The following is a 115,343-nucleotide window of genomic DNA, read 5'->3' as shown; positions in this document are numbered from 1 at the left end:
TTGTTCACCACACCCACTTTGACGAGCGAGGTCTGGGACATCTCGCGCTCGGGCTGGCGAAGGTAAGCAAAGAACCCGTGGCGGTGATTGTCACTTCCGGTACCGCCGTGGCGAACCTCTATCCGGCCTTGATTGAAGCCGGGTTAACCGGTGAAAAACTGATCCTGCTGACGGCCGACCGTCCGCCTGAGCTAATCGACTGCGGCGCCAATCAGGCCATTCGCCAGCCCGGACTTTTTTCTACGCACCCTTCGCAGACGGTTTCGTTACCGCGTCCCACCCAGGATATTCCTGCAAGCTGGCTGGTCTCCACCGTCGATCACGCCATGGCGACATTGCGCAGCGGGGCGCTGCATATCAACTGCCCGTTTGCCGAACCGCTGTACGGCGAGCTGGACGATACCGGCCTTGACTGGCAGCGGTCGCTCGGCGAATGGTGGCAGAGCGAAAAGCCGTGGCTGCGCGAGCAGACGCATCTTGAGAGCGCGAAACAGCGCGACTGGTTCTTCTGGCGGCAGAAGCGAGGCGTGGTCATCGCCGGGCGCATGAGCGCCGCCGAAGGCAGGCTGGTCGCCGAATGGGCGCAAACCCTCGGCTGGCCGCTGATTGGCGACGTGCTTTCCCAGACTGGCCAGCCGCTGCCGTGCGCCGATCTCTGGCTGGGTAACGCGAAAGCGGTTACTGAGCTTTCGCAGGCGCAGATTGTGGTCCAGATCGGCGCAAGCCTGACCGGAAAACGTCTGCTGCAGTGGCAGGCGACCTGCACGCCGGAAGAGTACTGGGTGGTGGACGCACTGGAAGGGCGGCTCGACCCGGCGCACCATCGCGGCCGTCGTCTGGTGAGCAAAATTGATAGCTGGCTGGAACTGCACCCGGCGGAAAAACGTCAGCCCTGGGCGGTGGCGATCCCTGAGCTGTCGCGTCAGGCGTGGGAAATCACCAAAGCGCGCTGTGAGACATTCAGCGAGGCCGGGCTGGCGCACCGTATTCGCCAATACCTGCCGGAACAGGGGCAGCTGTTTGTCGGCAACAGCCTGGTCGTGCGGCTGATCGATGCCTTTTCGCAGCTGCCGGCGGGCTACCCGGTGTACAGCAACCGTGGTGCCAGCGGCATCGACGGGCTGATCTCGACGGCGGCGGGGGTGCAGCGCGCCAGCGCGAAATCGACGCTGGCGATCGTGGGCGATCTCTCCGCGCTCTACGATCTCAACGCGCTGGCGCTACTGCGTCAGGCGTCCGCGCCGTTTGTGCTGATTGTGGTCAACAACAACGGTGGGCAGATTTTCTCCCTGCTGCCAACGCCCCAGAGCGAGCGCGAGCGCTTCTACCTGATGCCGCAGAACGTGCAGTTTGAACACGCCGCGGCGATGTTCAGCCTGAAATACCATCGCCCGGAAAGCTGGGAACAGCTGGAAGCGGCGTTAAGCACCGCCTGGAAGCAGCCGGGCGCGACGCTGATTGAGCTGGTGGTGAACGAGGCCGACGGCGCGCAGACCCTGCAAAGCCTGCTGGCGCAGGTGAGCCAGCTGTGATCCTCTCGGGCGTGCAGCAGGCCGGAAAATCAGGCTATCCCTGGCTGGTCTTTTTGCACGGTTTTTCCGGCGACTGCCGCGAGTGGCAGGCTGTCGGGAAGCAACTCGGCGAGTATTCCCGGCTCTATCTTGACCTGCCGGGCCACGGTGAGTCCGGGAATATTGCCGTGACGGGGTTCGACGAGATGAGCACGTTACTTACCCGAACTCTGCTTAGTTACAACATACTGGACTACTGGCTGGTGGGGTACTCCCTCGGTGGCCGCATTGCGATGTTTCATGCCTGCCAGCAGCCGAAGGGGCTGCTGGGGGTGATCGTTGAAGGTGGACATCCGGGCCTGCAGGATGAGGATGAGCGTCACGCACGGTGGACATCCGACCGCCGCTGGGCGACGCGTTTTCGCACCGAACCGCTGGAAAAGGTCTTTACCGACTGGTATCAACAGCCGGTATTTGCTTCCCTCATTGACCACCAGCGCAAGGCGCTTATCGCCCTGCGCAGTCAGAACAACGGCGCGACGCTGGCGAAGATGCTCGAAGCAACGTCGCTGGCCGTGCAGCCCGATTTGCGTGCCGCGATTAGCGTATGCAATTTCCCTTTTGACTATCTCTACGGTGAACGTGACCAGAAGTTCGCGGCCCTGGCCGCTGAACTGGACGCCGTTCGCCATGCGATTCCAAACGCCGGACACAACGCCCACCGGGAAAACCCCGACGCGGTTGCCGCGAGTCTGGCTCAGATACTGCGTCTTCGAATAAAGGACACTCTATGATCTATCCTGATGAACACATGCTTTATGCGCCGGTTGAATGGCAGGACTGCTCCGAAGGCTACACCGACATTCGTTACCACAAATCCGCCGACGGCATTGCCAAAATCACCATCAACCGTCCGCAGGTGCGTAACGCCTTCCGTCCGCTGACCGTCAAAGAGATGATTCAGGCCCTGGCGGATGCGCGCTACGACGACAGTATCGGCGTGATCGTGCTGACCGGTGAAGGCGAGAAGGCCTTCTGCTCCGGTGGCGATCAGAAGGTGCGCGGCGACTACGGTGGATACCAGGACGATGCGGGTACGCACCACCTGAACGTCCTCGATTTCCAGCGCCAGATCCGCACCTGCCCGAAACCGGTGGTGGCGATGGTGGCGGGCTATTCCATCGGCGGCGGCCACGTGCTGCACATGATGTGCGACCTGACCATCGCTGCTGAAAACGCCATCTTCGGCCAGACCGGCCCGAAAGTGGGCTCCTTCGACGGCGGCTGGGGTGCCTCTTACATGGCGCGCATCGTCGGGCAGAAAAAAGCCCGCGAAATCTGGTTCCTGTGCCGCCAGTACAACGCACAGGAAGCGCTGGATATGGGCCTGGTGAATACCGTGGTGCCGCTTGCCGATCTCGAAAAAGAGACCGTGCGCTGGTGCCGAGAGATGCTGCAAAACAGCCCGATGGCGCTGCGTTGCCTGAAAGCGGCACTTAATGCCGACTGTGACGGTCAGGCGGGTCTGCAGGAGCTGGCGGGTAACGCCACCATGCTGTTCTACATGACCGAAGAGGGTCAGGAAGGACGCAACGCGTTTAACGAAAAACGCCAGCCAGACTTCAGCAAATACAAACGGAATCCGTAATGCGTCGCGCGCAGGTTTACCGCTGGCAGATACCGATGGACGCGGGCGTGGTGCTGCGTGAACGGCGTTTAAAAACCCGTGACGGCTTCTTCGTGCATTTGCAGCAGGGCGAGCGGGAAGGCTGGGGCGAGATTTCGCCTCTGCCGGGCTTTAGCCTGGAGTCGCTGGATGAGGCGCAGTCTGCATTGCTGACGTGGGTAAAGGCGTGGCGTGAGGGCGCAAACCCGGCATTACCGGACGCGCCTTCCGCCGCCTTTGGCATCAGCTGCGCGCTGGCGGAGCTGGACGGTAGCCTGCCGGAAGAGGCTAACTATCGCGCCGCACCGCTCTGCACGGGCGACCCGGACGAGCTGTTCGCGCTGCTCGCCGCCATGCCGGGCGAGAAAGTGGCGAAAATCAAAGTCGGTCTCTACGAAGCGGTGCGTGACGGCATGGTCGCCAATCTGCTGCTGGAAGCAATCCCCGATCTGCACCTGCGTCTGGATGCCAACCGCGCGTGGACGCCGCTTAAGGCGCAGCAGTTCGCCAGGTACGTCAACCCGGCGTACCGCAGCCGCATTGCCTTCCTCGAAGAACCGTGCAAAACCCGCGATGACTCGCGCGCCTTTGCCCGCGAAACGGGGATCGCCATCGCCTGGGATGAAAGTCTGCGCGAGGACGATTTTGAATTTGTCGCCGAGCCCGGCGTCAGCGCGGTGGTGATTAAGCCGACGCTAACCGGCAGCCTGGCGAAGGTGCGCGAGCAGGTCTCGGCGGCGCACGCGCTGGGGCTGACGGCGGTGATCAGCTCGTCGATAGAGTCCAGCCTGGGGCTGACCCAGCTGGCGCGCATTGCCGCCTGGTTAACGCCGGACACGGTTCCCGGCCTCGACACGCTGAACCTGATGCAGGCTCAGCTTCTCCGCGAGTGGCCTGCCAGCACGCTGCCGTGCCTCGACGCAGAGGCGCTGGAGCCGTTGCTATGAGTTTTACCGACTGGCCCTGGCGTCACTGGCGCGCGCTTTTTGCCGATAATCAGGCCCTGAGGCTGAATGATGACGCGCTCACCTGGCAGCAGTTGTGTGTGCGCGTCGACCGCCTTGCGGCAGGGTTTCACCAGCAGGGCGTGGCGGAGGGCGACGGCGTACTGCTGCTGGCCTATAACCACCCGCAAACGCTGCTGGCATGGCTGGCGCTGCTTCAGTGCGGGGCACGTATTCTTCCCGTTAATCCGCAGCTGCCGCGCCCGCTGCTCGACGTGCTGATCCCGCAGATGACGCTGCGCTTTGCGCTGGTGCTGGACGGCAGCTACGACGGCCTTCACGGCCTGAGCATGTGCGAGCCAGCAGATGCGTACTGCGCTGCGTGGCAGCCGTCGCGGCTGGCCACCATGACGCTCACCTCCGGCTCCACCGGGCTGCCGAAGGCGGCGGTGCATACCTGCGCCGCCCATCTTGCCAGCGCCCGCGGCGTGCTGTCGCTGATGCCCTACGGGGATAATGACGACTGGCTGCTTTCGCTGCCGCTGTTTCACGTTTCAGGCCAGGGGATTTTATGGCGCTGGCTGCAGGCCGGTGCGCGCTTAACCGTGCGCGAGAAGCAGCCGCTGGAGCAGGCGCTACGCGGCTGCACCCACGCCTCGCTGGTGCCGACCCAGCTCTGGCGTCTCCTCAATAGCGAAAGCCACATCGCACTGAAAGCGGTGCTGCTCGGCGGGGCGGCCATTCCCGTAACGCTGACGCAAAAGGCCCGGGAACAGGGCGTTCGGACGTACTGCGGCTACGGCCTCACCGAGTTTGCCTCTACCGTCTGCGCAAAAGAGGCTGACGGCGATCCGGACGTGGGCCGTGCGCTGCCGGGCAGAGAGGTGCAGGTCGTTAACGGTGAAGTCTGGATCAAAGCGCAGAGCATGGCTTCCGGCTACTGGCGGGACGGCGCCCTGATACCGCTGACCAACGCGCAGGGCTGGTTTGCCACTCGCGATCGCGGGGAATGGCATGGCGACCGTCTGACGATTTTAGGCCGCATGGACAATCTCTTTTTCAGCGGTGGAGAGGGGATCCAGCCGGAATCGCTGGAGCGCGTTATCGCCGCGCACCCGCAGATTAACCAGGTTTTTATCGTCCCGCTGGATGACGCCGAGTTTGGACAGCGTCCGGTGGCGGTGGTGGAGTGCGAGCCGGGAACGGATATCACCCGTTTCCCGACCTGGGTACAGGGCAGGCTGGCGCGCTTTGAGCAGCCCGTTCACTGGCTGGTGCTGCCGGCTGAGCTAAAAAATGGCGGGATTAAGATCTCCCGCCAGGCGTTAAAGCAGTGGGTCAATGCCCAGCTGTCCGTATAGTTAGCCGATATCCGGCTCCGGTTTGCGCTGGCGACGACGCAGCAGGCGCAACACCGGCGGCACCACAATCACCATGACCGCGAGCGCTAACAGAACCTTCGCGACGCTGCTGTCCCACAGTATCGACACATTACCGTTGCTGATGGACAGGGCGCGGCGCAGGTTCTGCTCCAGCATCTCACCCAGCACAAAGCCCAAAATCAGCGGAGACATTGGGAAGTGCATTTTTCGCAAGATGTAGCCGAACACGCCGAGGACCACCATCAGCACCAGGTCAAACGTGGTGCTGTGCACCGCGTAAACCCCCACCGCAGAGACGGCGGCAATGGCGGGCACCAGGAACCACAGCGGAATCGTCAGCATGCGGGTGAACAGCCCAATCAGCGGGATATTCATCACCAGTAGCATGACGTTGGCGATCAGCAGCGCGGCAATCAGCCCCCAGACAATATCAGGCTGCTCGGTAAACATCGCCGGGCCGGGCGTAATGTTATAGAGCGTCAGCGCGCCCATCATCACCGCCGTGGTGCCGGATCCCGGCACGCCCAGGGTCAGCATCGGGATAAACGAGCCGCAGGCCGAGGCGTTATTGGCCGCCTCAGGCGCGGCGACGCCGCGAATATCGCCTTTACCAAAGCTGTCGCTATTGCCGCTGAGCTTCTTCTCGGTCATGTAGGTGATGGCGCTGGCGATAGTGGCCCCGGCGCCCGGCAGGATGCCGACGAAGAAGCCAATCACCGACGAGCGCAGCGTGGCGCCGATGCACTGCGCGCCCTCTTTAGCGCTAAAGAGCATCCGGCCGGTTTTGCGCACCAGCGTCTGCCCGCTGCTGGTATGCTCCAGCATCAGTAAGATCTCAGAGACAGAGAACAGGCCGATCACGACGACAATGAACTGCACGCCATCGGACAGGTGAACGCTGTCGAAGGTAAAGCGATAGACCCCGGTGTTGGCATCCACGCCGACGGTGGCTAACCCTAAGCCAATCAGCGCGGATAAAAACGACTTCAGCGGATTTTGCGCCATCATGCTGCCGAGGCAGGCAATGGCGAACACCATCAGGGCAAAATATTCTGCCGGACCAAACGCCAGCGACCACTGGGCCAGCGCAGGAGCGAACAGAATGATGCCGCCAATGGCAATCAGTGAGCCAAAGAATGAACTGACCGCAGAGATGGAGAGCGCCACGCCGCCGCGTCCCTGCCGCGCCATTGGGTAGCCGTCCAGCGCGGTCATGATCGCCGCCGCATCCCCCGGCACGTTAAGCAGGATCGACGAAATGCGTCCGCCATATTCACAGCCGATGTAGACCGTTGCCAGCAGGATCAGTGCCGATTCCGCAGGCAGATGCAGGGCAAACGCCAGCGGGAGTAAAATCGCCACGCCGTTGATCGGCCCAAGGCCCGGCAGCAGGCCGACAATCGTGCCCACGAAACAGCCGATCAGGGCGATCACCAGGTTTTCCGGGGTCATCGCCACGGCGAACCCCTGCGAGAGGTAAATCCAGGTATCCATAGCGTGCTCCGTTAATTAAGCCAGGCGCCGAGCGGTAACGTCACGTCCAGCAGGCGGTCAAAGGCGTACCACAGTAAAATCCCCATCACCACGCCAGAGATCCCCGCCGCGGGGAGGGTGGCGTTAAACAGCATGCCGATGACCATCGTCAGAATGGCGGTCGCCACCGGGAAGCCGAGCCACTCAAAGCCCCAGGCATACATCAGCAGGACAATCACCATCACCAGCAGACGCTGCAGAATGCGACGCGGCGGCCACTCGACGGTATCCGGGTGGCGAAGCAGCAGCGCCACCGAGCAGAGCAGCATCAGGCCGACGAGGCCCATCGGGAAGGGGCGGGGTCCCACGGGTTCATAGCTGTATTCGCTGTGGATCTGCCAGGCGACAAACATCCCGCCAACGCAGAGCAGCAGCCATATTCCGGCAAAAATACGATCGCTCATAGCGCCTCCGGTTATTTCGCCAGGCCAAAGGCTTTCGCCTGTTCGCGGTAGTCATTCACCTGTTTTTTGACGTACTCATCCAGTGGCTTACCGGTCAGGTTAAACTCAAACAGTCCGCGCAGATCGCGCTGTTTCTTAAATTCTTCCGTCTGCTGGAGTTTGTTGAACGCGTCGACCCACCACTGGTACTCGGCGTCGGTCACTTTTGGCCCGACGAAGAAGCCGCGGATGATCGGCCAGACCAGGTTATAACCCTGTTCTTTGGCGGTCGGGACGTTCGCCAGCTGGCCCGGCAGACGGTTTTCCGAGAAGACCGCCAGCACGCGTATTTTATCCCCGCTCAGGTACGGCACCATCTCGCTGAGATCGCCGGAAACGGCCTGAACGTGGTTGCCCATCAGCGCCGTGACCGGTTCGCCGCCGCCCTCAAAGGCCACGTAGCGCATCTTATGCGGGTCAACCTTCGCCTGCTGGGCGAGAAGGGCCGCTTTCATCCAGTCCTGGCTGCCGATAGACGCCCCTGCGCCAATCACCACGCTGTTCGGATCTTTTTCCATAGCGGTCAGCAGATCTTTCAGGGATTTCCACGGGGAATCGGCACGCACGGCAATCATTCCGTAGTCGGTGCCGACGGTCGCCAGCCAGCGCACGTCGTTCACACCGTAGCGGCCAAACTTGCCCTGCGACAGGTTCAGCAGCGAGCCGCCGGAGAAGGCCACCACCGTTCCCGCTTCCGCCGGACGTTGCGCGACAATCGCGTTATAGGCCACCGCGCCCACGCCGCCTGGCATGTAGGTGACGCGCATCGGTTTCTCAATGGCCTTCGTCTCCAGCAGGCTGACCTGAATAAGCTTGCAGGTGAGATCGAAACCGCCGCCCGGTTTGGCCGGGGCGATACATTCGGTACGGGACGGAGCGTCCTGGGCCTGAACGACAGAGGTACTTAACAGCAATACGCTTGCAGCAAGGGTAGAAAGTAATTGTTTTTTCATCGTTTATCCTCACGCCGGGGGTACGGGTCTTTTTTTCTGATTATGTGAACCACCTTGTAGCGGTTCCGTTGCGTGATTGTTAAAACAATAACCTTTCATTTCCCTTTCAACGGGACACCAACTTTACAGGATGTGACATGCGTCTCTTACTCGCAGAAGATAATCGTGAGCTGGCTCACTGGCTGGAGAAAGCGCTGGTGCAGGAAGGCTTTGCCGTGGACTGCGTCTCCGACGGACGTGCCGCCGACCATCTGCTGCAGGGTGAAAACTACGCGGTCGCTATTCTGGACATCGGCATGCCCGGTTTTGACGGCCTGGAAGTGGTCCACCGCCTCAGAAAACGGGGGCAAACGCTGCCGGTGCTGTTTCTTACCGCCCGCAGCAACGTGGCGGATCGGGTGAAGGGACTGAACGCCGGGGCAGATGACTATCTGCCAAAACCGTTTGAGCTGGAGGAGCTTGACGCGCGTCTGCGCGCCCTGTTGCGCCGAAGCGAGGGGCGAACGCAGGAGCGCCAGCGCCTTGGGGAGCTGGAGTATGACGACGAGGGCTTTTTCCTGCTGCGCGATGAACCGCTTTCCCTGACGCCGCGGGAGCTCTCCCTGCTGAAAGTGCTGATGCACCGCCGGACCCGTCCGGTTTCACGACAGCAGCTTTTCGACCAGGTGTTCAGCCTGAACGACGACGTCAGCCCTGAAAGCATCGATCTCTATATTCACCGGCTGCGTAAGAAGTTGACCGGCAGCGGCGTGCGGATAACCACCCTTCGGGGGCTTGGGTACGTGCTGGAGTGCGGCGATGAGGTGGGTTAAGCCGCAGTCGCTCTATCTGCAGCTGTTGCTTTTCCTGGGTCTACCGCTGCTGCTGCTGTGGGGATTGTCGGCCTTTAACAGCTACGTTAGCGCGCTGCAGGCGGCCACGCAGGCCTACGATCGCACGCTGTTATCCTCTGCCCGCACCATCTCCGAGCGGCTGGAGGTGCTCAACAGCAGGTTGGCGGTCGACGTGCCCTGGGTGGTGCTCGACAGCTTTGAGCTCAACATGAACGACCGGCTCTACTATAAGGTGGTCGACCCCGACGGACGGGTGATCTCCGGCTATGACGATCTGCCGAAGATGCCGCCTGCGACGTCGCGCACCACGCTCTATCCGGCGCTGGCCTGGTTTTACCACACCGAATATCGCGGCCAGGCGATTCGGGTGGCGCGCCTGCTGCAGCCCGTAAATGAAGATAATGTTTTTGGCATGGCGGAGATTTACGTCGCCGAGACGCTCCAGTCCCGCCGCTATCTCGCCAGCCAGTTGCTCTTTTCATCCTGGGTTTCACAGGGGCTGCTGGTGCTGCTGACGCTGGTGCTGACCGCATGGCTGCTGCGCCGCGTGCTGCGCCCAATGCGCCAGCTTTCGTCACTGATGGTGCGGCGCGAGCCGGGCCTGCTCGCACCGCTGCCGGAGCTGCTGCCCTGGTCCGAGACCCGGCTGCTGATAGTCGCCTTTAACCGCTATATCGACCGGCTGCGCGGCGTGCTTTCGCGTCAGGAACGCTTTAACGCGGATGCGTCGCACCAGCTCAAAACGCCGCTGGCGGTGCTTAAAACCCAGGTCTCCGTCGCCCTCGCGCGTCAGGATCCCGCCCTGTGGCAGGAGAGTCTGCGGGCAATGAATGCCACCCTGGACGACACTATCGTGCTCACCGAGCGGCTGCTGCAGCTTTCAGCGGTGAAGGGAAAAGAGCAGGGGGATCGTCATTTTACGCCTGTGGATCTGGTTCAGGTGGTGCAGAACTGCTGCTTTTCCCGGCTGGCGCAGGCGCGGAGCAAGGCGATCGATTTGGGATATGACGGTGTACAGCAGCCGGTCACGATCGAAGGCGATGACGTTCTGCTGGGCGAGCTGTGCGCCAACCTGCTGGAGAACGCGATTAAATATACGCCTGCAGGCGGGACCGTGACCGTTTTCCTGCGCGTGGATGGCGGTGCCGTTGATCTGAGCGTTGAGGACAGCGGCCCCGGCATTGAAGAGGATCAGATCTACCAGGCGATGCAGCCTTTCCACCGTCTGGACAACGTCGGGAACGCCGCCGGTTCCGGGATTGGGCTGGCGCTGGCGGGGGATATCGCCCGGCTGCACCGCAGCCATTTGCAGCTGACTCGCAGCGAAACGCTGGGTGGCCTTTGCGTCAAAATGCGCTTTCTGCTGCTTACGTAAAAAAGCCGGGGGTTTCAAATCGTTACAATCTTCCTGTCCGCCGCACGCAGAGTGCTTGATCCCCCGCAGACTCAGGTTAAAATCTCGCGGTTTTGGGGACTTCTCTATAATTATGCAGGATCGCGATAATGAAAAAAGTGGCATTACTGGGCCTCGGCCTGATGGTTGTATCTGCGGCGGCTAACGCCATTAGCATTAATGGTTCGGCGGGTCAGGACTATACCCACCTCGGTTTTGGCATGGGTACTGACACCTCCGGTCTGGCAATGACCGGCGGCTGGACGCACAACGATGACGACGGCGACGCGGCAAGCCTCGGCCTCGGTCTGAATATTCCTCTTGGCCCATTCCTGGCCACCGTTGGCGGTAAAGGTATCTACACCAACCCAAATGACGGTGATGAAGGGTACGCAGCGGCTGTGGGCGGCGGCCTGCAGTGGAAAATTGGCGACAGCTTCGGCCTGTTTGGCGAGTACTACTACTCTCCGGATTCCCTCTCCAGCGGCATCGACAGCTATGAAGAAGCCAACGCCGGCGCGCGCTGGACCATCATGCGTCCGATTACCATCGAAGCGGGCTACCGTTATCTGAACCTGGCCGGTAAAGACGGCAACCGCGATAACGCGCTGGCTGACGGCCCGTACGTGGGCGTGAGCGCAGGCTTCTAATCGTTCCGGCGCGGCGTTCCGTCGCGCCAGTTTCTCTCATCTCCGCCCCGCGTTTGCGCTATAGTGTTTTGACCAAATAAGCGGGAGAACACAATGATTAACGTGGAGATGTTATCCACCGGCGACGAAGTGCTGCACGGACAGATTATTGATACCAATGCTGCCTGGCTTGCCGATCTTTTCTTTGAGCAAGGATTACCGTTAACGCGCCGCAATACCGTGGGCGACAATCTGGAGTCACTGGTCGCTGTTCTGCGCGAGCGCAGTGAACAGTGCGACGTGCTGATCGTGAACGGCGGGCTCGGCCCCACCAGTGACGATCTCAGCGCGCTGGCCGCCGCGACCGCAAAAGGCGAAGGGCTGGTGCTGCACGAGGCGTGGCTTTCGCAGATGGAGCGCTTTTTCACCGGACGTGGCCGCGTCATGGCCCCCAGCAACCGTAAACAGGCTGAAATTCCCGCCAGCGCCGAGCTGGTTGATAACCCGGTCGGTACCGCATGCGGGTTTGCCATGCAGCTGAACCGCTGCCTGATGTTCTTCACGCCGGGCGTGCCTTCCGAATTTAAGGTGATGGTCGAGCAGCAGATCCTGCCGCGCCTTCGCCAGCGTTTTACTCTGCCTGAACCTCCGCTGTGCCTGCGCCTGACCACCTTTGGCCGCTCGGAAAGCGATCTGGCCCAGAGCCTTGACCACCTTCCGCTGCCGCCGGGCGTGTCCATGGGCTATCGCTCCTCTATGCCGATCATTGAACTCAAATTAACAGGACCGGCCACGCAGAAAGAGGCGATGCTGGCCCTGTGGCCTGAGGTGCAGCGCGTGGCGGGCGAAAGCCTGATTTTTGAAGGGACGGAAGGGTTGCCTGAGCAGATTGCAAAACATCTGCAGACTCGCCAGCTCAGCGTGACCTTAAGCGAGCAGTTCACCGGTGGCCTGCTGGCGCTGCAATTGTCGCGCGTCAACGCGCCGCTGCTCGCCAGCGAAGTGGTGCCGTTTCAGCAGGAGACCCTGGCGCAAACCGCCCGCTGGGCTTCCGAAAGAAGGGTGAAGCATTTTGCCGGTCTGGCGCTGTTTGTCGGCGGGCTGGATGAGGATTACCTCAACTTCGCGCTGGCGACGCCGGAAGGCACCTGGGCGCTGCGGGTAAAAATGAGCATCACCCGCCACAGCCTGGCGGTGCGTCAGGAGGTGTGCGCCATGATGGCGCTGAATATGCTGCGCCGCTGGCTCAACGGCAAAGAGGTCGCCAGCGAGCACGGCTGGATTAACGTTGTCGAGTCGCTGTTCGTTGAGTAATGCCTGTGCCGGGGCCTTTCGCCCCGGCAACGTTCAGCCCAGCGCTTTCGCCAGCAGGGTAATCGGATGTTCGCAGCGCTTGCTGGTGGACATCTCAATCTGCCATTTACAGGTTTCGCAGTCCGTCACCACGATATCCGCGCCGCTCTCTTCAATCTGGCGGAACAGCGGGGCACCAATTGCCTGCGAGGTTTCGTAGTTTTCACGCTTAAAGCCGTAGGTGCCTGCGATGCCGCAGCAGCGCGAATCCAGCACCGTCAGCTCCAGCCCCGGAATTAACCGCAGCAGCTCCAGCGTATAGAGCGACCAGCCCATTTTCTCCATATGACACGGGGTGTGATAGACCACCTTCAGCGGCAATGTTCCCAGCGGCAACGTCTGCCCGCTGTCCAGCTTGCGCCAGAGGAAGCGCGTCGCCAGCTCGATGTGCTCGCGCAGTCCGGCGTTATCCACGTCCAGCAGGTGCGGATACTCATCGCGCAGGGTGAAGGTGCAGGTGGACGACGTCGCCAGCACCGGCATGCCTTTATCGACAATCGCTTCGCGCAGGGAGGTGACGTTGCTTTTGGCCTGCCTGCGCGCTTTATCGGTAAAGCCGTTGGCAATCAGCGGCACGCCGCAGCACTTCTCTTTGCTAAGCAGCTGAACGCCTGTTCCCATGGCGTTCAGCACCTTCAGCAGGTCTTTTCCCAGCTGCGGGTGGTTGTAGTTCACATAGCAGCCGTGGAAAAAGGCTACCCGATCGTCGTACTGCGCCTGCTGCTCCGCTACGGTTTTATACCAGCGACGGAAGGTGCCGTGAGAATATTTTGGCAGGCTGCGGTGATGGTCTATTTTAAGCGTGGCATCCAGCAGCTGACGCACCGGCTTGAGTGAGGTTGCGGCATTCACCAGCGGGGCAAACGGCGTGGAGACGCTGCCCATCAGATCGGTATGGCTCAGGATCGCATCGCGCAGTATCGGCTTTTGCGTGCTGTAGCGCGCCCGGGCGCGCTGGATGATGTCGCCGATTTTCACGTCCGACGGGCAGGCGACCTCGCAGCGCTTGCAGTTGATGCAGTATTTCAGCGCCTCGTCGTACAGCCTGCCGTCCTTCAGGCGCAGGCGCTCGCCGTCCGGCCCGGCCTGCTTTGGCCCAGGGTAGCGCGGGTTTACGCCGCTGACCGGGCAGACGGTGGTACAGACCGTGCATTTAATGCAGCTTTCGAAACGGGTGTCATTCATTGTTCAGCCTCCACGCGCTGGATAATCTGCTCGGCTACATACAGCGCCGTAACGGCGCAAACCCCGCCGCCGCATCCCTGGGGGATCGGATCGTATCCGCCCAGCAGCGAGCCGATGGCAAAAAGATTACCGACGGGCATACCGGAAAGCTGCGGATGTAGCCGGTTATCGACAATTACGCCAAACTGCTGCCAGGGCTGCGGCGTGAAGAAATCACACTGATACCAGTCCGCGCGGGAAGCGGTTTGCCGCACATCCAGCCCCATAATCGCTTCCCGGATGCCCTCCCGGCTGCTCAGCAGCCCGTTGCTGAAGAAGCTCCCGCTCGCCAGCACCGTATAGCGGGCGCGAAGCGGAATATCCTCGTGGTTGCGCGTCCAGATTTCGCTCACCGCGCCATCGGTCAGGGTGATTTTTTTCACCTCGTCACCCGCCATCCATACGCCGCCCTGCGCAACAAACTGGCGCTGAAGCTGGGTGTGCAGACGAATGCCGGGTACGGAAGGGGGAAGCGTCGGCAGCAAACCGAGCGTGCAGGGCAGACGATCCGAGAGCCAGCGCCAGAGCCGGTTGTCGTTTAAACCAAAGCAGGCGGGCATTATCAGGGCATCGCAGGTTTTACCGAGCGGCCTGAGCGCCTCATACAGCAGCGGCCATTTCTCCTCGTTATCCAGAAAACGGGCGATATTCACCGCGCGAAACTCGCTCGGGTTATCGCGCAGGATATCCAGCTCGGGCAGCTCTATTTCTGCCGTGTCGGCGTTGATGCCCTGGCGACAGAGCGAGGCCGCCGCGAGATGGGGTTGAAAATCCAGAAAGCCGCTAATACCTACCACCCGCACTCGTCCCGCGCTGACGGGGGCCACGGGGACTTCCTCCGGGCTGAGCCACGCGGAGCGCAGGGTGCCGAGCGGCGTGATGCGCTGGTGATTTTGCCTGGCGCTTCCCTTCAGACGCGCGCCGCAGCCCGCCAGCAGCGCTTCGGCTTCCAGCGCAAAGCGGTCAATATGCTGCGCGCCAACCAGGTGATAGGGGTGCTCCGGCGGCAGCCTGTCGCGGTACGCTTCGTCCACCAGATCCAGCGATCCCGACGAGAAGTGCAGGGCGCTCTGGCCGCGGGTGATAATGGCGCAGCGCAGCCCCTGCTTCGTGAGTTTGATGCCGCAGAGCAAGCCTGCCAGCCCGCCGCCGACGATTGCGGTATCAAATTTCATCGTGTTGCTCCTTCTCCAGGCCGCAAAGCCCCTGATAGACCCAGCGGGTAAATTCGCTTTCGCGCAGGGCATCACCCCAGGCGACAGGCTGAATGCCTTTCCAGCGCTCGTTCAAAAACGCGCTGAGCTGATCGAGCGACTGGGTGGCGGTGGTGGTATGAAAACGCTGCAGCAGCCCGGCGGCACGACAGGCGCACAGTTCGCCCTGACAGGTCCCCATTCCGACGCGGGTGCGGCGGCGGAGATCCAACAGGCTGTTGACTGTCAGGTTCTCTACCGCGTACTGCACTTCGCCTGCGGTAACGGCTTCGCACTCGCACACCAGGCTGCGGCTCAGTCGTCCTTCACCGAGCCACTGCGGCGTTCTGTCGCCGTGGCGGTAGATGGCCGAACCGCGCAGCGGCGCGGGCAGGGAGATGATTTTTTGCAGCGTTTTTTCGGTAGACTGGCGCGATCCCGGCAGCGGCTGTTCTGCGGTAACGCACGGTTCGGTATTTCCGAGCTTGCGGCAGACGGCATCGGTCGCCCACTCGGCCATCAGCCGGTAGGTCATCAGCTTGCCGCCGGTAATGGTGATAAACCCGTCCATGCCGTCGCGCTCGGCGTGATCGAGCAGCACGATGCCCCGGCTGACGTTACGTCCGCTCGGATCGTTATCGCTGGCGACAAGGGGACGCACGCCCGCGTAGGCGCGCAGGATACGCGTCTGCGCCATCACCGGCGCCAGCTTTTCCCCTTCGCGCAGCAGAATATCCACTTCTTCGGCGGTGACCCGGTTGACGTCAATGTCGCTGTAGTCAACGTGCGTTGACGTCGTACCGATGAGCGAAATGGTGTCGCCCGGCACCAGAATGTCGGCGTCAGACGGTTTGCGGCAGCGGTTGATGACGTGGTTATTGATGCGGTGGTCAAGGATCAGCAGCGAACCTTTGGCCGGGAACATGCGGATGGATAAGTCGGCGTATTCCGCGATGCGCTGGCCCCAGATCCCCGCCGCGTTGACCACCACGGCGGCGTGCAGCTCGCTGTGCTCGTTGTACTGCGTATCAAACACCCGCACGCCGCAGATGCGATGACCCTCGCGGATAAGCCCGGTCACTTCATGTCCGGTCAGAATGCGCGCGCCATGCTCGCGGGCGTCCAGCATGTTGGCGGCGGTCAGGCGGAACGGATCGACGGTGCCGTCAGGCACCTTCACCGCGCCGATCAGCGTCGGGTTCACCGACGGCTCCAGCCGCCGGGCCAGAGCCGGATCCATGGCCTCAGCCTGAATGCCCGCGGCAGTACAGGCGGTTATAAAGGTTGACTGAAAGGCGAGGTCATCTTCGGGAAGGGTAATAAAGAGACCGTCGGTCGGCTCTATGCAGTGTCGGGCGATACGCTTGAGGATCTGGTTTTCAGCGATACATTCGCGCGCGGATTCACCGTCGGTGACCGCATACCGCGCGCCGCTGTGCAGCAGGCCGTGGTTACGCCCCGTCGCGCCGGTGGCGATATCGTGGCGCTCCAGAAGCGTGACGCTTAAGCCGCGAAGGGCGCAGTCGCGTGCGATGCCGGCGCCGGTTGCGCCACCGCCAATGATAATCACATCGCTGTAGCGTGGATCGTGAATTGTCATTGCCTTTCCTCTATGTTCGTTTTTTAGCATTTAGCCACATAGATTGTGTGGTTTGTTTGATTTCGAACATAAACGCGCGAAATTCGAAACTGAAACGTGATTTCATGCGCTTTTTTGCGCATTCTGTCATATTTCTGTAACAATCTGTGCGTTGATTCACAGTAACAAACCGCATGTTTTTTTAACATCCCCGCCTCTGTAACCAGGCGCGAGATGCCTGGTCATTTTTTGAAAGGCCACGGAGGCTGTTATGCTCAGTATCTTCAAACCTGCGCCGCATCGGGCGCGACTGCCAGAGGCAGAGATCGATCCTCTCTACCGCCGTCTGCGTTGGCAAATCTTCCTCGGGATCTTCTTCGGGTATGCGGCGTACTATCTTGTACGTAAAAACTTTGCGCTCGCCATGCCGTATCTGGTGGAGCAGGGCTTCTCCCGCGGCGATCTGGGGTTCGCGCTGTCGGGGATCTCCATCGCCTACGGTTTTTCCAAATTCATCATGGGTTCCGTGTCGGATCGCTCGAATCCGCGCGTATTCCTGCCTGCCGGTCTGATCCTGGCGGCAGCGGTGATGCTGTTTATGGGCTTTGTGCCGTGGGCAACCTCCAGCATTGCCATCATGTTCGTGCTGCTGTTTCTCTGCGGCTGGTTCCAGGGCATGGGGTGGCCGCCGTGCGGACGCACCATGGTGCATTGGTGGTCACAGAAAGAGCGCGGCGGCATCGTGTCGGTGTGGAACTGCGCCCATAACGTGGGCGGCGGTATTCCGCCGCTGCTGTTCCTGCTGGGGATGGCCTGGTTCAACGACTGGCACGCGGCGCTCTACATGCCTGCCTTTGGTGCCATTCTGGTGGCGATTATTGCCTTCGCCCTGATGCGCGATACGCCGCAGTCCTGCGGCCTGCCGCCGATTGAAGAGTACAAAAACGACTATCCGGATGATTACAGCGAGAAGCACGAAGAAGAGCTGACCGCGAAGCAAATCTTCATGAAGTACGTGCTGCCGAACAAGCTGCTGTGGTACATCGCGGTCGCCAACGTGTTCGTTTATCTCCTGCGCTACGGCATTCTGGACTGGTCCCCGACCTACCTGAAAGAGGTGAAGCACTTCGCGCTGGATAAATCCTCCTGGGCGTACTTCCTGTATGAATACGCCGGTATCCCGGGCACCCTGATTTGCGGCTGGATGTCGGACAAGGTGTTTAAGGGCAACCGCGGTGCGACGGGCGTCTTCTTTATGACCCTGGTGACTATCGCGACGGTAGTGTACTGGCTCAACCCGCCGGGAAATCCGGGTGTGGATATGGCCTGTATGATCGTCATCGGCTTCCTGATTTACGGTCCGGTGATGCTGATCGGTTTGCACGCCCTGGAGCTGGCGCCGAAGAAAGCGGCGGGAACGGCGGCGGGCTTTACCGGCCTGTTTGGCTACCTCGGCGGTTCGGTCGCGGCGAGCGCCATCGTGGGCTATACCGTTGACTTCTTCGGCTGGGACGGCGGCTTTATGGTGATGATCGGCGGCAGCGTGCTGGCGGTTCTGCTGCTGGTTGTTGTGATGATCGGCGAGAAACGTCACCACGCGGAAGTGCTGGCGCGTCGTCAATAAGGAGCATTGCGATGAAATTAACTCCATTAACCACCGGCCTGCTGCTGGCAGGCCTGATGACAGGCTCTGCCCTGGCGGCGGATAAAATCGTTATCGCCCACCGCGGTGCCAGCGGCTATCTGCCGGAGCATACGCTGCCGGCGAAAGCGATGGCCTATGCCCAGGGCGCGGATTACCTGGAGCAGGATCTGGTGATGACGAAGGACGACCAGCTGGTGGTCCTGCATGACCACTATCTTGACCGCGTCACGGACGTGGCGGAGCGTTTCCCGGACCGCGCGCGCAAAGACGGTCGTTACTACGCCATCGACTTTACCCTGGATGAAATTCGCTCTCTGAAGTTTACCGAAGGCTTTGAGATTGAAAACGGCAAGAAGGTGCAGGTCTACCCGGGACGCTTCCCGATGGGCAAATCTGACTTCCGGATCCATACCTTCCAGGAAGAGATTGAGTTTGTTCAGGGGCTGAACCACTCCACCGGGAAAAACATCGGTATCTACCCGGAAATCAAAGCGCCGTGGTTCCACCATCAGGAAGGGAAGGACATTGCCGCGAAGACGCTGGAGGTGCTGAAACAGTACGGCTACACCAGCAAGAAGGACAAAGTTTACCTGCAGTGTTTTGACGCCGCCGAGTTGAAGCGCATCAAAACCGAGCTGGAGCCGAAGATGGGGATGGATCTCAATCTGGTGCAGCTGATTGCCTACACCGACTGGAATGAAACCCAGGAGAAACAGCCGGACGGGAAGTGGGTGAACTACAGCTACGACTGGATGTTCAAGCCGGGCGCGATGAAGCAGATTGCGCAGTACGCTGACGGCATCGGGCCGGATTATCACATGCTGGTGGCGGAAGGCTCAACGCCTGGCCACGTGAAGCTGACGGCGATGGTGAAAGAGGCGCACGCCAGCAAGATGCAGGTGCATCCGTACACGGTGCGTGCCGACCAGCTGCCGCCATATGCCACCGATGTGAATCAGCTTTACGAGGTGTTGTATAAGCAGGCGGACGTGGACGGGCTGTTTACGGATTTCCCGGATAAAGCGGTGACGTTCTTAAAATAGAAAAAAGGGCCGTAAGGCCCTTTTTTACATCTCGATCTCAATATCGCCTTTTGCCCGGCAGCAGCAGGGCAAAATTTCCCCTTCACTGATAAAGGCCAGCGGTTCGGTCAGCCAGTCCACCTGGCCTGCGACCAGACGGCAGCGGCAGGAGCCGCAATAGCCTTCACGACACTGGTACTCTACCTCCACCTGATGCGCTTCAAGCGCCACCAGCAGGGAAGGGTGCTCTTCCTGGCACAGCACTTCGGTGCCAGAAAGGCTCAGCGTTACGCGCGTCATCAGAGCTGGAAGTCGCTCAGGTCGTCGGTGTTGACTTCAGAATCAATCTGACCGACCAGATAAGAGCTCACTTCCACTTCCTGCGGCGCAACCTGCACGTTATCGGATACCAGCCAGGTATTGATCCACGGAATCGGGTTAGAGCGCGTCTGGAACGGCAGGTCCAGACCAACCGCCTGCATGCGGATGTTGGTGATGTACTCGACGTACTGGCACAGAATATCTTTGTTCAGGCCAATCATGGAGCCGTCGCGGAACAGGTAGTCTGCCCACTCTTTCTCCTGCTGAGCCGCCAGCACGAACAGGTCGTAGCACTCCTGCTTGCACTCTTCAGCGATTTCCGCCATCTCCGGGTCGTCAGTACCGCTGCGCAGCAGGTTCAGCATGTGCTGGGTGCCGGTCAGGTGCAGGGCTTCGTCACGAGCGATCAGACGGATGATTTTGGCGTTGCCTTCCATCAGCTTGCGCTCGGCAAAGGCGAAGGAGCAGGCGAAGCTCACGTAGAAGCGGATCGCTTCCAGGGCGTTAACGCTCATCAGGCAGAGGTACAGCTGCTTTTTCAGCGCGCGCAGGTTCACGGTAACGGTTTTGCCGTTCACGCTGTGGGTGCCTTCGCCCAGCAGATGCCAGTAGCTGGTCATCTCGATCAGCTCGTCGTAGTAGTGCGCAATGCCTTCCGCGCGCTTCTGGATCTGCTCGTTAGTGACGATATCGTCAAACACCACCGCCGGATCGTTCACGATGTTGCGGATGATGTGGGTATAAGAGCGGGAGTGGATCGTCTCGGAGAACGCCCAGGTTTCCACCCAGGTTTCCAGCTCAGGAATCGAGATCAGCGGCAACAGCGCCACGTTCGGGCTACGGCCCTGAATGGAGTCCAGCAGCGTCTGGTACTTCAGATTGCTGATGAAGATATGCTTTTCGTGATCCGGCAGCGACTGGTAATCAATACGGTCGCGGGAAACGTCCACTTCTTCCGGACGCCAGAAGAAGGAGAGTTGCTTTTCAATCAGCTTTTCGAAGATGTCATATTTTTGCTGATCGTAGCGTGCCACGTTGACCGGCTGGCCGAAGAACATTGGCTCTTTGAGCTGGTCGTTTTTCGTCTGTGAAAAGGTGGTATATGCCATGAGTGTGTCCTGTCTTACGAAATAAAGGCGGGGATATCCCCGCCCTTCATTAGATCTTACATGCGCCGCTTTCGCAGCCATCGTCCTGAATTGACGGTACCAGGTCGTCCTGCGCGTCTTCTGCACCGTCACGGGTGTTGTGATAGTACAGCGTTTTCACGCCAAATTTGTAGGCGGTCAGCAGGTCTTTCAACAGCTGCTGCATCGGTACCTTGCCGGACGGGAAGCGCGTCGGGTCGTAGTTAGTATTGGCAGAGATCGACTGGTCGATAAACTTCTGCATGATACCCACCAGCTGCAGGTAACCGTCGTTGTTTGGCATCTCCCACAGCAGCTCGTAGTTGTTGCCCAGCGTTTCGTAATCCGGCACCACCTGACGCAGCACGCCGTCTTTCGACGCTTTAATGCTGACGTGGCCGCGCGGTGGCTCAATACCGTTGGTGGCGTTGGAGATCTGCGAAGAGGTCTCGGACGGCATCAGGGCAGAGAGCGTGGAGTTACGCAGGCCGTGCGTTTTGATGGACTCGCGCAGGCCTTCCCAGTCCAGGTGCAGCGGCTCGCTGACGATCGCATCCAGGTCTTTCTTATAGGTGTCGATCGGCAGAATGCCTTTTGCATAGGTGGTTTCGTTGAACCACGGGCACGCGCCTTGCTCTTTCGCCAGCTCGTTAGAGGCTTTCATCAGGTAGTACTGAATCGCTTCGAACGTCTGGTGCGTCAGGTTGTTAGCGCTGCCGTCGGAGTAACGCTTGCCGTTTTTCGCCAGCCAGTAGGCGAAGTTGATCACGCCGATACCCAGGGTACGACGGCCCATTGCGCCGCGTTTAGCGGCCGGGATTGGGTAATCCTGGTAGTCCAGCAGGGCATCCAGCGCACGTACCGCCAGCACGGCCAGCTCTTCCAGCTCGTCCAGGCTCTTAATCGCACCCAGGTTGAACGCGGAGAGCGTACACAGGGCGATTTCGCCGTTTTCGTCGTTCACGTCTTCCAGCGGTTTGGTTGGCAGGGCGATCTCCAGGCACAGGTTAGACTGGCGCACTGGCGCAACCGCCGGATCAAACGGGCTGTGGGTGTTGCAGTGGTCAACGTTCTGGATGTAGATACGGCCGGTAGAGGCGCGCTCCTGCATCATCAGGGAGAACAGGTCTACCGCCTTCAGGCGCTGTTTACGGATGCTGTCGTCTTTTTCATATTTGGTGTACAGACGCTCGAACTCGTCCTGATCGGCGAAGAACGCGTCGTACAGGCCCGGGACGTCGGACGGGCTGAACAGGGTGATGTCTTCCCCTTTCAGCAGACGGGTGTACATCAGCTTGTTGATCTGCACGCCGTAGTCCATGTGACGCACGCGGTTGCCTTCCACGCCGCGGTTGTTTTTCAGTACCAGCAGGCTTTCCACTTCCAGGTGCCACATTGGGTAGAACAGGGTCGCTGCGCCGCCGCGCACGCCGCCCTGAGAGCAGGATTTTACCGCCGTCTGGAAGTGCTTGTAGAACGGGATACAGCCGGTGTGGAACGCTTCACCGCCGCGAATCGGGCTGCCCAGCGCGCGGATGCGACCGGCGTTGATGCCGATACCGGCACGCTGGGAGACGTATTTCACGATGGCGCTGGAGGTGGCGTTGATGGAATCCAGGCTGTCACCACACTCGATCAGTACGCAGGAGCTGAACTGACGGGTAGGGGTGCGCACGCCAGACATGATCGGCGTTGGCAGAGAAATTTTGAACGTCGATACCGCATCGTAGAAACGCTTCACGTAGTCCAGACGGGTGTCGCGCGGGTAGTTTGAGAACAGGCAGGCGGCCACCAGAATGTAGAGGAACTGGGCGCTTTCGTAGATTTCACCGGTTACACGGTTCTGAACCAGGTATTTGCCTTCGAGCTGCTTCACCGCCGCGTAGGAGAAGTTCATGTCGCGCCAGTGATCGATAAACCCGTTCATCTGCTCGAACTCTTCTTCCGTATAGTCTTCCAGCAGATGCGTGTCGTATTTGCCCAGCTCAACCATTTTCACCACGTGATCGTAAAGCTTTGGCGGCTCGAACTGGCCGTAGGCTTTCTTACGCAGGTGGAAAATCGCCAGACGCGCAGCGAGGTACTGATAATCCGGTGCGTCGCGGGAGATCAGATCCGCCGCTGCTTTGATAATGGTTTCGTGGATATCAGACGTTTTGATGCCGTCGTAGAACTGAATGTGAGAACGCAGTTCAACCTGGGATATAGATACGTTATTCAGTCCTTCTGCTGCCCAGTCGAGAACTCGATGGATTTTGTCCAGATTGATACGCTCGGTAGTACCGTCGCGCTTTGTCACCAGCAGACTCTGATTCATGTGGGTTTTACCTGTCCGTGAAATAAAAAATATCCCCCGCTTATCCACAGATCCGTCTTGTGACTAACTCTGTGGATAAATACTACATATAGGGGGTTTGCGATAAGAAAAACGCTATATGGTGAGTATTCTAGTATCGAATCTTTTCAGCACAAGGGTTGATTTTGAGGTTAAATTGAGGTTGTGAAAGGGTAAAAAAGCGTAAGTCCTCGTACCGTAAGGCCTGGAAGAGATGTCAATAATTTAGAAAAAAAATTCAAAATTTGATCGAGTGCTGATTTCTTCAACGGGAGGTCAGAATTGCGCAACATGATGTCGCGCAATCATTATAAGAATAATGGATGACGTTAGTCGTTTTTGGCGGTTGTATGCAACATATAGTTAACATCCACGCCCGGGGCAAGTTTGAATTTATCCGTTAGCGGGTTGTAGTGCAGGCCCGTGATGTGCTGCTCCTTAAGCCACGTCTGGTCAACCCAGCCCAGCAGTTCGGCAGGCTTGATAAACTTCTTCACGTCGTGCGTCCCTTTCGGCACCATGCGCAGCACATATTCTGCGCCGACCACGGCCATCAGCCAGGCTTTTCCGTTGCGGTTGATTGTCGAGAAGAAGACCTGGCCGCCCGGCTTCACCAGTTTTGCACAGGCGTTTACCACGGACTGCGGATCCGGAACGTGCTCCAGCATCTCCATGCAGGTCACCACATCGTACTGGTGGGCATGTTTTGCCGCGTGCTCTTCCACGGTTTCCTGCACATATTCCACCTGTATACCGGACTCCAGCGCATGAAGACGGGCAACCTGTAGAGGCTCGAAGCCCATGTCCAGGCCGGTGACGGTGGCCCCTTCGCGCGCCATGCTCTCCGCCAGGATGCCGCCGCCGCAGCCGACGTCGAGCACTTTCTTACCGAACAGACCGCCGGAACGCTCCGCGATATAGCCCAGACGCAGCGGGTTAATGCGATGCAGCGGTTTGAACTCACCTTCGAGATCCCACCAGCGGGACGCCACCGCTTCAAATTTGGCAATCTCTTCGTGGTCAACGTTGTGTGCCACCGGGGATTTTTCGGCATTCATGGGCGCTTTTACTCCTTATTTAGCAAGACAAATGAGTATATCAGGCAATCCCTGTGAATAAAGCGTATAGGTTTACCTGTATCACCGCGGCTGTGTTATAATTTGCGACCTTTGAATCCGGGATACAGTAGAGGGATAGCGGTTAGATGAGCGACCTTGCGAGAGAAATTACACCGGTTAACATCGAGGAAGAGCTGAAAAGCTCCTATCTGGACTATGCGATGTCGGTCATTGTTGGCCGTGCGCTGCCGGACGTCCGCGATGGCCTGAAGCCGGTACACCGTCGCGTACTATACGCCATGAACGTATTGGGCAATGACTGGAATAAAGCCTACAAAAAATCTGCCCGTGTCGTTGGTGACGTAATCGGTAAATACCATCCCCATGGTGATTCCGCGGTGTACGACACCATTGTCCGTATGGCGCAGCCGTTCTCGCTGCGTTACATGCTGGTAGATGGTCAGGGTAACTTTGGTTCTATCGACGGCGACTCCGCCGCGGCAATGCGTTATACGGAAATCCGTCTGGCGAAGATTGCCCATGAGCTGATGGCCGACCTGGAAAAAGAGACGGTTGATTTCGTTGATAACTACGACGGCACGGAAAAAATTCCTGACGTTATGCCAACGAAGATCCCTAACCTGCTGGTGAACGGCTCGTCCGGTATCGCCGTGGGTATGGCGACCAACATTCCGCCGCACAACATCACGGAAGTGATCAACGGCTGCCTGGCCTATATCGACGATGAAGACATCAGCATTGAAGGGCTGATGGAACATATCCCGGGCCCGGACTTCCCGACGGCGGCGATCATCAACGGTCGTCGCGGCATTGAAGAAGCGTACCGCACCGGTCGCGGCAAGATTTACATCCGTGCCCGCGCCGAAGTGGAAGCGGACGCCAAAACCGGCCGTGAAACTATCATTGTTCACGAGATCCCGTATCAGGTGAACAAAGCGCGTCTGATTGAAAAAATCGCCGAGCTGGTAAAAGAGAAACGCGTTGAAGGCATCAGCGCGCTGCGTGACGAGTCTGACAAAGACGGTATGCGCATCGTGATTGAAATCAAGCGTGACGCGGTGGGTGAGGTTGTGCTGAACAACCTGTACTCCCAGACTCAGCTTCAGGTCTCCTTCGGTATCAACATGGTTGCGCTGCACCATGGTCAGCCGAAGATCATGAACCTGAAAGAGATCCTGAGCGCGTTCGTGCGTCACCGCCGCGAAGTGGTGACCCGTCGTACCATCTTCGAACTGCGCAAAGCGCGCGATCGCGCTCATATCCTTGAAGCACTGGCGGTTGCGCTGGCGAACATCGACCCGATCATCGAGCTGATCCGCCGTGCGCCGACGCCGGCAGAAGCGAAAGCGTCGCTGGTTGCGCGTCCGTGGGATCTGGGCAACGTGGCGGCGATGCTGGAACGTGCGGGCGACGACGCCGCGCGTCCTGAGTGGCTCGAGCCTGAATTCGGCGTGCGTGACGGTCAGTACTACCTGACTGAACAGCAGGCCCAGGCGATTCTGGATCTGCGCCTGCAGAAGCTGACCGGCCTTGAGCATGAAAAACTGCTCGACGAATACAAAGAGCTGCTGGAGCAAATTGCTGAGCTGCTGCACATCCTGGGTAGCGCCGAGCGCCTGATGGAAGTGATCCGCGAAGAGCTTGAGCTGGTCCGCGATCAGTTCGGCGACGAGCGTCGTACCGAAATCACGGCCAACAGCTCTGATATCAACATTGAAGATCTGATCAACCGCGAAGACGTGGTAGTGACCCTGTCTCACCAGGGCTACGTGAAGTATCAGCCGTTGACCGACTACGAAGCACAGCGTCGTGGCGGTAAAGGTAAATCTGCGGCACGTATTAAAGAAGAAGACTTCATTGACCGTCTGCTGGTGGCTAACACCCACGATACGATCCTCTGCTTCTCCAGCCGTGGCCGTCTGTACTGGATGAAGGTCTATCAGCTGCCGGAAGCGAGCCGTGGCGCGCGTGGACGTCCAATCGTCAACCTGCTGCCGCTGGAAGCGAACGAACGTATCACCGCCATCCTGCCGGTACGCGAGTACGAAGAGGGCGTGAACGTCTTTATGGCGACCGCCAGCGGTACCGTGAAGAAAACCGCGCTGACCGAGTTCAGCCGTCCGCGTTCTGCCGGTATTATTGCGGTAAACCTGAACGAAGGCGACGAGCTGATCGGTGTGGATCTGACCTCTGGTTCTGATGAAGTGATGCTGTTCTCTGCGGCCGGTAAAGTGGTGCGCTTCAAAGAGAACGCCGTGCGCGCAATGGGTCGTACGGCGACCGGCGTGCGCGGTATCAAGCTGGCGGGTGAAGACTCCGTTGTTTCCCTGATCGTTCCACGTGGCGAAGGCGCAATCCTGACCGTCACCCAGAACGGCTACGGTAAACGTACGGCGGAAAGCGAATACCCGACCAAGTCACGCGGCACGCAGGGCGTTATCTCCATCAAGGTCACCGAGCGCAACGGTTCTGTTGTGGGCGCGGTGCAGGTGGACGATGCCGACCAGATCATGATGATCACCGATGCCGGTACGCTGGTGCGTACGCGCGTATCCGAGATCAGCGTGGTGGGCCGTAACACCCAGGGCGTTATCCTCATCCGTACGGCGGAAGATGAAAACGTGGTCGGTCTGCAACGCGTTGCTGAGCCGGTGGACGACGAAGAGCTCGATTCCATCGACGGCAGCGTCGCGGAAGGTGATGATGAAATCGCACCGGAAGCAGAGAGCGACGACGACGCAGCGGATGACGCTGACGAGTAATCTCTTCTGACGCATAAAGGGCCGGATTCCGGCCCTTTTCTTTTGCAGATGCAGATACGTGAACGTTGCGACAAGCCGCGTTTACCGCTACCTTAACCACATTCTTTTGACCCCGACGGCGGAGCCTCGCCCCTTTGAAATACCTCGTCTCCTTTCGTACCACGCTGAAAGTTTCTCGCTATCTGTTCCGGGCGCTGGCGCTCCTGCTTTGGCTGCTGGTGGCCTTGCTGTCGGTGTTTTACATCGTCAATGCGCTGAACCAGAAAGAAGCGGAGATCCGCCAGGAGTTTAATTTAAGCTCCGATCAGGCCCAGCGCTACATTCAGCGAACGTCTGACGTGATGAAGGAGCTGAAGTATATTGCCGAAAATCGGCTGACGGCAGAAAACGGTATCCTTGCCCTGCGCGGGCGCAATGACAAAACCGAAGTACCGGACTTCCAGCCGCTGTTCCCGGACTCGGATTGCTCCACCATGAGCAGCACCTGGCGCGGGTCGCTGGAATCCCTCGCCTGGTTTATGCGCTACTGGCGCGACAACTTCTCCGCCGCTTACGATCTCAACCGCGTATTCCTGATTGGCAGTGAAAACCTCTGCATGGCTGACTTTGGCCTGCGCGATGTGCCCGTCGAGCGTGATGATGCGCTGAAAAGCCTGCACGAGCGTATTGTGAAATATCGCAATGCGCCGCAGGACGAGCGCGGGAACAACATTTTCTGGATTAGCCAGGGGCCGCGCATGGGCGTGGGCTATTTCTACGCGCTGACGCCGGTCTACCTGGGTAATCGTCTGCAGGCGCTGCTGGGGATTGAACAGACCATCCGCATGGAAAACTTCTTCACGCCGGGCAGCCTGCCGATGGGCGTGACCATTCTGGATGAAAACGGGCATCAGCTGATCTCACTCGCCGGGCCGGATAAAAGTTTGAACGTCGATCCGCACTGGATGCAGGAACGCTCATGGTTTGGCTACACCTCCGGCTTCCGCGAGCTGGTGCTGAAAAAAAGCCTGCCGCCATCGTCGCTGAGCATTGTTTACTCGCTGCCGGTGGATATGGTCCTTGAGCGGATACGCATTCTTATTATGAATGCGATCCTGCTGAACCTGCTGGTGGGCGGGGCGCTGTTTACGCTGGCGCGCATGTATGAGCGGAGAATCTTTATTCCCGCCGAAAGTGACGCCCAGCGTCTGGAGGAGCACGAGCAGTTCAACCGCAAAATTGTCGCCTCGGCTCCGGTGGGGATCTGCATTCTTCGTACCCAGGACGGGACCAACATCCTGAGTAACGAGCTGGCGCACAACTACCTGAACATGCTGACGCACGAGGACCGGCAAAGGCTGACGCAAATCATCTGCGGCCAGCAGGTGAACTTTGTCGACGTGCTCACCAGCACCCACACTAACCTGCAGATCAGCTTTGTTCATTCCCGCTATCGCAATGAAAACGTAGCGATTTGCGTGCTGGTGGATGTCTCCGCGCGCGTGAAGATGGAAGAGTCGCTGCAGGAGATGGCGCAGGCCGCGGAGCAGGCCAGCCAGTCGAAATCCATGTTCCTGGCTACCGTCAGTCACGAGCTGCGTACGCCGCTGTACGGGATTATCGGTAACCTCGATCTGCTGCAGACGAAGGAATTGCCAAAAGGCGTCGACCGGCTGGTAACGGCGATGAACAACTCCTCCAGCCTGCTGCTGAAGATCATCAGCGATATTCTCGACTTCTCTAAAATTGAGTCTGAGCAGCTGAAAATCGAGCCGCGCGAGTTTTCGCCGCGTGAGGTCATGAACCACATCAGCGCCAACTATCTGCCGCTGGTGGTGCGTAAACAGCTGGGGCTCTACTGCTTCATTGAACCGGACGTGCCGCTGACGCTGCACGGCGACCCGATGCGCCTGCAGCAGGTCATCTCTAACCTGCTCAGCAATGCCATCAAATTCACCGATATCGGCTGCATTGTGCTACACGTCTGCCGGGCGGGAGATTACCTCAGCATCCGCGTGCGCGACACGGGGGTGGGCATACCGGCCAAGGAGGTGGTACGTCTGTTCGATCCGTTCTTCCAGGTCGGCACCGGCGTGCAGCGTAACTTCCAGGGCACCGGTCTGGGGCTGGCGATTTGCGAGAAGCTCGTCAGCATGATGGACGGCGACATTTCCGTGGATACCGAGCCCGGCATGGGCAGCCAGTTCACCATCCGGATACCGCTCTATTCCGCGCAGTATCCGGCAAAAGCCACGGTTGACGGGCTGAACGATAAGCGCTGCTGGCTGGCGGTCAATAATGCCTCGCTGAATGACTATCTGACGGCGCTGCTCGCCCATAGCGGCGTGAGGGTCTGCCGCTATGAAGGCCAGACGCCGGACGTGGACGATGTGCTCATCGCCGACGAGATGCCGGAACAGCCGTGGCAGGGGAGAGGAACGGTGCTCTTCTGCCGTCGCCACATTGGCATACCGGTTGAACGTGCGCCGGGGGAATGGGTGCACAGCGTCGCAACGCCGCATGAGCTGTTGAGCCTGCTGGCCCGTATCTATAAAGTCGAGCTGGAAGAGAACGACGGTGCAGTCGCGCTGCCGTCACCGGAAGGTCTGGCGTCAGTGAATGACGATATGATGATTCTGGTGGTGGATGACCATCCGATTAACCGCCGCCTGCTGGCTGACCAGCTCGGATCGCTGGGCTACCAGTGCAAAACTGCCAATGACGGCGTGGATGCGCTGAATGTGCTGAGTAAAAATCATATTGATATCGTGCTGAGCGACGTCAACATGCCTAACATGGACGGCTACCGGCTGACGCAGCGCATCCGACAGCTTGGCCTGACGCTGCCTGTCGTGGGCGTAACGGCGAACGCGCTGGCGGAAGAGAAACAGCGCTGTCTGGAGTCGGGCATGGACAGCTGCCTGTCGAAACCGGTGACGCTGGACGTGCTCAAACAAACGCTGTCTGTTTATGCGGATCGCGTGAGAAAAACCAGAATATAAAAAAGGCCCGTAAGGGCCTTTTACTTTTCACCCTCTCCCTGTGGGAGAGGGGCGGGGTGAGGGCATCAGGCCGCACACCCGCCTGGGATCAATCCTTATCCGATGCGCTCAGCGTAACGGAGGAGAGATAGTTCAGCAGGGCAATATCGTTGTCCACGCCCAGCTTCATCATTGCTGATTTTTTCTGGCTGCTGATGGTTTTAATGCTGCGGTTCAGCTTCTTGGCAATCTCGGTCACCAGGAAACCTTCGGCGAACAGGCGCAGAACTTCGCTCTCTTTCGGCGACAGGCGTTTGTCACCGTAGCCACCCGCGCTGATTTTTTCCAGCAGACGAGAGACGCTCTCAGGCGTGAACTTCTTGCCTTTCTGCAGCGCAGCCAGCGCTTTTGGCAGATCGGTCGGGGCGCCTTGCTTCAACACAATCCCTTCGATGTCCAGATCCAGCACGGCGCTCAGGATCGCCGGGTTGTTGTTCATGGTCAGAACAATAATCGAGATGTCCGGGAAGTGACGTTTAATATATTTGATGAGCGTGATCCCATCACCGTATTTGTCTCCAGGCATAGAGAGATCGGTAATGAGCACGTGCGCATCAAGCTTTGGGAGGTTATTGATCAGTGCTGTAGAGTCTTCAAATTCACCGACTACATTCACCCACTCGATCTGTTCAAGTGATTTGCGAATACCGAACAGTACAATCGGATGGTCATCGGCAATAATTACGTTCATATTGTTCATGTATAAGGCTACCTTGCTACAGCAAGCTTTTGACGTAGGCGTCAATGTCGCTGATGTATTTTTCAATGCCAGAGGCATCTTTCTCACGAATTAGATGTTCCAGCGTTTCACATAACTGCTTGCCGGGAACCAGATTAAGCATGGCAAACACCCCTTTAAGCCGGTGTGCTGTCTGTGCCAGCGCTGCAAAATCATTCGCAGCGGACTCAGTATACAACCGCTTCACATCATCTGGTACTGTATCAACAAAGAGGGAATAGTATCCGCTGGCGTGAAGCTCGGCATTTTCATTACCGCCTAACGGGGATTCCGTTATCTCTTCCTGCGCCAGCTGCTCTTCTATTAGTTGTAGTACAGCTTCCTGCATCGCATTGCTTATATTAAAGTTGACGCGCAGCTGGCCAGGGCCGATTTTCCGCACGCGTGACTCATCATCGCTTAAAAGCAAGCCCGAGGCAGTAAGATTAGACGGATTATCAGTTAAAAACAGATCAAATTCTTGACTTGCCAGCCTTTCATCCGGCGTGATGCAGGCCGCGCCCCAGTTTTCGAGCTGACGAACCACAATATTGCGGATCTCGTTTGAGGTCACATCCACCATCACCACGACGTCATCCAGCAGGCGTTCTTCATCTTCTTCCTGTGGATTGGCGGCCATTTTCACGTGCAGAGAGTAACGCGTACCCAGTGATTCACGGGCCTTGATATTCAGATGACCGCCGAGCTTACGTGCCAGCTGATCGCACAGCCAGAAGGTCAGGGCGTTAGCCTTGCCGTAATGATCGCTTTGCGTGTCATTCAGGAACGGGAAGTGCAGATTATCAATTTCACTCGCCGTCACGCCTTCCCCGGTGTCCAGAATGCGGAACGTCAGGCGATCTTCCGCCGACTCGTCGGTGCTCACTTCAAGGGTGATCTTGCCAATCTGCGTGGTGGTCACGGCGTACTGAATAATCATCAGCAGAATACGACGCAGCGCCTCGCGGTCGCCGTGACGTTCGTCATTGGCGGGTAAATGGTTGTTGATTAGCAGCTGCAGCCCTTTGCGCTTAATTACGGGCAGGACTTCGGGAACCACTTCATCGATCAGATCCTGAATGGAGAAGAGAGAAGGGGTGCCTTTCCAGAAATCATTCTCCAGCATGTTTGCCAGCTGGATCTCATCCACCATGCGGACCAGCGAGTCGGCCTGGCAGGCGAGCTGGTGGCTTTCAGACGTGTTTAACGCTGCCGCCTGGGTCGCCAGCGTTTTTAACGGCTGCTTGAAGGCATCGCCAATATTCTGCATGAATGCCGCGCGCCCCTGCTGGTTCTTCTCATACAGCCTTTGCGCCTGCTTGAGCTTTTTATTCACCAGCACTTCGCGATCCTGATCGCGAATGATGAAGATTTGCGTACGCGGTGCCACCTGGCTGCGGAACTGACGGATCTCGTAAAGTTCATTATTAATCGTGGCCTGAATAACCCCCTGGTGCTGATCCGCCATAGTGGTGATGTTCTGCAGATTAAGGTGCGGCAGCAGATGATCAGCAATTTTATTGCTCATCACCGTGCGATTCGCTTCCTGATCGTGAACTAACACCCCTAGCGGCAGCACGGAGACAATCTCTTCATTGAGCGCGCGCAATACGCGCAGCTCGTTGGTATTGCCCGCGGAGACCGCAGACGCGTCGCTCTGGCGTCCCGGCTGGAAGCGGAAGGTGCTGTAGCCAAACAGGGCCAGCGCCAGCAGACCAATATTCAGCAGCAGCGGCAGCAGAATATTTTGCAGGGTATCAAGCAGCAGCGTGCCGAACGGTACCTGCCACACCAGACGCATGCCGGTTGAGTTCAGCGACGAGGCAATTTCAATTTTCGAGCCGTTAAAGGAGATGGTGACGCTCTCTGCGGCCTCTTTGTCGGACGCCGCACGCATGTTCTGGGCGCTGCTGTCAGGCTCCAGACGGAAGCTGTCGAGCGGCATATCCGGCGGGATCAAATCATTAATGGGTAAATCGAAGGCCACGACCGTCGCCAGATGACCCGGCTGGTTAAAGGTGGTACGCAGGGTAAAATAGTGACCATTCTGCCAGGCCAATCGGCGCAGCGATGAGAAGCTCTCACGTTCATCAAGGGCATTGGCCTGCTGCAGCATTTCTGCCCGGCGGGAGTCGACAATGCTGCCGACCGTCGTCTCTTTAAATCCGGAAGAGAGATCTTTCAACGGCAGCGTCGAGATCAGGATCATGCTGTTGTCCTGACCGTTCAGATAGTACATCGACCACGGCACCGTTTCGGCGCCCCAGAGGGTATCCAGGTAGGTCGAAATACGCTGCGTCATCTCAAGGGTCGCGCTGTCGTGAGAGCCAAAGATAAGCGCTTCAGTCTTACGCTGCGGTTTTTCGAGATAGTAGACATCCTGCTTAAGCCGCGTCTCCTGAAGCCCATCTCCGGATGAGCTGGCAGGCGCTGCCGCAATGTTGTCGTAAATCTGCCAGGTGGCGTAGCGCCAGGTATCAATACGCTTGTGTACGGCGTGGGTAATATCCACCACCTGATAGCTCTTATCCTTCAGCCAGGCGTTAACCGCGCTCTGCACCATCACGCCCATTGTGACTAACAGCACCACGATCAAAAGAAGAAAGAAACGGGTGATGCTCCCGGGCAGAAGGGAGAATTTGCTTTGGGCGGTAGTTTCAGTCTGACTCATTGATATCTTTAACCCGTGATGGTCGTGCTCTGTGGCGATAGGGCAGTATAAAGGGTAATAACTGAATTTCCAGCGCCACTGTCCTTGAACAAGCGACTTTTTCGATGGCCCATGCGAGAGAGAAAGGACGTCTTAAATGTGTACAAGAACATAATGTATGTACAAATAAAAAATGCATTTCGTCAGAAAATAGCACGAATTAACAAGAAATTAAGTTTTGAGCGAATTTTCCCATTATGCACAGGGGCGAGCGTGAATTTAGTTAATAGTTGTTACAATTACGCGGCGGTAGCACAAAAAAGGAAAAGTTACGTAAAGAAGGGTAAAAAAAAACCGAATGCGATGCATCCGGTTGAATTAGGGATAAACAGACATTCAAAGCTGAATGACGGTAATAAATAAAGTTAATGATGATAGCGAGAGTTATTTTAGAGACTGGAGTCGATCTTGTTTTGTCATTCAGTGCGGTAACGTTTTTTATTTTAACTCTTTGATATGTATTGGGTCATTTTTCGTTTTGATTATAAGTGCTAAATTTCTAAGCTTTTTGTGCTTTGTAAAAGTTCCTTTTCATTTACATTTTGAAACATGTTGATGGATAAATGAAACATCTTCAAAGTTTTCGTATCATATTCGCATTGGATTATTCTGTAATTTTGCGGAGAATGAATTTGCCGACTGGTTAATGAGGGTTAACCAGTAAGCAGTGGCAATTATAAGGCATATAACAGAGGGTTAATAAAATGAAAGTTAAAGTACTGTCCCTCCTGGTACCAGCACTGCTGGTAGCAGGCGCAGCAAATGCGGCCGAAATTTATAATAAAGATGGCAACAAATTAGATCTGTACGGCAAAGTTGATGGTCTGCACTATTTCTCTGACGACAAGAGTGCTGACGGCGACCAGACCTACATGCGTCTTGGCTTCAAAGGCGAAACTCAGGTTAACGATCAACTGACCGGTTACGGCCAGTGGGAATACCAGATCCAGGGCAACACGACTGAAAGCGATAACCAGTCCTGGACACGTGTGGCGTTTGCTGGTCTGAAATTCGCTGAAGCGGGCTCTTTCGATTACGGTCGTAACTACGGCGTGATCTACGACGTAACTTCCTGGACTGACGTTCTGCCAGAATTTGGCGGCGATACCTACGGCTCAGACAACTTCCTGCAGTCTCGTGCTAACGGCGTGGCGACCTATCGTAACCAGGACTTCTTTGGTCTGGTGGATGGCCTGAACTTTGCGCTGCAGTATCAGGGTAAAAACGGTAGCGTAAGCGGCGAAAACGACACTGGTCGTAGCACCCTGAAACAGAACGGCGACGGCTACGGCGCGTCCCTGACCTATAACCTGGGTGAAGGCTTCAGCATCGGTGGTGCAATGTCTTCTTCCAAACGTACCGCTGACCAGAACAACACCGCTAACCCGGCGCTGAAAGGCGAAGGCGATCGCGCTGAAGTATATTCTGGTGGTCTGAAATACGACGCCAACAATATCTACCTGGCGGCACAATACTCACAGACCTACAACGCAACGCGTTTCGGCAACTCTCAGAGCAGCAGCGACATTTACGGTTTTGCTAACAAAGCGCAGAACTTCGAAGTGGTTGCTCAGTACCAATTCGACTTCGGCCTGCGTCCATCCGTGGCTTACCTGCAGTCCAAAGGTAAAGACATCGAAGGTTACGGCGATCAGGATCTGCTGAAATATGTTGATGTGGGTGCGACTTACTACTTCAACAAAAACATGTCCACCTACGTGGATTACAAAATCAACCTGGTTGATGAAAATGAGTTCACCCGTCAGGCCGGTATCGGCACTGATGATATCGTCGCGCTGGGTCTGGTTTACCAGTTCTAATCGCGTCATCGTGTGACTAAGGGGCCTGAAGGCCCCTTTTTTGTGCTTTTTTTTGGCCTCACAACGCAACCGTTTTGGTGTACTCTTGCCGCCCTGGCATGAGGATAATAATGAATGGACATGACTTTTTTACGCGCCAGCTTTCTGGCTATGCTTTTTTTCCTGACCGCGTGTGACGATTCCGCGCCCGTGGCGAAAACCGATGCACCCGCCGCGACGGTGCTCGAAGGCAAAACGATGGGCACCTTCTGGCGCGTCAGCGTGATGGGCCTGGATAAAACGCGCGCTGATGAACTTCGCGGTAAAATCCAGTCTCAGCTGGACGCCGACGACCAGCTGCTCTCAACCTATAAAAATGACTCGGCGCTGATGCGCTTCAATCTTTCCACCAGTACCTCCCTGTGGCCGGTGAGCGAAGCGATGGCCGATATCGTCACCGAATCAATGCGCGTGGGATATAAAACCAACGGCGCGATGGATGTCACCGTCGGGCCTCTGGTCAATCTCTGGGGATTTGGCCCGAACAAACAGCCGGATACCACACCCGATCAGGCGGCCATTGATGATGCCCGCGCCCGGACAGGGCTAAAGCATCTGACGGTGATCAACCAGTACGGCCAGCAGTATCTGCAGAAAGACATCCCCGATCTGTTTGTCGATCTGTCGACGGTAGGTGAAGGTTACGCGGCGGATCACCTTGCCGCGCTGATGACGCAGGAAGGGATATCGCGCTACCTGGTCTCCGTGGGGGGCGCGTTAGTCAGCCGGGGCATGAACGCCAGCGGTAAACCGTGGCGCGTGGCGATTCAAAAACCGACCGATCGCCAAAACGCCGTACAGGCCATTGTCGATATTAACGGGCACGGCATCAGCACTTCCGGGAGCTACCGTAACTATTACGAGCTCGACGGGAAGCGTATTTCGCACGTGATCGATCCGCTGACAGGACGTCCCATCACGCATAACCTGGTCTCGGTGACCGTGATTGCCCCCACTGCGCTGGAAGCCGACGCCTGGGATACCGGATTAATGGTTCTCGGCCCGGAAAAAGCCAAAGAGGTGGTTCGTCAGGAAGGGCTGGCGGTTTATATGATCACTAAAGAGGACGACGGGTTCAAAACCTGGAGCTCGCCGCAGTTCAACAGCTTCCTGGTGAGCGACAAAAATTAAAAAGCAAGGTTGCGGGTTTTTTATCACTGGCACTCGGGCACGCTAAAGGTATGCTTGTAAGAGGAGCTGATGATGAAAAATCCAACCTATATGAATGATGAGGATCGCTGGCAGGCCGTTCTGGCTCGCGATCCGCGCGCTGACGATCGGTTTGTCTTTGCCGTGCAGACGACGGGGATTTTCTGCCGCCCGTCATGCCGCGCCCGTCACGCGCTGCGTAAAAACGTCTGCTTTTATCCCGATGTCCAGCATGCCGTTCAGGCAGGGTTTCGCCCGTGCAAGCGCTGCATGCCGGACAAACGCGATCCGAATCAGCAAAAGCTGGCGAAAGTGGAGCACGCCTGTCGCCTTCTGGAGCAGGATCTCGCGCTGACGCTTGAAGGCCTGGCGCAGCAGGTCGCCATGAGTCCTTTCCATTTCCACCGGCTGTTTAAGTCCGTCACCGGGATGACGCCAAAAGCCTGGCAGCAGGCGGCGCGGGGGCAGCGTCTGCGCGCGGCGCTTGCGCAGGGAAACAAAATTACCGATGCCGTGCTGGCGGCAGGGTTTCCCGACAGCAGCAGCTATTACCGCAAAGCCAACGATGCGCTGGGGATGACGGCGAAGCAGTACCGCAAAGGCGAGGTAGCGGTGCGTTACGCCATCGGCGACTGTTCGCTGGGACGCTGCCTGGTTGCGGAAAGCGAGCGGGGAATTTGCGCGATACTGCTGGGCGACAACGATACCAAACTGGCAGAAGAATTTGCGACGCTGTTTCCAAACGCGGAGCATGCCCCGCAGGAAGATGCCTTTGCCCAGCGTATCAGCCAGGTCATTGCCAGTATTGATAACCACGCGGTGCCGCTGGCGCTGCCGCTGGATATACGCGGCACCGCGTTCCAGCAGCGGGTCTGGCAGGCCCTTCGTGACATCCCCTGCGGGGAAACGGCCAGCTATCAGCAGGTGGCGAAGGCAATTGGTCAGCCCAACGCGGTGCGTGCCGTCGCCGGTGCCTGTGCGGCAAACAGGCTGGCGATTGTGATCCCCTGTCACCGCGTGGTCCGCAACGACGGCTCGTTGTCGGGCTATCGCTGGGGGGCGGCGCGAAAAGCGCTATTACTGAAACGTGAGGCGAAACGCCGGGAGGGATAATGCTCGATCTTTTTGCGGATGCTGAACCGTGGCAGGAGCCGCTTGCGCCCGGGGCAGTGATCCTGCGCCGCTTTGCACTCTCCCGTGCGGCGGCATTGCTTGCCGGTATTGAAGAGGTCACGGCGGTTTCACCGTTTCGCCATATGGTGACGCCGGGCGGCTACACCATGTCGGTGGCCATGGCCAACTGCGGCGAACTGGGGTGGGCGACGAACGAACGGGGGTATGTGTATGCCCCGAACGATCCCACGACCGGCCGGCCGTGGCCTCCCATGCCTGCGGTGTTTCAGGCGCTTTGTCACGAGGCTGCCGTTGCAGCAGATTACCCTGACTTCCGGCCGGATGCCTGCCTGATTAACCGCTACGCCATCGGTGCGAAGCTCTCGCTGCATCAGGACAAAGATGAGCCCGATCTGCGCGCGCCCATCGTCTCGGTATCGTTGGGTCTGCCCGCCGTCTTCCAGTTTGGCGGATTGCGCCGCAACGATCCGCTCAGGCGCATTATGCTGGAGCACGGCGACGTGGTGGTGTGGGGCAGGGAGTCACGGCTGTACTATCACGGCATTCAGCCCCTGAAGCCCGGGGTTCATCCCCTCACTGGCGAGTACCGCTATAATCTGACTTTCCGTCAGGCGGGTTTGAGCAAACAAAAATAAGAATTATTCTTGATGTCCGCTCAGGGCAGTTTACACTGCTGGCTGATTTTTATTGTCCGGATTGCCTGCATGCAACTACTTCTTCTTGTCTGGCGTCAGTACCGCTGGCCCTTCATTGCCGTAATGGCCTTAAGCCTTGCCAGCGCGGCGCTGGGTATTGGCCTGATCGCGTTTATAAACGTGCGGCTGATCGAAATGGTCGATACCTCACTCTCGGTTCTGCCGGAGTTTCTCGGCCTGCTGCTGCTGTTGATGGCGGTTACGCTCGGCTCTCAGCTGGCGCTGACCGCGCTCGGCCACCATTTCGTTTTCCGCCTGCGCAGCGAGTTCATCAAGCGGATCCTCGACACGCAGGTTGAGCGCGTGGAGCAGCTCGGCAGCGCCTCCCTGCTGGCGGGGCTGACCAGCGACGTGCGCGCGATTACCATCGCGTTTGTCCGCCTGCCGGAGCTGGTGCAGGGGATCATCCTGACCTTTGGCTCGGCGGCCTATCTCGCCTGGCTTTCGACCAAAATGCTGGCGGTGACCGCGGTGTGGATTGCCATCACCATCTGGGGCGGTTTCGTGCTGGTGTCGCGCGTCTATAAACACATGGCGGTCCTGCGCGAAACGGAAGATAAGCTCTATAACGATTACCAGACGGTGCTGGAAGGGCGCAAAGAACTGACCCTCAACCGCGAGCGTGCCGAGCATATCTTCAATAACCTCTATATCCCGGACGCGCGCGAATACCGGCACCACATTATTCGCGCCGATACCTTCCACCTGAGCGCGGTGAACTGGTCCAACATTATGATGCTGGGCGCCATTGGCCTGGTATTCTGGATGGCGAACAGCCTGGGCTGGGCGGACACCAACGTGGCGGCGACCTACTCGCTGACCCTGCTGTTCCTGCGTACGCCGCTGCTCTCGGCCGTCGGCGCATTGCCCACCTTGCTAAGCGCGCAGGTGGCGTTTAACAAGCTTAAGAAGTTCGATCTGGCGCCATTTAAGGCTGAATTCCCGCGCCCGCAGGCCTTCCCGAACTGGCAGACCCTGGAGCTGCGCGACGTGACGTTTCGCTATCAGGACAACGCCTTCTCCGTGGGACCGGTCAACCTGACGATTCACCGCGGCGAACTGCTGTTCCTCATCGGCGGCAACGGTAGCGGAAAATCCACGCTGGCGATGTTGCTCACCGGACTTTACCAGCCGCAGTCGGGCGAGATCCTGCTGGACGGTAAGGCGCTGAGCGCGGAGAAACCCGAGGATTACCGCAAGCTTTTCTCAGCGGTATTCACCGATGTCTGGCTGTTTGACCAGCTGCTGGGGCCGGAAGGGCAGCAGGCCAATCCGGCGCTGGTTGAGAAATGGCTTGCGCAGCTGCAGATGTCGCACAAGCTGGAGCTCCAGGACGGCAAAATCCTGAACCTCAAGCTCTCTAAGGGGCAGAAAAAGCGCGTGGCGCTGCTGCTGGCGCTGGCGGAAGAGCGTGACATCATCCTGCTGGATGAATGGGCGGCGGATCAGGACCCGCACTTCCGCCGCGAGTTTTATCAGGTGCTGCTGCCGCTGATGCAGGAGATGGGCAAGACCATTTTCGCCATCAGCCACGACGATCATTACTTCATTCACGCCGACCGTCTGCTGGAGATGCGCGACGGCAGGCTGAGCGAGCTGACCGGCGACGAGCGCGATGCGGCGTCGCGTGACGCGGTGGCGCGCACGGCCTGATGTCCTCACCCTAACCCTCTCCCACAGGGAGAGGGGATAATCGTGGCCGTAATGCCGCTTTTTTCTCCATCCCGCCTCGCTGTTTATTCTTATTTACATATCCTCGCGCTATGCTTAGTCTCAACTCATTTAATGGATTTATGATTGATGTCGGTATTAAAGAAAAACAGCGCCAGGCAGCGTGACCAGGAACGTGCGCGACTCATCTGGCTTCTCACGACCGATAAAGCGGTCACGTCTACGCTATTAGGCAAACTGACCCTGGCTGAGCAATATGATGTCGGCACCTTGGCCGACGATATTGCTGAGGTAGGTGCGCTGGTTGCTCATTTACCGCCGCCGGATCTGGCGGATACCCTGGAAGCGCTTCCTTCGGAAGAGCGTCACGCCCTCTGGCGCCTGGTACAGGATCACGAGCGCGGCCAGGTTCTGCTTGAAGCCTCCGAAAACGTCTGGGATGACCTGATCGACGAGATGAGCGATCGGGATATCCTCGACGCCCTGCAAACCCTGGATATCGACGAGCAGATTTACCTTGTACAGCATCTGCCGCGTAACCTGACCGGCCGCCTGCTGGCCTCTCTGCCTGCCGATGAACGTGCGCGTGTGCGTCAGGTGATGCACTACGAGAAAAACAGCGTCGGCGCGATCATGGAGTTCGGCGTTATCACGGTACGTCCGGACGTCACGCTCGGTACCGTGCAGCGCTACCTGCGCCGCCTGGGCAAAATGCCGGACAACACCGATAAGCTGTTTGTCACCTCGCGGGATAAAACCCTGCTCGGCGAGCTGGAGCTGAAAACCATCCTGCTCAACAGCGCCCAGCAGCGGGTGAGCGAGGTGATGGAAAACGAGCCGATGGTCTTCTCCCCGGAAGACGATGCGGAAAAAGCGGCGCGTACCTTTGAACGTGATGACCTTGTGAGTGCGGCGGTCGTAGACTCCGTTGGCAAGCTGATGGGCCGTCTGACCATCGATGAAATCGTTGACGTGGTTTATGAAGAGACCGATAACGACCTGCGCGCGCTAGGCGGGATTAGCGCCGAAGATGACGTCCACGCCTCCGTCGGTAAGGCGGTGAAAACCCGCTGGGCCTGGCTGGCTATTAACCTGTGTACCGCCTTCATCGCTTCCCGTGTGATTGACGGCTTTGAACACACCATCTCGCAGCTGGTGGCGCTGGCCTCGCTGATGCCGATTGTGGCCGGAATTGGCGGCAACACCGGAAACCAGACCATCACCATGATCGTCCGCGCGCTGGCGCTGGAAAATATTCAGCCCGGTAACTTCGCCTTTCTGATCTTCAGGGAAATGGGCGTGGCGCTGATTAACGGCCTGGTATGGGGCGGCATTATGGGCGGCATCACGTGGTGGCTGTATGACGATATGGCCTTAGGCGGCGTGATGATGCTGGCGATGGTGCTGAATTTGCTGGTGGCATCGATGATGGGCGTCATTATCCCGCTGACGATGACCAAACTGGGGCGCGACCCCGCGGTGGGGTCGAGCGTGATGATCACCGCCATCACCGATACCGGCGGTTTCTTTATTTTTCTTGGGCTGGCAACGATTTTTCTGCTTTAACCCGACGCTTAATGCGGGCGGGGATCAGTGCCATGACGATAATCCCACCCAGCACGCCAACCGCCAGATTGCCGGTTGATACCGTGGCGGCTACCGTCACCAGCATCACCACCGTTTCGGCAATCGGGGCTTTTTTTATCGTGGCGGGCTGAAGGCTGTGCCAGCTGAAGGTTTTGACGGCAACAATCGCCATAATCCCCGCCAGCACCGCCATCGGGATTTTGGCCATCACTTCGCTGAGCGCCGTTACCAGGAGCAGCAGCACGATGCCCGCCGCAATGGTTGAAATGCGGCTTCGTCCTTTCCCCATCTCCACGTTAACGATGGTTTGTCCGATCATCGCGCAGCCCGCAATGCCACCGTAGAGCCCGGCCATGATATTCCCCACACCCAGCCCGATGCTCTCGCGACGCTTGCTGGAGGGCGTAACCGTCAGTTCATCCACGAGTTTTGCCGTCAGCAGGGACTCCAGCAGACCGACGAAGGCAATACTCAACGCGCACGGCCAGATAATGTTCAGCGTCTGTAAATTAAGCGGCACCAGCAGCTCGGTAAATCCAGGCAGACCGCCAGTCATTGAGCCTTCATCACCGACAGTCGGCAGGATCTGACCGGTGGTGACGGTGAAAAGGGTTAACAGCACAATCGCAATCAGCGGGGAAGGGACGCTTTTAATATAGCGCGGCACCCACAGCACAATCAGCAGCGTCAACACGAACAGGCCCACAATCAGCGGGCTTCGGCTCCAGAAATGCGGCACCTGAGCGAAGAAAATCAAAATGCCAAGGGCGTTAACAAATCCGGTCATCACCGACTGGGGAATAAAGCGCATCAGCCTTGCCATGCCCAGCACGCCAAACAGAATCTGGATCACGCCAGCCATCAGCACGGCCGGAAGAATGTACTGTACCCCGTGCTGATGCACCATCGGGCCAATCACCAGCGCTACGGAACCGGCCGCAGCCGTGACCATCGCCGGACGACCGCCCAGCACGGAAAGAGCAAGACACAGCACCACGGAGGCGATCAGGCTGACCTTCGGGTCAACGCCCGCCACCACGGAAAATGAGATCACTTCGGGGATCAGCGCCAGAGCGGTAATCACGCCCGCCAGCGTTTCACGCGCCAGTTGTTTAGGGGAGTGCAGCACGCTGGCTACACTGTCTTCAGGGGATACGGCAGAATGAGGTAAGGACATAACAGTTCGCTGGTTAGGGCAGGCTTCCGTGCGCGCGATCACAAAGTGCAGCATAGTAGCCATAAATTCCTCCTTATACCAGTTGCGCGCCGCAATCCCCTACAAACAATCCATCATTAAATTTCACAATTACAATAATTTCGTAACCTTTAAACAATATTTAAAAGTTGTTACCGTGCCCACGCAGCTTTTTTCACCTGCAATTTCCACGCATCAAGCACTTTTACACTAAGGCATAAATTATGAAAAAAATGACTGCCATGCTCTTTTCTCTGGCCGTCGGGCTCAACGCCGTCTCAATGGCAGCGAAAGCAGACGCACCAAAAGAGCAGGAAACGGACGTCCTTTTAATTGGTGGCGGCATCATGAGCGCCACGCTGGGAACCTATCTGCAAGAACTGCAGCCGGACTGGTCCATGACCATGGTCGAGCGCCTCGATGGCGTGGCGCAGGAGAGTTCGAACGGTTGGAATAACGCAGGTACGGGCCATTCGGCACTCATGGAACTGAACTATACGCCGCAGAAAAAGGACGGTTCCATTAGTATCGAGAAGGCGGTAGAGATCAACGAAGCGTTCCAGATCTCGCGTCAGTTCTGGTCCCACCAGGTCAACAGCGGCGTGATGCACGACCCGCACTCCTTCATCAATACCGTGCCGCACATGAGCTTTGTGTGGGGCGAGCAAAACGTGAATTTCCTGCGCGCGCGCTACGCTGCGCTGCAGCAGAGCACCCTGTTCCGCGGGATGAAATACTCCGAAGACCACGCGCAGATTAAAGAGTGGGCGCCGCTGGTCATGGAAGGCCGTGACCCGAACCAGAAAGTGGCGGCGACCCGTACCGAAATTGGCACCGACGTGAACTACGGCGAAATTACCCGTCAGCTGGTGGCGTCCCTGAAGAAGAAAGATAACTTCAATTTGCAGCTCAGCACCGAAGTGCGCGGCTTTAAGCGCAATGCGGACAACAGCTGGAGCGTGACCGTTGCCGATCTGAAAAACAATGAAGCCGAGCACGTCATTAAGGCGAAATTTGTCTTCATCGGTGCGGGCGGCGCGGCGCTGAAGCTGCTGCAGGAGTCCGGTATTCCTGAAGCTAACGACTACGCGGGCTTCCCGGTCGGCGGCCAGTTCCTGGTGTCCGAGAACCCGGAAGTGGTGAACCGTCACCTGGCAAAAGTGTACGGTCAGGCTTCCGTCGGTGCGCCACCGATGTCCGTTCCGCATATCGATACCCGTATGCTTGACGGTAAACGCGTGGTGCTGTTCGGACCGTTCGCGACCTTCTCAACCAAGTTCCTGAAAAACGGCTCCCTCTGGGATCTGCTGAGCGCGACCACCACCTCTAACGTCAAACCGATGATGGACGTGGGCCTGGATAATTTCGACCTGGTGAAATACCTGATTAGCCAGGTGATGCTTTCTGATGAAGAACGCTTCGAGGCGCTGAAAGAGTACTATCCGCAGGCGAAGAAAGAAGACTGGCGTCTGTGGCAGGCGGGTCAGCGCGTGCAGATCATCAAGCGCGATCCGAAAGAGGGCGGCGTGCTGCGTCTGGGGACCGAAGTGGTGAGCGATAAGGATGGCACGATTGCCGCGCTGCTGGGTGCGTCACCAGGTGCATCTACCGCTGCGCCAATTATGCTGCACCTGATGGAAAAAGTGTTTAAAGACAAAGTTGCCAGCCCGGAATGGCAGGCGAAGCTGAAAACCATTATTCCATCCTACGGCACGAAGCTGAACGGTAACGTGGATGCGACGGAACAAGAGCTGGAGTACACCAGCCGCGTGCTGCAGCTGCAGTACGTGAAGCCGCAGGCTGCGGATGCTGCGCCGAAGGCGGAGCTGAAGCCTCAGCCGGAAAACAAGCCGGTTGCGGATATCGCGCTGTAAGGTAAAAGCAAAACGGTAACATCTGTTACCGTTTTTAGTTTAGCAGGTCGGGTAAGGCGAAGCCGCCACCCGACTTGTTTTTAACGTACTACCGCTTGTCCGACCGTCTCTTCTGCCTTCCACACGCGATATTTTACTTCCACGTTTTCAGGCGTATATACCACGATCGGCAACTTGCTGTTGTAGCGCAGCAGGCTGTTGTCGCCCAGATAGGCCGTCACAAATTTCTTCTCTTTCTTGCCGTCCGGGCAGGCCATCATGGTAGAGACCGGAGAGGTCACTTTATCAAAGACGTAATAGTCATAACCCCAGCCTTCCAGGGTTTTGCTTTCCAGCTGGCCGCCCAGACGATGCTGATTGCAGTCCACTTCCAGCGTCTTGCCAATTAACAGTTCGACTTTGTAATTCGCTTCGTCCTGCTGAACCGGCAGTTGAATCACCTGACGCTTCATGCCTTTTTCCGCTTGCGGATAGGGTGCAACTTTTTCCAGCGGCTGCGCTTTTTGGGCGTCGCTGGCGAAAGCGCTGGTGCTGACGCACGCGGCGGCGAGAAGCGCGATGGCAAATTTAGGTGCGTTTTTCATTGTCATTCCTTTATGTCAAAACGGTCCTGAACAGACTAACATAACGAGTATGAATGATTGGTGTGATTTACTTACATTTTCATTATTTGCAGCGTAATAAACTTAGCATTAATCGTTTTGGCAGGTGTTTGTACTGGTGTGGAGTGTGACGGGCGTTCGTGTTATTTTAGTCCATCGATAATGTTATTCATCTGTGAAAGGGAAGAGAGATGGTTCGTGCAAAACTGAAAACACCTGAAGGCCGCAAGTTCCTCCTGGCGCTACTCGTCGTGTTTATGATTGCTGCCGCGTGCGTCGGGCGGGCCACTATTGTTGGCGTCATTGAACAGTACAACATCCCTCTCTCCGCCTGGACTACCAGCATGTATGTGCTGCAGTCTGCGATGATCTTCGTTTACAGCCTTGTCTTCACCGTTCTGCTGGCCATCCCGCTGGGCATTTTCTTCCTGGGCGGACGTGAAAAACACTGAGCATTCACCTGCTATAAGAAGCCAGCCTGCGGGCTGGCTTTTTTATATGTGATGATATTTATTCGCATTTCCAGGGTATTCTGTGTCGAACAAGGTCGTTCGACATAAAGCAGGAGATGTTCAATGTTATCCCGGTTTGCAACGCTCAGCCGGATCCCGAAAGGCGTCTGGGTTGTGGGTGGGGTCAGTATGCTGATGGATATCTCCTCGGAGATCATTCACAGCCTGCTGCCGCTGTTTATGGTCACGACGCTGGGAGCCAGCGTGATTTTCATTGGCTTGATTGAAGGCCTGGCTGAAGCCACCGCGCTGTTTATTAAAGTTTTTTCCGGTGCCATCAGTGACTACCTGGGTAAACGTAAAGGACTGGCGGTGCTGGGCTACGGTCTTGGCGCGCTGAGTAAGCCGCTGTTCGCTATCGCCTCTTCGTCGGGCATGATTCTGGGGGCACGCTTAATCGACCGGGTAGGGAAGGGGATCCGGGGCGCGCCGCGCGATGCGCTGGTCGCTGACGTTACGCCGCCGGAACTTCGCGGCGCGGCCTTTGGGCTGCGTCAGTCGATGGATACCGTCGGCGCATTTCTCGGGCCGCTGCTGGCCGTAGGCTTAATGCTGCTGTGGAACGATGATTTCCGCACGATTTTCTGGATCGCGGTGATCCCCGGCGTCCTCGCCGTGGCACTGCTTTTTTTCGGCCTGCATGAGCCGAAAACGCCCGTCGAACATAAACGCACGAACCCCATCAAAAAAGAGAACCTCAGGCGTCTCGGGAAAGGCTGCTGGTGGGTTATTGGCCTGGGCGCCATCTTCACGCTCGCACGTTTCAGTGAAGCCTTTCTTGTCCTGCGCGCACAGCAGTCGGGGGTGCCGCTGGCGCTGATCCCGCTGGTGATGGTGGCCATGAATTTGCTCTATTTCCTTTCAGCCTATCCGTTTGGCAAGTTATCGGACGGGATGAGCCACACCCGACTACTGCGGTGGGGCCTGGTGATGCTGATTGGGGCAGATATTGTGCTGGCGCTAAGCACCCACTGGGCTGGAATGCTTCTGGGCGTTGCGCTTTGGGGAGTGCATATGGGGATGACGCAGGGGCTGCTGGCGGCAATGATCGCAAAAACAGCTCCTGCGGATCTGCGCGGTACCGCCTACGGCATTTTTAGTCTGGTCAGCGGCGTGGGATTGTTAGTCGCCAGCCTGGGCGCCGGGGCCATCTGGGAAACGTTTGGCGCGGAATATACGTTTTATGCCGGAGCCGTGATTTGTCTGGTTACGCTGATGTACCTGCGCAAAACCCCGGACGAGGCAAAATAAAAAACCAGCCGTAAGAGGCTGGTTTTCAATGTGTTTTTGGTCGGCACGAGAGGATTTGAACCTCCGACCCCCGACACCCCATGACGGTGCGCTACCAGGCTGCGCTACGTGCCGACGCATAGAAAGAATACTACTCGATTCCGTTTCGAATGCAAGGGAATCCGTCGCTAACTGGTTTATTATTAATCAGTTAGCGATGAAGCGCTTCTCATCCGTCAGAACCTGTAACAGCAGGCTAAGCTGTGGTTTCTGGTCCTTCAGCCGTTCACCCTGCAGATTATAGGTCTGATAGTTCCCGTTGCTATTCAGCACCAGCGTCAGCTTCGGCGTGGTCACCACCAGCGTGTTGCCGTCGGCTGCAGTCACCCAGTTATGGCGGCGCGTGGCGCTGAAGAGATCCTGCCCCTGCGAATACTCGTTTGCTGGCGTACTGACGTGCAGCAGGCGCTGCATCAGGGTCGTCATGACGTCTTTATGTTCTGTGAGCATATTGATGCGCTGCGCCGGCGTTCCCGGCCAGTGGATCACCAGCGGAACATGCAGGTTTGGACGTGACCAGCTCATGCTCTTCGTCTCGTCGCCTAACGGTACGCCATGCCCCGCGGTCACGATCACGACCGTGTTATCAAGCTTGCCTGATTCACGTAGCGCGTCAAGCACGCGGCCAATCTGTGCGTCAACATCGCTGGCCGCGCGGCCGTAGCGGCGCGCAAAGCCTGCCTGGTTGCTGTCGTTAAGCGTTGTGCCGTTAAAGGCCACCCACGAGAACCAGCGGTTATCTTCCTGCGCGTAGCGCTGCAGCCAGTTTATCCACTGGTTTGCGGTCTGGGCATCAGACTGGCTCTGCGCGGCAGGCAGTGAGAAATCAGAGAGCAGCGCCTGGCGGTACAGTGAACTGTTGAAGCCGTCCGATGAGAACAGCCCTAACTGATAGCCCTGCTGATTAAGCCCGGTGATCAGCGCCGCAGGAATGCGCGCAGACAGCACGCCGTCCATGTATCCGGCAGAAATGCCATAGAACAGGCCAAAGATACCCGCATCGGTTGAGTTACCTGAACTCATATGCTGGGTAAACGACACGTTCTGACTCGCGAAATCGGCCAGCGCAGGCATCTGCTTCTCGTAACGAGAATAGTTGAGGCCATCGACGGTAATCAGCAGGACGTTTTGCCCGCGACCCATATCGCGATAGCGAAGATCGCTCAGTGGATACTGCACGCTAACCGCTTCCGGATTACCCTGTTCGACCAGACGGCGCTGGTACTCCTGGGCATCAAGCAGGCCGTGTTTCTCAAGGAAACGACGGGCCGTCATCGGATAAGAGAGCGGCAGGTTAGCGCGCTGCATGGTAATAGGGCGATAGAAGTTCGCATCCGCCCAGATATACATGAGGTGCGAACTGATAAATGAGACGAAAAAGAGCGCGGCGACGGGCTTCGCGTAATGGCGGCGTCGGGTCAGGCTGCGGAGCTTTTGCCAGCTCCAGGTGGCAAACAGCATCTCGATCAACAGGATCACCGGAACGCTGATGAACATCAGCTGCCAGTCGCGGGCCGTTTCGTTCTGGTCGGGGTTGATCACCAGTTCCCAGACGATAGGGTTGAGATGCAGGTGGAAGCGGGTGAACACTTCACTGTCGATAAGCAGCAGCGTCATCCCCACCGTCGCAAGGATTGCGGACAAGAACCGCATCAAACGCTGCGACATGACGATAAACGTCAGAGGAAACAGGATCAGCAGATAGGTGGCGAATACCAAAAAGCTAAAATGACCAACGACGCTTATCCAGGAGTAGATACGCCCGGTTAGCGTTGTGGGCCAGTCTGCGACAAACAGATAACGACAGCCAATTACCGTCGCCAGCAGAATGTTGAACAGGGCAAACCAGTGTCCCCAGCTGACCATCTGGGAGACTTTTTCACGGTAGCGCTGACGATTCGTCACCATAAACTGTTGTTCGTTTCCCTTAATGGGCCTGATCGTTGCTGACGGATGACTGTAACGCCTGGGCGAAAGATTTGGCGATCGCCTGACGCTGAGCCGGAGCAACGCTGGTGTTGATAAGGTTGGTGACCATATTTCCCAAAACCATCAGGGAGAGATCGGTCGGTGTTTTATGTTTTTCCAGTACGTTGACCAGCTCACTGAGCAGTTGTTCAACGTGTTCATCACTGTAGCGGGAATGTTGTGGCATAAATCAAAATCAGTTTGTTGATGAAAGGGCAACATATTACCGTAGCAACAGCTTTTTTTCCCCTTTTTTATCTGTTGTTGCACACATGTCCTGGTGGTGGTTGAATACCGCCCGGTCTAAAAGGAGAGTTTATCATGAGTCTGGAAATCAACCAGATTGCCTTGCACCAGCTTATCAAGCGTGATGAGCAAACCCTTGAAGTGGTGCTACGCGATTCGTTACTGGAACCCACGGCAACCGTTGTGGAAATGATGGCAGAGCTGCATCGCGTCTACAGCGCTAAAAATAAAGCCTATGGTCTGTTCAGCGAAGAGAGTGAGCTGGCAGATAGCCTGCGCCTGCAGCGTCAGGGTGAAGAGGATTTCCTGGCGTTTAGCCGCGCGGCAACCGGGCGTCTGCGCGACGAGCTGGCGAAATATCCGTTCGCCGACGGCGGTATTGTCCTGTTCTGCCACTATCGTTACCTGGCGGTCGAGTACCTGCTGGTTACCGTGCTGAATAACTTAAGCAGCATGCGCGTGAACGAGCAGCTGGACATCAGCTCAACGCACTATCTGGATATCAACCATGCGGATATTGTGGCGCGTATTGATTTGACCGAGTGGGAAACTAACCCGGAGTCGACCCGCTACCTCACCTTCCTGAAGGGGCGGGTGGGCCGCAAAGTGGCGGATTTCTTTATGGACTTCCTCGGTGCCAGCGAAGGCCTGAACGCCAAAGCGCAGAACAAAGGGCTGCTGCAGGCCGTTGATGACTTCACGGCGGAAGCGCAGCTCGATAAATCTGAACGCCAGACCGTACGTCAGCAGGTTTACAGCTACTGCAACGAGCAGCTGCAGGCGGGGGAAGAGATTGAACTGGAGTCCCTGTCAAAAGAGCTGGCGGGCGTCAGCGAAGTGAGCTTCCAGGAATTCACCGCGGAGAAGGGCTATGAGCTTGAGGAGAGTTTCCCGGCGGATCGCAGCACGCTGCGTCAGTTAACCAAATTTGCCGGCAGCGGCGGTGGGTTAACCATCAACTTTGACGCTATGCTGTTGGGAGAACGCATCTTCTGGGATCCGGCCACCGATACCCTGACCATCAAAGGTACGCCGCCGAACCTGCGCGATCAGCTTCAGCGCCGCACGTCTGGCGGTAAATAGCAGCCATAAAAAAACCCCGCCGAAGCGGGGTTTTCTCGACAGGTTTGCGATTATGCGCGAACGAAGTCGATGTGAGTCAGTTTTGGCTTGAACGCGTGACGCTGGACAGCCTGAACCTTCACTTTTTCTTCTTTACCGCCAACAACGATGGTCAGAACTTCGCTGTAGAACTCAGCTTTGGTCTGCATGTTCCACACTTTGTCGTGATCCAGTTCGATAGCAACTGGAGCAGCTTCGCCACCGTAAACGATAGCCGGGAACTTGTTAGCGTTACGCAGGCGGCGGCTCGCACCCTTACCCTGCACGTTACGTACTTCTGCTTCGATAGTGAACATTGATTTCTCTCTGTATTTAAAACCCTACTACAGGCGACCCAGCAGCAGGTGAGTGTTCTGCCCCACGGATGTGAAGCGGGCGGCATTTTATACTCAAATGCCCCGCACATCAATGAAAAGTCCCGTTAACCGCGCAATTCATTTGCCCGACGGAAGCGACCTTCATAGTCAAAGACCTTCTCGCGAACCTGCCAGAACTGGCCTTTCTTACGGGCGACCACGAAGTCGGGGTGGCGCAGCAGCGCCTGCTGATGCACGATATCCGCCACGGTTATCCAGCGCAGCGGCACGCCAGGCGTACGGGTATGCGGCCGGATAAACAGCTGCTCAAATGCCGTGCGCTGGGCAGGCGTCTGAACCCTGAACCGTTCGCTGACGTCAGCGCCATCCTCATCGTAATAGGTGATTTTCAGCCACTCGCCTTTTTCATCCGCGCCGGGCTGCAGCGCCATGCCGGAGCAGCGCAGCACCAGCGCATCTTTCAGCTTCAGCGCCGCTTTCAGCATGTCGTCCGGGTCCACCAGCACCGTGTCGCACTCGCGGCAGCGGCGGGCGGCGATGTCATTTTCGGCGTTGCACTGCGGGCAGTTTTTGAAGCGGAAGCGGAAATCGCACTGCTCGCGATGCCCCTCATCATCCTCAAACCAGCCCTGACAGCGGCGGCCAAAGTGTTCAATCAGCGTGCCGTCGGCGGTGGTTTTTCCCCAGAATGTGTTGGCAAAGCCGCAGGCCGGGCAAAACACCTGTACCGGCACGTTGTCGCTTTTGCCTTTTGGCGCGCCCACTTCCGGGGAGTACAGATCGTGCGGGTTGCCGGCGTAATCCAGTATCAGGCAGTCGGTTTTGCCCGGCGCCAGGCGCAGGCCACGGCCGACAATCTGCTGATACAGGCTGACGGATTCCGTCGGGCGCAGAATCGCAATCAGATCGACGTGCGGGGAGTCAAACCCGGTGGTTAATACGGAGACATTCACCAGGTAGCGGAACTGCTGGGCTTTGAAAGCCTCAATCAGCCTGTCGCGCTCCGGGCCGGGCGTTTCGCCAGTGATCAGCGCTGCGTCGTCAGCGGGTAGCAGTCCCGTGATTTCGCGCGCGTGTTCGACGGTGGCAGCAAAAATCATCACCCCTTTACGCGTTTGCGCGAACTCTTCAATCTGGCTGATGATATGCGGCGTGATCCGCTTCTGTTTTTTCAGTTCATGGTTAAGATCCGCCTCGCTGAACAGCCCGTTGCTCTGCGCCTGTAAGCGGCTGAAATCGTACTGCACGACCGGCATATCCAGCCGCTCGGGCGGCGTCAGGTAGCCGTGCTTAATCATGTAGCGCAGCGGAAGTTCATAGATACAGTCGCTGAACAGCGCTTTCTCGTCGCCGCGCACCATGCCGTGATAATGAAAGCGGTAGATCCAGCCTTTGCCCAGACGAAACGGGGTTGCCGTCAGGCCGAGCAGGCGTAAGTGAGGGTTCACCTCTTTAAGGTGAGTGAGGATTTGCTGATACTGGCTGTCGTCGTCATCGCTGATGCGGTGACATTCGTCGACAATCAGCAGCGAAAACTCGCTGCGGAACAGATCCAGGTTACGGGCCACCGACTGTACGCTGCCGAAAACCACTTTGCCGTGGCTCTCTTTGCGCTTCAGCCCGGCGGCGAAAATGTCGGCTTCCAGCCCCAGCGCACAATATTTGGCATGGTTTTGCGCCACCAGCTCTTTGACGTGGGCCAATACCAGCACGCGACCGCGCGCCAGGCGCGCCAGTTCGGCAATGACCAGGCTCTTGCCTGCACCGGTCGGGAGGACAATGGCCGCCGGTTCCCGGTGTTTACGGAACCAGGCGAGCGTCGCGTCAACGGCTTCCTGCTGATAGGGACGAAGTGTAAAAGTCATGGGGTCTCGGTTTCGTTAATCCGCATATAGTATGCCACGAAACTTTTTCCCTTGAGTGGCGCAACCAGACCATTATACTGAACCGTTCCTGACTGCTTCTTTTTTCGGACGCACGGTCCGACATCCAGCACCATTAAGGCTAAAAAGATTTCATGCGACTTGATAAGTTTATCGCTCAGCAACTCGGCGTAAGCCGCGCTATTGCCGGGCGCGAAATTCGCGCCAACCGCGTTACCGTGGATGGCGACATTGTGCGAGACAGCGCGTTCAAACTGCAGCCTGACCATCAGGTTGAGTACGACGGCAATCCGCTGACCCAGCAGCACGGTCCCCGCTATTTCATGCTCAATAAGCCGGAAGGCTATGTCTGCTCAACGGACGATCCGGATCACCCAACTGTGCTCTATTTCCTCGACGAACCGGTGGCGCATAAGCTGCACGCCGCGGGCCGCCTCGACATCGACACCACCGGTCTGGTGCTGATGACCGACGACGGTCAGTGGTCGCATCGCATCACTTCCCCGCGCCACCACTGCGAGAAAACCTATCTGGTCACGCTGGAGTCACCGGTTGCGGATGACACGGCAGAGCAATTCGCGAAAGGCGTTCAGCTGCATAATGAAAAGGATCTGACCAAACCCGCCGTGCTTGAGGTTATCACCCCGACGGAGGTCCGTTTGACCATCAGCGAAGGGCGCTACCATCAGGTGAAACGCATGTTTGCCGCCGTGGGTAACCACGTTGTGGGCCTGCACCGTGAACGCATCGGTGCGATTGCGCTCGATCCCGACCTGGCGCCCGGTGAATATCGTCCGCTGACGGAAGAAGAGATTGCCAGCGTCGGTCTGCCTTCGCACTAATTTCAGGAGAACCCTGTGACCACCAGGCCACACTCGTCGTTCAAAATTGTCTTCATTCTTGGCCTGCTGGCGATGCTGATGCCGCTGTCTATCGACATGTATCTGCCTGCGCTGCCGGTGATTTCCGCCCAGTTTGGCGTACCGGCAGGCAGCGCGCAGATGACGCTCAGCACCTATATTCTCGGTTTCGCGCTCGGACAGCTGCTGTATGGCCCAATGGCCGACAGCCTGGGGCGTAAGCCGGTTATTCTTGGCGGGACGCTGGTCTTTGCGGCTGCAGCGGTCGCCTGTGCGCTGGCGCAGAGTATCGATCAGCTGATTATCATGCGCTTCCTGCACGGGTTGGCCGCCGCTGCCGCGAGCGTGGTGATCAACGCCCTGATGCGTGATATCTACCCGAAAGAAGAGTTCTCCCGCATGATGTCGTTCGTCATGCTGGTGACGACGATTGCGCCGCTGGTGGCACCGATGGCCGGTGGTGCGGTGCTGGTGTGGTTTAGCTGGCACGCGATTTTCTGGATCCTGGCGCTGGCCGCGCTGCTGGCCTCGGCGATGATTTTCTTCTTTATTGATGAAACGCTGCCCGTCGAGCGCCGCCAGAAATTTCATATTCGAACCACGATAGGCAACTTTGCCTCGCTGTTTCGCCACAAGCGGGTGCTGAGCTACATGCTGGCGAGCGGGTTCAGCTTCGCCGGAATGTTCTCCTTCCTGAGTGCCGGGCCGTTTGTCTATATCGAGCTGAACCACGTTTCGCCGCAGCACTTTGGCTATTATTTTGCGCTCAATATCGTCTTCCTGTTTGTCCTGACCATCATTAACAGCCGCTTTGTCCGGCGGGTGGGCGCGTTGAACATGTTCCGCGCCGGGCTGTGGATCCAGTTTGTGATGGCGGTCTGGCTGGTGGTGAGCGCGTTTCTGGACGTGGGCTTCTGGGCGCTGGTGATCGGCGTGGCGGCCTTTGTCGGCTGCGTGTCGATGATCTCGTCCAATGCGATGGCGGTGATCCTCGACGAATTCCCGCACATGGCGGGAACCGCATCGTCACTGGCGGGAACCTTCCGCTTCGGGATTGGTGCCATCGTCGGGGCGTTACTCTCTATGGCGACCTTTACTACGGCCTGGCCTATGCTGTGGGCGATGGCTTTTTGCGCAACCAGCTCTGTGCTTTTCTGTCTTTACGCCAGCCGGCCGCGAAAAGCGGCGCACTAACGCGCAGATAAGGCCCGAAAGGGCCTTTTTTGTTGACGCATATCAACCAAACTCGCGTTCGTTTATTCCGTGTTTGTTTATTTTATGTAAAATCTATTTATGTAAAAAGTCACATCATTGTATTCAAAAAGGTTGAGTTAGATCGCAGAAACGGGTACATATAGCGCCGACGCGAGCCTCGATACCGATAAAAAAGCGCTGAATAGTGCAGGTTGGCGATGATGTGTTACTATAAATGTAAATAAATTGTGAAGTAAATTTTGCTTCCGGGGAACGAACGTGAATACATTACAACTCTCCATTGTCCATCGCTTGCCCCAGAGCTATCGCTGGTCGGCGGGTTTTGCAGGCTCGAAAGTTGAACCGATTCCGCAAAGCGTCGCGGGCTGTGAGAATTGCCTGGTGGCGCTCAAGCTGCTGAGCCCGAGCGACGAAAATGCGTGGCGGGTGATGGAGCGTCTCAGCCAGGCCCTGACGGATATCGAAGTGGACAGCTCCGTACTGGAGTGCGAAGGGGAGCCGTGCCTGTTTGTCAAAAGCCAGGACGAATTCGCCGCGACCTGCCGCCTGAAAAATTTTGGCGTTGCGATTGCTGAACCTTTCTCCGGCCAGTATCCGTTTTAAGCGCTAGTCTGCCGCGAGCAGCTGGCGCGTGTAGCTCTGCGTTGGCGCAGTAAATACGCGCTGGCAATCACCCTGTTCGACCACCTCACCCTGTCGTAGCACAATCACCTGATGGCATAGCGCCCGAACCACCTGTAGATCATGGCTGATAAAGATATAGGCCAGCCGGTGCTTTTCCTGTAGCCCTTTGAGCAGTGCCAGGATCTGCGCCTGTACGGTTCTGTCCAGAGACGAGGTCGGTTCATCCAGAATAATCAGCTCCGGTTTCAGGATCAGCGCGCGGGCGATGGCGATACGCTGGCGCTGTCCGCCGGAAAATTCCGCAGGGTAGCGGTGGCGAGTGTCGGGATCTAAGCCCACTTCCGCCATCACCCGCATGACCTCCTGTTCCCGCTGTTGCGCACTCAGGTCAGGCTGGTGAACGCGCAGGCCCTCTTCGATAATCTGCAACACGCTGAGGCGCGGGTTAAGCGAGGAGTTGGGATCCTGAAATACCACCTGCATGCGGGGCCGCACGGGCAGCATCTGGCGGCGGTTCCAGCGGTGCAACGGCATATCGTCAAACAGGATCTCGCCCTGAGAGGCAATTAAGCGCAGCAGCGCCAGACCGGTAGTGCTTTTCCCCGAACCGGATTCGCCCACCAGCCCCAGGGATTCACCCGGTCGCAGCGAGAAGCGGATATTTTTCAGCACCGGGTTCTGGTCAACGATGCGCCGCAGAACGCCTTTGCGGATCGGGAACGAGACGGATAAATCATCGACGCGCAGCAGCGGTGTGCTGTCTGCCGTGAGAGGCACCGGGTCGCCGGAAGGTTCGCTGTCGAGCAGGCGCTGTGTATAGGGATGCTGCGGCGCGTTCAGCAGCGTGGACGCGGTATTCTGTTCAACGCAGCGCCCGTTTTGCATGACCGCGACGCTGTCGGCCAGCTTTTTCACGATGCTCAGGTTGTGCGTGATAAACAGCAGGCTCATGTCCAGCTCGTCACGCAGCTCCCTCAAGAGCGTCAGAATTTGCGCCTGCACCGTGACGTCCAGCGCCGTCGTCGGCTCGTCGGCAATCAACAGTTCGGGGCGCGTGAGCAGGGCCATGGCAATCATTACCCGCTGGCGTTCGCCGCCGGAGAGCTGATGCGGAAAATCATTCAGCCGTTTGGCCGCGTTGCGTATGCCTGTTCGTTCCAGACAATCCAGAATTTCGCCCCGCGCGGCCTCTTTGCGCATCCCCCGATGAAGTGACAGCACTTCATAGAGCTGTTTTTCCAGCGTATGCAGTGGGTTGAGCGACACCATCGGCTCCTGGAAGATCATGGCAATCTTATTGCCGCGAATACCGCGCAGGGTATGTTCATCAGCGTGCAGCAGCGAACTGCCGTGGAACAGAATATCCCCTTGCGGATAGCTCACGGGCGGGGAGGGCAGCAGACGCAGGATGGAGAGCGCCGAGACGCTCTTGCCCGAACCGGATTCACCCACCAGCGCCAGCGTTTCACCGCGCTGGATCTGCAGCGACAGGTCGGTGACCACGGTACGTGTCTCGCCCTGCTTCGAGAAGGCAATCGACAGGCGATCAATACTGAGAAGAGGCTGCGTCATCTTATACCGCCTTGTTGGGATCGAAGGCATCGCGCACGGCTTCGCCAATAAAAATCAGCAGCGAAAGCAGCACGGCCACGGAAAGAAAGGCGGTGATGCCCAGCCACGGCGCCTGCAGGTTGTTCTTGCCCTGCAGCAGCAGTTCGCCGAGCGACGGCGACCCCAGCGGCAGGCCGAAGCCCAGAAAGTCCAGCGAGGTGAGGGTGGTGATGGAGCTGCACAGAATAAAGGGCAGGAAGGTGAGGGTTGCCACCACGGCGTTAGGCAGCATATGGCGGAAGATAATTCCCCGGTCGCTCACCCCAAGCGCCTGCGCGGCGCGAATATAGTCGAAATTACGGGTGCGCAGAAACTCTGCCCGCACCACGCCCACCAGCGCCATCCAGCCGAACAGAACGGTGATGCCCAGCAGCCACCAGAAGCCCGGCTGTACCACGCTGGAAAGCAGAATGATCAGAAACAGCGTTGGCATACCGGACCAGACTTCGATGATACGCTGCCCCCACAGGTCAATTTTTCCGCCGTAGTAGCCCTGAACGGCGCCGGCCACTACGCCCATTACGCTGGAGAAGACGGTCAGCATCAGTCCAAAGAGAATAGAAATCCGCGTACCGTACAGGATGCGCGCCAGCACGTCGCCGCCGTTGGCATCTGTTCCCAGCCAGTTTTGCGCAGAGGGCGGAGAAGGGAAGGGGGTTGTGGTCGCGAAGTTAATGCTGTTGGCGCCAAAGCGTACCGGAGCCCAGAGGGCCCAGCCGTGCTGTTCGATCTGCTGGCGCAGCCACGGATCCTGGTACTCCGCCGGGGTGGCAAACGGGCCGCCGAAGTCGCTTTCACTGTAGTTAGCCAGTACCGGCACGTACCAGCGGTCGTTAAAGTGCACCAGCAACGGTTTGTCGTTGGCGATCAGCTCCGAACACATGCTCAGGACAAACAGGACAGCAAAAATCCACAGCGACCAGTAGCCGCGGCGGTTATGGCGAAAACGGGCCCAGCGGGCTTGGTTAACGGGGCTTAAACGCGGCATCAGCGGCCCTCAAAATCAATTCGGGGATCGACCAGCGTATAGCTGATATCGCTGATGATATTCAGCAGCAGGCCAATCAGGGTGAAAATATAGAGCGTGCCAAACATTACCGGATAATCGCGCGATACGGTGGCTTCGTAGCCCAGCAGGCCCAGACCGTTGAGCGAGAACATCACCTCAATCAGCAGCGAGCCGGTAAAAAACATACTGATGAACGTGGCCGGAAACCCGGCAATCACCAGCAGCATGGCGTTGCGGAAGACATGTTTCCACATGATCTGTTTTTCGCTGACCCCTTTGGCGCGGGCGGTGACGACATACTGCTTGCGGATCTCATCGAGAAAGGCGTTTTTGGTCAACATGGTCAGGGCGGCAAACCCGCCGATCACCGTCGCCAGCACCGGCAGCGTGATATGCCAGAGATAGTCGGTGATTTTCTGGTACCACGGCAGCGTGCTGAAATCGGCGGAGACCAGCCCCCGCAGCGGGAAGATGTCGAAATAGCTGCCGCCGGCAAAGAAGACAATCAGCAGAACGGCAAACAGAAACGCCGGAATAGCATAGCCGATGATGATGAAGGTGCTGCTCCAGATATCGAAGCGGCTGCCGTTATGCACCGCTTTTCGGATCCCGAGCGGTATAGAGACCAGATAGATAATCAGCGTCCCCCACAGCCCCAGCGTGACCGAAACCGGCAGGCTTTGCTTGATCAACGTTAATACGGACGCACTGCGGAACAGGCTATCGCCAAAATCAAAGCGGATATAATCCCAGAGCATCTTGAAATAGCGCTCGTGTATCGGCTTATCAAATCCGTAGCGATGGGTGATCTCGGCGATCACTTCAGGATCCAGCCCGCGCCCGCCGCGGTAGTGGCTTTCACTGATATTCCCCACGCCGGTTCGCGCATGGCTGGCGCCCATGCCTTCTCCGCCGCCGCCGGGCATGCCGCCGCTGTTGCCAAACTCAATGGCGGCAATGGCCTGGTCGACCGGCCCGCCCGGGGCAATTTGCACGATAAAAAAGTTAATGGTGATAATGGCCCACAGCGTGGGAATGACCAGCAGAAGACGGCGTATTAAATAGGCACCCATGATAATTCCTTATCGCCGCTCGGCGGGCAGTCTGGCGGCTTTATTCACGTCATACCACCAGGTGTCAAAGCCCAGAGAATAGACAGGGCGCACGGCAGGCACGGAGAACTTGTCCCAGCGCGCAAGGCGGTCTTCGCCCATATACCACATGGGCAGCATGTAGTAGTTCCAGGTTAACACCCTGTCGAGGGCGCGACCAAGCGGCAAGAGCTTATCTTTATCGCCCTGCGCCGCCACAATTTTCGCAATCAGGGCATCAATCGCCGGGCTTTTTACGCCTGGCGCATTGTACGAGGAGTCGATGTAGCTGGAGGCCCAGGAGATTTGCAGATCCGAGCTGGGCCACGGCTGTGCGGGCCACAGGCGTTGCATCATGTCGTAATCACGGCTGCGCATGCGGTTGGTGATCTGCGCGTTATCGACCTGGCGAATGTTCATGGTGATCCCCAGCCGCGCAAGGTTGTGCTTAAACGGCAGCACCCACTGATCGTTGCCGCCGGAGGAGAGCAGCAGTTCAAAGCTTAAAGGCTTGCCGGTTTTCGCATTGACGCGTTTCTGGTTCTTCAGCTGCCAGCCTGCCTCATCCAGCAGCTTGCTGGCCTTCAGCAGGTTGTCGCGGTCGTAGCCGTCACCCTTTGAAGCGGGCGGCTGAAATACCGTGGTAAACACCTCCGGCGGCACTTCCGCTTTCAGCGGCGCCAGCAGGAGCAGTTCGTCGGCTTTAGGGTAGTCGCGCGCGGCATATTCGGTGTTCTGGAAATAGCTGTTCGCGCGGCTGTACGCCCCGTAAAACAGGGCTTTGTTCATCCATTCAAAATCGAAGGCCAGGGAAATGGCTTCCCGAACGCGGCGGTCGGTAAATACCGGGCGCTGAATATTAAACGCCAGCCAGCGCGTGTCCTGGGCGGATTCGTTTTTGTGCTCGTCTTTGACGATGTAGCCTTTCGTGAAGTTTTTGCCGATATAGCGGGTCGCCCAGTTTTTGGCGCTGTTCTCCACGCGTAAATCGAAGGCGCCGGCCTTGAACGCTTCAAACGCCACGTTATCGTCGAGGTAGTAGTCATAGCGAAGGGTGTCGAAATTCCAGCGCCCGCGGTTTACCGGCAGGTTAGCCGCCCAGTAATCTTTCACTCGGGAATAGACCACGTACTGCCCCATGCGCCAGTCGGTAATGCGGTAAGGGCCACCGGCCAGCGGCGGCGTGGAGAGCGGGTCGCTTAACTTATGGTTTTTCCAGAACGATTCAGGCATCACCGGCAGCGAGAACAGGCTAAGCATATTCTCTTTGTTCGGTTCGCTCAGCTCAATGCGTACGGTGAGGGGCGCAATGGCGCGCACCGTTGCGCCTTTATACACAATGCGGAACTGAGGAACGCCTTCGGTCATAAATTTATGAAACGTAAAAGCGACGTCGCTGGCCTTGACCGGCGTGCCGTCGTGAAAGCGGGCCCGGGGGTTTAGGGTAATTTCGGCCCAGGCGAAGTTATCCGCGTAGCGCACGTTATCGGCAATCAGCGGGTAATAGCTGCCGGGTTCATCATCCGACGTGACAAAAAGCGTGTCATAGAGCGATTCCGTTCGCGCCGCGGCCACGCCGCGCAGGGCGAAGCGGTTAAAGTTGTCGAACGTTCCGGTAGCCGAGAGCGTGACCTTTCCACCCTTAGGGGCGGCAGGATTGACGTAATCGAAGTGCGTAAAATTGACCGCGTATTTTGGCTCGCCAATCACGGCGAACGCGATGTTCTCTTTGATGGTTTGCGCCTGGCTGGACAGGCTCACGACTGCCAACCAAAGCAACATAAAGCGCATAAACATCTCGCGGCGGCTCCCTCTTTTACAGACCGGCTCAGTTAAGCTGAATAATAAGTGACGCCACGGGCAATGTGAAATTATTCCCCGTCAGGCGACACTGTATTTTGCCACGTGCGGAACTGCTCCAGCGGCATCGGGCGGCTAATCCAGTAACCCTGCAGGTAATTAACCCCATGCTCGCGCAGCCAGGCCGCCTGTTCCGGTGTTTCCACCCCTTCCGCAACGGTCGACATATTCAGTCGTCTTGCCAGCGTCAGTACGGCATCCAGCACTGGTGAGGTGACGGTTTCTGTGCCAATGGCGTTGACAAAACCACGGTCGATTTTCAGGTAGTCCATGGTGAAATGTTCAAGATAAATCAGCGCGCTGTGGCCGGTGCCGAAATCGTCGATGGCAATTTCAAACCCTTCGTTATGCAGCCATTCGAAGAGGCTGTTAGCTTCCCGATGGTTAAGCATATCGCGCTCGGTAATTTCCAGCACGATCTGGAAATAATCCGGCGGCAGTAACGCTTTGAAGGTGCGCATATCGTCTTTGAAGCTTTCCGCATGCAGATGACCCGGTGCAATGTTGATGCCCACCTTTGCGCCCGGAGGTAACAGCGTTTGTAATACAGGAGCGTCGTGAATGATAAGATCAAAGAGATGCAGCGTCAGCGGGACAATCAGCTTCTGCGCTTCGGCAAAATTAATAAACGCGTCCGGCGGAATTTCTCCCATTGTCGGGTGTTTCCAGCGCATCAGGACTTCAAGCCCGGTCATCCTGAGCGATTTGGCATCGACGACGGGCTGATAGACCACATAAAACTGACCATGCTTGATGGCGCTTAAAATTTCTTTACCCGGGTTGAGACGCAGGGTGAGGATATAGAAGTTAAGCGACCCAGCCGCAATGCCGCATAATAGCCCGAAGAACAGGGCAAAAAGGATCTCCGCGCTTGTCCACTCCCTGGCGTACAGTTTGATGGTCAGAGGGACTTCTTTGAGCGTCGCGGTTCGCGCTGGCGTTTGATGTAAATCACTCGCCCTGACAATGTTGCTCGACGAGGTGGATAATGCCTTGTCGCCGATGATAATCGCGATGCCGGCAAACTCGTCCTGGCGTGCGGTATAAAGCAGGTACGGCGTCAGGTTGAGATTCACAGAGGTGAACACGCCGCCGTCTTTTACTAAAGGATTACGATACCAGATGGCAATGGCAGGTCTATGGGGCAGCATGGGCGTGCCGGGCAGAAGTGCGATATCAAGCGGCTTGTTGATGTGCAGTTCGGGTATCAGCTCCTCCATCGGGGTATTCATTGGCCCTGTGGCTGACGAGCAGAAGGCCAGTTTGTTTCTGACCAGCAGGAAGGCGCGCACGTTGATGCTGAAGGCTGCACGCGAGGTAAGCTGCGCGTTAACGTCCTGGCAATTATTTAGCGTGAGCGGCTGGAGCACATCGATAGAGGTTTTCAGCTCCTCGAAATAGTTCTCCATGTAGATGCGCACGTCCTTAATCAGCGTATCGAACCGGACTTCCCGCTTGTGGTAGCTCCAGAAAAACTGCAATGAACCCAGGAGCAGGGCTGCGACCAGGCCGGTAATAATGCTGAGGATCAGTATCTTTCTTTGACTGGAGAAGTAGCGGGTGAGCATAAACGTCGTGGTTCCTGAATTGCCGCTGATTGTATTCATTGTAACGGGCAAAAAAAAACACCGCCGAAGCAGTGCTTTTTTTTATTGTATCGCCAGCCAAGGGATAACCAACGATACAATTATCATATTAACTGCGGGTCAGTACGCGGCGCGCTTCGTTGTAGCGCTTCTTCCAGTACGGTTCATTCATGCTGGAAATGGTCACACCGCTGCTGGTGGAGGCATGTACAAACTGGTCATTACCAATGTAGATACCCACATGTCGACCGGTAGAGCCTGCACGGAACAGCACTAAATCGCCGGTGCGCAGTTTGGTACGTGAAATCGACTTGCCCATCTCCTGCTGTTCGTAGGTCGAACGCGGAAGATCTAACCCAAATTGCTCGCGGAACGTACGCTGTACAAAGCCTGAACAATCAATGCCTTTTTTAGTGCTGCCGCCAAGACGGTAACGCACGCCTTTCCAGTCAGCATACTGGTCCATAATGCGGGACTTCACGTCCAGATTACGTACCATATTTTCAAATTCATCCTGAGAGGCTTGCAGTGAAGAGGAATCTTCCATTCCCACAACACGCGTCTCAGGATGCATATTCTTTGCGGTGTTCGATGTACTACATGCAGATAACAGTACCGCGACTGCTATCGCCGGGATCCCCCGTAAGATATATCTCAGAAACGGTTGAGATTTGACCATTTTGTTTATTTTCCCTTGAAGTCCTTAACGACAAATATCGTTATAAAAATGCCAAACGTGACGAGACTAATTATCTGTTCACATTGAGACAATTGTTTCTGGTGACATTTGTGGTGCAGCGCACAAAATTATTCACCATCGAAATAATTATCTCCATGGGGCAAAACGAGTTCGAGATTAACCGATTGCCAGGGCTATTGCGAGTAAAAAGAGCCTTTTTTTTATAAGAAATTGTGATACAGAAAGTAAAAATTTGTCATTGCACAAAATAGCGGCAGATCCGCCGCGTAATCGTGCAATTGCTTCATTTTTATCACGAATGTGATGACAAGAATATGACAGCGCAGAAAGATCGCGGGAAGGGCATTATCAGGGATCGTGATGATCCCCGATAGTTTACGTTAAAAAACGGTAATTATTTGTTCAATTTTTGTTGCTTTCTACGCGGAAGATAGCGATCGAAAAGGGTAATTAGGCGATCGCTCAAAGGCGTCATCAGAACCCACGGCAGACCAATCAGCACCGCGGAAAGGGAACCCACGACAATATCCGTCAGCCAGTGCGCGCCAATCATCACGCGCGGGAAGGCAAATATCACCACAATAAGCAGGGCGATTGCGAACGCCTTCTTACCGAAATAGCGCAGCATGAACCCAGAAAAAATAAGCAGCATCATGCCGTGATCGCCCGGGAAACTGTCCTTCGAGGCATCTTTTGTTGGAATATGCAGCAGTTCACTCACGCGATAAATATTCGGGAAAGAGAGCGAAGGACTTGCACGTTTTACCGGCATCAGATGTTGCGCCAGCTGATTAATGATCACCGCAGCCAGAAGCATCACCAGTCCGATAATCAGGATGCGGCGACGCCCCGTGTCATCCTCTTTGAGCCAGAAAGAGAGCATCAGGCAGCCCATGGCCAGCAGGGAAAAGCCGTCAAAGGCGCGGTTATTGGTAATTGCTACCAGCCACAGAAAGGCGTCACTCTTCACCAGCCCCTGGTTGAAGAAATGAAACAGGGATGAATCCAGCGGGAACCAGAAACCGTGATTCACCGGGATATACCAGGAGAAAAAGAGCGCCAGACCGGCGACATTAAGCAGTAGTATCTGGGGAATTCGAGTCGTCATAACGTTCTGCATTGAGTGAAAACTGGGGCAACGTTAGCCGCCCGAACTTAAACGAAGCTTCAACAGGCTGGACTGCAGGGCATTCCAGTCGGCGTTAACCGCACTAATTAACTCTATTCGGCTGTCAGGTGGCGCGACGTTTTGCGTTTCGATAAAGAAATCGTCGCCCTGGCGGTTGATCCGCACCAGCCCGTCTGGCGTGCGCATGATCCCTTTCACGCGCTCGACCGGCGCAAGCCTGGCCCACTCAAGGATGCCAATGGTGTCGAAAACGGTGTCGGCATCGAAAATCCATCCGCAGGCCTGATACCCCTGACCGCTGTTAAGGTTACGACGCCAGCGCTGGTGTTCCGGCAGGCTAAGCGCGGCCAGACCCTGCTTCGCAGAATGGTGATGCGCATGCTCTGCGCTGACCGGGAGTTGCGCCAGGTTCAGGCGGGGAAGATCCAGCAGGGCGCTATCAATATTCCCCTGAGTGGCCTGCACCCGCGTCCGATTGCCGCCGAAATGCTGCCACCACGCGTCCAGCGCGGCCCGGCTTTCCGCCGTGGCGCGATCTTCTTTATTGGCGACAATAACGTCTGCTGCGGCGAGCTGATCGCGAAAGTTCTCATTGGCCACCGCTTTTTCATCCAGAAGCTGACGCGGATCGAGCAGGCACAGCGTGGCGCGAAGATCGATCCACGGCTCGTAAACCGGGGCGGTCAGTAAATCGAGGATCTGCTTCGGGTGGCCCAGACCGGTAGGTTCAATCAGCAGGCGGTCCGGTTTGCCCTGACGCAGCAGCGTATTGAGGCCTACCTGCATCGGTAAGCCGTTTACGCAGCACATGCATCCGCCGGGGATCTCTTTAATCATTGCGCCGCTGGATGATAGCAACGCGCCATCAATGCCCACTTCGCCGAATTCATTGACCAGCACGGCCCATTTCTCGGCGGGATCTTTATTCGCCAGCAGATGAAGAATAGAGGTGGTTTTACCGCTGCCGAGAAAACCGGTGATGAGGTTGGTTTTGGTCACGTGCGCTCCGCAAGAGAATTGTGATGCTATAACACTATGCTCTTATCCTGGCGAAAAACGGGCGCAATGAGAAGGGGGAGGGCGAACGGAGGCAATGTCCGTTCGCATTAAGCGCAATAATCGCTAAAGATTTAACGTTTCAATAACAGCCTGGCGTGCGCCACGGCGGGTGATGCGCTGGTACGCCTGGCTGACAGCCTCAGCGAAAACGCTATTTTGCGCGAGATCGTGACCGAAGACCTCGCTCAGCCCCAGCAGCGCATTGACGCGGTCGGCGTCGCTGCTGGCCTCGACAATCGTGCGGATTTTATCGCTGAGGGGATCGCGAACGTCAATCGCGTTGCCGCGTTCGTCGAACCCGCTGACGTAGCGTATCCAGCCAGCGACGCCCAGCGCCAGCAGCGGCCATTCCGTTTTACGCTCAAGGTGGACGCGGATGCCATCCAGCATTCGCTGCGGCAGCTTCTGGCTACCGTCCATCGCGATTTGCCAGGTACGGTGCTGCAGCGCCGGGTTAGCAAAGCGATCAATCAGGCTGTCGGCATAGGCAGTCAGGTCGACATCCTTTATACGCAGCGTAGGCGCCTGTTCATCCAGCATTAGCCGCCGGGCGGCTTCGCGGAAGGTGGCGTCCTCCATGCATTCATTAATATGCGCGTACCCGGCGAGATACCCCAGATACGCCAGGAAAGAGTGGCTGCCGTTAAGCATGCGTAATTTCATCTGCTCCCAGGGCAGAACGTCCTGCACCATCTGAACGCCCGCCACTTCCCACTCCGGACGCCCGGCGACAAAATTATCTTCCACTACCCACTGAATAAACGGCTCGCAGCTTATGGCGCACGGATCGTCAACGCCGAGCGCGTCGGCGATCTCCGCAAGCGAGGCCTCCGTCGCGGCGGGAACAATTCTGTCGACCATCGTTCCCGGAAAACTCACGTGGCCCTCGATCCACTCCGCCAGCGCCGGGGAGCGCTTTTGCGCCATGCCAAGCACCGCATTTTTCACCACGTGGCCGTTGTCCGGAATGTTGTCGCAGGAAAGCACGGTAAACGCAGGCAAGCCGCGCTCGCGGCGGCGATTAAGGGCTTCGACCAGGATCCCCGGCGCGGAATGCGGCTCAGCGGGATTTTCCAGATCGTGGACGATCCGGGCGTTTTGTAAATCCAGCTTACCGGTCGCGGGATCGATGCAGTAGCCTTTCTCCGTAATGGTGAGCGACACAATCGCCACCTGCGGCTCGCAAAACTTCTCTATTATCGCGGGCAGAGAGTCCAGCTTTGCATTCAGGCATTCATGTACGGCCCCGACAATAATCGGCTGATTTCCTTCAGCACCTTTCTCCAGCACGGTAAACAGGTGATCCTGCGCGCGCAGCTGGCTCATCAGCATGTCGCCGCTGAACAGGCTAATCTCACAAATTCCCCAGTCGCCGCCTTTTTCATTCAGCACCCGGTTTGTTAACAATGCCTGATGCGCGCGGTGAAACGCACCGAAGCCGAAATGGACGATGCGGGAGCGCAGTTGATGACGATCGTAGCGCGGTTGTTGAACCTGGGCTGGAAGGGCGGTTGAGGCAATTGTCTTCATGAAATACACACCTGATTAACCATTAATTAACAATGCCAGTCTAAAGTTATATGACAGCAAATAAAATTGGTAAGCCGTAAATATCCCCGTTCTGTGAGTTTGATCAATCAATGTGTGGCGGCGTGTTGACCCTTTACAGTAAACATGTATGGTAGTCGTCATTGCAGTAACCCATATTGGTATAACAACTTGAGAGGATGAGGCAATGGAACAAACCTGGCGTTGGTACGGGCCGAACGATCCGGTTTCTCTTGATGATGTGCGTCAGGCTGGCGCAACGGGTGTCGTCACGGCGCTGCATCACATTCCTAACGGCCAGGTATGGCCGGTTGAGGAGATTCAACAGCGTCAGGCGCTGCTGGCGGAGAAGGGGTTAACCTGGTCTGTGGTAGAAAGCATTCCGGTTCACGAAGATATCAAAACCCATTCCGGGGAATACCGGACCTGGATTGCAAACTATCAGCAGAGCATTCGCAACCTGGCGGCCTGCGGCATTGATACGGTCTGCTATAACTTCATGCCGATTCTGGACTGGACGCGTACCGACCTGGAATATCAGATGCCGGACGGCTCGAAAGCGCTGCGTTTTGACCAGATTGCCTTTGCGGCGTTTGAGCTGCACATTCTGAAACGCCCGGGCGCCGAAGCGGATTACACCGCTGAAGAGCAGCAGCAGGCCCTTGAATGGTTCAATGCCGCCAGTGAAGCGGACGTTGAGAAGCTGACCCGCAATATCATTGCTGGCCTGCCGGGTGCGGAAGAGGGGTACACGCTGGACCAGTTCCGCGCGCGTCTGGCGGAATACGGCAATATTGATAAGCAGCAGCTGCGTGAAAACATGGCGTATTTCCTGCGCGCTATCGTTCCGGTTGCGGAAGAAGCCGGCGTGCGTCTGGCGGTACACCCGGACGATCCGCCGCGTCCTATCCTCGGCCTGCCGCGTATCGTGTCTACGATTGAAGATATGCAATGGCTGAAAGAGACGGTCGACAGCATCTATAACGGCTTTACCATGTGTACCGGCTCCTACGGCGTGCGCGCTGATAATGACCTCGTGCGGATGATAGAAACCTTTGGCGATCGCATTCACTTTACGCATCTGCGTGCGACCTGCCGTGAAGAGAACCCAAAAACCTTCCATGAGGCGGCGCACCTTGGCGGTGATGTGAATATGGTGGCGGTGGTGGACGCTATTCTGGCTGAAGAGGCGCGTCGCAAGCAGGCGGGCGATGTGCGTCCTATTCCGTTCCGTCCGGATCACGGACACCAGATGCTGGACGATCTGCGTAAGAAAACCAACCCGGGCTATTCGGCGATTGGCCGACTGAAGGGGATGGCGGAAGTGCGAGGGGTCGAGCTGGCGCTGAAGATGACGAAGTATCCGGAGCTTCTGTAACCGGAATTGTCGGGTGGCGAAGCCGCCACCCGACAAATGCCATAATCAGTCAGCACGACCCATATAGCGTTTTTCTTCAATATGGATGCGGATCTTCTCGCCAGCGGAGAGATATTCCGGCACCTGCACAACCAGCCCGGTAGTCAGGGTCGCTGGTTTGTTGCGCGCACTTGCTGACGCGCCTTTGATGCCCGGCGCGGTTTCAACGATTTCCAGATCCACGGTCTGCGGCAGTTCAAGCGCCAGCAGCACGCCGTCCCAGGTCAGCACCTGCATGTCTGGCATACCGCCTTCAGGAATGAACAGCAGCTCTTCTTCGATCTGATCTTTGGTGAAGATGTACGGGGTGTAATCTTCTTTATCCATGAACACGTATTCGTTGCCGTCGATGTAGGAGAAATCAACGTAGCGACGGGTCAGAGTCACGGTATCAACGATATCGTCACCTTTAAAACGTTCTTCCACCTTCAGGCCGGTACGCACATCGGCGAAACGCATTTTGTACAGCGTCGCTGCACCACGGGCGCTTGGTGCCTGAATGTCGATGTCTTTCACAATCAGCAATTTGCCGTTGTAATTCAGTACCATACCTTTCTTAATTTCGTTCGCTCTTGGCATTGCAGTAATCCTGTCTACGGGAGGTAAAAAATATCGCGCCAAATTACTCGCGCGCGGCCTTTCAGGCAAGTGGAAATCGTGGCTTTTGCTATCAATACGCAAAAGGTGTTACTGTGCGCCCGATGCCCGACTGTACGGGTGTTCGCCACCGAGAGAGCATGTATGGATTGTCGTCCAGATTGCGGCGCGTGCTGTACCGCTCCGTCCATTTCAAGCCCCATTCCAGGCATGCCTGAAGGCAAGCCCGCCAATACCCGCTGCGTTCAGCTCTCTGAATCCAACCTGTGTATGATCTTTGAGTCTCCCCTGCGCCCGAAGGTCTGTTCCGGGCTTCAGCCATCAGCTGAAATGTGCGGCAGCACGCGCGCGCAGGCAATGACATGGCTGCTGGAGCTGGAAGCGCTCACTGCGCCTTAAACGTCTTTGATCCTCGCCAGACAGCCAATCGTCAGCGTACACATCACCAGCGCAATCCAGAACACCGTGTGGTAGTTCCAGATCTCGGCAACGATACCGGCCATCGAGCCCGCAATAATCCAGCCCACGCGGGTGGTATTAGTATAAAGGGTGGTGGCGGCACCTGCCTGCCCCGGCATCAGATCCTGGAAGTAGAGCATGCCAATCCCCGCCAGGATGCCGATATACACGGCGTTCAGCAGCTGTAAAGCAAGAAGCAGGGCTGGCGTATGGACCGTCAGCATGCCAACGTAGAATAGCAGCCCGGCGACGGCCGCGATGCGCATTAAAAAACGCTTTCCAAAACGCTTCGCATAATAGCCTGCAATCAGCATGGTCGGGATCTCAAGACCCGCGGCGGTGCCCATCATAATGCCGGCCAGCTTCTCCGGCAGGTGTAGCTCATCAATAATAAACAGCGGCATGTTAATGATATACAGGCTGTTGGTGCCCCACATCAGCGTGCAGATAACAAACAGGAGCAGGGCATCGCGGCGGTTACGACGCGGCGCTTCCAGCACGCCCGTTGCCACTTTGGGCTCTTTGCGCATTGACGGCAGAAAAAACCATACCATTGCGCCGCACGCCACAAACGCGACCGCCGCGCTCAGGTACATCACCGTAAAGCCAAACCCCATCGCCAGCGCGTAGGCCAGCGGCGGGCCAATTACCCATGCCAGCGACACCTGAGCGCGCAATATCGAGCTGAACATCACCGCTTCCCGCCCGGTATGGTCGGCATGTTCGCGGGCAAGGGCAAACAGCTGCGGGTTGGCGGTTGAGCCAAAGCTGCTCAGAAAAACGCCGATGAACAGCAGAATGAAATAGTTACGGTTCCAGGCAAACAGGACGCAGGCCAGCACCCCCAGCAGACAGCAGAAAACGATCAGGCTTTTACGATCGCCTTTGCGGTCGGAACGACCGGCGAGAAACTGGCTGACGAGAATGCCGATGATGGCGCTTCCGGTAAAAAAGAAGCCAACCATCGCCGGACGAGCGTGAACTTCGTTAGTCAGGAACAGGCTCAGCGTCGGGGTTTGCAACGCACCGGCGATGCCCGTGAAGAAGGCAACAATCAGGAACGCCGTTGACGTCAAATCAAAGGGCTTCGGCGCGGTGGCCGCAGGGGTGTTATGCATGTTTTATAATTAGCGAGTAACAGAGAGGGGCGGAGTTTACGCCGTCAGTTAAAAAATAAACAGTGGGTGAAGTCAATTACCCCACGAAAAATCAAAATGGCATTTCAACTTACTCCCCACCAGGCTGAACTTAGCTGAAACTGGTTTGCTGAAGTTCAGCAAAATTCAGCTGAACGCAGAAGAAATGTGCAGTATCTCTAAATTTTGATATCGGAAATACGACATTTCTTGCAAGCCATTGCAGAAAGCGCAAGACTTTTTGAAACGTTTCAGCGCTATCTTGTTTTAACAAACGGAGCAGGCTAGCGCATTTTTTCTCATGTAAGCTGAAACGATTCACTTTCAGCAGGAGAGGAGAACCATGTTCCAGTTATCTGTTCAGGATATTCACCCGGGCGCTCAGGCCGGGGATAAAGAAGAGGCTATTCGTCAGGTTGCCGCTGCCCTTGTGCAGGCGGGTAACGTCGCGGACGGCTACGTAAACGGTATGCTGGCGCGCGAGCAGCAGACCTCCACCTTCCTCGGCAATGGCATTGCCATTCCGCACGGCACAACCGACACCCGCGACCAGGTGCTGAAAACCGGCGTTAAGGTCTATCAGTTCCCGCAGGGCGTGCTCTGGGGCGACGGCCAGGTGGCTTATGTTGCTATCGGTATCGCGGCGAGCAGCGACGAACACTTAGGCCTGCTGCGTCAGCTGACGCATGTCCTGAGCGATGACTCCGTGGCGGAACAGCTGAAGTCTGCAACAACCGCTGAAGAGCTGCGGGCGTTGCTGATGGGCGAAAAACAGAGTGAAGCGCTGAAGCTGGATAACGACACGCTGACGCTGGATGTTGTGGCCTCCGATCTGGTCACGCTGCAGGCGCTGAACGCGGGTCGCCTGAAAGAAGCGGGTGCCGCTGATGCCACCTTTGTGACGCGCGTGATTAACGATAAACCGCTGAATCTCGGCCAGGGCATCTGGCTGAACGACAGCGCTGAAGGCAACCTGCGCAGCGCAATTGCAGTGAGCCGCGCCGCCACCGCGTTCGACGTTGAGGGCGAGACAGCAGCCATGCTGGTGACTGTGGCGATGAACGATGAGCAGCCGGTTTCGGTGCTGAAGCGTCTGGGCGATCTGCTGCTGAACAATAAAGCTGAAAAACTGCTGAACGCTGATGCGGCGACCGTGCTGGCGCTGCTGACCAGCGACGACGCGCTAACGGACGACGTGCTGAACGCCGAGTTCGTGGTGCGTAACGAACACGGCCTGCATGCCCGTCCGGGCACCATGCTGGTCAACACCATTAAACAATTTGAAAGCGAGATTACCGTGACCAACCTGGATGGTTCGGGCAAACCGGCCAACGGCCGCAGCCTGATGAAAGTCGTCGCGCTGGGCGTGAAGAAAGGCCATCGCCTGCGCTTCACCGCGCAGGGCGCAGATGCTGAACAGGCGCTGAAAGCAATTGGCGACGCCATCGCGGCAGGTCTGGGGGAGGGCGCATAATGAGCAGACGTGTTGCGACTATTACGCTGAACCCGGCTTATGACCTGGTGGGGTTTTGCCCGGAAATTGAGCGCGGCGAAGTTAACCTCGTGCGTACCACTGGCCTGCATGCTGCGGGCAAAGGGATTAACGTCGCGAAGGTGCTCAAGGATCTCGGAATCGACGTCACCGTGGGCGGATTCCTCGGTAAAGATAACCAGGATGGCTTCCAGCAGCTGTTCAGCGAGCTGGGCATTGCCAACCGTTTCCAGGTTGTGCAGGGCCGTACCCGCATCAACGTTAAGCTGACGGAAAAAGACGGCGAAGTGACCGATCTTAACTTCTCCGGTTTCGAAGTGACGCCAGCTGACTGGGAGCGCTTTGTGACCGACTCCCTGACCTGGCTGGGCCAGTTCGACATGGTTTGCGTCAGCGGCAGCCTGCCGTCCGGCGTCAGCCCGGAAGCGTTTACCGACTGGATGACGCGCCTGCGCAGCCAGTGCCCGTGCATTATCTTCGACAGCAGCCGCGATGCGCTGGTGGCGGGGCTGAAAGCCTCTCCGTGGCTGGTGAAGCCAAACCGCCGCGAGCTGGAGATCTGGGCAGGCCGCAAGCTGCCGGAATTAAAAGATGTGATTGAGGCCGCCCATGCGCTGCGCGAGCAGGGTATTGCTCACGTGGTGATCTCGCTGGGTGCAGAAGGGGCGTTGTGGGTTAACGCTTCAGGTGAATGGATTGCCAAACCGCCGTCAATGGAAGTGGTGAGCACCGTTGGCGCAGGGGATTCTATGGTTGGCGGCCTGATTTACGGCCTGCTGATGCGTGAATCCAGTGAACATACGTTACGTCTTGCCACCGCCGTTGCAGCCCTGGCCGTGAGCCAGAGCAATGTCGGTATTACCGATCGTACCCAGTTAGCCGCGATGATGGCGCGCGTTGACTTAAAACCTTTTAACTAACAGCAGGAGAGGAATAATGAAAACGCTGCTGATCATTGACTCCGGTCTCGGACAGGCTCGCGCCTACATGGCGAAGACCCTGCTGGGCGCGGCGGCACAAAAAGCACACCTGGACATCATTGATAACCCAGGCGATGCCGAACTGGCGATTGTCCTGGGCGATAAAATTCCCGCTGACAGCGCGCTGAACGGCAAAAAAGTGTGGCTGGGCGATATTAATCGCGCGGTGGCACACCCGGAACTGTTCCTGAGCGAAGCGAAAGGTCACGCGACCGTCTACAGCGCGCCGGTCGCGGCGGCTCCTGCTGCGGCCTCTGGTCCGAAACGCGTTGTCGCGGTCACGGCCTGCCCGACGGGCGTGGCGCACACCTTTATGGCGGCTGAAGCCATTGAAACCGAAGCGAAAAAACGCGGCTGGTGGGTGAAGGTTGAAACCCGTGGCTCCGTGGGGGCGGGCAATGCCATTACGCCGGAAGAGGTCGCTGAGGCCGATCTGGTGATTGTGGCGGCAGATATCGAAGTGGATCTGGCGAAATTTGCCGGCAAACCGATGTACCGCACCTCTACCGGCCTGGCGCTGAAAAAGACCGCGCAGGAGTTTGATAAGGCCCTGGCAGAAGCCAAACCGTATCAGGCCACCGGCGCAGCAAAAACGCCGACCGAAGGCAAAAAAGAGTCTGCGGGCGCATACCGTCACCTGCTGACCGGCGTGTCCTACATGCTGCCGATGGTGGTTGCGGGCGGCCTGTGTATCGCATTGTCGTTCGCGTTTGGTATTACGGCATTTAAAGAAGAAGGGACGCTTGCGGCTGCGCTGATGCAGATCGGCGGCGGTTCAGCGTTCGCGCTGATGGTGCCGGTGCTGGCGGGCTTTATCGCCTTCTCCATTGCTGACCGTCCGGGTCTGACCCCGGGTCTTATCGGCGGTATGCTGGCGGTGAGCACCGGCTCCGGCTTTATTGGCGGTATCATCGCCGGTTTCCTCGCGGGTTACGTCGCGAAGCTGATTAGCTCGAAGCTGAAGCTGCCGCAGAGTATGGAGGCGCTGAAGCCAATCCTGATCATTCCGCTCATCTCCAGCCTGGTGGTCGGTCTGGCGATGATCTACCTGATTGGTAAGCCGGTTGCGGGTATCCTGGCGGGCCTGACCCACTGGCTGCAAACCATGGGCACGGCGAACGCGGTGCTGCTGGGCGCAATCCTCGGCGGCATGATGTGTACCGACATGGGTGGCCCGGTGAACAAAGCGGCATACGCCTTTGGCGTTGGCCTGCTGAGTACCCAGACTTACGCGCCGATGGCGGCAATCATGGCGGCCGGTATGGTGCCACCGCTGGCGCTTGGCCTGGCGACGATTATTGCCCGTCGTAAGTTCGACAAAGCGCAGCAGGAAGGCGGTAAAGCGGCGCTGGTGCTGGGCCTGTGCTTCATCACCGAAGGTGCGATTCCGTTCGCGGCGCGTGACCCAATGCGTGTTCTGCCGTGCTGTATCGTCGGCGGCGCGGTAACGGGCGCCATCTCCATGGCGATTGGCGCGAAGCTGATGGCGCCGCACGGCGGTCTGTTCGTCCTGCTGATCCCTGGCGCCATCACCCCGGTACTGGGTTATCTGCTGGCGATTGTTGCCGGTACGCTGGTGGCAGGCCTGTCTTACGCGGTGCTGAAACGTCCGGAAGCGGAAGTTGTGGCAAAAGCAGCGTAAGCAGTAAGCAATAAAAAAGCCGGGTGCTAATGCAACCCGGCTTTTTTTATGCCGCCTGTTCTGCGGTTTGCTGTGCCTTCAGCCAGGCAATCTCTTCCGCCCAGATATCCGGATTGATGGTTTCCAGCACCATCGGAATACCGTCGAAGCGGGCGTCCTGCATAATAAAGCGGAAGGCATCGTGACCGATATTGCCTTCGCCCAGGCTGTGGTGGCGGTCAACGCGGCTGCCGAACGCGCTTTTCGCATCGTTCAGGTGCATACCGCGAAGATATTTAAAGCCAACAACGCGCTCGAACTCCTCGAAAGTATTTTTCGTGGCCTCGGTTGTGCGCAGGTCATACCCGGCGGCAAACGCGTGGCAGGTATCAATGCACACGCCCACGCGAGACTTATCTTCCACGCCGTCAATGATTGCCGCCAGATGTTCAAACCTAAAGCCGAGGTTGCTGCCCTGACCAGCCGTGTTTTCAATCACTGCGGTGACGCCTTTGGTTTTATCCAGCGTCATGTTGATGGATTCGGCAATGCGCGCCAGACAGGCATCTTCATCAATCTGCATCAGATGACTACCCGGATGGAAGTTCAGCAGCGTCAGCCCGAGCTGTTCGCAGCGCTGCACTTCATCAAGGAACGCCTCGCGGGACTTATCCAGCGCTTCCTGCACCGGATGCCCGAGGTTAATCAGATAGCTGTCGTGAGGAAGGATCTGGCCCGGCCCGTAATGGTATTTTTCACAGGCGGCTTTGAAATCGTCAATGACCTCAGCGGTGAGCGGCGCGGCGCGCCACTGGCGCTGGTTTTTGGTGAACAGGGCGAAAGCGGTCGCCTCGATTTCGGCGGCGCGAATGGCGGCATTCGCCAGGCCACCTGCAGCGCTGACGTGCGCTCCAACGTATTTCATAAAAAAACTCCTGTTAACCCGAAACGCTTATGATAGCGGGTTAACAGGAGAAGGACGAGATGGTTTATGCCATCAGGCTGTGCACGGCGAGGTTAATCGCACCGCCGCCGACAATCAGCCAGATGAAGAGCACCAGCGCCATCAGCAGCGGCTTCGCACCGGCTTTTTTCAACGCGCTGACGTGCGTGGTCACCCCCAGCGCCGCCATCGCCATCGCCAGCAGCACCGTATCCAGCGTCACCAGCATCTCCACTACCGCTTTTGGCAGCAGGTGGAAGGAGTTAAAGATAGCGACCACGATGAACAGGATCGCAAACCACGGAATGGTGATTTTGCTCTTCTCGCTGCCGCCAGCCGGTGCCAGCTGTTTAACACGGGCCGCGAGGAAAATCAGGAACGGGGCCAGCATCATCACGCGCAGCATTTTGGCAATGACCGCTGCGTTTTCCGCTTCCGGGTTAATGGCGTGACCTGCCGCCACCACCTGGGCCACTTCGTGCATGGTTGAGCCAATATAGATGCCGTAGGTTTCCGGGCTAAACCAGTGCGCCACCAGCGGGTACATGGCCGGATACAGGAAGATCGCCAGCGTACCGAAGATAACCACCGTCGCGACCGCCACCGTCACTTTACTGGCTTCGGCTTTAACGACGGGTTCTGTTGCCAGCACTGCCGCCGCGCCGCAGATGCTGCTGCCTGCGCCGATTAACCAGCTGGTTTGCTTATCCAGGCCAAACACTTTCTGACCAATAAAGCACGCCAGTAAAAAGGTGCTGGTCAACGTCAGGACGTCAATGGCAATCCCGCTGACGCCCACGTCCGCAATCTGCGAAAAGGTGAGACGGAAGCCGTAAAGGATAATCCCGAGACGTAATAAATGCTGCTTGGCGAAAATCACGCCGCCGTCGCAGGATTTCCAGATGTGGGGGTAAATGGTGTTCCCGACCACCATGCCGAGCAAAATGGCCAGCGTTAACGCGCTGAACCCTGCACCGGCCACTGCCGGAATACTGCCGCCCCATAAGGCCACGCCGGTGACGACGGCGCTGAGCGCAAGGCCGGGCACGAAGTGCCACACTGTACGATGATGTTGTAAGGTGATTTCTGACATAACCTTCTCCTTTGTCTGGCTAAAGGTTACGGCGCGCTGGCTTAAAAATAAAATTGATTATATATTTATAATCAATCTTTATAAGTGGTAAGCAACCATGCACATTACATTGCGTCAGCTGGAAGTGTTTGCCGAGGTGCTGAAAAGCGGCTCGACGACCCAGGCGTCACAAATGCTGGCGCTCTCGCAGTCTGCCGTCAGCGCGGCGTTGACCGATCTCGAAGGCCAGCTGGGCGTCCAGCTGTTTGACAGGGTAGGGAAGCGACTGGTGGTCAACGAACATGGCCGCCTGCTTTACCCGCGCGCGCTGGCGCTGCTGGAGCAGGCTATTGAAATCGAGCAGCTGTTCCGCGAGGACAACGGCGCGATCCGCGTATTTGCCAGCAGCACCATCGGCAACTACATCCTGCCGGAAGTGATTGCCCGCTACCGCCGGGATTTCCCGACCCTGCCGCTTGAGATGAGCGTGGGTAACAGCCAGGACGTGATCAACGCGGTGATTGATTTCCGCGTGGATATCGGACTTATCGAAGGTCCTTGCCACAACGTCGATATCATTGCCGAGCCCTGGCTGGAGGATGAGCTGGTGGTGTTTGCGTCTCCGGCCTCGTCGTTATTGCAGGGCGAGGTGACGCTGGAGCGGCTGGCGCAGGCGCAGTGGATCCTCCGCGAGCAGGGTTCCGGCACGCGTGAGATTGTCGACTACCTGCTGCTGTCGCATCTGCCGCATTTCCAGCTGGGAATGGAGCTGGGAAACTCAGAGGCGATTAAGCACGCGGTGCGTCATGGCCTGGGCATCAGCTGTCTTTCCCGGCGGGTGATTGCCGAACAGCTGGAGACCGGATCGCTGGTGGAAATCCCCGTTCCGCTGCCAAAACTGGTGCGCACGCTGTGGTGCATCCACCATCGTCAGAAACACCTGTCCAGTTCGCTGCAGCGTTTTCTGCGCTACTGCGAGATGTAAAAGCGCCCCTCACCCCAAAGGGGAGAGGGAAAAATAATGCGTTACTTATAATCCTGGACGCGTCATGAAGCTCTCTTATAACAGGGTATTTCTGCCGGAAGGAACGCAGATCGTCTGCTACAATCGCGCCTCATTTATTAAATGGACAGCATTTTCACATGGTTTCAGAAACTAAAACCACAGAAGCGCCCACGCTACGTCGTGAACTCAAGGCGCGTCACCTGACGATGATCGCCATTGGCGGCTCTATCGGTACAGGTCTTTTCGTTGCCTCTGGCGCAACGATTTCGGCAGCCGGCCCGGGTGGGGCATTATTCTCTTATATCCTGATTGGCCTGATGGTTTATTTCCTGATGACCAGCCTGGGCGAACTGGCGGCATACATGCCGGTGTCAGGTTCGTTTTCGACCTACGGACAAAAATACGTTGAGGAAGGCTTCGGCTTCGCGCTGGGCTGGAACTACTGGTACAACTGGGCCGTCACCATCGCCGTGGACCTCGTCGCCGCGCAGCTGGTGATGACCTGGTGGTTCCCGGACACGCCGGGCTGGATCTGGAGCGCCCTGTTCCTCGCCGTCATCTTCCTGCTGAACTACATCTCCGTGCGCGGCTTTGGCGAAGCGGAATACTGGTTCTCTTTGATCAAAGTGGCCACCGTCATCATCTTTATCGTCGTCGGCGTGGCGATGATCGTGGGTATTTTCAAAGGGGCTGAACCTGCAGGCTGGAGCAACTGGACGATAGGCGATGCGCCGTTTGCCGGGGGCTTCTCGGCGATGATTGGCGTGGCGATGATTGTCGGCTTCTCCTTCCAGGGCACGGAGCTGATTGGTATCGCGGCCGGTGAATCCGAAAACCCGGAGAAGAACATTCCGCGCGCGGTGCGTCAGGTGTTCTGGCGTATCCTGCTGTTCTACGTGTTCGCTATTTTGATTATCAGCCTGATCATTCCGTATACCGATCCAAGCCTGCTGCGTAACGACGTGAAAGACATCAGCGTCAGCCCGTTCACCCTGGTCTTCCAGCACGCGGGCCTGCTCTCAGCGGCGGCGGTAATGAATGCGGTGATCCTGACGGCGGTGCTGTCGGCGGGTAACTCCGGCATGTACGCCTCCACCCGTATGCTTTATACCCTGGCCTGCGACGGCAAAGCGCCGCGCATTTTCTCGAAACTGTCCCGCGGCGGCGTACCGCGCAACGCGCTGTATGCCACCACGGTGATTGCCGGCCTGTGCTTCCTGACCTCCATGTTCGGCAACCAGACGGTGTACCTGTGGCTGCTTAACACCTCCGGGATGACGGGCTTTATCGCCTGGCTGGGCATTGCCATCAGCCACTACCGTTTCCGTCGCGGCTACGTCATGCAGGGTCATGACCTGAATAACCTGCCGTACCGTTCAGGGTTCTTTCCGCTGGGGCCGATTTTCGCCTTCGTTCTGTGCCTGATCATTACTCTGGGTCAGAACTATGAGGCCTTCCTTGCGGACACCATTGACTGGGGTGCCGTCACGGCGACCTACATTGGTATTCCGCTGTTCCTGGTCATCTGGTTTGGCTACAAACTGACGAAAGGTACCCGCTTCGTTCGCTACAGTGAAATGGATTTCCCGGAACGATTTAAACAATAACCGCGCTTCCTCTCTTTCAGCCCGCTCAACCGAGCGGGCTTTTTTATGGGCAGCTCAGAAGCTGTAGGTCATGCCAACCGTATAGCGACGCCCGTCCAGCACGGTGTCATACGTGTCGTAGTCAATCTGCTTATCCAGCACGTTATACACACCGGCGGTAACCAGCAGGTTTTTGTTCGCGTTGTAGCGCAGACCGACATCAACCTGAGTGTAGGACGGTGTGCCCTGGGACATTGACGTGCGGCTCAGGTACTCAGACGTTTTACCGCGAAGGTTCAGACGGCTCCAGAAACCTACGTCGGGCGTCGCCTGCCAGTCCAGGGTAGTGTTGAACATGTGCTTCGGCATCTTGTTCAGCGGCTTGCCTGAGAACTGACCGCTCTTCTGCTCAGATTCGGTATAGGTATAGTTTGCGGTCCAGTTTACATCGCGCGAGATTTTCCAGCCGAAGGAGGACTCCACGCCGCGCATGTTGGCTTTGTCCACGTTAACGCGGTCGCTCACAAAATCATAGCTGTGATCGCCAATCGTACAGGCGGGATCGGCGCTGCTGTTACAGCGGCGAACTTCCGTAATCTTGTCCTTGAAGTCGGTATTAAACAGCGTCACGCCGGCATTCAGGTTATCGTTGTTATCCCAGAGCAGGGCGAGCTCTTCGCTCAGGCTCTTCTCTGGTTTCAGATCCGGGTTGCCAACGATGATACCGTCAAGACGGCCGCCACCCGTTACCTGGCCCCAACTGGCAGACGACTGCCGCAGATCCGGCGCACGATAGCCAGCCGAAACCCCGCCTTTCAACGTCCAGTGATCGGCCAGGTGCCATACGCCGTAACCGCGCGGCGTCCAGTTCGTCCCGTAGTTTTGGTCTTTGTCCATACGCAGGCCGCCGGTCAATGTAAAGCTTTCCGTCATTGACCATTCATCTTCGGCAAACAGGGCCCAGCTCCAGCGCGTCAGTTTGTTCAGGCCGTCCGCAGCTTCCAGCTGATTGCCCTCGTCGCGCAGTTTCTCATACCGATACTGCCCGCCGAGGGTCAACGTATGATCGCCGAGGAAAATCTGGTTCTGGTTGTTGAAGGTGGTGTTATACGAGCGCATTTTGCGACCTGGATTATTGGTCTCTTCCTGCTGGATATAGCTGGTGGTATTGAAGTCGTCGTAATACCCGCTGTGGGTTAAGGAGTAAGTTGTGTGCTCATAGCGTGAGTCGCTTTTAGTATTTGGCTTACAGGTCGTTCCCCGGCAGGTTTCAGCCGCTTTCGACATCCCTGGCGTGCTGTTTCTGTCCTGAATCTCGCGAGCAAAATCAAGATCGAAATCGTTTTTCTCATCCGGGGTGAAGTTCAGGGTAATGCCACCGTTACGCATTTTCTGCTCGTTATACCCGTTCACGATTTTATCTTCGGCGCGGCGTGACAACAGCCCCGTCACTTTTGCGCCAAGCAGACCGTCAATCAGGGGACCAGAAGCGTAGGCGTTGGTCTGGAAGATATCGCCGGAATCATGGTTTTCCTGGAAGGTTGCATCGCCGTGCAACGAACCGGTCCAGGCTTTAGTGTTTGAGACTTTTTTGGTAATGACGTTGATGACGCCACCCATCGCATCGGAGCCGTAAAGTGAGGACATCGGGCCGCGGATAACCTCAATGCGCTCAATGGACTCCAGCGGCGGCAGCCAGCCTTGTTCAATACCCGAGTTGTCGCTGTTTGGGCGGGTGCTTCGCGTACTGACGCGTTTGCCGTTCACGAGGAACAAGGTGTACTGAGATGCCATGCCGCGAATGCTGATATCACTGCTACTCCCGCCGCCGGTGACGACCACGCCCGGGACGTCTCTCAGGGCATCGGTAACATCACGGTAGGCTTTATCTTCAATCTGCTGTTTCGAAATAACAGAGATGGAGGCGGGGGCATTCTGGATCTTTTGTTCAAAACCCGTCGCGGTGACGACAACGGTGTCCTGATCGGCTGCGTGAACGAGAGGGGTGAATGTGGCAGCGCCAACGGCGACGGCCAGGAGCTTAATGCGGGGTATTGTCATTTGTACATTCCGTATAAAAATGAATAAAACTCCATCGGGATAACCCTGAGAACTGTATGTTTTTGTCTTTTAAGAACTCTTTAAGATGGAGAAGAGCCTGGAATTGTACAAAAGAATGTAGAATTGTAAACACAAATGATAATTGAAATCATTTGTGTTTGAAGGGAGTGAGAGGAAACCAGCCTGGATTCAAGCGGATAGAACTATGTAAATGAGGGGGAGGGGAAAGGCCCGGTATGCAGGAGGCTACCGGGCAAAAAGGCTGAACTTACCTGAACAGATGCTCCGCATGGAAGCGAAGATGATCCTCGATAAAGGACGCCATAAAGTAATAGCTGTGGTCATACCCGGGCTGAATGCGCAGCGTCAGCGGCCAATCCTTCTGGCGAGCCGCTTCAGCCAGAACCGCAGGCTGTAACTGTCCGGCGAGGAACTGATCCGCATCACCCTGGTCGATAAGCATCGGAATCGCATCTTCCGTCCGGCTTGCCAGCATCAGCGCGCAGCTGTCCCATTCCTGCCATTTCTCTTCATCTTTACCCAGATAGTTTGTGAAAGCTTTTTGTCCCCACGGCACCTGCGTTGGGTTCACAATCGGCGCGAACGCAGAGACGCTGGTGTATTTCCCCGGGTTTTTCAGCGCCATGATTAACGCCCCGTGCCCGCCCATGGAGTGCCCGCTGATGGCGCAGCGGTCGCGCACCGTAAATTCGGCCTTAATCAGCGCAGGCAGCTCGTCGCGAATGTAGTCATACATGCGGTAATGGCTCGCCCACGGCTGCTCGGTGGCGTTGAGATAAAATCCGGCACCTTTGCCCAGGTCGTACCCGGCATCGTCCGCCACATCATCGCCGCGCGGGCTGGTGTCGGGCATCACCAGCGCAATGCCCAGCTCGGCCGCAATACGCTGCGCGCCCGCTTTGGTAGTGAAGTTTTCGTCATTACACGTCAGGCCTGAAAGCCAGAACAGAACCGGCGGATTTTCCGTCGGGGGCAGGAAAATGCTGAACGTCATGGCGCAGTTCAGCGTGGTGGAGTCGTGCCGCCAGCGCTGCTGTCGACCTTCAAAACAACGGTGCTCTTCGAGCAGTTCCATGCAGGGCTCCTTAATGAGAATAGCTATTCATTAGAGCCATAATACAGCGTTTTCATTTACCTGTGAGCAACTTTCACTTTCGCGGAGCGGCGAGATGCTGCATCATAAATTTACTTTTCTTTAACAATTGGAGCAGTCATGGCGCTGCGTATTGCGCTTAGTGGGTTTGTCGTTCTGGTGGTGGCGATGGGGATAGGGCGCTTCGCCTTTACGCCTCAGGTGCCGCTGATGATTGCCGCCGGGCAACTCACGCTCACCAGCGCAGGTCTGGTGGCGGCGATGAATTATCTGGGCTATCTGGTGGGCGCATGGGATGCCATGCGGGCGCACCGCTTTGTTGAAACGCGACTCTGGCTTGGCATCACCGGTGCGGTTGCGTTGACCCTGCTCTCCGCTGCCGCGGATAACGCCGTTGTGCACGGCCTGCTGCGCTTTGTGATTGGCTGCATGAGCGGCTGGTCAATGGTGCTGATTGCCGCCTGGAGCAACGAGCGGCTGGGGCAGTTGGGTAAACCGGGGCTCAGCGCCGCCGTGTTTGCCGGTCCTGGCGCGGGCATCGCCCTGAGCGGCCTGCTCGCGGTCTATATTCAGGCGAAATCCCTTTCGGCCGGTGCGGCGTGGCAAATCTACGGCGTGCTGGCGCTGGTATTGGTCGCGCTGGTGGCGCGCTATCTGCCGCGTTCCGGACAGCTTCATCGACCCGGCAGCGCGCCAGAGCCGCTGGTACTGACGACGGATCTCAAGCGCCTGGTCTGGAGCTACAGCCTGGCGGGATTTGGCTATATCCTTCCGGCGACCTTCCTTTCGCAAATGGCGGCGGTGCGTTTTCCCGGCAGCCTGTTTGCCCAGTTTGTCTGGCCGATTTTTGGTGCCGCGGCCGTGGTGGGGATTGCGCTCAGCATTCTTTTGCGCCACACCTCAACGGCTAACCGCAGGCTGGCGATAGTGCTGTGGTTACAGGGGGCGGGCGTGCTGGCAGCCTGGCTGCTGCCGGGCATTGGCGGTTTGCTGACGGGCGGGCTGCTGGTGGGCGGCGGGTTCCTCTGCGCGGTGCAGCTCTCTCTTTTATACGGCCGCGAACTGGCACCGAACCACACGCGCTATATGGCGGGGCTGCTCACCACCGGGTATGCCATCGGGCAATTGGTGGGGCCGGTAACCTCGGCGTTATCAACCTGGCTAACCCACCGGCTGGAGCCTGCGCTGGGGCTGGCTGGCGTTGCGCTGTTTGTCGCGGGTGCCCTGGTCTGGAATCGCCACGCTGAAAGGCAACAGCAATTGCAATAATTATCGTCGTGAATACTGGATTATGTGCGTCGCCTCACGCACAATGAGCGCATACTTTTGCCACAACGAGGGCGAAAGACGCCACACCTGCAGGAGAACAAAATGTCATCACTCAGTAAAGAAGCTGCCCTGGTCCACGAAGCCCTGCTCGCGCGCGGTCTTGAAACGCCACTGCGTCCGCCCGTTCAGGATATGGACAATGAAACCCGTAAAAGATTGATTTCCGGGCATATGACCGAGATCATGCAACTGCTGAATCTCGATCTGAGCGATGACAGCCTGATGGAGACGCCCAAGCGTATCGCTAAAATGTACGTTGACGAAATTTTCTCCGGACTGGATTACGCCAACTTCCCGAAAATTACCGTCATCGAAAACAAGATGAAGGTGGATGAGATGGTGACGGTCCGTGATATTACGCTGACCAGCACCTGCGAGCACCATTTCGTGACCATCGACGGTAAAGCGACCGTGGCGTATATCCCGAAAGACACGGTGATTGGCCTGTCGAAGATCAACCGTATTGTGCAGTTCTTCGCGCAGCGCCCTCAGGTGCAGGAGCGTCTGACGCAGCAGATCCTGATCGCGCTGCAAACGCTGCTGGGTACCAATAACGTGGCGGTCTCAATTGATGCGGTGCACTACTGCGTGAAAGCGCGCGGCGTGCGTGATGCGACCAGTGCGACCACCACCACCTCGCTGGGCGGCCTGTTTAAATCGAGCCAGAACACCCGCCAGGAGTTCCTGCGCGCCGTGCGTCACCACAACTAATCAGACAGGGCAGGGACCATGGAGCGAAACGTCACGCTCGATTTTGTTCGCGGCGTCGCCATTCTGGGTATCCTGCTGCTGAATATCAGCGCCTTCGGTCTGCCGAAGGCCGCTTACCTCAATCCCGCCTGGTACGGCGACATCACCCGAAGCGATGCCTGGACGTGGGCGATCCTCGACCTGTTTGCTCAGGTTAAATTCCTCACGCTGTTTGCGCTGCTGTTTGGCGCGGGCCTGCAGCTTCTGCTCAAACGTGGCACGCGCTGGATCCAGTCGCGCTTAACGCTGCTGGCAATTCTCGGCTTTATCCACGGCCTGTTCTTCTGGGATGGTGATATTCTTCTCGCTTATGGGTTAGTCGGGCTGATCTGCTGGCGGCTGATTCGCGACGCGCACAGCGTGAAAAGCCTGTTTAACACCGGCGTGATGCTCTATCTCATGGGACTCGGCGTCCTGCTTTTGCTGGGGCTGATCTCCGGTGACGCGACAAACCGTTCCTGGATCCCGGACGCCGCTAACCTCCAGTACGAGCAGTACTGGAAGCTGAAGGGCGGTACGGAAGCGATAAGCAACCGTGCGGATATGCTGGGCGACAATCTGCTTGCCCTGGGGGCGCAATACGGCTGGCAGCTGGCGGGCATGATGCTGATGGGCGCGTCACTGATGCGCACCGGCTGGCTGAAAGGGGAATTCAGCCTGCGGCACTACCGCCGCACCGGCGCGGGGCTGGTCCTGCTGGGCGTGCTGATTAACCTTCCGGCGGTAATGGCGCAGTGGCACCTTCACTGGGATTACCGCTGGTGCGCGTTCCTGCTGCAGGCGCCGCGTGAATTGAGCGCGCCGTTCCAGACCATCGGCTATGCGGCGCTGATCTATGGTTTCTGGCCGCAGCTTTCTCGCCTGTGGATCGTCAGCGCCGTAGCCTGCGTTGGGCGGATGGCGTTAAGTAATTACCTCCTGCAGACGCTGGTCTGCACCACGCTTTTCTATCGCTTTGGCCTGTTTATGAAATTCGACCGCCTCGGACTGCTGGCGTTTGTTATTCCGGTCTGGATACTAAATCTGGCGTTTTCTGTCATCTGGCTGCGTTATTTCCGCCAGGGACCGCTGGAGTGGGTGTGGCGTCAGTTAACCGCACATGCTTCAGGGGTATCATTGAGTAATACATCCAGATAACGATCTGGATCACAATCATTAACAAAACGGATGTAAGCGTTTTCATGAGTGTGACCTTCTTCACGTAGTCCCCTTTCTCTCGCTGCCAAAATAGCCACCTTGCTAAACACAGGGGGTGTCTGTGAGTTGCTGCAATTCTTTGAAGGATGGTGAATATGATCACCATTCGTGACGTCGCCCGTCTGGCGGGCGTTTCTGTGGCTACCGTCTCCCGCGTGCTGAACAACAGCGCGCTGGTCAGCCCTGAAACCCGTGAAACCGTAATGAAAGCCGTGACCCAGCTCGGGTACCGGCCAAATGCCAACGCGCAGGCGCTGGCAACACAGGTCAGCGATACCATCGGTGTGGTGGTAATGGATGTCTCGGACGCCTTTTTCGGTGCGCTGGTGAAAGCGGTCGATGTGGTCGCCCAGCAGCATCAGAAATACGTGCTGATTGGCAACAGCTATCACGAGGCGGAAAAGGAGCGCTATGCCATTGAAGTGCTGATCCGCCAGCGCTGCAACGCCCTGATTGTTCACTCAAAAGCCTTAAGCGATGAAGAGCTGGCCGGGTTTATGGAGCAGATCCCGGGCATGGTGTTAATCAACCGCATCGTCCCGGGCTATGCCCACCGCTGTGTCGGGCTGGATAACGTCAGCGGCGCCATGATGGCCACAAAAATGCTCATCAATAACGGCCATCAGCGGATCGGCTATCTGGCCTCCAGCCATCACATTGAAGATGACGAGCTGCGGCGTGAGGGGTGGCAAAACGCCCTGAAAGAGCACGGTATTACGCCATCAGAAAGCTGGATTGGCACCGGCACGCCGGATATGCAGGGCGGTGAGGCGGCAATGGTGGAACTGCTGGGCCGCAATCTGCAGCTTTCTGCGGTGTTTGCCTATAACGACAGCATGGCGGCAGGCGCGCTGACTGCGCTGAAGGACAACGGCATTGCGGTGCCACAGCATTTGTCATTGATTGGTTTCGATGATATTCCGATTGCCCGTTACACCGACCCGCAGCTGACAACGGTACGCTATCCCATTGCTTCTATGGCAAAACTGGCGACCGAGCTGGCGCTACAGGGAGCGGCAGGGCTGCTGGATCCGGGGGCAACTCACTGCTTCATGCCGACGCTGGTGCGTCGTCATTCCGTCGCCGCCCGGCAAATTGTGGTTCCGATCACTAACTGATTACACCAGGTGATGTAACCGTTTTCAATCTGTGAGTAAATTCACAGTATCTTAACAAGGCGCTGACTATGATGTCAGCGTTTTAGGGGCTGAAACGCTATGTAACGGTGATTATTCGCTTTCACCATAGCCTATGTGCCGCAAACAACGAATAAAACGCATTTCTGGAGCGTTACCGACCACGGAAGATAGAAATTTTATAAGTGAACGTCGGCTGTCAGTAACGTTTTATTAACACCTGCCTGCCGATCGTTATTCACAAGAACTACCCTGCATAAAAAAACCGGAGATACCATGAATAAGAAGGTGTTGACCCTGTCTGCTGTAATGGCAAGCATGCTTTTTGGTGCAGCAGCGCACGCTGCGGATACCCGTATTGGTGTGACCATCTATAAATACGACGACAACTTCATGTCTGTTGTGCGTAAAGCAATTGAGAAAGATGCGAAAGCAGCGCCAGACGTACAGCTGCTGATGAATGACTCCCAGAACGACCAGTCCAAACAGAACGATCAGATCGACGTTCTGCTGGCTAAAGGCGTTAAGGCCCTGGCGATCAACCTGGTTGACCCGGCTGCAGCAGGCACGGTTATTGAGAAAGCGCGCGGCCAGAACGTGCCAATCGTCTTCTTCAACAAAGAACCTTCCCGTAAAGCGCTGGACAGCTATGACAAAGCCTATTACGTCGGTACTGACTCTAAAGAGTCCGGCATTATTCAGGGCGATCTGATCGCGAAGCACTGGGCGGCGAACCCGAACTGGGACCTGAACAAAGACGGTCAGATCCAGTTCGTGCTGCTGAAAGGCGAACCTGGCCACCCGGATGCTGAAGCGCGTACCACCTATGTTATCAAAGAGCTGAACGACAAGGGCCTGAAAACCCAGCAGCTGGCGTTAGATACCGCGATGTGGGACACCGCTCAGGCGAAAGATAAGATGGACGCGTGGCTGTCTGGCCCGAACGCGAACAAAATCGAAGTGGTCATTGCCAACAACGATGCGATGGCAATGGGTGCGGTTGAAGCGCTGAAAGCCCACAATAAATCGTCCATCCCGGTATTTGGCGTGGATGCCCTGCCGGAAGCGCTGGCGCTGGTTAAATCTGGCGCGATGGCCGGTACCGTTCTGAACGATGCCAATAACCAGGCGAAAGCGACCTTCGATCTGGCGAAAAACCTCGCCGACGGTAAAGGCGCGGCGGATGGCACCAACTGGAAAATTGACAACAAAATCGTTCGCGTGCCTTACGTGGGCGTAGACCAGTCCAACCTGGCTGAGTTTATCGGTAAATAAGATCTTCGTTTTGTCTTCACTGGGCGCAATTCGTTGCGCCCTTTTATAACGCGATATGCGAGGCCAACAAGGTATAATTATGGTCAGCACAACTACTCAGTCGTCCGGTGAATACTTGTTGGAAATGACAGGCGTCAACAAGTCCTTCCCCGGTGTTAAGGCACTCGATAATGTTAATTTAAAAGTCCGTCCTCACTCTATTCATGCATTAATGGGGGAGAACGGTGCGGGTAAATCAACGTTATTAAAATGTCTTTTTGGGATCTATCAAAAAGATTCTGGCAGCATTCTTTTTCAGGGGAAAGAAATCGATTTCCATTCAGCGAAAGAAGCGCTGGAAAACGGTATCTCGATGGTTCACCAGGAATTAAACCTGGTACTGCAACGCTCGGTAATGGATAACATGTGGTTGGGACGTTACCCAACCAAAGGTGTGTTTGTCGATCAGGACAAAATGTATCGCGACACCAAAGCGATTTTCGATGAGCTGGATATTGATATCGATCCGCGCGCCCGCGTGGGGACATTATCCGTTTCCCAGATGCAGATGATCGAAATTGCCAAAGCGTTCTCCTATGATGCGAAAATCGTCATCATGGATGAACCCACCTCGTCATTAACGGAAAAAGAGGTTAATCACCTTTTTACCATTATTCGTAAGCTGAAAGAACGCGGCTGCGGCATTGTGTACATCTCGCACAAAATGGAAGAGATCTTCCAGCTGTGCGATGAAATTACCATCCTGCGCGACGGCCAGTGGATTGCCACGCAGCCGCTTGAAGGGCTGGACATGGACAAGATCATCGCCATGATGGTCGGCCGTTCCCTGAACCAGCGCTTCCCGGACAAAGAGAACAAGCCGGGTGAAGTAATTCTGGAAGTACGCAATCTGACCTCGCTGCGCCAGCCGTCCATCCGCGATGTTTCTTTCGACCTTCACAAAGGCGAAATTCTTGGCATTGCTGGCCTGGTAGGGGCAAAGCGTACCGACATCGTGGAAACCCTGTTTGGCATCCGCGAGAAGGCCGACGGCACCATCACGCTGCACGGGAAGAAAATTAACAACCATAATGCCAACGAAGCCATTAATAACGGTTTTGCGCTGGTGACGGAAGAACGTCGCTCGACCGGTATTTATGCTTATCTGGATATTAACTTTAACTCGTTAATCTCTAATATTCGCAATTACAAAAATAAAGTCGGGCTGCTGGATAACTCCCGCATGAAGAGCGATACCCAGTGGGTAATTGACTCCATGCGCGTGAAAACGCCTGGCCACCGTACCCAAATCGGTTCGCTTTCCGGTGGTAACCAGCAAAAAGTTATTATTGGCCGTTGGTTATTAACCCAGCCAGAAATTTTGATGCTGGATGAACCGACCCGGGGTATTGACGTCGGCGCGAAGTTTGAAATTTATCAGCTGATTGCCGAGCTGGCGAAAAAGAATAAAGGGATCATTATTATTTCTTCCGAAATGCCGGAACTGTTAGGGATCACGGACCGTATTCTGGTTATGAGCAATGGTCTCGTTGCCGGTATTGTTGACACCAAAACGACAACGCAAAATGAAATTTTGCGTCTTGCGTCTTTGCACCTTTAAGATCAGGGGCTCCTCATGAGTGCGTTAAATAAAAAAAGTTTTCTCACTTACCTGAAAGAAGGCGGTATTTACGTTGTTCTTTTAGTCCTGCTGGCCATTATTATTTTCCAGGACCCTACGTTCTTAAGCCTGCTGAACCTGAGTAATATTCTGACCCAGTCCTCCGTGCGTATCATCATTGCGCTGGGCGTGGCGGGCCTTATCGTCACCCAGGGGACGGACCTTTCTGCCGGTCGTCAGGTCGGCCTGGCGGCGGTTATTGCGGCAACCCTGCTGCAGTCGATGGAAAACGCCAACAAGGTGTTCCCGGAGATGGCGACCATGCCGATTTTCGTGGTGATCCTGATTGTCTGCGCCATCGGGGCGGTGATTGGCCTGATCAACGGTATTATCATCGCTTACCTGAACGTGACGCCATTTATCACTACGCTGGGTACGATGATCATCGTTTATGGTATCAACTCCCTGTACTACGACTTTGTGGGCGCGTCGCCGATTTCGGGCTTTGACAGCGGCTTCTCCACCTTCACGCAGGGGTTTATCGCGCTGGGCAGCTTCCGCCTGTCGTACATTACCTTCTATGCGCTGATTGCGGTGGCGTTCGTCTGGATCCTGTGGAACAAAACGCGCTTCGGTAAAAACATCTTCGCTATCGGTGGTAACCCGGAAGCGGCGAAAGTGTCCGGGGTAAACGTTGCCTTGAACCTGCTGATGATTTACGCGCTGTCCGGTGTGTTCTACGCCTTCGGCGGGATGCTGGAAGCAGGCCGTATCGGCTCCGCAACGAACAACCTTGGCTTCATGTACGAGCTGGATGCGATTGCGGCCTGCGTGGTCGGCGGCGTCTCCTTCAGCGGCGGGGTGGGTACCGTGCTCGGCGTGGTCACCGGTGTGATCATCTTTACCGTCATCAACTACGGTTTGACCTACATCGGCGTGAACCCGTACTGGCAGTACATCATCAAGGGAGCCATCATCATCTTCGCGGTGGCGCTGGATTCATTGAAGTACGCCCGTAAGAAGTAATCGTCACTCGCCATACCCGGCCCGCTCACCGAGCGGGCTTTTTTATGGCCTATGCCAGATGGGACTCTTCTTGCGTCACAATGCGCTCAAACCACTCGAGTTCAGAAAGCTTGCAGGCAACCCACTGTTCGGAGAAGGCGTCGCCTAGGCTGTCGGTGAGATACTGACAGCGGGCGAAGGCCTCAATCGCCTCCTGCTGGAACAGCGGGAGTTCTGGTTGGTCCTGCTGCGGTTCCGGGAGTTCCCCCTCGTCGATATGTTCCAGCCCGTACAGCATGCCGGTCAGGATTGTGGCCGCCACCAGATACGGATTCGCATCGGCTCCGGCCAGTCGGTACTCGATACGACGGTTACTCTCTTCCGAGCAGGGAATGCGCAGGGCAGCGGAGCGGGTGTTATAGCCCCACGAGTTAAAGACGGGTTCCGTCAGGTTTTTTCGCAGGCGACGAAACGCGTTGACCCCCGGCGCTAGAATGGCGACGGAGGCGGGCATCAGCGCCAGCTGGCCCGCGATGCACAAGCGCATCATGCTGCTCAGCGCGTTCACCGGCGAGGCAAAAACGTTCTCGCCACGGCTGTTGTTCAGGCTGAAATGGATGTGCAAACCGCTGCCGGAGAGCTGGCTGAAGGGCTTAGCCATAAAGTTAGCCTGAAGACCGTGCTTTTCAGCGACATAGCGGGTCAGGCGGCGCAGGGCCAGCACGTTATCACAGACCTCTACGACGCGCTGGCTGTGCTTCAGGTTTAATTCGTACTGTCCGGACTCGGCTTCCGCTACCACCCCTGACAGCGGGATGCGCTGAAGGTGCGCCAGCTGTTCCAGCTCGTCAAAAAGCGCCGCGTGCGCCGACGAGGTGTCCATGTGAAAACAGCCCTGATTTTGCGGATCGCGATCGCCCTGTCCCGTCAGGTAAAACTCTATTTCCGGGGCAATGACCGGGAAAAGGCCGTGCTGGTGGAAGCGGGCCACGACGTTCTGCAGTATCGCGCGTGGCTCAAGCGGGCAGGGGTTACCGTCGCTATCCTTCATCGTCAGCAGGATCTGCGCGGTATGCTCCGGATCCTGCGGACAGGGACGCAGAGAACCGGCGACCGGGACGCACAGCCGGTCGGGTTCATCATAAAGCGGGGCGGCGATTTTTCCCTTCTGATCCATGGAGTAGACGGAAAGCGGAAAATAACAGCCTTTTTCCAGACTCAGCATGCTCTCCACCGTGAGGCGCTTGCCGCGCATCGTGCCGTTGATATCGTTCAGGTAAACGTCAACGTGTTTCGTCTGCGGGTAGCGTTCCAGATAGTCGGCCACTTCCACGGTAACATTGTGCTGCAGGGCGTCAATTTTTTCATCCAGCCAGAGACCAGAATTAAGTGCGCCGGGGAGTGATAATCCGGGGAAGTTAAAATACGGGCGAAGACTTTTGAGGAAAAACGCATTCATTATCGAGTTCATAGTCATTCTTCAATGAAGCCGTAGCGGCAGTGAACTCAGGTTAAAAGAGCTGGCGTAAAGGGCGGATAAAAAGCGTCAGTACCGGCGTAAAGAAAGTATAAAGGCAGGCCTATTTTTTCTCTTTTTTCTGCATATCCAGCAGCTGCTCCGGCGTCACCGCCGGGTAACCCTGCGCGTCTTCCGGCACTTCATGCATTGCCGGAATCGGCACCAGAGGGCCTAAAAAGCGCGGTTCGCGTTTGAAGATATAGAGATCGGCCAGGGCGCCAAAGCGGGCACCAAACTCGCGGACGCGCACGCTCAGCATATCTTTTGGCGACGGCACCGCATAGCACTGCGCCTGAATGCCCATATGCAGGGCGATAAACAGCGCGCGCTCGCAGTGGAAGCGTTGGGTGATGATGATAAAGTCGTTGGTATCGAAGACTTTGCGCGTGCGCACGATGGAGTCCAGGGTGCGGAACCCGGCGTAGTCGAGCACGATATCGGCCGGATCGACGCCTGCGGCAATCAAATCCTTCCGCATCGTCACCGGCTCGTTATAGCTTTGCAGCGCGTTATCACCGCTCAGCAGCAGGTAGTTCACCTTGCCGCTGTTGTAGGCGTTCAGCGCGCCCTGAATGCGGTAGCGGTAATACTGGTTGATCACCCCTGTGCGGTAATACTTGGCGGTGCCGAGCACCACGCCCACCTGACGATAGGGCAAGTCCTGCAAGTCATCAAAGATGTAGGGGGCCGTTTTCCAGCTCATCCAGCGGTCGAGACCCAGCACGATAAACAGCAGTATGCCGACCAGGACAAACAGGCTGTAAAAAACGCGCTTTAACATGAAGATGGCTCGTTCGTGGATGAAATTTAACTCAGGCTACTTTACCCGCCTGGTTAGCGCAAGAAACAGCGACTCAACTGAGGGGTTTTTCAGCAACGTGGCGGACATTTCTGTCCGCCGGAAGGTTTACGCCAGCAGGACGCGGTCGATCGTCGTGCAGCCTAACGCCTTGAGCGTTGCGGCGGTAGCATCCCACTGAATCAGCGGCGCATCGGCTTTTTCGGCCAGAATGGCACGCTGAATGTCCGGATAATCGTAGCCGTTCAGGCTCAGCAGGTTGAGTGCGCCCTGCAGCGGCGGCAGCGTTGGGTTAAACGCGGCGTTTTCCGCATAGCTGCCGGTGAAGATACGGCCATCGCGGCACTGCAGTGCCACGCCGCTCGGGGAGTTGCTGTAGGGGGTGTGGCTCTTGTTCGCCGCGCGTATGGCCGCCTGGTTCAGGTCATCGCCGGACAGGGCGAAACCGTGATCCTGCTCGTCCATCAGCAGCGTTTTAATCTCAAGATCTTTCGGACCGAAGGCGTCAGGCAGGTAGTCCCCCAGCGTGTGCGGCGCGCGGCCCGGCAGGTTAATGCGCAGCTGCAGCCCGCTGTTCAGCTCGTTCATAAACTGGCGGCAGTGGCCGCATGGGGTGTAGTTTACGGTGATGGCGCTCAGGGCTTTCTCACCGCGCAGCCAGGCGTGGCTGATGGCGCTCTGCTCGGCGTGAACGGTCTGCTGCATGGTTGCGCCGAGGAACTCCATGTTCCCGCCGAAGTACCAGGTTCCGCTGACGCCGCGCGCGATGGCGCCGACGTTGAAGTGGGAAAGATCGGCCCGGGCGCAGGCGGCAGCCAGGGGCAGCAGTGCGAAAGCCAGCGCGTCTTCATCCAGCCCGGTTGCCTGTTTAAGCACCGTGACCTGCTCCGCCGTCAGCAGGGCGGGGAAATGTGCATCTGCCAGAACGGGAGCGAGGGCTGACTGCAAATTCTCTGCAAGCTGAGCGAAGGCAGCTTGAAAACGTGGGTGCATGGCGTTTGCCTCATAAAGGTTAATGGATCGGTAGTTTACGGAGCCGCAAGGCCTTTATATGTGATCCAAATCTCATTATGTATGCAACTTATGAAATCAAACTGAAATTTGCGCGACGCATCGCAAATTTTAGCCCATCGCCGCCAGAATCAGCGGGAAAATGAACGGGGCGAGCAGGGAGGTGATAATCCCGCAGATCACCAGCGCAAGCGAGCTAAACGCCCCTTCCTGATAGTCCAGCTCCGCGCAGCGAGCGGTACCCAGCGCGTGCGAGGCGGTGCCCATCGACAGCCCGCGCGCCGCTTTGGTGTGAATACGCATCCCGTTCAGCAGGGTGTGGCCAAACACCGCGCCGAGAATACCGACGAAAATCACGCACATCGCGCTGATGGCCGGAATACCGCCGAGGCTGCCGCCTACCGCCATTGCGATAGGCGTGGTCACTGATTTAGGCAGGATAGAGGCGGCAATTTGCGGGGAGGCCCCCATCAACAGCGCCACCGACGTGCCGGTGATCATCGCCACCAGGCTTCCCACAAAACAGATAGTAATGATGGACTTCCAGCGTGCGCGGATCTGGTGCAGCTGCTCATATAAAGGAAAGGCAAGCGCGACAACGGCGGGCTGCAGGAGGTCGTTTAAAATTTTGCTGCCCGCAAAGTAACGCTCATAAGGAATGCCGGTGAGCAGCAGGAAGGGAATAATCACCACCATCGCCACCAGCAGGGGGTTCAGCAAGGGCATTTTAAATCGTGCGGCAAGCTTGCGCGCGGCGAAGAATACCAGCAGGGTTAACGGCAGTGACCACCAGATATTAGCCATCATTTTTTTGTTTTCTCCCCGACCACGTTACGTTCTCCATGTACCAGATGAGAACTCCAGCTCACCACCAGGAAAACCACCAGCGTACTCACCGCGCAGGAGACCACAATCGGGCCGAACTGGGCCTTGAGCAAATCAAAATACTGCATGACGCCCACGCCGATAGGCACGAACAGCAGCGCCATATAGCGAATGAGGACGAAGCAGCCGGGATTGACCCACTTTGCAGGCAGAATTTGCAGCGCCAGTAAAACGAAGAGGATCAGCATACCGATAATGCTGCCGGGAATGGTGATAGGCAGCAGCGACGCGATGAAAATGCCGGCATACAGGCAGGCGTAAATCAGGACGAATGCGCGCAGATATTGCCAGATAATGTTCAATGATTTGCTCATGGTGAAAGTCCTTGATGAAACGCATTCATCATACAATTAAACCCGAAAATGTGCTACGGATCACATCATGAATTTTGAGCATATCAGACATTCCGAATTGGAACGTCGGGCTTTCCACACACAAACAGAGCAGATACTATAGCGCGTCTTTTTTCACAGGTACTGTTATGCGTGTTTTACTGGCCCCAATGGAAGGCGTGCTCGACTCTCTCGTGCGCGAGCTGCTTACCGAGGTGAACGACTACGATCTCTGCGTGACGGAGTTTTTACGCGTGGTCGATATGTTGCTGCCAGAAAAGTCATTCTATCGTCTCTGCCCTGAATTGCATCGCCAGAGCCGGACCCCTTCCGGCACGCTGGTGCGTATTCAGCTGCTCGGCCAGTATCCTGAATGGCTGGCGGAAAATGCCGCCCGCGCGGTAGCGCTTGGCTCTTACGGGGTGGATCTCAACTGCGGCTGCCCGTCGAAGCTGGTGAACGGTAGCGGCGGCGGGGCGACGTTGCTGAAAGATCCTGAGCTGATTTACCGCGGCGCGAAAGCCATGCGTGAGGCCGTGCCCTCGCATTTGCCGGTGACGGTTAAGGTGCGCCTGGGGTGGGACAGCGACGCGCGGCAGTTTGAAATTGCCGATGCGGTACAGCAGGCCGGTGCCACCGAGCTGGTGGTGCACGGACGTACTAAAGAAGATGGCTATAAAGCCGACCGCATTAACTGGCAGGCGATTGGCGAGATCCGCAAACGCCTCAGCATTCCGGTTATCGCCAACGGTGAAATCTGGGACTACGAGAGCGCGCAGGCGTGCATGAAAGAGACGGGCTGCGACGCGGTGATGATAGGCCGCGGCGCGCTGAACGTGCCGAACCTCAGCCGGGTGGTGAAATATAACGAGCCGCGCATGCCGTGGGCAGACGTGGTCACGTTGCTGCAAAAATACAGCCGTCTGGAAAAGCAGGGCGACACCGGTTTGTATCACGTCGCGCGCATCAAACAGTGGCTCAGTTATTTACGCAAAGAGTACAGCGAAGCGTTGGATTTATTTCAGGAGATCCGCACCTTACAAATTTCTGCCGATATTGCGCGTGTCATCCAGTCAAAATAATAAGCGTTAATTTGCTCACACTTTTTTAAAATATAAAACGATGCAGGTTTTCAAGGTGGCGCGACGGTGTTAAGGTGCCACTGTTTTCAACGCAGGATTGTTACTGGTTAACAGGCAAAACCTAAGCGTTTCACAGCATTAACCGCTGTGGAGCGCTTAGGTTTTTTTTTGCCTGTCATTCACGAAGGAGGGCCATTTGGCCTAACGCTTTTTGCTGGAACGAATAATCAAAATACGACGGGAAATAACAAATTTCCTGCGAACGGTTACGCATTAATACTCAGCTACAGGTTGCTATTATGACAAATAAATATAATCTTTGTGCCCTCGCTTTATTGATGATATCGCCTTTAACAGTGGCGCAGGAGTGGAATGAAACGGTATTAGGGTTTGAAGCCCCGCCGGAGCCTGTTCTGGGCGAAATGCTCGGCATACGCAAAATCCTTAACGATAACGGTTTTACCTATAACCTCGGATACCTCAATGAAATTGGCTGGAACGGCGGCGGCGGATATAACCACGACTCCCACGTGGCCTATATTGACCAGTTCGCGCTGACCTTCCACCAGGATCTGGCGCGCTGGACGGGCATCCCGGATGCGCGTATTGAGGGGAATATCGTCAACCGCAACCACAATGACGACCTCACCACTAAACGCGTGCAGGATCCGCGCGTGAACTTCAACGATTTGACCCAGGAAAGCTGGGGCGGGCAATCCATAACCCGTCTGGGCTGGCTGACGTTTGCCCGCAGCTTTGACGACCGACGCCTCACCTGGCGTATCGGCATGATGAACAAGGTGCAGACCTTCGATCAAATCATCCCGTGCGACTTCCAGATGCTCTCCCAGTGCGGTGGGAAATCGGCCAACTCGCTGACCTGGAACAACTGGAACGTTCACACCTGGGGCACCACGCTGGAGTATAAGCTCACGCCAACCGTCACCTTAAAAGGCGGCGTGATGGAGCAAAACCCGGACGCCTCCAGCCGCAGCCACGCGTGGAGCTGGTCGACGAAGGGCAGCAAAGGAATCTTGCTCCCGGTCGAAATCGAAGCGCGTCCGCTGATTAACGGCCTGCCGGGCGCCTATAACCTCGGCGTGGTGTTTACCAACGCGCCGCAAACCGATCTCTATAGCGGTGCATCGGGCGGAGCGGGCGCCACCGATCCGGACGGTTACGAGAAGCATAACCGTACCTGGTTTATGTACGCCGGGCTTAACCAGCAGATCACGCAGCACAAGGACGATCCGAATCGCGGGTTGAGCACCTCGGTCAGCATGAGCCTTGCGGATCAGCGCAGCAATTACATGCATCAGGTCTACGCCGCCTCGCTGCGCTATCGCGGGCTGTTTGACGCTCGCCCGGAAGACTGGATTGGCTTCGGGCTGACCTGGATTGATATGAGCAGCCAGTACGCCCGCAACCAGCGCTATATGAACAGCCTGAGCGGCGTGTCGGACTATAACGATCCGGCGTACCATCCGGTGCCGGGCCACTCCCTGAACGGTGAGTTTTACTATCGCTTCCGTCCGGTGTCGTGGCTGGAGCTGCAGCCGGGCATTCAGTACTGGCACCATCCGGGCGGCGTATCCCGGACGCAGGATGCCTGGGTGACGGAGCTGAAAACCGTCGTGACGTTCTAGCAATGTCGATCTGCGTCACGTTTTTTACCCGTGACGCATTGAGGCTACGAATGAAACTGATAGAGTGCCAGAACTGGATTGTTACTGCTTCGGCAGGCAAAACCTGATTTTCTGGCTTCTGCCGGAGGTCAGGTTTTTTTGTTTCTGGGGTTCCGATGAAAATCGCCAAGATACTCAATAATAACGTGGTGGTTGTCCAGGATGAGCGCGGGCGCGAACAGGTGGTGATGGGCCGCGGGCTGGCCTTTCAGAGGCGCGTGGGTGAAGCGCTGGATACCGCGCTGATTGAAAAGGTGTTTGCGTTACAGAGCGATGAGCTGGTGCAGCGTCTCGGTGAACTGCTGAGCCAGATCCCGCTGGAGGTGATGACCACCTGCGACCGCATCATTGGGCTGGCGGCGCAACGGCTGGGGAAATTGCAGGAAAGTTTGTACATCACCCTGACCGACCACTGCTACTTCGCGATTGAGCGCCAGAAGAAAGGGCTGGCGATTAAAAACGTGCTGCTGTGGGACATCAAGCGCCTCTATCCGAAGGAGTTTGAGCTGGGGCAGGAGGCGAGGGCCATTATCGCCAAACGCCTGAACGTCGAGCTGGCTGAGGACGAAGCAGGGTTTATCGCGCTGCATCTGGTCACCGCGCAGTTGAACAGCGAAATGCCGGAAGTGATGCACGTGACAAGAGTGATGCAGGAGATCCTGCAGCTGGTGAAGTATCAGCTACAGCTGGAGTACGACGAAGAGTCGCTCAGCTATCAGCGTTTTGTCACGCATCTGAAGTTTTTTGCCCAGCGGATGCTGACCCGCACCGTGGTGGACGATGACGACGTCTCGCTGCATACCGCGGTAAAGGACAACTACGCGAAAGCGTGGAAATGCGCCGAGAAAATCGCGCAGCACCTGAACAAAAGCTATCAGCGCGAGCTGACGACCGAAGAAATTATGTTCCTCGCCATTCATATTGAACGGGTGAGAAAAGAGGGGCGTTAAGCCTCAAATCTGGATTGTTACTGCATAACGCAGGCAAAACCTGGGCGCGGCCTCCGCAAGGAGGACGTTCTCGGGTTTTTTTATTTTTATACTCAGTCAACAGGTGCCTGCGGGCATCGGATGTAAGGAAATCGAGATGGAATACCAGGCGTTAGCAAAGGATATTCTCGGCCACGTTGGCGGAAAAGAGAACATTGTCAGCCTTGTCCACTGTGCGACCCGGCTTCGCTTTAAACTGAAAGATAAACAGAAAGCGGACGCCGAAGGGCTGAAGAAAAACCCGGGCGTGATTATGGTGGTCGAAAGCGGCGGCCAGTTCCAGGTGGTGATTGGTAACCACGTACACGACGTCTGGCAGGCGGTACGTAGCGAGGCCGGGCTCACCGACGACGCGCCGGCCGTGGAGGAGAAGGGCGAGAAGGGCAACCTGCTGGGCCGCCTGATCGACATCGTCTCCGGAATTTTCACTCCGTTTATCGGCATTCTGGCGGCCTCCGGTATTCTGAAAGGGCTGCTGGCGCTGGCGGTGGTCTGCGACTGGCTCACTCCTGAAAGCGGCACCTATAAAATCTGGTTCGCCGCGAGCGACGCGCTGTTCTTCTTCTTCCCGCTGGTGCTGGGCTATACCGCGGGGAAAAAATTTGGCGGCAACCCGTTTATTACGATGGTGATCGGCGGGGCCCTCACGCACCCGATGATGATCGCTGCGTTTAATGCCAGCCAGCAGCCGGGGGCGTTTACCGATGCGTTTCTTGGTATACCGATCACATGGTTTAACTACAGCTCGTCGGTGATCCCGATCATTCTCGCCGCGTGGGTAAGCTGCTGGCTGGAAAAACAGAGCACCAGGCTGCTGCCGTCCTCGATGAAGAACTTCTTCGCGCCGCTGATTTGCTTAGGCGTGACCGTGCCGCTGACCTTCCTGGTCATTGGCCCGCTGGCGACCTGGCTCAGCCAGATGCTGGCCAACGGCTACCAGTGGGTTTATGTCCTGGCACCGTGGCTGGCGGGCGCGGCGATGGGGGCGCTGTGGCAGGTCTGCGTGATCTTCGGCCTGCACTGGGGGCTGGTGCCGCTGATGATTAACAACCTGGCGGTGCTGGGCCATGACTCCATGCTGCCGATGCTGCTCCCGGCGGTGTTTGGCCAGGTGGGCGCGGCGCTGGGGATTTTCCTGCGCACCCGCGACGCGCGCCAGAAAATGCTGGCCGGTTCGTCCGTGACGGCGGGGATTTTTGGCATCACCGAACCGGCCGTGTACGGGGTTAACCTGCCGCTGCGCCGTCCGTTTATCTTTGGCTGCGTCGCGGGTGCCGTCGGCGGCGCGATAGTCGGCTTTAGCGACACTCATGTCTATTCGTTCGGCTTTGCCAATATTTTTACCATCGCCCAGATGATCCCGCCGGGCGGCGTAGACGCCACCCTGTGGGGCGGCATTATCGGCACCGTCGTGGCGCTGGTGCTGGGCTGCGTCCTGACGCTGGTGGCGGGCATGCCAGCACGCTCAGCGCCCGAGGCGGTTGCGCCAGCGGGTGAAAACGATGTGCTGGCACCGATGACCGGTACCGTGCTGGCGCTCGATCAGGTGCCTGATACCACCTTTGCCAGCGGCCTGCTGGGCAGCGGTGCCGCCATCATTCCCTCCGACAACAGGGTGGTTGCCCCGTTTGCGGGCGTTGTTGCCTCTCTTTTCCAGACCAAACACGCCATCGGCCTGCTCAGCGACAGCGGCATTGAAGTGTTAATCCACGTGGGGATCGACACCGTGAAGCTCGATGGTAAACCGTTTACCGCCCATGTGAAGGTGGGCGACAGGGTGCAGCCGGGCGACCTGCTGCTGGAGTTTGATCGTCAGGCGATTATCGATGCCGGATACGACCTGGCGACGCCGATCATTATCAGTAACAGCGACGAGTATCGCGCGGTGGCGACCGTGGCGGCAACGTCCGTCAACGCCGGTGCACCGCTGCTCAGCGTAAGCCATCAATAACAGGAGAACGTGATGAAAACTTTCCCGGATGATTTTTTATGGGGCGGCGCGGTTGCCGCGAACCAGGTAGAAGGCGCATATCTGGAGGATGGCAAAGGGCTTTCCACCTCAGACGTCCAGCCGCAGGGGGTCTTTGGCCCGGTGGTGGAGCGCATGGCGGGCGACTGCGGGATTAAAGATGTGGCGATAGATTTCTATCACCGCTACCCGGAAGACATCAAACTCTTTGCCGAAATGGGCTTTAGCTGCCTGCGCGTCTCCATTGCCTGGACGCGTATCTTCCCGAACGGCGACGAGCAGACGCCAAACGAAGCGGGTCTGGCGTTTTACGACAGGTTGTTTGACGAACTGGCCGCGCACGACATCACGCCGCTGGTCACGCTGTCGCATTACGAAATGCCGTGGGGGCTGGTGAAACAGTACGGCGGCTGGGGCAGTCGTCAGACTATCGGCTTCTTTGAGCGCTACGCCCGCACCGTCTTTGCGCGCTACAGGGAGAAGGTGAAGCTGTGGCTGACCTTCAACGAAATCAACATGTCCCTGCATGCGCCGATGACTGGCGTGGGCCTGCCGGAAACCAGCAGCAAAGGGGAAGTGTATCAGGCGATCCACCATCAGCTGGTGGCCAGCGCGCTGGCGGTGAAAGCCTGCCACGAGATTATCCCGGATGCAAAAATTGGCAACATGCTGCTGGGCGGCCTGATGTACCCGCTGACCTGCAGGCCAGAAGACGTGCTGGAGGCGCTACAGGAGAACCGCGCCTGGCAGTTCTTTGGCGACGTGCAGTGCCGCGGGGCGTACCCGGGGTATATGCTGCGCTTCTTCCGCGACAGCGAAATTGAGATTGATATCACCGACGCCGACCGCGAGGCGCTGAAATCCACCGTCGATTTTATCTCGTTCAGCTATTACATGACCGGCTGCGTGACGACCGATGACGAGTTGAACCAGCAGGCGCGGGGCAACATCCTGAGCATGGTGCCAAACCCGCATCTGGCAAGCTCAGAGTGGGGCTGGCAGATCGATCCGGTTGGCCTGCGTACGCTGCTGAACGTGCTCTGGGATCGTTATCAGAAGCCGCTGTTTATCGTCGAGAACGGCCTCGGCGCGAAGGACAAACCGGACGCCGACGGCGTGGTGCAGGATGATTACCGCATCAGCTACCTTAACGACCACCTGGTGCAGGTGCGCGAGGCGATTGACGACGGCGTTGAGGTAATGGGATACACCAGCTGGGGGCCCATCGACCTGGTCAGCGCCTCCAAAGCGGAACTGTCCAAGCGCTACGGCTTTATTTATGTGGACCGCGATGACAGCGGTAAAGGCACTCTGGCCCGCAGCCGCAAAAAGAGTTTTTACTGGTATAAAGAGGTGATTGCCACGAAGGGGGCATCGCTGAAAGCCTGAAAGGAATAACGTCGCCCGGCGCAGTGCCGGGCAAATAAATCAGAAAATCATTTTGAATACGCCGGTAACCACTAACAGCCCTATCAAAAATATAATTAAAATAACCCACAGTAATATTTTCATTCCCTTCTCCTGCCCGTGTATGACACTGAATAAGTGTAGCAGCCAATTCATAATTGGAATGGATATGTTGAATTTATTCATTGGGGTTAGGAATAAATTGCCGAATATGAAAATGTATGACAATTTGCGGATTGCCACGCGTTACTAAAAAACGGAATGGCATCAAGCGTAATTTGCGCCTTTAATTTTTTGAGTTATGGCGTAATGAAACGTTCTCTTATTTTATCTCTGAGTGCTCCTCTTGTCTTAATGCTGGCTGCCTGCGCGCCGGAACATGCCAGCGTGTCGCCGATTAAAACGCAAGCCACTGCGGCGTCGGTAAATACACAGCTAAGTCGAACCAACTGGCCGAAAAACGAATGGTGGAAAGACTATAACGATCCGCAGCTTAATTCTCTGATCGCGAAGGCGCTAAATGATGCGCCGGATATGCAAATCGCCCGACAGCGTATTACGCTCGCGGAAGCGCAGGCGAAAGCCACCCTGGCGGCAGACGGCCCTCAGATGGATTTTTCCGCCGATGCGGAGCGGCAGAAGATGTCTGCGGAAGGGCTGATGGGGCCCTTCGCCATTACCGATCCGGCCGCGGGCACCACCGGGCCGTGGTATACCAACGGTACCTTTGGCCTGACAGCGGGCTGGGATCTCGATTTGTGGGGAAAAAACCGCGCGCAGGTTGAAGCCCGTATCGGCAAGGTCAACGCCCAGAAAGCTGAGATGGAGCAGACGCGTCAGCTGTTGGCCAGCAGCGTCGCGCGGCTTTACTGGGAGTGGCAGACCCAGGCCGCGGTGGGGGACGTTCTCGCACAGATTAAACACGAGCAGGAAAATATCATCGGTGCCGACCGCGAGCTGTATCAGCACGGGATCACATCTTCGGTAGAAGGTGTCGAAACCGATATCAATGCCAGTAAAACCGAAGAGCAGCTTGCCGGGGTAAAAGGCAAAATGAAAGCCGTTGAGGCACGTCTGCAGGCCCTGACTAATACCTCCTCAATGAAACTGACTCGCCATGCTTTACCGGCAGCAGAAGCGGCGTTGCCTACCACGCTGGGATACGAGCTGCTGGCTCGCCGCCCGGATCTGCAGGAGGCGCACTGGTACATTGAAGCTTCCCTGAGCGAAGTGGATGCCGCCAAAGCCGCCTTCTATCCCGACGTGAATCTGATGGCATTCTTGCAGCAGGATGCCCTGCATCTGAGCGATCTGTTCCGTTCCTCCGCCCAGCAAATGGGCGTCACCGCCGGGCTGACGCTGCCGATCTTCGACAGCGGCAGGCTGAATGCGAATCTGGATATTGCCCAGGCGCAGAACAATCTGTCGGTGACGAACTACAACAAAGCGGTGGTCGATGCCGTTAATCAGGTGGCGCGCACGGCCAGCGAAGTTGAAACCCTGACCGCAAAAAATCAGCAACAGCAGCAGGTCGAGAAAGATGCCGCGCGCGTGGTGGCACTGGCACAGGCGCGCTTTAGCGTCGGGATTATTGCCGGTTCCCGCGTCAGCGAGGCCAAAATTCCGGCACTCAAGGAACATATCGCTGCACTGACCCTGAAAGGGCAGTACGTGGATGCCACGCTACAGCTGACGTCCGCGCTGGGCGGTGGCTATCATCACGGCTAAAAAGGGTGATTATCTATACTTACCTCTTTGCACATTTTCAGGAGGTGAGTATGAACAGAGTAGCGATTGTAACCGCATCGGATTCCGGGATCGGTAAAACCACGGCGCTGATGCTGGCAGAGCGCGGGTTTGATATTGGCGTCACCTGGCATTCGGATGAAAAAGGGGCGCTGGAAACCTGCCGCGAAGTCGAAGCGCGGGGGCAGCGCGCGGAGGCTATCCATCTTGATTTAGGCACGCTCCCGGACGGCGCTGAAGCCATTGAAACGCTCATTGCGCGTTTCGGCCGGCTGGACGTGCTGGTTAACAATGCCGGAGCGATGACCAAAGCGCCATTTCTTGAGATGGCGTTTGACGACTGGCGGAACATTTTTACCGTCGACGTGGACGGCGCGTTTCTCTGCTCGCAGATTGCGGCACGGCAGATGGTGAAGCAGGGGGAAGGGGGGCGGATTGTGAACATCACCTCGGTGCATGAGCACACGCCGCTGCCTGATGCCAGCGCTTACACGGCTGCGAAACATGCGCTCGGCGGCTTAACCAAATCGATGGCGATGGAGCTGGTGAAGCACAAGATTCTGGTGAACGCCGTCGCGCCGGGGGCCATTGCCACGCCGATGAACGATATGGACGACAGCGAAGTGAAGGAAGGGTCAATGCCGGAAATTCCGCTGGCAAGGCCGGGCCACACCAAAGAAATCGCCAGCCTGGTGGCGTGGCTGTGTGACAGCGACGCCAGCTATACCACAGGGCAATCGTTTATCGTCGACGGGGGCTTTATGCTGGCGAACCCGCAGTTTAAGCCGGAAGGGTAACAGGTTTCCCCTCAATGTATCCCTCTCCCCAAAGGGGTGAGGGGCACCAGGCTGACTCACTCCTCATCCCGCTTCTTCTCTCTGTGCCGCATCCACAGCCTGACCCCAATCACCGCCACAACCACCAGAATCAACCACGCCCAGTGCTTCAGGTGCTGGTCAAGGTTATGCAGCCACGGGCCAATCACCTCGCCACCCACGTAACCAAGCGTCGTGAAGATCAGCGCCCAGGCTATCGCGCCAACAATATTCAGCGGCAGGAAAATTTTTGGCGGCAGGCGGCTGGCACCAATCAGTATCGGCCCGATAATCCTGAAGCCGTACATAAAGCGGGTACCAATCACGAACAGATAAGGGTGACGCTGGATCAGGCGCTGCGCGCGGTTGATTTTCTTTTTGTGTTTAACGAAACGCTTGAGCAGCGTCGGCCCAAAGCGCAGCCCCAGGAAGTAGAGCAACTGATCGCCAATCATGCCGCCCAGCGCGACCGCAGCGACGACCAGCGGAAACTTGAGTAATCCCTGATGCGCGGCGACGCCGCCCAGCAGCGTGATGGTTTCACCTTCCGCCACGCTGCCGATGACCAGCGCGGCATATCCATATTGTTCAATGAGTGCGTTAATATCCATTACCTAACGGTTATCTCCCTCTGCGTACCTCGTTTAATCATATACCTCATGAATCAACCGCGCGGCAATCAACGGAAATTTCCCACTGTACATAAAATAATCTAAAGCCTGCATTATACTTAAGGTATCGCTGACGGGCCGACAACAAGGGGGCGCTATGAACCATGTCTGGGGACTTTTCTCCCATCCCGATCGTGAAATGCATGTCATCAAAAGTGAGAACGAAACGGTCTCGCATCATTACACCCACCATGTGCTGCTGATGGCCGCGGTGCCGGTAATATGCGCGTTTATTGGCACAACACAAATCGGCTGGAACTTCGGTGACGGTACCGTGGTTCAGCTCTCCTGGTTTACCGGGCTTTATCTGGCCATTCTCTTTTATGGCCTGATGCTGGCAGGGGTGGCGGTCATGGGGCGCGTCATTCACTGGATGGCGCGTAACTACCCACAGCGCCCATCGCTGGCACACTGCATGGTCTTCGCCGGATACGTCGCGACCCCGCTGTTCTTAAGCGGTATTGTCGCGCTCTATCCACTGGTCTGGCTGTGCGCGCTGATCGGTACTGTTGCGCTCTTTTACACCGGTTATCTGCTGTATCTGGGCGTTCCAACCTTCCTGAATATCAATAAAGAAGAGGGCCTGAGCTTCTCCGGTTCCACGCTTGCCATCGGGGTGCTGGTTCTGGAGGTGTTACTGGCACTGACGGTTATTCTTTGGGGTTATGGATACCGTCTCTTCTAAGCTCACTGCATTGCTGGCGTAAATGCCAGCAATGCAGCATCTGTTCACGATTATCCGCTGGCGACAAAGCACGGTGACCGCTATGATGCCGAAGCCAGCCTGTGTTTATCCGTCGACGCAGGCGGTGTACGTCATTACGTGCGTGAATAATTATCAGAAGTCTCACCATGCTGAAATTTCGTGTCTCCTTACTTAGCCTGGCGCTGCTGCTGGGCGCGTCCGCTGCCGTGCCAGCTGTCGCCAAAACGCCCGCGGTGACCACCGCTGCTGCCCAGCCGCAAATTGCGTCCGGCAGCGCGATGATTGTTGATCTCAACACCAATAAGGTGATTTACGCCAGCCACCCGGACCTGGTGCGCCCGATCGCCTCAATAACCAAATTAATGACCGCGATGGTGGTGCTTGATGCTCGCCTGCCGCTGGACGAAAAGCTGAAAGTGGATATCAGCCACACGCCGGAGATGAAAGGGATCTACTCTCGCGTGCGCCTGAACAGTGAAATCAGCCGTAAAAATATGCTGCTGCTGGCGCTGATGTCGTCCGAAAACCGTGCGGCGGCAAGTCTGGCGCACCACTATCCTGGCGGTTACGATGCCTTTATCCGCGCGATGAACGCCAAAGCCAAAGCGCTGGGGATGAGCAATACTCATTTTGTTGAACCGACGGGTCTGTCGATTAACAACGTCTCCACGGCCCGCGATCTGACAAAACTGCTGATTGCCAGCAAGCAGTATCCGCTGCTCGGCCAGCTCAGCACCACGCGTGAGGACATGGCGACATTCTCGAATCCGTCTTACACGCTGCCGTTTCGCAACACGAACCATCTGGTGTACCGCGAGAACTGGAATATTCAGTTAACCAAAACCGGGTTTACCAATGCGGCAGGCCACTGCCTGGTGATGCGCACCGTGTTTAACGGTAAGCCGGTGGCGCTGGTGGTGATGGATGCCTTCGGGAAATATACCCACTTCGCGGATGCGAGCCGCCTGCGGACCTGGATTGAGACCGGGAAAGTGCAGCCCGTTCCGGCTGCGGCATTGACCTATAAAAAGCAGAAAGCGGAGCAGATGGCGACGGCGCAAAACGATTAATTCCCCTCTGCGCGTTGATGCCCTCACCCCGACCCTCTCCCACGGGAGAGGGAGAAAACACTAAAAACGGTAACCCAGGTTACCGTTTTACGTTTATTCCGGCAGCGTCCAGTCCCCATCGTTGAGCGGGCGCTGCATTATCACCGTATCCCGCCAGTCGCCTTTCTTATACCCCACGCTGCGAAGCTGACCGACAATCTCAAAGCCGTGTTTTTTATGCAGCCGTAACGAGCCGGAATTATTATTGCCATCTCCCACAACGGCAATCATCTGCCGCCACGGGCCCTGCTCGCAGCGCGCGATCAGCGCGTTCATTAATGCAGTGCCAAAACCGCGTCCGGTGATGCTGGCATCCACGTAAATCGACTCTTCCAGAGTATAGCGATAGGCCTGACGCGGTCGGTAAGGGGTGGCGTAACAATAGCCCACCACGATGCCGCGATAGAGCGCGATGAGCCACGGTAAACCGTTCTCGGCCACGCTTTTCATGCGCTGACGCATTTCGTCGATGGTGGGGGGGACTTCTTCGAATGACGCGCGTCCGTGAAGCACATGCCAGGCATAGATGGCGGCGATGGCATGCACATCATCGGGAAGGGCGTCGCGCACTTCCAGTTCGGTTTCGGATAAAACATCAACAGCCGACATGATGCGCCTGCTCCTCATTATAGAATGCCGGAGAAACATTTCTCCGGCGACAGACCGCTACTCTATTACGATAAAGGCGCGCGAAACAATCTCTCAAATTTGGCTGTAGGGTTTAATCAGACGCTTGCGTTATGCGCTGCTCCGCGTCTGCACTCTCTTTCCAGTATTTCTTCCGCGTTGTTTTCCCTATGCCGGGGTTCATGCTGTTTGTAGGGTCATTCTCGCGATAAAACTGCTTAAGGGCGTCAGGGGCTTTATAAAGATGCCCGACGTTGTGTTCCGCAGGATATTGTGCGCCACGCTCGCGCAGCAGGGCGAGCATCTGCTCCTTCAGTTCATGAGCATCTACCCCTTTTTTGACGATGTAGTCCTGATGGAAGACGTAGCACATAAAGTGGCCGTAATAGAGTTTATGCACCAGCTTGCTGTCGATTTCCGGCGGCAGATGCTCAAACCATTCGGTGTCGTTGCGTCGCAGGGCGATATCCAGCGCCAGAATATCTTCCACTTCTTCGGAATGCACCGCCTGGTAACGGATAGCGGCACCCGCTGCGGCGAAGCGGTGCAGGAAGGCTTTGCTGCCTTCTTCCGGCGTGCAGGCAAAGAAATCACCCTCAGCCGTCCTGAAGAACTCGGTCAGCCAGCTCTGCGCTTCGGCGATCCCGTCCCCGGCCATTTTCAGCAGCAGGTGATGTTCGTACTTATCACGCCAGGTTTTCATTCGCTCCGGCAGATGCGCAGGGAAAACGTTGCCCAGCTTCTGCATAAAGCGGTCGGTGAAGTGGGGCTTGAACAGCGACACTTTCTCCAGCATCGCGTCGGTGCGGCCCTTCATGGTGAAGAAAAACGGCATTTTGTCGGTGCCAAGCTTATCGATCATCAGGAAAGTGTCTTTCCCGTAGCGCTCCGCGATGTCGTAAATATCCCGATGCATGTACTCGCCCGCCACCGGCAGGTGGGTGAATTCGCCCAGAATATGGCGACGAATTTCGGTCAGAACCTCAGGCTGATTGGTGCCGATGTAAAATACTTGCTGCTTTTTCTCTGCCGGGAAGGTGTCGAGACGCACCGCAAAAACGGCCAGCTTGCCCGCGCAGCCGGACGATTCAAACAGGCGATCCGGATCGGCGTTGTAGCGCGCCGGGGTATCGGCCTCGATATCGCGCACGCGGGTGATGTAATCGTGGTCGTGCGCGTGGCGACCGTCGTGCTGCACGTCTTCGTCCCTCACGCGGTCGTCGTCGAGCTTGCTGAGGATCTGTTCCGGCGTCACGCCCAGATCGATGCCCAGGTGGTTCACCAGCGTCAGCTTGCCGTTTTCATCGATGCGGGCAAAAAGTGACATTTCGGTATAGGCCGGGCCGCGCTGGACCAGCGAACCGCCGGAGTTATTGCAAATCCCACCGACCACCGAGGCGCCAATGCAGGAGGAGCCGATCACCGAGTGCGGCTCGCGGCCCAGCGGCTTAAGCGCTTTTTCCAGCGAGTAGAGCGTGGTCCCCGGGAACGCGAGCACCTGCTCGCCTTTGTCCAGCAGGTGCAGCTTGTCGAGGCGCAGGGTGCTGATAATCACGATATCGCGATCGTAATCGTTGCCGTTCGGCGTGGAACCTTCGGTCAGGCCGGTGTTGGCCGCCTGCATTAAAATAATCTTGTCCGCCGCAACGCAGGCGCTCAGCACGCGCCACAGCTCCAGCAGCGTGCCGGGGAAGACCACCGCCAGCGCGTCGCCCTGGCCGGAGCGGAAACCCTTACGGTAGCGGGCGGTTTTGGCCGGGTCGGTAAGCAGGTGAGAGGAGCCAACCAGGCGCGACAGTTCGTTAATAAATGTTTTGTTATCGTCAGTTCGAACAGAAGTCATCTTCCACTCCTTGTGGTGGGGCAAATTTCTCGCTGTAAAGCATAGCGCGATTAACTGTTCAGCGGTCGAGTATTCACGAGAAAAATCAGAGAATAACCCTGCAACGTTCAGAGGGTTTATGGCACACTGCGCTTTTCGCACGGTCTGGCCGGGTGCTTCCCACGGTTATTGATGAGAGAGAATAACAACATGAAATGGCTATGTTCTGTAGGTGTCGCCGTCAGCCTGGCGCTGCAACCTGCGCTGGCAGAGGATTTGTTTGGTAATCACCCGCTCACGCCTGAAGCCCGCGACGCGTTTGTCACGGAGTTGCTTAAGAAGATGACGGTCGATGAAAAAATCGGCCAGCTGCGTCTGATCAGCGTTGGCCCGGATAACCCGAAAGAGGCCATCCGCGAGATGATCAAAGAGAACCAGGTGGGCGCGATTTTTAACACCGTCACCCGCCAGGATATCCGCGCCATGCAGGATCAGGTGATGCAGCTCAGCCGTCTGAAAATCCCGTTGTTCTTTGCCTATGACGTGGTGCACGGCCAGCGTACTGTCTTCCCGATCAGCCTCGGCTTAGCCTCCTCGTTTAACCTCGACGCGGTGAAAACCGTCGGGCGCGTGTCGGCCTATGAAGCGGCGGACGACGGCCTGAACATGACCTGGGCACCGATGGTGGACGTCTCGCGCGATCCGCGCTGGGGCCGCGCCTCGGAAGGCTTCGGTGAAGATACCTATTTAACGGCCACGATGGGCAAAACCATGGTGGAAGCGATGCAGGGCAAGAGCCCGGCGGACCGCTACTCGGTGATGACCAGCGTTAAACACTTCGCGGCCTACGGCGCCGTGGAAGGCGGTAAAGAGTACAACACCGTCGACATGAGCCCACAGCGCCTGTTTAACGACTACATGCCGCCGTACAAGGCAGGGCTGGATGCGGGCAGCGGCGCGGTGATGGTGGCGCTGAACTCGCTGAACGGCACGCCTGCGACCTCCGATTCCTGGCTGCTGAAAGACGTGCTGCGCGACCAGTGGGGCTTTAAGGGCATCACCGTTTCCGACCACGGCGCGATTAAAGAACTGATCAAGCACGGCACGGCGTCCGATCCGGAAGACGCGGTGCGCGTGGCGCTCAAGTCCGGCATCAACATGAGCATGAGCGACGAGTACTACAGCAAATACCTGCCGGGGCTGGTGAAGAGCGGCAAGGTAACGATGGCGGAGCTGGACGATGCCGCGCGCCACGTGCTGAACGTGAAATATGACATGGGGCTGTTTAACGATCCGTACAGCCACCTGGGGCCGAAAGATTCTGACCCGGCGGATACCAACGCCGAAAGTCGCCTGCACCGTAAAGAGGCGCGTGAAGTGGCGCGCGAAAGTCTGGTGCTGCTGAAGAACCGCCTCGACACGCTGCCGCTGAAAAAATCCGGCACTATTGCTGTGGTCGGCCCACTGGCTGACAGCAAGCGCGACGTGATGGGGAGCTGGTCTGCTGCGGGCGTGGCCGATCAGTCCGTTACCGTCCTGACCGGCATCAAGAGCGCCGTCGGTGAAAACGCCAAAGTGGTGTACGCCAAAGGGGCGAACGTCACCGACGATAAAGACATCGTCACCTTCCTCAACCAGTACGAGGAAGCGGTGAAGGTCGATCCGCGCACGCCGAAGGAGATGATCGACGAAGCGGTCAACGCGGCGAAGCAGTCTGACGTCGTTGTCGCGGTCGTGGGGGAAGCGCAGGGTATGGCGCACGAAGCTTCCAGCCGTACCGACATTACCATCCCGCAGAGCCAGCGCGATCTGATCGCCGCCCTGAAAGCGACCGGCAAGCCGCTGGTGCTGGTGCTGATGAACGGTCGTCCGCTGGCGCTGGTGAAAGAGGACCAGCAGGCTGACGCCATTCTGGAAACCTGGTTCGCCGGCACCGAAGGCGGTAACGCCATCGCCGACGTATTGTTTGGCGATTACAACCCGTCGGGCAAGCTGCCGATGTCCTTCCCGCGCTCCGTCGGGCAGATCCCGGTTTACTATAGCCACCTGAATACCGGCCGCCCGTACAACGCCGACAAGCCGAACAAATACACGTCTCGTTACTTTGACGAAGCTAACGGCCCGCTCTACCCGTTTGGTTATGGCCTGAGCTACACCACCTTCAAGGTTTCTGAGGTGAAAATGTCGGCGCCGAGCCTGAAGCGTGACGGCAAGGTCACCGCCAGCGTCGAGGTGACCAACACCGGCAAGCGTGAAGGGGCAACGGTGATTCAGATGTACGTGCAGGATGTCACCGCCTCGATGAGCCGTCCTGTGAAGCAGCTGCGCGGCTTTGAGAAGGTCAATCTCAAGCCTGGCGAAACCAAAACCATCAGCTTCCCGATTGACGTGGATGCGCTCAAGTTCTGGAACCAGCAGATGAAATATGATGCGGAACCGGGCAAGTTTAACGTCTTTATCGGGGTGGATTCCGCCCGCGTAAATAAAGGCGAGTTCGAGCTGCTGTAACCTTTCCCTCCTTTGCATCCCCCGTCCATCGGGGGATGCGTCTTACCTTATGCTAAAAAGGCATTTTGCCGGGTAAATCCGCCGTTTTAAGCTACGCTTTTCTCTCAAGCCTCTGAAAAAGGCAGCAAAAAAATGAGGATAGCGGAATGACGATTAAATCGGGGATGGTAGTTTCTGCGGCGCTACTCGCGGCGCTAAGCCTGCCTTTACAGGCGGCGGAGCCGGTAAAAGTGGGCTCAAAGATCGATACCGAGGGCGCGCTGCTCGGGAATATTATTCTCCAGGTGCTGGAAAGCCACGGCGTGAAAACCGTCAATAAAGTTCAACTGGGCACCACGCCCGTCGTGCGCGGCGCGATTACCTCCGGCGAGCTGGATATCTATCCTGAATATACCGGCAACGGCGCGTTCTTCTTTAAAGAAGAGAACGATCCAGCATGGAAAAACGCCAAAGCTGGCTATGAAAAAGTCAAAAAACTCGACGCGGAACAGAACAAGCTGGTCTGGCTGACCCCGGCCCCGGCCAACAATACCTGGACTATCGCCGTGCGTAAGGACGTGGCGGAGAAAGGGAAGCTCACCTCGCTTGCGGATCTCAGCCGCTACCTGAAAGAGAAGGGCGACTTCAAGCTCGCGGCGTCCGCGGAGTTTATCGAGCGTCCTGACGCGCTGCCGGCGTTTGAAAAAGCCTACGACTTCAAGCTCGACCAGGCACAACTGCTCTCGCTGGCGGGCGGAGATACGGCGGTAACCATTAAGGCGGCGGCGCAGCAAACCTCCGGCGTTAACGCGGCGATGGCCTACGGCACCGACGGCCCGGTCGCGGCGCTGGGCCTACAAACCCTGACCGATCCAAAAGGCGTTCAGCCGATCTACGCTCCAACCCCGGTTGTGCGTGAGGCGGTACTGAAAGCCTACCCGGATATTGCTGAATGGCTCAAACCAGTCTTCGAAAAGCTGGATGAAAAAACGCTGCAACAGCTGAATGCCAGCATTGCCGTCGAGGGACTGGATGCCAAAAAAGTGGCCGCCGACTTCCTGAAACAACAAGGGCTTGTGAAGTAACGGGAAAGGGCTGTGCCAATAAAATGTCATAACCGCGTACTGCTGCTGTTGGCCTGCGTGGCCATCGCGGCGGTCGCGTTACCGTTTGTGAACGTCGCGCCTAACCGCCTGATGTCGGGGGAAGGGCGTGCTCTCTGGGACGTATGGTCGTTCACGCCGTGGTGGCTGGCGGCTGCGCTGGCCGCGTGGGTTGGACTGTCGCTCTGGCAAGGGCGAACGGCGCAGTGGCTAACGCTGCTGCTCTCGGAAGGTCTCTTTATCGCGCTGTTCTGGAGCGCGGGGCTGGCGGCAACGCATATGGCCTCGGCGGAAAGTCCGCTGGCGAGAACCACGCCAGGCAGCGGCCTGTGGCTCTGGCTGGCTTTGTGTTTACTGGCCAGCAGCGATGCGATTCGTCGTCTCATCGCCAGTTCTGTCTGGCGCTGGGTGCTTAATGCACAGATATGGTCTATTCCGCTGCTGTTATTGTTCAGCGGTGAACTGAACAACCTCTCGCTGTTAAAAGAGTACGCCAACCGTCAGGAGGTATTTAATGATGCTCTGGCGCAACATCTGACGATCCTTTTCGGCACGCTGATCCCGGCGCTGCTGATCGGGATACCGCTCGGCATGTGGTGTTATCGTCATCCCTCACGTCAGGGTAGCATCTTTGCCGTGCTCAACGTCATCCAGACCATTCCCTCCGTTGCGCTGTTTGGCCTGCTGATTGCCCCCCTGGCCGGGCTGGTGAAGTCGTTTCCCGCGCTGGGCGCGGTGGGTATCGCCGGAACGGGGTTAACACCCGCGCTGATTGCGCTGGTGCTGTACGCGCTGCTCCCGCTGGTGCGCGGCGTAGTCGCCGGCTTAAGCCAGGTTGCGCCGGATGTGCTGGAAAGCGCCCATGCGATGGGGATGAGCGCGCGACAGTGTTTCTGGAAGATACAGCTCCCGCTGGCGCTGCCCCTGCTGCTGCGCAGCCTGCGGGTGGTAGCGGTTCAGACCGTTGGCATGGCGGTGATTGCCGCGCTGATTGGAGCGGGCGGCTTTGGCGCGCTGGTGTTCCAGGGGCTGCTGAGCAGCGCCCTCGATCTGGTGTTGTTAGGCGTAGTCCCTACCATTGCGCTGGCGGTTGTCGTCGACGCCCTGTTTGCCTTATGGCTCGCGCTGCTCAGGAGAAGAGCCAATGATTGAATTTCATGATGTGAGTAAAACCTTTGCCGGCCGCCCGGCGGCAAGCCATCTGAACCTGAACTTTGCCGAGGGGGCATTTTCCGTGCTGATTGGCACTTCGGGCTCGGGAAAATCCACCACGCTGAAGATGATCAACCGGTTGGTGGAGCATGACAGCGGGTTAATTCGCTTTGCCGGGGAAGAGATCCGCAGCCTGCCGGTGCTGGAGCTGCGCCGCCGAATGGGCTATGCCATTCAGTCTATCGGCCTGTTTCCGCACTGGACGGTGGCACAGAACATCGCCACCGTGCTGCAGCTGGAGAAATGGTCGCGGGCTAAAATCGCTGACCGCGTTGATGAACTGATGTCTCTGCTGGGGCTGGAGCCCGCGTTGCGCAACCGCTATCCTCACCAGCTCTCCGGTGGACAACAGCAGCGCGTGGGCGTGGCGCGCGCGCTGGCGGCTAACCCGCAGGTGCTGCTGATGGATGAACCCTTTGGCGCGCTGGATCCCGTTACGCGCGGGGCGCTGCAAACGGAGATGACCCGCATTCACCGCATTCTTGGTCGAACCATCGTCCTCGTGACGCACGATATCGATGAAGCCCTGCGCCTGGCCGACCATCTGGTGCTGATGGACCACGGCGAGGTGGTGCAGCAGGGCGCGCCGCTTGCGCTGCTGACCAGCCCGAAGAATGACTTTGTACGCGAGTTTTTTGGCCGCAGCGAGCTGGGCGTCAGGTTGCTCTCCCTGCGGACGGTCGGAGACTATATGCGCCGTGAGAATGCACCGCCCGGCGGGGAACCGCTACAGGAGCAGATGAGCCTGCGTGATGCCCTCTCCGCGTTTGTCGCGCGCCGGTGCGAAGTCCTGCCCGTGGCGGATGTCCGGGGTGCGCCG

At 57.1% G+C, this 115,343-nt stretch carries 94 protein-coding genes, 1 tRNA gene and 1 pseudogene (2 of these 96 running past the window's edge); 53 read left to right on the top strand and 43 right to left on the bottom strand.

Annotated elements, in window-relative coordinates; all coding sequences use genetic code 11:
* The 5 genes in view from menD to menE are tightly spaced (each overlapping or abutting the next) and all read left to right on the top strand, a layout consistent with a single transcriptional unit that may run on beyond the window.
* Positions 1-1,532, top strand: the 3' portion of a protein-coding gene (menD, locus tag AC2FAJ_RS07425; protein WP_060571949.1) for a 2-succinyl-5-enolpyruvyl-6-hydroxy-3-cyclohexene-1-carboxylic-acid synthase. Its footprint begins 139 nt before the window's first position; only the last 1,532 of its 1,671 coding nucleotides appear in the window; its start codon lies beyond the left edge, outside the window; the stop codon is at positions 1,530-1,532.
* Positions 1,529-2,305, top strand: a complete 777-nt coding sequence (menH, locus tag AC2FAJ_RS07420) for a 2-succinyl-6-hydroxy-2,4-cyclohexadiene-1-carboxylate synthase (RefSeq protein WP_485453968.1) — start codon at positions 1,529-1,531, stop codon at positions 2,303-2,305. Before menD ends, menH begins: the two co-directional genes overlap by 4 nt.
* Positions 2,302-3,159, top strand: coding sequence for a 1,4-dihydroxy-2-naphthoyl-CoA synthase (gene menB / locus AC2FAJ_RS07415; protein WP_028013920.1), 858 nt, complete (start codon positions 2,302-2,304; stop codon positions 3,157-3,159). Before menH ends, menB begins: the two co-directional genes overlap by 4 nt.
* Positions 3,159-4,124: an o-succinylbenzoate synthase gene (menC, locus tag AC2FAJ_RS07410; RefSeq protein WP_047367985.1), complete on the top strand. Its 966-nt coding sequence runs from the start codon at positions 3,159-3,161 to the stop codon at positions 4,122-4,124. The genes menB and menC overlap by 1 nt, the downstream gene beginning before the upstream one ends.
* Positions 4,121-5,482, top strand: a complete 1,362-nt coding sequence (menE, locus tag AC2FAJ_RS07405; RefSeq protein WP_045629887.1) for an o-succinylbenzoate--CoA ligase — start codon at positions 4,121-4,123, stop codon at positions 5,480-5,482. Before menC ends, menE begins: the two co-directional genes overlap by 4 nt.
* Here the strand turns inward: menE and AC2FAJ_RS07400 are convergent, their stop codons facing one another.
* The 3 genes from AC2FAJ_RS07400 to AC2FAJ_RS07390 are packed head-to-tail and all read right to left on the bottom strand — an operon-like array spanning position 5,483 to position 8,432.
* A complete protein-coding gene (locus tag AC2FAJ_RS07400) occupies positions 5,483-6,997 on the bottom strand; it encodes a tripartite tricarboxylate transporter permease (protein WP_041908947.1) in 1,515 nt (504 codons plus the stop codon).
* Positions 6,998-7,008: 11 nt separating this feature from the next.
* Positions 7,009-7,440, bottom strand: coding sequence for a tripartite tricarboxylate transporter TctB family protein (locus AC2FAJ_RS07395; protein WP_485453967.1), 432 nt, complete (start codon positions 7,438-7,440; stop codon positions 7,009-7,011).
* An 11-nt stretch (positions 7,441-7,451) separates the two neighbouring features.
* Positions 7,452-8,432, bottom strand: a complete 981-nt coding sequence (locus AC2FAJ_RS07390) for a Bug family tripartite tricarboxylate transporter substrate binding protein (protein WP_041908951.1) — start codon at positions 8,430-8,432, stop codon at positions 7,452-7,454.
* Positions 8,433-8,569: 137 nt separating this feature from the next.
* Between AC2FAJ_RS07390 and tctD the strand changes: the two genes are divergently transcribed.
* The 4 genes from tctD (at position 8,570) to AC2FAJ_RS07370 (ending at position 12,601) form a co-directional block, all read left to right on the top strand.
* Positions 8,570-9,244, top strand: a complete 675-nt coding sequence (gene tctD / locus AC2FAJ_RS07385; RefSeq protein WP_028013915.1) for a transcriptional regulator TctD — start codon at positions 8,570-8,572, stop codon at positions 9,242-9,244.
* Positions 9,231-10,640 (top strand): sensor histidine kinase, encoded by a 1,410-nt coding sequence (locus AC2FAJ_RS07380; RefSeq protein WP_485453966.1) that lies wholly within the window; start codon positions 9,231-9,233, stop codon positions 10,638-10,640. Before tctD ends, AC2FAJ_RS07380 begins: the two co-directional genes overlap by 14 nt.
* Before the next feature lie 128 nt (positions 10,641-10,768).
* Positions 10,769-11,308: a YfaZ family outer membrane protein gene (locus tag AC2FAJ_RS07375; RefSeq protein WP_028013913.1), complete on the top strand. Its 540-nt coding sequence runs from the start codon at positions 10,769-10,771 to the stop codon at positions 11,306-11,308.
* A gap of 93 nt (positions 11,309-11,401) precedes the next feature.
* Positions 11,402-12,601 carry a nicotinamide mononucleotide deamidase-related protein YfaY gene (locus AC2FAJ_RS07370; protein WP_485453965.1) on the top strand — a complete coding sequence of 400 codons (1,200 nt, stop codon included), beginning with the start codon at positions 11,402-11,404 and terminating at the stop codon, positions 12,599-12,601.
* Positions 12,602-12,634: 33 nt separating this feature from the next.
* On the opposite strand, the gene glpC is transcribed toward AC2FAJ_RS07370, so the two are convergent.
* The 3 genes from glpC to glpA are packed head-to-tail and all read right to left on the bottom strand — an operon-like array spanning position 12,635 to position 16,657.
* A complete protein-coding gene (gene glpC, locus AC2FAJ_RS07365; RefSeq protein ID WP_485453964.1) occupies positions 12,635-13,825 on the bottom strand; it encodes an anaerobic glycerol-3-phosphate dehydrogenase subunit GlpC in 1,191 nt (396 codons plus the stop codon).
* Complete coding sequence (glpB, locus tag AC2FAJ_RS07360) at positions 13,822-15,039, bottom strand: glycerol-3-phosphate dehydrogenase subunit GlpB (RefSeq protein ID WP_485453963.1); 1,218 nt, start codon at positions 15,037-15,039, stop codon at positions 13,822-13,824. The genes glpC and glpB overlap by 4 nt, the downstream gene beginning before the upstream one ends.
* Positions 15,029-16,657, bottom strand: coding sequence for an anaerobic glycerol-3-phosphate dehydrogenase subunit A (glpA, locus tag AC2FAJ_RS07355; RefSeq protein WP_028013909.1), 1,629 nt, complete (start codon positions 16,655-16,657; stop codon positions 15,029-15,031). The genes glpB and glpA overlap by 11 nt, the downstream gene beginning before the upstream one ends.
* 250 nt (positions 16,658-16,907) lie before the next feature.
* On the opposite strand from glpA, the gene glpT reads away from it, so the two are divergent.
* Both glpT and glpQ read left to right on the top strand, forming a co-directional pair.
* Positions 16,908-18,260: a glycerol-3-phosphate transporter gene (gene glpT / locus AC2FAJ_RS07350; RefSeq protein WP_021241541.1), complete on the top strand. Its 1,353-nt coding sequence runs from the start codon at positions 16,908-16,910 to the stop codon at positions 18,258-18,260.
* An 11-nt stretch (positions 18,261-18,271) separates the two neighbouring features.
* Positions 18,272-19,324, top strand: a complete 1,053-nt coding sequence (gene glpQ, locus AC2FAJ_RS07345) for a glycerophosphodiester phosphodiesterase (protein WP_041908960.1) — start codon at positions 18,272-18,274, stop codon at positions 19,322-19,324.
* A gap of 24 nt (positions 19,325-19,348) precedes the next feature.
* On the opposite strand, the gene yfaE is transcribed toward glpQ, so the two are convergent.
* The 4 genes from yfaE to ubiG form a co-directional block, all read right to left on the bottom strand.
* The gene (gene yfaE / locus AC2FAJ_RS07340; protein ID WP_010433414.1) at positions 19,349-19,603 is read right to left on the bottom strand and encodes a class I ribonucleotide reductase maintenance protein YfaE; all 255 of its coding nucleotides are present in this window, start codon (positions 19,601-19,603) and stop codon (positions 19,349-19,351) included.
* Positions 19,603-20,733, bottom strand: a complete 1,131-nt coding sequence (gene nrdB / locus AC2FAJ_RS07335; RefSeq protein WP_041908962.1) for a class Ia ribonucleoside-diphosphate reductase subunit beta — start codon at positions 20,731-20,733, stop codon at positions 19,603-19,605. The genes yfaE and nrdB overlap by 1 nt, the downstream gene beginning before the upstream one ends.
* A 49-nt stretch (positions 20,734-20,782) precedes the next feature.
* Positions 20,783-23,068 carry a class 1a ribonucleoside-diphosphate reductase subunit alpha gene (nrdA, locus tag AC2FAJ_RS07330; RefSeq protein ID WP_028013905.1) on the bottom strand — a complete coding sequence of 762 codons (2,286 nt, stop codon included), beginning with the start codon at positions 23,066-23,068 and terminating at the stop codon, positions 20,783-20,785.
* Positions 23,069-23,415: 347 nt separating this feature from the next.
* The gene (ubiG, locus tag AC2FAJ_RS07325; protein ID WP_020690665.1) at positions 23,416-24,144 is read right to left on the bottom strand and encodes a bifunctional 2-polyprenyl-6-hydroxyphenol methylase/3-demethylubiquinol 3-O-methyltransferase UbiG; all 729 of its coding nucleotides are present in this window, start codon (positions 24,142-24,144) and stop codon (positions 23,416-23,418) included.
* Between the two features lie 146 nt (positions 24,145-24,290).
* On the opposite strand from ubiG, the gene gyrA reads away from it, so the two are divergent.
* Together gyrA and rcsC are read left to right on the top strand one after the other, a co-directional pair.
* Positions 24,291-26,927 carry a DNA topoisomerase (ATP-hydrolyzing) subunit A gene (gyrA, locus tag AC2FAJ_RS07320; protein ID WP_028013903.1) on the top strand — a complete coding sequence of 879 codons (2,637 nt, stop codon included), beginning with the start codon at positions 24,291-24,293 and terminating at the stop codon, positions 26,925-26,927.
* A gap of 134 nt (positions 26,928-27,061) precedes the next feature.
* Complete coding sequence (gene rcsC / locus AC2FAJ_RS07315) at positions 27,062-29,908, top strand: two-component system sensor histidine kinase RcsC (RefSeq protein WP_047367976.1); 2,847 nt, start codon at positions 27,062-27,064, stop codon at positions 29,906-29,908.
* A gap of 88 nt (positions 29,909-29,996) precedes the next feature.
* On the opposite strand, the gene rcsB is transcribed toward rcsC, so the two are convergent.
* Positions 29,997-30,647: a response regulator transcription factor RcsB gene (rcsB, locus tag AC2FAJ_RS07310; protein ID WP_006176468.1), complete on the bottom strand. Its 651-nt coding sequence runs from the start codon at positions 30,645-30,647 to the stop codon at positions 29,997-29,999.
* A gap of 16 nt (positions 30,648-30,663) precedes the next feature.
* Entirely contained in the window at positions 30,664-33,336 is a 2,673-nt protein-coding gene (gene rcsD / locus AC2FAJ_RS07305) for a phosphotransferase RcsD (protein ID WP_485453962.1), read from the bottom strand.
* A 743-nt stretch (positions 33,337-34,079) separates the two neighbouring features.
* Here rcsD and AC2FAJ_RS07300 point away from each other — a divergent pair.
* The 6 genes from AC2FAJ_RS07300 (at position 34,080) to mgtE (ending at position 41,449) form a co-directional block, all read left to right on the top strand.
* Complete coding sequence (locus tag AC2FAJ_RS07300; protein WP_041908969.1) at positions 34,080-35,195, top strand: porin OmpC; 1,116 nt, start codon at positions 34,080-34,082, stop codon at positions 35,193-35,195.
* A 114-nt stretch (positions 35,196-35,309) separates the two neighbouring features.
* Positions 35,310-36,365, top strand: a complete 1,056-nt coding sequence (apbE, locus tag AC2FAJ_RS07295) for an FAD:protein FMN transferase ApbE (RefSeq protein ID WP_041908971.1) — start codon at positions 35,310-35,312, stop codon at positions 36,363-36,365.
* Positions 36,366-36,437: 72 nt separating this feature from the next.
* Positions 36,438-37,496 (top strand): bifunctional DNA-binding transcriptional regulator/O6-methylguanine-DNA methyltransferase Ada, encoded by a 1,059-nt coding sequence (gene ada / locus AC2FAJ_RS07290; protein WP_485453994.1) that lies wholly within the window; start codon positions 36,438-36,440, stop codon positions 37,494-37,496.
* A complete protein-coding gene (gene alkB, locus AC2FAJ_RS07285; RefSeq protein ID WP_047363054.1) occupies positions 37,496-38,152 on the top strand; it encodes a DNA oxidative demethylase AlkB in 657 nt (218 codons plus the stop codon). The genes ada and alkB overlap by 1 nt, the downstream gene beginning before the upstream one ends.
* Before the next feature lie 69 nt (positions 38,153-38,221).
* A complete protein-coding gene (locus AC2FAJ_RS07280) occupies positions 38,222-39,865 on the top strand; it encodes a multidrug ABC transporter permease/ATP-binding protein (RefSeq protein WP_041911987.1) in 1,644 nt (547 codons plus the stop codon).
* Positions 39,866-40,012: 147 nt separating this feature from the next.
* Positions 40,013-41,449: a magnesium transporter gene (gene mgtE, locus AC2FAJ_RS07275; RefSeq protein ID WP_028013894.1), complete on the top strand. Its 1,437-nt coding sequence runs from the start codon at positions 40,013-40,015 to the stop codon at positions 41,447-41,449.
* On the opposite strand, the gene AC2FAJ_RS07270 is transcribed toward mgtE, so the two are convergent.
* Positions 41,412-42,701: a SulP family inorganic anion transporter gene (locus tag AC2FAJ_RS07270; RefSeq protein ID WP_041911988.1), complete on the bottom strand. Its 1,290-nt coding sequence runs from the start codon at positions 42,699-42,701 to the stop codon at positions 41,412-41,414. The two genes, mgtE and AC2FAJ_RS07270, sit on opposite strands and share 38 nt — an antisense overlap.
* A 188-nt stretch (positions 42,702-42,889) precedes the next feature.
* Between AC2FAJ_RS07270 and mqo the strand changes: the two genes are divergently transcribed.
* Positions 42,890-44,539 carry a malate dehydrogenase (quinone) gene (mqo, locus tag AC2FAJ_RS07265; protein ID WP_485453961.1) on the top strand — a complete coding sequence of 550 codons (1,650 nt, stop codon included), beginning with the start codon at positions 42,890-42,892 and terminating at the stop codon, positions 44,537-44,539.
* 80 nt (positions 44,540-44,619) lie between these two features.
* Here mqo and eco read toward each other — a convergent pair whose 3' ends face one another.
* Complete coding sequence (gene eco, locus AC2FAJ_RS07260; RefSeq protein WP_028013891.1) at positions 44,620-45,123, bottom strand: serine protease inhibitor ecotin; 504 nt, start codon at positions 45,121-45,123, stop codon at positions 44,620-44,622.
* A gap of 209 nt (positions 45,124-45,332) precedes the next feature.
* Between eco and AC2FAJ_RS07255 the strand changes: the two genes are divergently transcribed.
* Together AC2FAJ_RS07255 and AC2FAJ_RS07250 are read left to right on the top strand one after the other, a co-directional pair.
* Entirely contained in the window at positions 45,333-45,593 is a 261-nt protein-coding gene (locus AC2FAJ_RS07255; protein WP_008500962.1) for a DUF2534 family protein, read from the top strand.
* A gap of 123 nt (positions 45,594-45,716) precedes the next feature.
* Positions 45,717-46,904: an MFS transporter gene (locus AC2FAJ_RS07250; protein ID WP_041908979.1), complete on the top strand. Its 1,188-nt coding sequence runs from the start codon at positions 45,717-45,719 to the stop codon at positions 46,902-46,904.
* 37 nt (positions 46,905-46,941) lie between these two features.
* Here the strand turns inward: AC2FAJ_RS07250 and AC2FAJ_RS07245 are convergent.
* From AC2FAJ_RS07245 to AC2FAJ_RS07235, 3 genes are all read right to left on the bottom strand, one after another.
* A tRNA-Pro gene (locus AC2FAJ_RS07245) sits at positions 46,942-47,018 on the bottom strand.
* A gap of 72 nt (positions 47,019-47,090) precedes the next feature.
* Positions 47,091-48,851, bottom strand: a complete 1,761-nt coding sequence (gene yejM / locus AC2FAJ_RS07240) for an LPS biosynthesis-modulating metalloenzyme YejM (RefSeq protein WP_028013888.1) — start codon at positions 48,849-48,851, stop codon at positions 47,091-47,093.
* 19 nt (positions 48,852-48,870) lie between these two features.
* Positions 48,871-49,098, bottom strand: a complete 228-nt coding sequence (locus tag AC2FAJ_RS07235) for a YejL family protein (protein WP_014884596.1) — start codon at positions 49,096-49,098, stop codon at positions 48,871-48,873.
* A gap of 134 nt (positions 49,099-49,232) precedes the next feature.
* Between AC2FAJ_RS07235 and yejK the strand changes: the two genes are divergently transcribed.
* On the top strand, positions 49,233-50,240 hold the full coding sequence (gene yejK / locus AC2FAJ_RS07230) for a nucleoid-associated protein YejK (RefSeq protein WP_008500957.1): 1,008 nt from the start codon (positions 49,233-49,235) through the stop codon (positions 50,238-50,240).
* 50 nt (positions 50,241-50,290) lie between these two features.
* Here the strand turns inward: yejK and rplY are convergent, their stop codons facing one another.
* Both rplY and radD read right to left on the bottom strand, forming a co-directional pair.
* Complete coding sequence (gene rplY, locus AC2FAJ_RS07225) at positions 50,291-50,575, bottom strand: 50S ribosomal protein L25 (protein ID WP_028013887.1); 285 nt, start codon at positions 50,573-50,575, stop codon at positions 50,291-50,293.
* Between the two features lie 125 nt (positions 50,576-50,700).
* The gene (radD, locus tag AC2FAJ_RS07220; protein ID WP_485453960.1) at positions 50,701-52,461 is read right to left on the bottom strand and encodes a DNA repair helicase RadD; all 1,761 of its coding nucleotides are present in this window, start codon (positions 52,459-52,461) and stop codon (positions 50,701-50,703) included.
* A gap of 152 nt (positions 52,462-52,613) precedes the next feature.
* Here radD and rsuA point away from each other — a divergent pair, with 152 nt between their 5' ends.
* From rsuA to AC2FAJ_RS07205, 3 genes are all read left to right on the top strand, one after another.
* A complete protein-coding gene (rsuA, locus tag AC2FAJ_RS07215; RefSeq protein WP_028013885.1) occupies positions 52,614-53,321 on the top strand; it encodes a 16S rRNA pseudouridine(516) synthase RsuA in 708 nt (235 codons plus the stop codon).
* A gap of 15 nt (positions 53,322-53,336) precedes the next feature.
* A complete protein-coding gene (locus tag AC2FAJ_RS07210; protein ID WP_041908984.1) occupies positions 53,337-54,533 on the top strand; it encodes a Bcr/CflA family multidrug efflux MFS transporter in 1,197 nt (398 codons plus the stop codon).
* Positions 54,534-54,812: 279 nt separating this feature from the next.
* A complete protein-coding gene (locus AC2FAJ_RS07205) occupies positions 54,813-55,157 on the top strand; it encodes a YejG family protein (RefSeq protein ID WP_028013883.1) in 345 nt (114 codons plus the stop codon).
* 3 nt (positions 55,158-55,160) lie between these two features.
* Here the strand turns inward: AC2FAJ_RS07205 and yejF are convergent, their stop codons facing one another.
* From yejF to AC2FAJ_RS07160, 9 genes are all read right to left on the bottom strand, one after another.
* Positions 55,161-56,750 carry a microcin C ABC transporter ATP-binding protein YejF gene (yejF, locus tag AC2FAJ_RS07200; RefSeq protein WP_485453959.1) on the bottom strand — a complete coding sequence of 530 codons (1,590 nt, stop codon included), beginning with the start codon at positions 56,748-56,750 and terminating at the stop codon, positions 55,161-55,163.
* A 1-nt stretch (position 56,751) separates the two neighbouring features.
* The gene (locus AC2FAJ_RS07195; RefSeq protein WP_041908986.1) at positions 56,752-57,777 is read right to left on the bottom strand and encodes an ABC transporter permease; all 1,026 of its coding nucleotides are present in this window, start codon (positions 57,775-57,777) and stop codon (positions 56,752-56,754) included.
* Positions 57,777-58,871, bottom strand: coding sequence for a microcin C ABC transporter permease YejB (locus AC2FAJ_RS07190; RefSeq protein WP_028013880.1), 1,095 nt, complete (start codon positions 58,869-58,871; stop codon positions 57,777-57,779). The genes AC2FAJ_RS07195 and AC2FAJ_RS07190 overlap by 1 nt, the downstream gene beginning before the upstream one ends.
* Before the next feature lie 9 nt (positions 58,872-58,880).
* The gene (locus tag AC2FAJ_RS07185) at positions 58,881-60,686 is read right to left on the bottom strand and encodes an extracellular solute-binding protein (protein ID WP_028013879.1); all 1,806 of its coding nucleotides are present in this window, start codon (positions 60,684-60,686) and stop codon (positions 58,881-58,883) included.
* A 74-nt stretch (positions 60,687-60,760) separates the two neighbouring features.
* Positions 60,761-62,317 carry a cyclic di-GMP phosphodiesterase gene (locus AC2FAJ_RS07180; protein WP_047363067.1) on the bottom strand — a complete coding sequence of 519 codons (1,557 nt, stop codon included), beginning with the start codon at positions 62,315-62,317 and terminating at the stop codon, positions 60,761-60,763.
* A gap of 127 nt (positions 62,318-62,444) precedes the next feature.
* Positions 62,445-63,014 (bottom strand): bifunctional murein DD-endopeptidase/murein LD-carboxypeptidase, encoded by a 570-nt coding sequence (gene mepS / locus AC2FAJ_RS07175; protein WP_028013877.1) that lies wholly within the window; start codon positions 63,012-63,014, stop codon positions 62,445-62,447.
* Between the two features lie 415 nt (positions 63,015-63,429).
* Positions 63,430-64,143 carry a phosphatase PAP2 family protein gene (locus AC2FAJ_RS07170; protein ID WP_028013876.1) on the bottom strand — a complete coding sequence of 238 codons (714 nt, stop codon included), beginning with the start codon at positions 64,141-64,143 and terminating at the stop codon, positions 63,430-63,432.
* A 33-nt stretch (positions 64,144-64,176) separates the two neighbouring features.
* A complete protein-coding gene (locus AC2FAJ_RS07165; RefSeq protein ID WP_319879179.1) occupies positions 64,177-65,163 on the bottom strand; it encodes a CobW family GTP-binding protein in 987 nt (328 codons plus the stop codon).
* Positions 65,164-65,286: 123 nt separating this feature from the next.
* Positions 65,287-66,753, bottom strand: coding sequence for a mannitol dehydrogenase family protein (locus tag AC2FAJ_RS07160; RefSeq protein WP_188245685.1), 1,467 nt, complete (start codon positions 66,751-66,753; stop codon positions 65,287-65,289).
* A 205-nt stretch (positions 66,754-66,958) separates the two neighbouring features.
* Here AC2FAJ_RS07160 and uxuA point away from each other — a divergent pair, with 205 nt between their 5' ends.
* Positions 66,959-68,149 carry a mannonate dehydratase gene (uxuA, locus tag AC2FAJ_RS07155; protein WP_041908997.1) on the top strand — a complete coding sequence of 397 codons (1,191 nt, stop codon included), beginning with the start codon at positions 66,959-66,961 and terminating at the stop codon, positions 68,147-68,149.
* Positions 68,150-68,194: 45 nt separating this feature from the next.
* On the opposite strand, the gene yeiP is transcribed toward uxuA, so the two are convergent.
* Positions 68,195-68,767 carry an elongation factor P-like protein YeiP gene (gene yeiP / locus AC2FAJ_RS07150; RefSeq protein ID WP_008500940.1) on the bottom strand — a complete coding sequence of 191 codons (573 nt, stop codon included), beginning with the start codon at positions 68,765-68,767 and terminating at the stop codon, positions 68,195-68,197.
* Positions 68,768-68,929: 162 nt separating this feature from the next.
* Here yeiP and AC2FAJ_RS07145 point away from each other — a divergent pair, with 162 nt between their 5' ends.
* Positions 68,930-69,184, top strand: coding sequence for a YkgJ family cysteine cluster protein (locus tag AC2FAJ_RS07145; RefSeq protein WP_028013872.1), 255 nt, complete (start codon positions 68,930-68,932; stop codon positions 69,182-69,184).
* Here AC2FAJ_RS07145 and setB read toward each other — a convergent pair.
* Complete coding sequence (gene setB, locus AC2FAJ_RS07140) at positions 69,181-70,362, bottom strand: sugar efflux transporter SetB (protein ID WP_045259727.1); 1,182 nt, start codon at positions 70,360-70,362, stop codon at positions 69,181-69,183. The two genes, AC2FAJ_RS07145 and setB, sit on opposite strands and share 4 nt — an antisense overlap.
* Before the next feature lie 361 nt (positions 70,363-70,723).
* On the opposite strand from setB, the gene fruB reads away from it, so the two are divergent.
* From fruB to fruA, 3 genes are read left to right on the top strand one after another with little or no spacing between them, the layout of a single operon-like run.
* Entirely contained in the window at positions 70,724-71,854 is a 1,131-nt protein-coding gene (gene fruB / locus AC2FAJ_RS07135) for a fused PTS fructose transporter subunit IIA/HPr protein (RefSeq protein ID WP_028013870.1), read from the top strand.
* A complete protein-coding gene (gene fruK, locus AC2FAJ_RS07130) occupies positions 71,854-72,792 on the top strand; it encodes a 1-phosphofructokinase (protein WP_010433510.1) in 939 nt (312 codons plus the stop codon). The genes fruB and fruK overlap by 1 nt, the downstream gene beginning before the upstream one ends.
* Before the next feature lie 16 nt (positions 72,793-72,808).
* Entirely contained in the window at positions 72,809-74,494 is a 1,686-nt protein-coding gene (gene fruA, locus AC2FAJ_RS07125) for a PTS fructose transporter subunit IIBC (protein WP_028013869.1), read from the top strand.
* 46 nt (positions 74,495-74,540) lie between these two features.
* Here the strand turns inward: fruA and nfo are convergent, their stop codons facing one another.
* Together nfo and AC2FAJ_RS07115 are read right to left on the bottom strand one after the other, a co-directional pair.
* Positions 74,541-75,398, bottom strand: a complete 858-nt coding sequence (gene nfo, locus AC2FAJ_RS07120) for a deoxyribonuclease IV (RefSeq protein WP_041909003.1) — start codon at positions 75,396-75,398, stop codon at positions 74,541-74,543.
* Positions 75,399-75,462: 64 nt separating this feature from the next.
* Positions 75,463-76,509 carry a YeiH family protein gene (locus AC2FAJ_RS07115; RefSeq protein ID WP_222566982.1) on the bottom strand — a complete coding sequence of 349 codons (1,047 nt, stop codon included), beginning with the start codon at positions 76,507-76,509 and terminating at the stop codon, positions 75,463-75,465.
* A gap of 97 nt (positions 76,510-76,606) precedes the next feature.
* On the opposite strand from AC2FAJ_RS07115, the gene yieE reads away from it, so the two are divergent.
* Together yieE and AC2FAJ_RS07105 are read left to right on the top strand one after the other, a co-directional pair.
* The gene (gene yieE, locus AC2FAJ_RS07110) at positions 76,607-77,473 is read left to right on the top strand and encodes a DNA-binding transcriptional regulator YeiE (protein ID WP_045629869.1); all 867 of its coding nucleotides are present in this window, start codon (positions 76,607-76,609) and stop codon (positions 77,471-77,473) included.
* A 158-nt stretch (positions 77,474-77,631) separates the two neighbouring features.
* A complete protein-coding gene (locus tag AC2FAJ_RS07105; RefSeq protein WP_049000368.1) occupies positions 77,632-79,101 on the top strand; it encodes an amino acid permease in 1,470 nt (489 codons plus the stop codon).
* 54 nt (positions 79,102-79,155) lie between these two features.
* Here the strand turns inward: AC2FAJ_RS07105 and AC2FAJ_RS07100 are convergent, their stop codons facing one another.
* Positions 79,156-81,141 carry a ligand-gated channel protein gene (locus AC2FAJ_RS07100; protein WP_485453958.1) on the bottom strand — a complete coding sequence of 662 codons (1,986 nt, stop codon included), beginning with the start codon at positions 81,139-81,141 and terminating at the stop codon, positions 79,156-79,158.
* Positions 81,142-81,409: 268 nt separating this feature from the next.
* Positions 81,410-82,237, bottom strand: coding sequence for an S-formylglutathione hydrolase (gene fghA, locus AC2FAJ_RS07095; RefSeq protein WP_045629868.1), 828 nt, complete (start codon positions 82,235-82,237; stop codon positions 81,410-81,412).
* Between the two features lie 138 nt (positions 82,238-82,375).
* Here fghA and AC2FAJ_RS07090 point away from each other — a divergent pair, with 138 nt between their 5' ends.
* The 7 genes from AC2FAJ_RS07090 (at position 82,376) to mglC (ending at position 90,568) form a co-directional block, all read left to right on the top strand.
* Complete coding sequence (locus AC2FAJ_RS07090) at positions 82,376-83,524, top strand: YbfB/YjiJ family MFS transporter (protein ID WP_041909011.1); 1,149 nt, start codon at positions 82,376-82,378, stop codon at positions 83,522-83,524.
* A 102-nt stretch (positions 83,525-83,626) separates the two neighbouring features.
* Entirely contained in the window at positions 83,627-84,295 is a 669-nt protein-coding gene (gene folE, locus AC2FAJ_RS07085) for a GTP cyclohydrolase I FolE (protein WP_047363083.1), read from the top strand.
* An 18-nt stretch (positions 84,296-84,313) separates the two neighbouring features.
* Complete coding sequence (gene yeiB / locus AC2FAJ_RS07080; RefSeq protein ID WP_163332488.1) at positions 84,314-85,471, top strand: DUF418 domain-containing protein YeiB; 1,158 nt, start codon at positions 84,314-84,316, stop codon at positions 85,469-85,471.
* A gap of 155 nt (positions 85,472-85,626) precedes the next feature.
* Positions 85,627-86,649, top strand: a complete 1,023-nt coding sequence (gene galS, locus AC2FAJ_RS07075) for an HTH-type transcriptional regulator GalS (protein WP_041909015.1) — start codon at positions 85,627-85,629, stop codon at positions 86,647-86,649.
* A 294-nt stretch (positions 86,650-86,943) separates the two neighbouring features.
* Positions 86,944-87,942, top strand: a complete 999-nt coding sequence (gene mglB, locus AC2FAJ_RS07070) for a galactose/glucose ABC transporter substrate-binding protein MglB (protein WP_008500923.1) — start codon at positions 86,944-86,946, stop codon at positions 87,940-87,942.
* A gap of 79 nt (positions 87,943-88,021) precedes the next feature.
* Positions 88,022-89,542 (top strand): galactose/methyl galactoside ABC transporter ATP-binding protein MglA, encoded by a 1,521-nt coding sequence (mglA, locus tag AC2FAJ_RS07065; RefSeq protein WP_028013859.1) that lies wholly within the window; start codon positions 88,022-88,024, stop codon positions 89,540-89,542.
* A gap of 15 nt (positions 89,543-89,557) precedes the next feature.
* Positions 89,558-90,568: a galactose/methyl galactoside ABC transporter permease MglC gene (mglC, locus tag AC2FAJ_RS07060; protein WP_013097952.1), complete on the top strand. Its 1,011-nt coding sequence runs from the start codon at positions 89,558-89,560 to the stop codon at positions 90,566-90,568.
* Positions 90,569-90,617: 49 nt separating this feature from the next.
* Here mglC and AC2FAJ_RS07055 read toward each other — a convergent pair whose 3' ends face one another.
* From AC2FAJ_RS07055 to AC2FAJ_RS07035, 5 genes are all read right to left on the bottom strand, one after another.
* Positions 90,618-92,006, bottom strand: a complete 1,389-nt coding sequence (locus AC2FAJ_RS07055) for a glutamine synthetase family protein (RefSeq protein ID WP_041909019.1) — start codon at positions 92,004-92,006, stop codon at positions 90,618-90,620.
* A 121-nt stretch (positions 92,007-92,127) separates the two neighbouring features.
* Positions 92,128-92,847, bottom strand: coding sequence for an outer membrane permeability protein SanA (gene sanA / locus AC2FAJ_RS07050; protein WP_045629865.1), 720 nt, complete (start codon positions 92,845-92,847; stop codon positions 92,128-92,130).
* A 126-nt stretch (positions 92,848-92,973) separates the two neighbouring features.
* Entirely contained in the window at positions 92,974-93,858 is an 885-nt protein-coding gene (gene cdd, locus AC2FAJ_RS07045) for a cytidine deaminase (RefSeq protein ID WP_280027931.1), read from the bottom strand.
* A 129-nt stretch (positions 93,859-93,987) separates the two neighbouring features.
* On the bottom strand, positions 93,988-94,683 hold the full coding sequence (locus AC2FAJ_RS07040) for a CidB/LrgB family autolysis modulator (protein ID WP_188245683.1): 696 nt from the start codon (positions 94,681-94,683) through the stop codon (positions 93,988-93,990).
* Positions 94,680-95,075 (bottom strand): CidA/LrgA family protein, encoded by a 396-nt coding sequence (locus AC2FAJ_RS07035; RefSeq protein ID WP_045629863.1) that lies wholly within the window; start codon positions 95,073-95,075, stop codon positions 94,680-94,682. Before AC2FAJ_RS07035 ends, AC2FAJ_RS07040 begins: the two co-directional genes overlap by 4 nt.
* 167 nt (positions 95,076-95,242) lie before the next feature.
* Between AC2FAJ_RS07035 and dusC the strand changes: the two genes are divergently transcribed.
* The 5 genes and pseudogenes from dusC to AC2FAJ_RS07010 all read left to right on the top strand — a co-directional run bounded on the left by dusC (position 95,243) and on the right by AC2FAJ_RS07010 (position 102,207).
* Complete coding sequence (gene dusC / locus AC2FAJ_RS07030) at positions 95,243-96,175, top strand: tRNA dihydrouridine(16) synthase DusC (RefSeq protein ID WP_222566986.1); 933 nt, start codon at positions 95,243-95,245, stop codon at positions 96,173-96,175.
* A 338-nt stretch (positions 96,176-96,513) separates the two neighbouring features.
* On the top strand, positions 96,514-97,821 hold the full coding sequence (locus AC2FAJ_RS07025) for a carbohydrate porin (protein WP_485453993.1): 1,308 nt from the start codon (positions 96,514-96,516) through the stop codon (positions 97,819-97,821).
* A gap of 155 nt (positions 97,822-97,976) precedes the next feature.
* Positions 97,977-98,810 (top strand): BglG family transcription antiterminator LicT, encoded by an 834-nt coding sequence (licT, locus tag AC2FAJ_RS07020; RefSeq protein ID WP_041909031.1) that lies wholly within the window; start codon positions 97,977-97,979, stop codon positions 98,808-98,810.
* 24 nt (positions 98,811-98,834) lie between these two features.
* A pseudogene (gene bglF, locus AC2FAJ_RS07015) lies at positions 98,835-100,800 on the top strand (PTS beta-glucoside transporter subunit IIABC).
* Positions 100,801-100,812: 12 nt separating this feature from the next.
* Positions 100,813-102,207 carry a glycoside hydrolase family 1 protein gene (locus AC2FAJ_RS07010; RefSeq protein WP_248112489.1) on the top strand — a complete coding sequence of 465 codons (1,395 nt, stop codon included), beginning with the start codon at positions 100,813-100,815 and terminating at the stop codon, positions 102,205-102,207.
* A 39-nt stretch (positions 102,208-102,246) separates the two neighbouring features.
* On the opposite strand, the gene yohP is transcribed toward AC2FAJ_RS07010, so the two are convergent.
* On the bottom strand, positions 102,247-102,330 hold the full coding sequence (gene yohP / locus AC2FAJ_RS07005; RefSeq protein WP_015572324.1) for a small membrane protein YohP: 84 nt from the start codon (positions 102,328-102,330) through the stop codon (positions 102,247-102,249).
* A gap of 204 nt (positions 102,331-102,534) precedes the next feature.
* Here yohP and mdtQ point away from each other — a divergent pair, with 204 nt between their 5' ends.
* Entirely contained in the window at positions 102,535-103,953 is a 1,419-nt protein-coding gene (gene mdtQ / locus AC2FAJ_RS07000; RefSeq protein ID WP_485453957.1) for a multidrug resistance outer membrane protein MdtQ, read from the top strand.
* A 50-nt stretch (positions 103,954-104,003) separates the two neighbouring features.
* Positions 104,004-104,768 carry an SDR family oxidoreductase gene (locus tag AC2FAJ_RS06995; RefSeq protein WP_319879163.1) on the top strand — a complete coding sequence of 255 codons (765 nt, stop codon included), beginning with the start codon at positions 104,004-104,006 and terminating at the stop codon, positions 104,766-104,768.
* A gap of 56 nt (positions 104,769-104,824) precedes the next feature.
* Here AC2FAJ_RS06995 and AC2FAJ_RS06990 read toward each other — a convergent pair whose 3' ends face one another.
* On the bottom strand, positions 104,825-105,397 hold the full coding sequence (locus tag AC2FAJ_RS06990; RefSeq protein ID WP_028013848.1) for a DedA family protein: 573 nt from the start codon (positions 105,395-105,397) through the stop codon (positions 104,825-104,827).
* 157 nt (positions 105,398-105,554) lie between these two features.
* Here AC2FAJ_RS06990 and AC2FAJ_RS06985 point away from each other — a divergent pair, with 157 nt between their 5' ends.
* Together AC2FAJ_RS06985 and pbpG are read left to right on the top strand one after the other, a co-directional pair.
* Complete coding sequence (locus tag AC2FAJ_RS06985; protein ID WP_028013847.1) at positions 105,555-106,142, top strand: Yip1 family protein; 588 nt, start codon at positions 105,555-105,557, stop codon at positions 106,140-106,142.
* A gap of 167 nt (positions 106,143-106,309) precedes the next feature.
* A complete protein-coding gene (gene pbpG, locus AC2FAJ_RS06980) occupies positions 106,310-107,233 on the top strand; it encodes a D-alanyl-D-alanine endopeptidase (RefSeq protein WP_028013846.1) in 924 nt (307 codons plus the stop codon).
* Between the two features lie 93 nt (positions 107,234-107,326).
* Here pbpG and AC2FAJ_RS06975 read toward each other — a convergent pair whose 3' ends face one another.
* Both AC2FAJ_RS06975 and dld read right to left on the bottom strand, forming a co-directional pair.
* Positions 107,327-107,881 carry a GNAT family N-acetyltransferase gene (locus AC2FAJ_RS06975; protein WP_028013845.1) on the bottom strand — a complete coding sequence of 185 codons (555 nt, stop codon included), beginning with the start codon at positions 107,879-107,881 and terminating at the stop codon, positions 107,327-107,329.
* 112 nt (positions 107,882-107,993) lie between these two features.
* Positions 107,994-109,742, bottom strand: coding sequence for a D-lactate dehydrogenase (dld, locus tag AC2FAJ_RS06970; RefSeq protein WP_041909041.1), 1,749 nt, complete (start codon positions 109,740-109,742; stop codon positions 107,994-107,996).
* Positions 109,743-109,931: 189 nt separating this feature from the next.
* On the opposite strand from dld, the gene bglX reads away from it, so the two are divergent.
* The 4 genes from bglX to AC2FAJ_RS06950 all read left to right on the top strand — a co-directional run.
* Positions 109,932-112,229 (top strand): beta-glucosidase BglX, encoded by a 2,298-nt coding sequence (gene bglX, locus AC2FAJ_RS06965; protein WP_041909044.1) that lies wholly within the window; start codon positions 109,932-109,934, stop codon positions 112,227-112,229.
* A 146-nt stretch (positions 112,230-112,375) separates the two neighbouring features.
* Positions 112,376-113,293, top strand: a complete 918-nt coding sequence (gene osmF, locus AC2FAJ_RS06960; protein ID WP_041909045.1) for a glycine betaine ABC transporter substrate-binding protein OsmF — start codon at positions 112,376-112,378, stop codon at positions 113,291-113,293.
* A 12-nt stretch (positions 113,294-113,305) separates the two neighbouring features.
* Complete coding sequence (locus tag AC2FAJ_RS06955) at positions 113,306-114,463, top strand: ABC transporter permease (RefSeq protein WP_041909048.1); 1,158 nt, start codon at positions 113,306-113,308, stop codon at positions 114,461-114,463.
* Positions 114,456-115,343, top strand: the 5' portion of a protein-coding gene (locus tag AC2FAJ_RS06950) for an ABC transporter ATP-binding protein (RefSeq protein ID WP_041909050.1). 63 nt of this gene lie beyond the right edge of the window; only the first 888 of its 951 coding nucleotides appear in the window; it begins with the start codon at positions 114,456-114,458; the stop codon falls past the right edge of the window. The genes AC2FAJ_RS06955 and AC2FAJ_RS06950 overlap by 8 nt, the downstream gene beginning before the upstream one ends.

This window comes from Enterobacter cloacae complex sp. 385G4 (assembly GCF_057320665.1).
This window is presented reverse-complemented; position numbering and strand designations above follow the sequence as displayed.

Bases quoted from the DNA above. Each gene is read 5' to 3' on its own strand.
- pbpG (WP_028013846.1), top strand. From the start codon at position 106,310: ATGCTGAAATTTCGTGTCTCCTTACTTAGCCTGGCGCTGCTGCTGGGC.
- glpQ (WP_041908960.1), top strand. From the start codon at position 18,272: ATGAAATTAACTCCATTAACCACCGGCCTGCTGCTGGCAGGCCTGATG.
- AC2FAJ_RS07145 (WP_028013872.1), top strand. From the start codon at position 68,930: ATGGATTGTCGTCCAGATTGCGGCGCGTGCTGTACCGCTCCGTCCATT.
- cdd (WP_280027931.1), bottom strand. From the start codon at position 93,858: ATGCACCCACGTTTTCAAGCTGCCTTCGCTCAGCTTGCAGAGAATTTG.
- AC2FAJ_RS07395 (WP_485453967.1), bottom strand. From the start codon at position 7,440: ATGAGCGATCGTATTTTTGCCGGAATATGGCTGCTGCTCTGCGTTGGC.
- yeiB (WP_163332488.1), top strand. From the start codon at position 84,314: ATGGAGCGAAACGTCACGCTCGATTTTGTTCGCGGCGTCGCCATTCTG.
- mqo (WP_485453961.1), top strand. From the start codon at position 42,890: ATGAAAAAAATGACTGCCATGCTCTTTTCTCTGGCCGTCGGGCTCAAC.
- mglB (WP_008500923.1), top strand. From the start codon at position 86,944: ATGAATAAGAAGGTGTTGACCCTGTCTGCTGTAATGGCAAGCATGCTT.
- dusC (WP_222566986.1), top strand. From the start codon at position 95,243: ATGCGTGTTTTACTGGCCCCAATGGAAGGCGTGCTCGACTCTCTCGTG.
- ada (WP_485453994.1), top strand. From the start codon at position 36,438: ATGAAAAATCCAACCTATATGAATGATGAGGATCGCTGGCAGGCCGTT.
- AC2FAJ_RS07055 (WP_041909019.1), bottom strand. From the start codon at position 92,006: ATGAATGCGTTTTTCCTCAAAAGTCTTCGCCCGTATTTTAACTTCCCC.
- AC2FAJ_RS07100 (WP_485453958.1), bottom strand. From the start codon at position 81,141: ATGACAATACCCCGCATTAAGCTCCTGGCCGTCGCCGTTGGCGCTGCC.
- menB (WP_028013920.1), top strand. From the start codon at position 2,302: ATGATCTATCCTGATGAACACATGCTTTATGCGCCGGTTGAATGGCAG.
- fruA (WP_028013869.1), top strand. From the start codon at position 72,809: ATGAAAACGCTGCTGATCATTGACTCCGGTCTCGGACAGGCTCGCGCC.
- nrdA (WP_028013905.1), bottom strand. From the start codon at position 23,068: ATGAATCAGAGTCTGCTGGTGACAAAGCGCGACGGTACTACCGAGCGT.
- glpC (WP_485453964.1), bottom strand. From the start codon at position 13,825: ATGAATGACACCCGTTTCGAAAGCTGCATTAAATGCACGGTCTGTACC.
- bglX (WP_041909044.1), top strand. From the start codon at position 109,932: ATGAAATGGCTATGTTCTGTAGGTGTCGCCGTCAGCCTGGCGCTGCAA.
- gyrA (WP_028013903.1), top strand. From the start codon at position 24,291: ATGAGCGACCTTGCGAGAGAAATTACACCGGTTAACATCGAGGAAGAG.
- fruB (WP_028013870.1), top strand. From the start codon at position 70,724: ATGTTCCAGTTATCTGTTCAGGATATTCACCCGGGCGCTCAGGCCGGG.
- glpT (WP_021241541.1), top strand. From the start codon at position 16,908: ATGCTCAGTATCTTCAAACCTGCGCCGCATCGGGCGCGACTGCCAGAG.
- AC2FAJ_RS07375 (WP_028013913.1), top strand. From the start codon at position 10,769: ATGAAAAAAGTGGCATTACTGGGCCTCGGCCTGATGGTTGTATCTGCG.
- glpA (WP_028013909.1), bottom strand. From the start codon at position 16,657: ATGACAATTCACGATCCACGCTACAGCGATGTGATTATCATTGGCGGT.
- ubiG (WP_020690665.1), bottom strand. From the start codon at position 24,144: ATGAATGCCGAAAAATCCCCGGTGGCACACAACGTTGACCACGAAGAG.
- dld (WP_041909041.1), bottom strand. From the start codon at position 109,742: ATGACTTCTGTTCGAACTGACGATAACAAAACATTTATTAACGAACTG.
- fruK (WP_010433510.1), top strand. From the start codon at position 71,854: ATGAGCAGACGTGTTGCGACTATTACGCTGAACCCGGCTTATGACCTG.
- rcsB (WP_006176468.1), bottom strand. From the start codon at position 30,647: ATGAACAATATGAACGTAATTATTGCCGATGACCATCCGATTGTACTG.
- AC2FAJ_RS07380 (WP_485453966.1), top strand. From the start codon at position 9,231: ATGAGGTGGGTTAAGCCGCAGTCGCTCTATCTGCAGCTGTTGCTTTTC.
- mgtE (WP_028013894.1), top strand. From the start codon at position 40,013: ATGTCGGTATTAAAGAAAAACAGCGCCAGGCAGCGTGACCAGGAACGT.
- sanA (WP_045629865.1), bottom strand. From the start codon at position 92,847: ATGTTAAAGCGCGTTTTTTACAGCCTGTTTGTCCTGGTCGGCATACTG.
- AC2FAJ_RS07255 (WP_008500962.1), top strand. From the start codon at position 45,333: ATGGTTCGTGCAAAACTGAAAACACCTGAAGGCCGCAAGTTCCTCCTG.
- AC2FAJ_RS07170 (WP_028013876.1), bottom strand. From the start codon at position 64,143: ATGACGACTCGAATTCCCCAGATACTACTGCTTAATGTCGCCGGTCTG.
- AC2FAJ_RS07025 (WP_485453993.1), top strand. From the start codon at position 96,514: ATGATATCGCCTTTAACAGTGGCGCAGGAGTGGAATGAAACGGTATTA.
- tctD (WP_028013915.1), top strand. From the start codon at position 8,570: ATGCGTCTCTTACTCGCAGAAGATAATCGTGAGCTGGCTCACTGGCTG.
- AC2FAJ_RS06995 (WP_319879163.1), top strand. From the start codon at position 104,004: ATGAACAGAGTAGCGATTGTAACCGCATCGGATTCCGGGATCGGTAAA.
- AC2FAJ_RS07280 (WP_041911987.1), top strand. From the start codon at position 38,222: ATGCAACTACTTCTTCTTGTCTGGCGTCAGTACCGCTGGCCCTTCATT.
- menC (WP_047367985.1), top strand. From the start codon at position 3,159: ATGCGTCGCGCGCAGGTTTACCGCTGGCAGATACCGATGGACGCGGGC.
- AC2FAJ_RS07270 (WP_041911988.1), bottom strand. From the start codon at position 42,701: ATGCTGCACTTTGTGATCGCGCGCACGGAAGCCTGCCCTAACCAGCGA.
- yeiP (WP_008500940.1), bottom strand. From the start codon at position 68,767: ATGCCAAGAGCGAACGAAATTAAGAAAGGTATGGTACTGAATTACAAC.
- alkB (WP_047363054.1), top strand. From the start codon at position 37,496: ATGCTCGATCTTTTTGCGGATGCTGAACCGTGGCAGGAGCCGCTTGCG.
- AC2FAJ_RS07250 (WP_041908979.1), top strand. From the start codon at position 45,717: ATGTTATCCCGGTTTGCAACGCTCAGCCGGATCCCGAAAGGCGTCTGG.
- AC2FAJ_RS07300 (WP_041908969.1), top strand. From the start codon at position 34,080: ATGAAAGTTAAAGTACTGTCCCTCCTGGTACCAGCACTGCTGGTAGCA.
- AC2FAJ_RS07105 (WP_049000368.1), top strand. From the start codon at position 77,632: ATGGTTTCAGAAACTAAAACCACAGAAGCGCCCACGCTACGTCGTGAA.
- galS (WP_041909015.1), top strand. From the start codon at position 85,627: ATGATCACCATTCGTGACGTCGCCCGTCTGGCGGGCGTTTCTGTGGCT.
- AC2FAJ_RS07160 (WP_188245685.1), bottom strand. From the start codon at position 66,753: ATGAAGACAATTGCCTCAACCGCCCTTCCAGCCCAGGTTCAACAACCG.
- rsuA (WP_028013885.1), top strand. From the start codon at position 52,614: ATGCGACTTGATAAGTTTATCGCTCAGCAACTCGGCGTAAGCCGCGCT.
- mepS (WP_028013877.1), bottom strand. From the start codon at position 63,014: ATGGTCAAATCTCAACCGTTTCTGAGATATATCTTACGGGGGATCCCG.
- yejF (WP_485453959.1), bottom strand. From the start codon at position 56,750: ATGACGCAGCCTCTTCTCAGTATTGATCGCCTGTCGATTGCCTTCTCG.
- nrdB (WP_041908962.1), bottom strand. From the start codon at position 20,733: ATGGCATATACCACCTTTTCACAGACGAAAAACGACCAGCTCAAAGAG.
- AC2FAJ_RS06975 (WP_028013845.1), bottom strand. From the start codon at position 107,881: ATGTCGGCTGTTGATGTTTTATCCGAAACCGAACTGGAAGTGCGCGAC.
- mglC (WP_013097952.1), top strand. From the start codon at position 89,558: ATGAGTGCGTTAAATAAAAAAAGTTTTCTCACTTACCTGAAAGAAGGC.
- AC2FAJ_RS06990 (WP_028013848.1), bottom strand. From the start codon at position 105,397: ATGGATATTAACGCACTCATTGAACAATATGGATATGCCGCGCTGGTC.
- AC2FAJ_RS07010 (WP_248112489.1), top strand. From the start codon at position 100,813: ATGAAAACTTTCCCGGATGATTTTTTATGGGGCGGCGCGGTTGCCGCG.
- AC2FAJ_RS07195 (WP_041908986.1), bottom strand. From the start codon at position 57,777: ATGCCGCGTTTAAGCCCCGTTAACCAAGCCCGCTGGGCCCGTTTTCGC.
- AC2FAJ_RS07235 (WP_014884596.1), bottom strand. From the start codon at position 49,098: ATGCCACAACATTCCCGCTACAGTGATGAACACGTTGAACAACTGCTC.
- glpB (WP_485453963.1), bottom strand. From the start codon at position 15,039: ATGAAATTTGATACCGCAATCGTCGGCGGCGGGCTGGCAGGCTTGCTC.
- setB (WP_045259727.1), bottom strand. From the start codon at position 70,362: ATGCATAACACCCCTGCGGCCACCGCGCCGAAGCCCTTTGATTTGACG.
- AC2FAJ_RS07180 (WP_047363067.1), bottom strand. From the start codon at position 62,317: ATGCTCACCCGCTACTTCTCCAGTCAAAGAAAGATACTGATCCTCAGC.
- folE (WP_047363083.1), top strand. From the start codon at position 83,627: ATGTCATCACTCAGTAAAGAAGCTGCCCTGGTCCACGAAGCCCTGCTC.
- uxuA (WP_041908997.1), top strand. From the start codon at position 66,959: ATGGAACAAACCTGGCGTTGGTACGGGCCGAACGATCCGGTTTCTCTT.
- AC2FAJ_RS07090 (WP_041909011.1), top strand. From the start codon at position 82,376: ATGGCGCTGCGTATTGCGCTTAGTGGGTTTGTCGTTCTGGTGGTGGCG.
- mdtQ (WP_485453957.1), top strand. From the start codon at position 102,535: ATGAAACGTTCTCTTATTTTATCTCTGAGTGCTCCTCTTGTCTTAATG.
- mglA (WP_028013859.1), top strand. From the start codon at position 88,022: ATGGTCAGCACAACTACTCAGTCGTCCGGTGAATACTTGTTGGAAATG.
- AC2FAJ_RS07390 (WP_041908951.1), bottom strand. From the start codon at position 8,432: ATGAAAAAACAATTACTTTCTACCCTTGCTGCAAGCGTATTGCTGTTA.
- licT (WP_041909031.1), top strand. From the start codon at position 97,977: ATGAAAATCGCCAAGATACTCAATAATAACGTGGTGGTTGTCCAGGAT.
- rplY (WP_028013887.1), bottom strand. From the start codon at position 50,575: ATGTTCACTATCGAAGCAGAAGTACGTAACGTGCAGGGTAAGGGTGCG.
- AC2FAJ_RS07115 (WP_222566982.1), bottom strand. From the start codon at position 76,509: ATGTCAGAAATCACCTTACAACATCATCGTACAGTGTGGCACTTCGTG.
- yohP (WP_015572324.1), bottom strand. From the start codon at position 102,330: ATGAAAATATTACTGTGGGTTATTTTAATTATATTTTTGATAGGGCTG.
- yieE (WP_045629869.1), top strand. From the start codon at position 76,607: ATGCACATTACATTGCGTCAGCTGGAAGTGTTTGCCGAGGTGCTGAAA.
- AC2FAJ_RS07035 (WP_045629863.1), bottom strand. From the start codon at position 95,075: ATGAGCAAATCATTGAACATTATCTGGCAATATCTGCGCGCATTCGTC.
- yejK (WP_008500957.1), top strand. From the start codon at position 49,233: ATGAGTCTGGAAATCAACCAGATTGCCTTGCACCAGCTTATCAAGCGT.
- apbE (WP_041908971.1), top strand. From the start codon at position 35,310: ATGGACATGACTTTTTTACGCGCCAGCTTTCTGGCTATGCTTTTTTTC.
- fghA (WP_045629868.1), bottom strand. From the start codon at position 82,237: ATGGAACTGCTCGAAGAGCACCGTTGTTTTGAAGGTCGACAGCAGCGC.
- yejM (WP_028013888.1), bottom strand. From the start codon at position 48,851: ATGGTGACGAATCGTCAGCGCTACCGTGAAAAAGTCTCCCAGATGGTC.
- AC2FAJ_RS06985 (WP_028013847.1), top strand. From the start codon at position 105,555: ATGAACCATGTCTGGGGACTTTTCTCCCATCCCGATCGTGAAATGCAT.
- AC2FAJ_RS07370 (WP_485453965.1), top strand. From the start codon at position 11,402: ATGATTAACGTGGAGATGTTATCCACCGGCGACGAAGTGCTGCACGGA.
- AC2FAJ_RS07190 (WP_028013880.1), bottom strand. From the start codon at position 58,871: ATGGGTGCCTATTTAATACGCCGTCTTCTGCTGGTCATTCCCACGCTG.
- nfo (WP_041909003.1), bottom strand. From the start codon at position 75,398: ATGAAATACGTTGGAGCGCACGTCAGCGCTGCAGGTGGCCTGGCGAAT.
- yfaE (WP_010433414.1), bottom strand. From the start codon at position 19,603: ATGACGCGCGTAACGCTGAGCCTTTCTGGCACCGAAGTGCTGTGCCAG.
- osmF (WP_041909045.1), top strand. From the start codon at position 112,376: ATGACGATTAAATCGGGGATGGTAGTTTCTGCGGCGCTACTCGCGGCG.
- AC2FAJ_RS07400 (WP_041908947.1), bottom strand. From the start codon at position 6,997: ATGGATACCTGGATTTACCTCTCGCAGGGGTTCGCCGTGGCGATGACC.
- menE (WP_045629887.1), top strand. From the start codon at position 4,121: ATGAGTTTTACCGACTGGCCCTGGCGTCACTGGCGCGCGCTTTTTGCC.
- radD (WP_485453960.1), bottom strand. From the start codon at position 52,461: ATGACTTTTACACTTCGTCCCTATCAGCAGGAAGCCGTTGACGCGACG.
- rcsD (WP_485453962.1), bottom strand. From the start codon at position 33,336: ATGAGTCAGACTGAAACTACCGCCCAAAGCAAATTCTCCCTTCTGCCC.
- eco (WP_028013891.1), bottom strand. From the start codon at position 45,123: ATGAAAAACGCACCTAAATTTGCCATCGCGCTTCTCGCCGCCGCGTGC.
- AC2FAJ_RS07185 (WP_028013879.1), bottom strand. From the start codon at position 60,686: ATGTTTATGCGCTTTATGTTGCTTTGGTTGGCAGTCGTGAGCCTGTCC.
- AC2FAJ_RS07040 (WP_188245683.1), bottom strand. From the start codon at position 94,683: ATGATGGCTAATATCTGGTGGTCACTGCCGTTAACCCTGCTGGTATTC.